The following is a 112,697-nucleotide window of genomic DNA, read 5'->3' as shown; positions in this document are numbered from 1 at the left end:
CCGAGCGTCCCGCGCCCCAGGCGCCGGGTACGCCGCGCACCGGCGCCGGATCGGCCGGTCGCCCGCGCCAGGGGCTGAAGGCCAGGCTGATGAAGCCGCGCACCGGCGGCCTGCTGGTGCTGGCCGTCGTGGTGGCGGTGCTGCCGGCCTTCCTGCAGAACGCCTTCCATTACGACGTCGCCATTCAGATCGGCTTCAACGCCATTGTCGCCATCGGCCTGAACCTCTTGATCGGCTATTGCGGGCAGATTTCACTGGGCCACGCCGGCTTCCTGGGTGTGGGCGCCTACTTCTCGGCGATCACGGTAACGAACTTCGGCTGGCCGCCGCTGTTGTCGCTGGTGGTGGCCGCCGTGGTGGTCGGGCTGCTGGCCTTCGTCATCGCCCGGCCGATCCTGCGCCTCAAGGGCCACTATCTGGCCATGGCGACGCTCGGCATCGGGCTGATCATCTCCATCATCCTGAACCAGGAAGCGCAGCTGACGGGCGGCCCCGACGGCATGATTGTCGACCCCTTCACCGTCTTCGGGTTCGAGTTCAAGAAGCCGTGGCACTGGTACAGCCTCGTCGGCGGCCTGCTGGTGATCGCGGCGTGGCTGTCGCTCAACATCATTGACAGCCCGGTGGGCCGGGCCCTGCGCGCCGTGCACGGGTCGGAGGTCGCGGCCGAGGTCGTCGGCGTGGACACCACCAGGTACAAGGTGATGATCTTCGTCGTCTCGGCGGTCTTCGCCTCCGTCGTCGGCTCGCTGGGTGCTCACTACATCATGTTCCTGAGCCCCCAGGAGGCGAGCTTCTTCCATTCGGTCGAACTGGTCATCATGGTGGTGCTGGGCGGCATGGCGTCGACGTTCGGCGCCGTCGTGGGCGCGGCGACCCTGACCGCGCTGCCGCAGTTCCTCACGTTCCTCGAGGACTACGAGCACCTGATCTTCGGCCTGATCCTCATGCTGGTGATGATCTTCCTTCCCAAGGGCGTGGTCCCCAGCCTGGCGGCGCTGTTCAAGCGCGGGGGTGAGAAATGAGCCTTCTGACTGTCGACACCCTGGTCAAGGAATTCGGCGGCGTCCGCGCCATCGATGACCTGTCGTTCACCATTGATCCGGGAACCATCCATTCCATCATCGGACCCAATGGTGCCGGCAAGACCACGCTGTTCAACCTGGTGACGGGCGTCTACACGCCCACCTTCGGCACGGTGCAGTTCAACGGCGAGCCGGTGACGGGCAAGAAGCCCTACGAACTGGCGGCGCGCGGCATGTCGCGCACCTTCCAGAACCTGCAAATCTGCATGAACATGACGGCACTGGAGAACGTGCTGGTGGGCCGTCACCTGCACCTGGACGGCCGGCTTCTGCCGTCGCTGTTCCGCCTGCCGCGCATCGTCCGCGGCGACCGGGCGGCGGAGGATATGGGGCGCGAGCTGATGGCCTTCGTCGGCCTGGAGAAGTATTTCGACTGGGACGCCGACGCCATGCCCTACGGCGCGCTCAAGCGCCTGGAAATCGCCCGCGCGCTTGCGGCCGAGCCCAAGCTTCTGCTGCTGGACGAGCCCGCCGCCGGCCTCAACGACGTGGAAAGCCGCGAGATCGACAACGTCATCAAGAAGGTGGCGGAAAGCGGCGTGACGGTGGTGCTGGTGGAGCATGACATGAAGATGGTCATGGAAATCTCCGACCACATCCTGGTGCTGGACTACGGCCGCAAGCTCACCGAGGGCACGCCGCAGGAAGTGCGCCAGAACCCCGACGTCATCGCCGCCTACCTGGGCCAGGTCGCCTGAGGGCACGGGAGACTTACATGCTTCTCGAAGTCAACGGAATGAAAAGCAGCTACGGCCGCATCGAGGCCCTGCACGGCATCGACGTGCAGGTGGGTGAGGGCGAGCTGGTGGCGCTGGTGGGGGCGAACGGCGCCGGCAAGACCACCTTCCTGCGGGCGTTGTCGGGCGTGCAGCCGCTGACCAACGGCGAAATCCGTTTCGACGGCGCCGACATCACCAAGTCCAAGCCCCAGGCCCGCGTCAAACAGGGCATCAGTCAGGTGCCGGAAGGCCGCCAGGTCTTCGGCCCGCTGTCGGTGGAGGACAACCTGCGCCTGGGCGCCTATCGCCGGCGCGGCGCCGATACCGACGCGGACCTGGAGCGGGTGTTCGAGACCTTCCCCATCCTCAAGAGGAAGCGCAAGGAGTCGGCCGGCACGCTGTCGGGCGGCCAGCAGCAGATGCTCGCCATGGGCCGGGCGCTCATGAGCAACCCGCGCCTGTTGCTGCTGGACGAACCCTCCATGGGCCTTGCGCCGCTGCTGGTGGGCGAGATTTTCAACATCGTGCAGATGCTGCGGGAGCAGGGCACCACCATCCTGCTGGTGGAGCAGAACGCCTTCCAGGCGCTCGCCATCGCCGACCGGGGCTACGTGATCGAGACGGGGCGCATCGTGCTCACCGACACGGGCGAGAACCTCATCAACGACGAGAAGGTGAAGGCGGCCTATCTCGGCCTGTAAGCCTTGCGGTTTGGTTTCATTTGAAACCGTGTCCTGATAGGATGCGGGGACCGAGGCGCCCGGCGCCTCCAATGACACATCAGAGATAACGGAGACGCTCCACAATGGCGACGAAGACGTTTGCCTCCACCGGTGACCTGGGCGAGAAGACCATCACCTTCGCCGAGCTGGGCCGGGGCGCCTATGCCTTCACGGCCGAGGGCGACCCCAACACCGGCGTGATCGTCGGCGACGACGCCGTGATGGTGCTCGACACCCAGGCGACGCCCAAGATGGCGCAGAAGGTCATCGCCGAAATCCGCAAGGTGACCGACAAGCCCATCAAGTACATCCTGCTCACCCATTACCACGCCGTGCGCGTGCTGGGCGCGGCGGCCTATGGGGCGGAAAACATCATCGCCAGCCAGCGCACCTACGAACTGATCGTGGAGCGCGGCCAGCAGGACTGGGAGAGCGAGTTCGGCCGCTTCCCCCGCCTGTTCGAGGGGCACGAGAGCATCAAGAGCCTCACCTGGCCCAACATCGTCGTCGACGGCAAGCTGACGGTGGACCTGGGCAACCAGCGCGTGGAAATCTGGAATCCCGGCCGGGGCCACACCCAGGGCGACACCATCGCCTGGCTGCCCGACCAGAAAGTGCTGTACTCCGGCGATCTGGTGGAGTTCGGTGCCACCCCCTACACCGGCGACGCCCACCTGCGCGACTGGCCGGAAACCCTCCAGCGCCTGCGCGAACTGAAGCCGGAGAAGCTGGTGCCGGGCCGGGGCGACGCGCTCATGAACGCCGCCGACTGCGAAACCGCCATGGCCGAAACCCAGGCCTTCCTGACGGACCTGTACCAGACCGCGCGCGAGGGCGTGGAGAAGGACATGGCGCTGAAGGACATCTATGCGCTCTGCAAGCAGCGCATGGACCCGAAGTACGGCCACTGGGTCATCTACGAGCACTGCATGCCGTTCGACGTCGCCCGCGCGGTGGACGAGGCCAAGGGCCTGGATCGTCCCAACATCTGGACGGCCGAGCGCGACCAGGAGATGTGGTCGGCGCTGAACGGCTGACGCCGGGCAATCGTCGGCGAGTCTTGCACCACGGGCCCGCCGGCGACGGCGGGCCCGTTTCTTTATGGCGCCCGCCATCATATTTTTTGCCACGAATGCGGACGCTAACCGTTGATCGTGTGTTGTTTAAGCAATTGCAAAGGAGTCGACCCATGCGCGCATTGATGATCGCGGCCGTCGCGACCTCTACCCTGGCCCTTGGCGCCTGCGCCAACGATTTCGAGACCCCCGATCAGCCGGGCAGGAACACCATCGCCACCGTCCACCAGCAGTCGGTGGAAGGTCGCGATATGACGATGACGGCCGCCGAACGCGCCGCCGCGGCCGCCGAGCGCGCCGAACAGGCCGCCCGCCGCGCCGAGCAGGTGGTGAACCGCATGGAGCAGGCCTACCAGGAAAGCCTGCGCAAGTAAGCGGTGACGTGGGTCGGGGGGACGCCCCTGCCCACCAGCCTGGAAAACCCCGCCGGAGCGCGCCGGCGGGGTTTTTCGATTCAGGACGGCCAAGCTCAGGACGGCCAAGCGGTCACACCGCCGCGGCATCGGCCGGTGCGATGTTGTTGTTGATGCGGAACACGTTTTCGGGGTCGACGTCCCGCTTGATTGCCCGCAGCCGGGGCAGGGCGTCGCCATAGGCGGCCGCCACGCGGTCGGGCGTTTCATCGGCATCCAGGAAGTTCACATAGGACCCGCCCGTGCCGAAGGGGCGCAGGTCCCGCCAGAAGGCGCGCGTCCAATCCACATGCGGATCGCCGGGACCATCGGGCCAAGAAGCGCCGATCTTCACGACGAACCGGGCATCGCGGTGCCCGACCGCCCCGGCGTCCGGTCCCGCGCGAGCCATGGCGCCGCCCAGGTGCAGGCAGAGGGTCGACGTCATGGGGGAGGTGACCTCCCAGGTATGATCGGTCATGACCTCGCCAACCTCCGGTGTGCAGGCCGGCAGGTACTCCGACTTCTCATAGTAGCACCGGCCGGGCGGCTGGGTGGCGTCGAGCATGGTCTGCACGGCCGTGAACGGCTTGGGACCGATCAGGTCGGCAAGCGGCGTGCCGAACCGCCGCAACGGTGCAAGCAGGCGCTCCCCCGCGTCGAGATCATCGCCGCTGTAGCAGACGCCGATGCCGCATATGGGCTTTCCGTGCATGTCCTTGGGCAGGAAGGGCGCCGGCGGGGCAGGGCGCAGGACCAGCAGGCATGTCAGCGTCTCCGGTGCTGCGTCCGTCAACTGGCGGAAGACCTGCAAGAGCCCCGGTGCCTCTTTCAGCGGGTGCAGCCGCAAGCCGCCGAGGACGGTGGGGCCGCAGGGACGGGCCCGGAAGTCGAAGGCGGTGACGATGCCGAAGTTTCCGCCGCCGCCGCGCAGGGCCCAGAACAGGTCCGGGTTGTTGTCGGGGTCGGCGCGGACCGCCCGGCCGTCGGCCGTCACAACGTCGGCGCCCGCAAGATTGTCGCAGGTGTAGCCGTAGCGCCGGGTCAGCCAGCCGAAGCCGCCACCCAGCGTCAGTCCGGCGACCCCGGTTGTCGAGACGATGCCCGCCGGCACCGCCAGGCCGTGCGCCTGCGTCGCGTGGTCCACGTCGCCCAGCGTGGCGCCGGGCCCGACGGTCGTCCCCCCGTCGTGGGGCCGGCAGCGAACGCCGTTCATGTGCGACAGGTCTATCATCAGCGCCCCATCGGCCACGGCCGTCCCCGCCACGCTGTGCCCGCCGCCACGCACGCAGAGGCTCAGGTCATGAGTGCGGGCGAAGCGCACGGCGGCGCCGACGTCGGCGGCGTCGGCACAGCGGGCGATCAGGCCAGGCCGGCGGTTGACAGCGGCATTCCAGACGGTGCGCGCGTCGTCATAGCTCGGGTCGCCGCCGGCAAGAAGCGGGCCCCGCAGGGCAGCGCGAAAATCGGACACGGCGTCCTCGGCCAGGTCGGCGGACGTGCCGTCTCGGCGGATCACGGTAATGTCCGGCATGGTGTCCTCCCGTGAATTTTGCTGTGTCAGGGGGTCACGGTGCTCTCGGAACACATCGCGCTCAACTCGGGTTTCTGTAGTGTGGCGATCAAGGTTGAGCGTCGCGCCACGGAAAGGGCTGCGACATGAAGGGATACGGCCAGTTCTGCCCGGTTGCCCAGGCGGCCGAGATTGTCGGCGAGCGTTGGACGCCGCTGGTCCTGCGCGAGCTTCTGTCGGGCAGTCACCGCTTCAACGACCTGCAACGCGGCGTGCCGCTCATGTCGCCGTCGCTGTTGAGCCAGCGGCTGCGCAAGCTCGAGGCGGCCGGCATCATCTGGCGCGGCCACGACGGCGCCTATCACCTGACGCCGGCCGGCGAGGAACTGCGTCCGGTCATCGAGACGCTGGGCGCCTGGGGGCAGCGCTGGGTGCGCACCAAGGTGGAGGAAGAGGATGTGGATGTCGCGCTGTTGATGTGGGACATCCGCCGCCGCGTCAGCCTGCCGGAGGACCTGCGCGCCGACGGCCGGGCCGTCATCCAGTTCCGCGTACCCGACGCACCGACGGGAAAGGGCCGGTGGTGGCTCATCCTGGAGGATGACCAGGCCGATCTTTGCCTGCACGATCCGGGGTTCGAGGTGGACCTGTGGGTTACCGCCAACCGGCGGGAGCTGGCAAAGGTGTGGATGGGAGATGTTGCTGTTGACCGGGCGGTGGACGACGGGCGGCTCGACCTGCACGGCAGCCCAATGCTCGCACGGTCGTTCCCGCGGTGGTTCCACCTGAGCGTTTTCGCCGGCGTCACCCGGCCGCACTGAACGGACGGAAACGCCGGCGAAACAACGAGTTGGCGGCTCTTTCTCACATCGTTGGGAAGTTGAACGCCGCGCCTTCCTTGATGCCCGTCGGCCAGCGCGAGGTGACGGTCTTCAGCTTGGTGTAGAAGTGCACGCCCTCGGGCCCGTAGATGCCGTGGCTGCCGAAGATGGAACGCTTCCAGCCGCCGAAGCTGTGGTAGGCCACGGGCACCGGAATCGGCACGTTCACGCCCACCATGCCGACCTCGATGCGGTCGGTGAAGGTGCGCGCGGCGTCGCCGTCGCGGGTGAAAATGGCGGTACCGTTGCCGTACTCGTGCTTGTTGATGAGCGTCACGGCTTCCTCGAAGGACGCCGCGCGCAGCACGCTGAGCACGGGGCCGAAGATCTCCTCCTTGTAGATGGTCATTTCCGGCGTCACGCGGTCGAACAAGGTGCCGCCGATGAAGTAGCCGTTTTCATAGCCCTGGAGGGAGAAGCCCCGGCCGTCCACCACCAGGTCCGCGCCCTCGGACACACCCTTGTCGATGTAGCCCGAGACCTTGTCCCGGTGCTGCTTCGTCACAAGCGGCCCCATCTCGGCGTCGCTGTCCGTCGACGGGCCGATCTTGAGCGAGCGCACGCGCGGAGCCAGCTTTTCCACCAGCTTGTCGGCCGTTTCCTCGCCCACGGGCACGGCGACGGAGACCGCCATGCAGCGCTCGCCGGCGGAGCCATAGCCCGCGCCCATGAGCGCATCGGCCGCCTGGTCCATGTCGGCGTCGGGCATGACCACCATGTGGTTCTTCGCCCCGCCCAGCGCCTGCACGCGCTTGCCGTGCGCGGTGCCGGTGGAATAGACGTACTCGGCGATGGGCGTGGAACCGACGAAGGACACCGCCTGCACGTCGGGATGCGTCAGCAGGGCGTCCACCGCGTCCTTGCCGCCGTGCACCACGGTCAGCGCGCCCTCGGGCACACCCGCTTCGATGGCCAATTCGGCCACGTACATGGCGGCCGAAGGATCACGCTCCGACGGCTTGAGCACGAAGGTGTTGCCGCAGGCCAGCGCCACCGGAAACATCCACAGCGGCACCATGGCCGGGAAGTTGAACGGCGTGATGCCGGCGCACACCCCCAGCGGCGCGCGCTGGTTGAAGCTGTCGATGCCGGGGCCGACGTCACGGGTAAAGTCGCCCTTCAGGTGGCTGGCGATGCCGGTGGCGAATTCCACCACCTCCAGGCCCCGCTGCACCTCGCCAAGGGCATCGTCATGCGTCTTGCCGTGCTCGGCAGAGATGCGCTTGGCGATCTCGGCGGCGTTGTCCTGGAGCAACTGGACGTACTTCATCATGACGCGCGCGCGCTTTTGCGGCGGCGCCGCGGCCCAGTCGGGGAACGCCTTCAATGCGGCGGCGACGGCGGCGTCCACCTCTGCCTTGCCGCCGGACGCGACGGTCGCCGTCTGCTCGCCGGTGGCCGGGTTGTAGACCGGCGTGCCGGAGCCCTCGGCCTCGTGACCGGGGATCATATGGTTGATGAAGGTCATCGGTTATGTCCTTGTTCTTGCGGCCTGGATCAGCCGGCGATGGCCTTGTCGGCGGGCGTGTAGTCGGTGCCCAGGGCCTCGGCGACCGCCCCGTGCGTGATCTTGCCGTGGGCGACGTTCAGGCCGTTGCGCAGGTGGGCGTCGTCGGACAGCGCCTCGCGCCAGCCCTTGTCGGCCAGCGCCACAGTGAAGGGCAGGGTGACGTTGTTCAGTGCGAACGTGGACGTGCGGGCGACGCCACCCGGCATGTTGGCGACGCAGTAATGCACAACGTCGTCGACGATGTAGATCGGGTCGGCGTGGGTGGTGGGCTTCGACGTTTCGAAGCAGCCGCCCTGGTCGATGGCGACGTCGACCACCACCGAACCCTTCTGCATTTTCGACAGCATGGGTCGGTTGACCAGCTTGGGCGCGTTGGCGCCCGGCACCAGCACGGCGCCAACCACCAGATCCGCCTGCGTCACGTACTCTTCCACCGCGTCGTTGGTGGAATAGATGGTCTGCATCCGGCCGCCGTAGTGCATGTCCAGTTCCTTGAGGCGGGCGTGGGACTTGTCCAGCACAACGACCTCGGCCTCCAGGCCCATGGCCATCTTGGCGGCATTGAGGCCGACAACACCGCCGCCCAGCACCACCACCTTGCCCGACGGAACCCCCGGCACGCCGCCCAGCAGCGTGCCGCGGCCGCCGGCGGACTTCTCCAGCGCCCGCGCACCGGCCTGGATCGCCATGCGGCCGGCGACCTCGGACATGGGTGCGAGCAGCGGCAGGCCGCCGCGCGCGTCGGTGACGGTTTCATAGGCGATGGCGATGCAGCCCGATTCCTGCAACAGCTTGGCCTGCTGCGGGTCCGGCGCCAAGTGCAGGTAGGTGAACAGCACCTGGCCCTCGCGCAGCATCCTGCACTCGTTGGGCTGGGGCTCCTTGACCTTCACCACCATGTCGGCCTTGGCGAAGACCTCCTCGGCGGCGTCTACGATGGTCGCCCCGGCGGCGCGGTAGGCGTCGTCGGTCAGGTCGATGGCGCCGCCGGCGTTGGTCTCGACGATCACCTGGTGGCCGTGGGCGATCACCTCGCGCACGGCGGCCGGCGTCATGCCGACGCGGTACTCGTGGTTCTTGATCTCCTTGGGAACGCCGATCAGCATTTCTGTCTCCTGGGGGACGGAGTGGGACTTCTATTTCTCTAACGGTATCAGCCGCTTAGTCGATCGTCTTCAGGACGTCCGCGATGGTCTCGAAGATCTGGTCGATGTGGCTCTTTTCAATGATGAGCGGCGGCGACAGGGCGATGATGTCGCCGGTGGTGCGGGTCATCACGCCCTTCTCGTAACACTTGAGGAACGCCTCGAAGGCGCGCTTGGTCGGCTGGCCCGGGATGGGCTCCAGTTCGATGCCGGCGATCAGGCCCATATTGCGCAGGTCGATGACGTGCGGCAGGCCCTTCAGGCTGTGCACCGCCTCTTCCCAATAGGGCGCCATCTCGGCGCTGCGCTCGAACAGCTGGTCGTCGCGGTAGACGTCCAGCGTCGCCAGAGCGGCGTTGCAGGCCAGCGGGTGCGCGGAATAGGTGTAGCCGTGGAACAGCTCGATGGCCGTTTCCGGGCCGTGCATGAAGGCGTCGTAGATGTGCTTGCGCACCATCACCGCGCCCATGGGCACCGTGCCGCTGGTCAGGCCCTTGGCGGTGGTCACGATGTCGGGCTGTACGCCGAAATGCTCGCAGGCGAACGACGAGCCCAGGCGCCCGAAGCCGGTGATGACCTCGTCGAAGATCAGCAGGATGCCGTGCTTGTCACAAATGGCGCGCAGGCGCTCCAGGTAGCCCTTGGGCGGCATGAGCACGCCGGTCGATCCGGCCATGGGCTCGACGATGACGGCGGCGATGGTCTCTCCGCCGTGCAGGGCCACCAGCCGTTCCAGATCGTCGGCCAGTTCGGCGCCGTGCTCGGGCTGGCCGCGCGAGAAGGCGTTCTGCTCGGGCAGGTGGGTGTGGCGCATGTGGTCGACGCCCGCCAGGAGACTGCCGAAGAAGCGGCGATTGTTGACGATGCCGCCCACCGAGATGCCGCCGAAACCCACACCGTGATATCCGCGCTCGCGACCGATCAGGCGCGTGCGGCTGGCCTCTCCGTTGGCGCGGTGGTAGGCCAGCGCGATCTTGAGCGCGGTGTCCACGCTTTCCGAGCCGGAATTGGTGAAGAACACGTGGTCCAGGTCGCCCGGCATCATCGTGGCGAGGCGGCTGGCCAGTTCGAACGCCTTGGGGTGGCCCATCTGGAAGGCCGGCGCGTAATCCAGCTCCGCCGCCTGGTCCTGGATCGCCTTGACGATGCGCGGGTCGCCGTGGCCGGCGTTGCAGCACCACAGGCCGGCGGTGCCGTCGATGACCTGGCGGCCGTCCTGGGTCGTGTAGTGCATCCCCTTGGCGCCGGTCAGCATGCGCGGGGCCGACTTGAACTGGCGGTTGGCCGTGAACGGCATCCAGAACGGAGCAAGATCGTTGGGGGACGGCGCGTCCAACATGAAGACCTCCTGAAGGGCTTGGTTTTCCGCCGGTTTCGGCCCGGCTTTACCCTACGGTCCCACTGCACGCGCGGCTTAACAAGCCGTTTTCTTCCCAATGGTTAAGTGGTTGATATTCCTGATGACGCAGCGCACAGTGTTCAGGATCGTGAACGCGCTTAACGAAGGGTGCCGGCGATGACCCTCAACATCGGCCCGCGGTTGCGGGCAGTACGCAAGCAGAATGGTCTGTCTCAGCGCGAACTGGCCCGCCGCGCCGGCGTGACCAACGCCACCGTCTCGTTGATCGAGAGCAACAACATCAACCCCTCGGTCGGCAGCCTGAAGCGGGTGTTGGACGGCATTCCCATGGGGCTGTCGGAGTTTTTCGCCTTCGAGATGCCCGAGGACGCCGAGCAGAAGGTGTTCTTTCCCGCCAACGAACTGGTGGAGATCGGCCGCGGCGGCATCAGCTACCGCCAAGTGGGCGTGGACCTGACGGGCCGGGCGCTGCAGATCCTGGACGAGCGCTACGGTCCCGGCGCCGACACCGGCAAGATCCTGCTGCGCCACGAGGGCGAGGAGGCGGCCGTGGTCATCTCCGGCCGGCTGGAGGTGACGGTGGGCGACCAGGTGCGCACGCTTGGTCCCGGCGACGCCTACCAGTTCGACAGCCGCCAGCCGCACCGCTTCCGCAACGTCGGCGAGGAGCCGTGCCGGGTGATTTCCGCCTGCACGCCGCCCAGTTTCTGACCTTTAGAAGGTGCTTGAATGTCTTCCGACAATGGCCTGATAGACATCATTCTTTCCCGCTCCTCCGTTGCCCCGCGCCGGTTGGGCCCACCGGGCCCGTCGGCGGCGCAGATCGACACGCTGATCGCCTGCGCGCTGACCGCGCCCGACCACGGCGCCATCCGCCCGTGGCGCTTCCTTCGCGTGCCGGCCGAGCATCGCGATACGCTGGCCGAGGCCTTTGTCGCCGCCAAGCTGGAAGTGGAGCCCGAGGCGTCGGAGGTCGCCATCGAACGCGCGCGCAAGAAGGCCCACAAGGAGCCGGAAACCATCGTCGTCATCTTCCGGCCGCAGCCCGATCATCCGGTGGTGCCGGTGCAGGAGCAGGCCATGAGCGTCGGCGCGGCCTGCGAAAACATTCTGCTGGCGGCTGAGGCCATGGGGTTCGGCGGCATGCTGCTGTCGGGCGCGGAGGTCACGACGCAGGCTCTCCGCCGCACCTTCCATCTGGAGGACGGCGAGGAGCTGGTCGGCTTCATCGGGATCGGCACCATCGTCAATCCGCCCGGCCCCAAGGACCGGCCGGCCGTCGCCGACCACCTGGCGGACTGGGTGCCCTGACCGGTGCTCAGGCCGTCGCCTGCGCCGGGGCCAGGGCATCGTCCAGCGTCGGCACCCGGCCTTCGGGCAGGTAGCCGAGCAGTTCCGGGTAGTTGCGGTCGGCGCTGGCCGCGGCGTCGGCGAACCGGGCGTTGAGTGCCTTGAGCCTGTCGGCGTGAGCCTTGTCCATGGCGTCTACCTGTGCCGCCTCTGCGGGCGGGACGGCGCGGGGATCGTCGTAGAGGCCGAAGAGGGTGCCCTCGTAGGCGCGGCGGGTGGCGATGCCCGCGCTGTTGCCGCCGTTGGACGCCCAGCGGATCTGCCACCAGCATTCTGCGCGGTTGCCGGCGGCCAGTGCAGCGCCCAGCCCCGGGCCGACCATGCCGGGACCGCCGTTGAACACGAGAGAAACCAGCGCCGCGCGTTCACGTGAGCGCGGCACGGTAACGCCGGGACAACGGCGGGCAAGGGCGGAGTCCAGGGCAGGCTCGTACATGGCCTCCACCATCTCCGATAGCAGGCGTGTGGCACGGGCGTCGTCCAGAAGGGGCGTTTTGGGCCGCCACGCGCACGGGTCGCGTGCCGAGAGGCTGCCGGCCTTCCAGGCGCCGATCTTTTCCAGCGCCATGGCCAGCATGGTGTCTTCACCCGCCCCGTCGAAGGCTTTGGTGAGGGACTGGGTGATGGCATCCATGTCGTGCTGGGTCAGATCATAGCCGTAGCCGACCGTCGGGTTGCCGAGGACATCGTAGATGTTGCCGTACAGTTCCGCCTGCTGACCGCGGGCAAGGAACGGGTTTTCCAGCACCTTGATGACCGTATCGCGCATGGCCGCATAGGCCGCGTCGTCCAGGTCGTGGAATTGCATGGCGACTTCCCCTCTTGCCTTGCGGGGTACAAGCAAGGCGGCATTCTACGCCAAGATATCGCCCAAAACGAGTGCTTAAACCCGCTGCATCCGTTCCGGGTGGGGAAGGTTGCAAATATTTTTAATTGAATCGGGCGCTTCGACCGTTCTTCCCAGGAGCGTCGGCATGAAGACCGGCACCGGGGGCTCACACCGCACAAGGCAGGATCACGTGCATGGGAGGACGTTCACATGAAGATCCGGGAGCGCGGACTTTGCGAGCTGTACCAGAACGATCCGGAGCGGGCGGATGCGCTTGTCTTCGGGCGCGTCGCCGATGAAGGGCGGCGCGGCTTCCTGCGGGGCGCCGGTCTGGCCGCCATGGGGGCGGTGGTAGGCGCCGCCATTCCCTTCCACCGAAATTATCCGGCCGGGCTGATACCGGCCGCCCTGGCCGAGGACACCAAGCCTTTCACCATCGAGGGCAAGAGCGGCCTGCGCATCCTCAACGATCGCCCCGTCAATGCCGAGACGCCGGCCCCACTGCTGGACCCGGACGTCACGCCGACGGACCGCTATTTCATCCGCAACAACGGCCTGCCGCCGGAGAACACCAGCGCGGACGGATGGACGCTGACGATCGACGGCGAGGTCAACACCCCGATGGAGCTGTCCATCGATGACCTGCGCAACCGGTTCGAGGTGGTGACGCTGAAGCTCCAGCACGAGTGCGGCGGCAACGGCCGCGCCGGTTTCAACCCGCCGGCCTCGGGCAACCAGTGGACCTATGGCGCCATCGGCAATGCCGAGTGGACGGGCGTGCGGCTGCGCGATGTGCTCCAGGCCGCAGGGCTGACCGAAAATGCCAAATATACGGCCCACTACGGCGCCGACAGCCACTTGTCCGGCGATCCGGAGAAAGAGGCCGTCTCGCGCGGGATGCCCATCTGGAAGGCCTGGGACCCGCACACCCTCATCGCCTTCCAGATGAACGGCGGCGATCTGCATCCCATGAACGGCGCCCCCTTGCGCATCCTGGCGCCGGGCTGGCCGGGGTCGGTGTCGCAGAAGTGGCTGACGCGCATCTGGGTGCGCGACCAGGTCCACGACGGGCAAAAGATGGGTCCGACCAGCTATCGCGTGCCCAAGTATCCGGTGGCACCCGGCCAGGACGTGCCCAACGAGGCCTTCCGCATCATCGAGTCCATGCCGGTGAAGTCGCTCATCACCTATCCGGAAAGCGGCATCGTCCTGCCGCGCGACCACCGCACGCTGGAGGTGCGCGGCCATGCGTGGTCGGGCGACCATGACGTGAAGGAGATGCACGTCAGCAACGACTTCGGCGCGACCTGGGTGCCGGCACAGCTGGACCCGCCGCCCAACACCTACAGCTGGCAGCGCTGGCGGGCCCGCATGGCGTTTCCGACCCAGGGCTATTACGAGGTCTGGGCACGGGCGACCAACGCTGAAGGAGTCAGTCAGCCGTTTGCCATCGCCTGGAACCCCAAGGGCTACCTCAACAACGCCATGCACCGCATCGCCCTGCGGGTGGAGGCGTAAGGATGGCGCGGCGCTTGAACACGATGGTTGGCGCCGTGGTCCTGGCGGCGGCGGGGAGCTTCCTTCCCGCCGCCGCCCAGGCCCAGGACGAGGATTTCGGCGGCCTGCCGGAGGGCGAGGGCCGGGAGACGGTGTTCTATACCTGCACCGCCTGCCACTCCACCGGCATCATCACGCAGCAGGGCATGTCCCGCGACCGCTGGGACAAGCTGCTGGTCTGGATGGTGGAAAAACAGGGCATGCCCGAACTGGCGCCGGAAGACCGCGACGTGGTGCTGGATTATCTGGCGGAGCATTTCCCCGAGGATCGCGGCGGCACCATGGCCGGCGGGACCGGCGGCATGGGTATGGGCATGGGAGGCGGCGGCATGATGGGGGCCGCCCCTCCGCCTATGCCGTCCGACTAGCGGTGCCGGGCGGTGAGGGGGCACACCAGAGCGTCTGCTCCAGAACCTGGAGGAAACGGTCGGCCTGTGTCAGGTGCGGCAGGTGGCCTTCCATGTCCATGACCACGAGGCGGCTGTCGGGCCACTGGCGTTGCAGGTACTTGCCCACCTGCACCGGTACCGCGGGATCGTTGGTGGACTGCACGATGGTCGTCGGCACCCGGTAGCCGCCCAACTGGTCACGGTAGTCGCTGCGGAAGATGGTGATGGCCATGGACAGGGCCACGTCCGGCCGCATGGCGACGAGGCCGCGGGCGAACTCCGCAACGTCGGGGTGGCCCGGCTCGCTGCCCACCACGACGGGCGCGAAATTTTCGACCCACTGCATGTAATTGTCGTCCAGGCTCTTGATCAGGCCGGCAACCTCGTCCTCGCTGAAACCGCCCGTGTACGGGCCGTCGTCGATGTAGCGCGGCGACGGATTGATCATGATGATCCGGCCGAAGGAATGCGGGATCAGCTTTCCCGCCAGCATGCCGATCATGCCGCTCATGGAATGGGCGATCAGGGTGCAGGGCGCCGCATCCACCGCACCGATCACCTGGATCAGGTCGTCGGCATAGCCCTCCAGGCGGCTGTAGCGCAGGTGGTCGTAGTGCTCGGGCGCGATGGGCCAGTCGAAGCGAACGACGCGGAAACGCTGCTCCAGCCACGGCAGGATGCGCGTCCACACCGCCTTGGTCGTCCCGAAACCGTTTGCAAGAACAACGGTGTGCGTGCCCTTTCCCGACACGGACACCTGCATTCTCTCGATGACGGTTGGCTCCATCGACACGGTTTCTCCGCTTGTTCCAGTGGTTAAGCCTTACCCGTCCCTCCTACCACGTTTTGATCATGAAAGGTTTAGCTCAATAGTGGTGGCGCGGATCGAGACGCGCTTACAGCCGCCCCGTCTCGCGCATCCACCGCACGGCGTCGGCCAGCGCGTCATGCAGGGGGGCGGGCTGCCAGCCGAGGTCGCGGCGCGCCTTGCCGCTGTCGAACCACATGGGCAGCCCTGCCAGCTTCACCCCCGCCACCGGCGCCTGGGGCGGGCGATGGGTGACGGTGTCGGCCCACCACTCCTGGACGTTCGCCGCCGCCAGAGCGAGCGGGTAGGGCACCCGCCGGCGCGGCATGGTGCGGCCTGATATGGCCTCCAGGTGTGCCAGAAGGTCGCTCATCCACAGGTTCTCGCCGCCCAGGATGTAGCCCGCGCCGTCCGCGCCGTGCCGGGCGGCCAGGATGTGCCCGCGCGCCATGTCGGCGGCGCCGCCGATGTTCATGCGGCATTGCAGATAGGCGGGCGTCCGGCCTTTCAGGAAGTCCAGGAGCATACGCGTCGGCGGCGTTTCGGACTCGTCGCCGGCGCCGATGGGGACGGTGGGGTAGGTGACCACCACCGGCAACCCCTCCGCCGCCGCCGCCCTTGCCTCGCGCTCCGCCGAACATTTGGAGCGCGCATAGTCTCCCACCATGGCGTCCAGCGGCGGGCGGGGCGTGTCCTCGGTGATGGGACTGCCGGTCCAGGCGGTGCCGTGGCCCACCAGCACCACGGCCGACGAGGTCACGACCACCCGCTTCACCCCGGCCTGCCTGCAGGCCGCGAGGACCGCGCGGGTGCCGTCCAGGTTGACCTGTTCGAACACGCGCGGGTCGTCGGCCCACAGATGCGGCACGGCCGCCAGGTGGTAGACCGTCTCCATGCCCTTCATGGCGGCGGCCAGCCCGTCGGGGTCGAGCACGGAGGTCTCCACCGGCTCCACCCCCTGCGGCCAGGCGACGCGGCCGCAGGCGGGGTCGAGCACACGGACCGGCTCGCCGGCCTCGGCCAGTTGCCGCACGATGTGGCGGCCGAGGAAGCCGGCGCCGCCGGTGACGAGGTTCAGAGGGCGTACCATGGTTCAACCCGGAGCCTTGGTGTGGTCAAATGCGCAGGTCCGCCGATGATGCCCGGCGGCGGCGCCCTTCGTCCACCACGGCAACGGAGCGATCCTTTTCCATGCACCCTTTGAGCGGCAGCAACCTGGGCACCCTGATGACGGTCCTTGCGCGCAACGGCGGGGCCTCGCCGCGGCATTGGGGGCAGGTGGCCGGCATTCTGGGGTCGGTGCTGGGGCGGATGCCCTTCACCCTGGCCGAGCGCATGGTGACGGCACGGCGGCTGAAGGACATGCCGGCGGACCTGCCCCCGCCGGTGTTCATCCTGGGGCACTGGCGCAGCGGCACGACGCACCTCTACAACGTGCTCAGCCGCGATCCGCAGTTCGGATACCTGGCGCCGCTGCCGACGGGGATGCCGTGGGAGATGCTGACGCTGGTGCCCATGATCCGCCCCATGCTGGAGCGCCAGCTGCCGCAGGGCCGCTACATCGACAACGTGGCCGTCACGCCCGACAGCCCGCAGGAGGACGAGATCGCGCTGGCGAACATGCAGCCGCTGTCCTACTACCACGCGCTGTACTTCCCCGGCCGCTTCCAGGAACAATTCGACAAGGCGGTCTTTCTCGACGGCGTATCGGAGCGGGAGCTGGCGTTGTGGAAGGAGCGGTTCCTGCTGCTGTGCCGCAAGCTGACCATCGAGTCGGGCGGCAAGCCGCTGCTCATCAAGAACCCGGTCTACACGGCGCGGGTGGCGCTGCTGCGGGAGATGTTCCCAGAGGCCCGCTTCATCCACGTCCACCGCGACCCCGTCCGCATCTTTGAAAGCATGCGTAACTTCTATCACAAGCTGTTTCCGCCCATGGCGTTGCAGTCTTACGATCATGTGGACGTGGATGCGGTGGTGCTGGACACCTACGGCCGCATGATGGAGCGCATGCTGGCCGATGTCGCCGACCTGCCGGCGGAGCGCTACGCCGAGATCGGCTTCGAGACCTTCGAGCAGCAGCCCATGGCCGAGCTTGAGCGGGTTTACGGGCAGCTTGGCCTCAACGGGTGGCAGGCCGCCGCGCCCCGGTTCTCGGCCTACCTGGACGACGTATCAGGCTACCGCAAGAACACCTACCGCGAGGACCCGGAGACGGCCTCGCTGGTGGCGCGGCACTGGGGGCCGTACGTGAAGCGCTGGGGGCGGCAGGTTCAGCGTGCCTGAGAGCCGCGCCCGCCCTGCACCCGGCCCTTCCACGCGCCGCCCTGGCCGCGCCAGTGCCGGCGGGCGGAGTCCAGCGTCATCAGCGTGTACAGCACCCCCGCCACGGGCAGCAGCAGGCCGCGCCAGGCGCCCAGGCCATAGAGCCGCAGGGTCGGAACCAGTGTGCCCGCCATCAGCAGCCAGGCCGCGCCGCCCGCCACCGTCGTCAGCGCGTCGCCCGTCGCCAGCCCCGATGCAAAGGCCAGCGGCGGCAGCAGGTAGAGCAGCGCCATGCCGACCACCGTTCCCGCCAGCAGCGCGGCCGAGTGGTGCAACTGCTCGAAGGCCGTGCGGGTGACCATGTGCCAGATGTCGCCAAGCCCCGCCGCCGGGCGCAACGACACCACGTCGGCCGAAGTGCCGAGCCACACCGGCCCCTGCCGCTTCAGTGCCCGGCCCAGCGCGCAGTCGTCGATGATCTCGGCCCGAATGGCGCGGGGAACGCCGGCCGCCTCCAGGGCGTCCCGCCGGGCGAGGACGCAGCCGCCGGCCGCCGCCGCCATGGCGTCGGCTGGGTCGTTGACGCGCGGAAACGGGTACAGCTTCTGGAAAAAGTAAATGAATGCCGGGATCAGCAGGCGCGCCCAGCGTCCGCCGGTGTCCAGCCGTGCCATGACCGAGGCCATCACGCGGTCGCCCTGCGTCAGCTGGTCGTGCAGGCGGCACAGGACTGTCGGACCGTGGGCGATATCGGCATCCGCCAGCCACACCAGGGCGGCCGTTGGTGCGACATCCTTCGCCCGTGCGAGACCCGCCGCCTGCGCCCACAGTTTACCCGTCCAGCCCGGTTCCAACGCGGGGGCGGGGATGACGTGCAGGCGTTCCGCACCGCCCGTCACCCGCGCGGCGGCGGCGCGCGCGGCGTCGGCCGTCCCGTCGGTGGAGTGGTCGTCGACGACAATCACCGGAAAGGACACCGGCCAGTCCTGGCGCAGAAGGCTCTCTACCGACCGGCCGATCACCGCCGCCTCGTCGCGCGCCGGCACCACCGCGACCACGCCGGGCGGCACGGCGGGCGGCTTCGGGGCGGTCGCGGGCAGGCGTTCCCGACCGCGCCAGAAGCCGCGGCCGTGGATCAGCGTCAGCCACAGCCACGCGGCGAGCGAAACAAAGGTCAAGGCGGTTAGCCAGAGCGGCATGGACGGGTCCCGAAATTCTGCCATGGTTGCACGATAACCCGGACGCGGGCCCAGGCGTTCGTTCGAAAACGCCGGTTCGGACCAGAGCTATCGGAGGTTACCATGCCCGCACGTCCCGTCCCGCCCCTGATGTCCGCCGCCGTTCTCGGCCTGGGCTTGGCGCTTGCCGCGCCCGCCACACTGGCGCCGGCACCCGCCGCCGCCCAGGAGCAGCAGGAGGCCGCCACGGGGCCGAGTGCGGTGGTGCAGGATTTCCAGAGCACCCTGCTCCAGGCCATGAAGACCGACGGCTTCCAGGCGCGCTACGACATGCTGGAACAGCCGGTCAAGGACGCCTTCTGGCTGGACGTGATGATCCGCACCGCCGTCGGCCGTGACTGGCGCGAGGCCAGCGACGCGCAGCAGCAGGCGCTGATCGACGTCTTCGGCGACATGACGACGGCCCAGTACGCCGCCCGCTTCCACGAATACAACGGCCAGGAATTCCGCGTGCTGGGCACCGACGAGGGCCCGCGCGGCACCACCATCGTCCGCACGGAGATCACCCGCAAGGTCAAGGAGCCGGTGCAGATTTCCTACGTCCTGGCCGAGCGCCAGGGGCGCTGGGGCGTGGTCGACATCCTGGCCGGGAAGGGCGTGAGCGAACTGGCGACCAAGCGCAGCGAGTATGCCTCCATCCTGGCGCGGCAGGGAGTCGACGGCCTGATCGAGAGCCTGCGCATCAAGAGCCGTGAACTGACCGACGGCTGAGGCTGTCCGGCGGGATACAGACGGTCGGAACAGAAAAGGGGCTCCCGGTCGGGAGCCCCTTTGTCATGCCGTCGACGGTCACGGTCAGCCGAAGATCAGGTTCGGCAGCCATGTCGCCAGTTCCGGGAACAGGGCCAGCACGCCCAGTGCCAGGATCTGGATGATGACGAAGGGTATGACGCCCTTGTAGATGGCGCCGGTGGTCACGCTCGCCGGTGCCACGCCGCGCAGGTAGAACAGCGCGAAGCCGAACGGCGGCGTCAGGAAGCTGGTCTGCAGGTTCATGGCCATCATCACGCCCAGCCACACGGGATCGATGTCCATGCGGAGCAGAATCGGGCCGACGATGGGCACGACGACGAAGACGATCTCGATGAAGTCCAGGAAGAAGCCCAGGATGAACATCACCAGCATGACCACGATGACGGCCGTCACGGTGCCGCCGGGCAGGTTGGTGAGGAAGTGGTGCACCATCTCCTCGCCGCCGAAGCCGCGGAACACAAGCGAGAACAGGCCGGCGCCGACGATGATGATGAACACCATGGAGGTGACCATCATGGTCGAGCGCATGACGTCCTTCAGCGTGCCGGCGTTCCACACCTTCGCCAGGCTTGCCAGCAGGCCCCAGGCGATGACGATGCAGCAGGCCGCGGCCAGCCAGATGCCAGCCATGTCGCCGGCGGGAATATCGGTCCGCGCCACGCGCAGGTCAACGAAGCTGGTCAGGCCGATCAGCAGGACCAGCGCGCCGACGGCCGCGTAGATGCTCCACGCGGGCCCGTCGGTCAGGCGCTGGCCGGCCAGCAGGATGGCACCCACGGCGCCCACGGCGGCGGCCTCGGTCGGCGTTGCGACACCGGCCAGAATCGAACCCAGCACGGCGATGATCAGCACCACCGGCGGGATCAGGGCGTGCAGCAGCGTGCTGATGTTGGTGCCGTCGGCGCCGCCGAGACGCTCATCGGCCGGCAGCGCGGGGCAGGACTTGGGGCGAACGACCGCCATGAGAAGCTGGTAGAGGATATACAGCCCCACCAGCAGCAGGCCGGGGATCAGCGCGCCGGCGAACAGGTCGCCCACCGACACGGGCTCCGGCGCCCAGTTGCCAAGCGCCCGCTGGGCGTCCTGGTAGGCGTTGGAGATCTGGTCGCCCAGCAGCACCAGAACGATGGACGGCGGAATGATCTGGCCCAGCGTCCCCGAGGCGCAGATGGTGCCGCAGGCCAGCTTGGGGTCGTAGCCTCGACGCAGCATGGTCGGCAGCGACAGCAGGCCCATGGTGACCACGGTGGCGCCGACGATGCCGGTCGAGGCCGCCAGCAGCGCGCCCACGATGGCGACCGATATGCCGAGACCGCCGCGCATGGGGCCGAACAGCTTGCCCATGCTCTCCAGCAGCTCTTCCGCCACCTTGGAGCGTTCGAGCATGATGCCCATGAACACGAACAGCGGCACGGCGATCAGGACCTCGTTGGTCATGCTGCCGTAGATGCGCTGGGGCATGGCCGAGACGAAGGCCATGTCGAACGCGCCGAACAGCCAGCCGATGCCGCCGAACAGAAGCGCCGATCCGCCCAGCGTGAAGGCGACGGGGAAACCCGCCAGCAGCACCACGATGGTGCCGAGGAACATCAGGCCGGCGAAGATTTCGGTGGTGACGAGGTCGCTCATCTCAGTGCGCTCCCCCTCGTTCGGCGCCGGTGGTGTCGCCGTTGTCGTCCAATACGCCGGACAGCACGAGGATGGACTTCAGCGCGGTCGCCAGGCCCTGCAGGCCGACCAGCACGGTGAACACCAGGATGGAGGTCTTCAGCAGGTAGACGCCCTGGATGCCGCTGGTTTCCTTGGAGCCTTCCAGAACGGCCCAGGAATTCATCACGTAGGGCAGGGCGACCGTCCACACCAGCGCGCAGAACGGCACCAGCAGGAAGATGACGCCCAGCAGGTCCACCAGCGCCTTCCGGGTCGGCCGGGCCTCGCGATAGAAGATGTCCACGCGCACGTGGCCGTCCTTCAGCAGCGTATAGCCGGCGCCCACCAGGAACACGATGCCGTGCATGTACAGGATGCTTTCCTGCATCCAGATGAAGCCGAGGCCGAAGACGTAGCGAAGGACGACGACGACGAACTGGATGAGGACCATGGCGAGCGTCAGCCACGCCACGGCGCGGCCGATGAGGTCGTTGGTGCGGTCGATACCCCGCGCCAGTGAGTGTAGTGCCTGCACGATTGCGTCTCTCGGAGGGCTGGAGGGCCGGGAGCGTCCGGCGGTGGAATGTCGGGAGCGGGAGCGTGGGCAGTATGCGCGGATCAGGCCGCCGACGCCATGGCGGTCATGATGTGCCGGGCGCCCATGCCACGAAAAAGGCGGGGCCTGCGCCTCCTTCTGGAAACGCAGGCCCTGGCGGCGGGAGGCCTATGCCTCCGCCGCGACCGCCTTATCCGCCGTAGGGGTAGTCCAGGGCGCGCGCTTCCCAGTAGGCCTGGTCGGAGACGCTGGCCCACTCCATCGCGTTCTGGCGGAACTTGATGAAGCTGTCGTAGACCTTGGCGACGTCCTCGTTCTGAGCCGCCAGGTCGGCGATGACCTCGCCCGAGGCCTTGCCGATGGCCTTCAGCACGTCTTCCGGGAACTTCTTGAGCTGCACGTTGTGCTCGTTCACCAGCGTGTTCAGCGCGTTGCCGTTCTGCGCGTTGAACTCGGCCAGCATGTAGGTGTTCTCGGCCTTGGCAGCGGCCTCGACGACGGCCTTCTGGCCCTCGGTCAGCTCGTTCCAGGTGTCCAGGTTGATGCCGGTGGACAGGGTCGCGCCCGGCTCGTGGAAGCCCGGATAGTAGTAGAACTTGGCAATGCGGTAGAAGCCGAAGGCCAGGTCGTTCCAGGGACCGACCCACTCGGTGGCGTCGATGGCGCCCGACTGCAGGGCCGGGAAGATTTCGCCGCCCGGCAGCGCCACGGCGGTCGCGCCGATCTTGCGCAGCACTTCGCCGCCCAGGCCCGGCATGCGCATGGTCAGGCCCTTGAAGTCGTCCAGGCTGGTGATTTCCTTGTTGAACCAGCCGCCCATCTGCACGCCCGTGTTGCCGCAGGGCATGGCCTTGATGTTGAACTTGGCCGACAGTTCGTCCCACAGCTGCTGTCCGCCGCCGTGGTAGATCCAGGCATTCATTTCGGTCGCGGTCAGGCCGAACGGCACGGCAGCGAAGAAGTTGAAGGCCGGGCTCTTGCCTTGCCAGTAGTACTCGGCGCCGTGATACATGTCGGCGGTGCCGGTGGAGACGGCATCGAAGGACTCGAACGGCGGCACAAGCTCGCCGGCCGCGAACAGCTTCACTTCGAGGGTGCCGTCGGTCATGGCGGTGATCCGGTCGGCATAGCGCTGCGCGCCGGTACCCAGGCCGGGGAAGTTCTTCGGCCAGGTCGTCACCAGCTTCAGCTGGCGCTTGCCCTGGGCATAGGCCGGCGCGGACAGCGAAGAGGCGGCGGCGAGGCCGGCAGCGGCCGGAACGGCACCCTTAATGAAATCACGACGCTTCATGGACATTTCCTCTCGTCGAATAGACGGAACCAATTGTTGCAACTATCCGGTTAATCCCGGTTCAGCCCACATGGTTTTCATATGCATGTGGTTCAAGACACGCGAAGGCGGCTCCGCAATCAAGTTGCGGAAGTATAAGCGATTTCGGTGAATGTGCAACGTCGTGAGTCGGGTTTGGCTAACGGCCGATCGGGCGCTCTGGCTCGAACGTTTCATCGATCCGCCGCCAGCCCTGGCTGGTAAAGCCCTCCAGCGGCTGGAAACGGATCTTGTAGGCCATCTTGCGGCTCTCGCGGATCCAGTAGCCCAGGTAGACGTAGGGCAGGCCGCGCCGCTGCGCCTCTTCCACGAGCCACAGGATCATGTGCGTGCCCAGCGACTTCCTGTGCAGCCGCGGGTCGAAGAAGCTGTAGACGGCGGACAGGCCGTCGCTCATGCGGTCGGTCAGGCAAACGGCCTTCAACTCGCCCGAGTCGTCGCGGAACTCCAGCAGCGTTGTGTCGATGGGGCTTTCGTCGACCATGGAGCGATAGTCGTAGAACCCCATCAGGGCCATGTCGCTGCCCGTGTGCCGCTCCGCCTGATAGCGCGAGAACAGGGCATACTGCTCGGCCGTCGCACGCGGCGGGGCGGGGTTGACCGTCAGGTGGCAGTTGGCGTTCCACACCTTGCGCTGATTGCGCGTCATGCGGAACTCGGCCGCCACGATGCGTACCGGCACGCAGGCGTTGCAGCCCGAACAGGCCGGGGCATAGGCGATCGAATGGCTGCGGCGGAAGCCGGCGCGGGACAGGACGTCATGCAGGGCGTCGGCGCCGGGCTGGTTCAGTTCGGTGACGATCTTGCGCTCCATGCGGCCCGGCAGGTAGGGGCAGGGCATGGGCGCCGTCGTGAAGAAGAATTGCGGTCTTTTGACCGTCTGATGTTCCATCACCATGGAGACCTGCCGCTCCTTTCATCACCGGACGGGACGTACGGGTGCTGCTCGCGACGATCCCGGCGCCGCCGTCTCAGCCACCGTGGGGCGCTGTTTCCTCCAACTATGGGGCAAAGGGCGGCGTCTCGCCACCCCTTCGCGGCGGGAATGCGCGTCGGCGCATTCCGTGAGGAAAAACGGCAGGTACCCGCCGGACGATCCACGCACGCCGCATTTGGAATGCAGGGCGGGCGGACGGCGGGTCAGGGGCCGCCGCGGATGATGCTGGGCAGGCGGCGGGGGCCTTCCTGCTCTTCTGCTTCGTCCTCGATCGGCTTGTCGCGCAGAAGCGTGATGCTGATGCGGCGGTTGCGGGGGCTGGTCGGATTGCCCTCCACCAGCAGCTCCGACGACGCCTTGCCGGTCACGCGGTTGATCTGATCGTCGGAAATGCCGGCCTCCTGCAGCACGCGCCGGGCGGCCAGCGCGCGGTCGGCCGACAGTTCCCAATTGCCGTAGCCGGTGTCGTCGGCAAAGGGCGTGCCGTCGGTGTGGCCGTCAATGGCGATCTGTTGCGGCACCTCCTGGATGAGGCCCGCGACGAGGGTCAGCAACTGCCGGGTCTGCGGGAACATGGCGGCGCTGCCGGCCGGGTACATGCTGTTGCCCTCGTTGTCGACGATCTGGATGCGCAGGCCGTCGGGCGTCTGGTCGACCATGAGGTTGGGCGCAAGCTTCGCCAGGCTGGGCACCGACTGCATGGCGGCGCGCAATTCGTCGGCGACGCGGTCGGCCTGGGCCTCCAGACGCTCGGCCTCGCGCTCGGCTTCGGCGTCCATGTCGGTGCCGCGGCGGCCCGAGGCGGTTTCGTCCACGTCCTGCTCGGTCAGTCCCTCCTTGGGGTCAGTGAAGTCCTCGCCGCCCTGTCCGATGGTCGGCGGCGGCAGGGTAAGTTCGATGGGCGAGCCGGTGTTGCTCTGGCTCGCGCCTTCGCCGATGACCTGGCCCCCCAGCATGCCGCCGGCGCCCGACGGGTTCTGCGACACGGTCGCCGGGTTGAAGTAGTTGGAGATGCCTTGAAGCTGCTCCTCGGTCACCGCGTTGAGCAGCCACAGCAGCAGGAAGAACGCCATCATGGCGGTCACGAAGTCGGCGTAGGCCACCTTCCAGGCGCCGCCATGGTGCGCGGCGCCGCCCTTCTTGACCCGTTTGATGATCGTGACGTTCTGTTCCGCCATGGCGGCCTCTCAACCTTTCACCGGCCGGCCGGCCGGTTGCTCGATTACTCGCTGGGCAGGTTGGTGACGGTCTCTTCCAGTTCCTGGAAGGTGGGACGCAGGTGGTCGGGCAGGATCTTGCGGGCGAATTCGATGGAGACCTGCGGCGCGTAGCCCTGCATGTGGGCCAGCAGGCCCGCCTTCATGCAGTTCAGGTACAGCGTCTCGTTCTCGAACACCGCTTCCATGGCACGGCCGTAGGGGGCGAAGAAGCCGTAGGAGAACAGCACCCCCGAGAAGGTGCCGACCAGTGCCGCGCCGATCAGCTTGCCCAGCACCTCCGGCGGCTCGGTGATCGAGCCCATGGTGTTGATGACGCCCAGCACGGCCGCGACGATACCCAGCGCCGGCATGCCATCGGCCATGGTGATGACGCCCGAGGAGATGGAGTGCTTGTGGTGGTGGTGGGCCTCGATCTCGGCGTCGATGATGGCCTCGACCTCGTGGGCGTTGTTGGTGCCCAGCGTCAGCAGGCGCAGGTAGTCGCACAGGAAGGCGAGGTTGTGGTGATCGGATGCGAACTTGGGAAAGCGCTGGAACAGCGGGCTGTCGCCGGGTTTTTCAACGTGGCTTTCCAGGGCCAGGTCGCCCTTGGTCTTCGCCAGCTTGAAGACCGAATACTGCATGGACAGAAGCTCGAGGAAATCATCCTTCTTGTACTTCGGCCCCTTCATCATCGGGCCGATCGCCTTGATCGTGTCCGCCGCGATGGACTTCGGGGTGCCGATGATGAAGGCGCCGATGGCCGCACCGAAAATGATGACGAACTCGAACGGCTGCCACAGGACGCCCAGGTCGCCCCCGTGCATGGCATAGCCGCCAAGCACGCTGACCGTGACGATTATCGAGCCGATGATGATAAGCATTCTGGTGTCCTGGCGACGTTCACATCTTCGAGGCTTCTGCCCGCATCGCGACCGCGACGAAAAAGCTTTTTCTTACAGTCTTTTGACCGAAGGACCCGATGCGCGGCGGGGATTATAGCGACGGGGGGTATCGAAAGGGAAGCATCATCCGCCGAAGGTGTAAGGAAATCTCACCTTTGCGCGGCTTGCGCAATCATGCTAGGTCCATCCCGCCGGCGGGCCGCCGAGCCCTGGGCCGGCCGCCGTGGACAGGTCTCAAGGGAAGGCGCTTCATGAGCATCGACGAACGTTCCTTTCGCAAGGCGCTTGGCTGCTTTCCCAGCGGCGTGGCCGTCGTGACGACAACCGACGCGGCGGGACGACCGGTCGGCGTCACAGTCAGCTCGTTCACGTCGCTGTCGCTGCATCCACCGCTTGTGCTGTTCTGCCTGGATCGCAACACGCGCAACATCGACGCCTTCCGCGACGGCGGATTCAGCGTCAATGTTCTGCGCGAGGACCAGCGCGAGGTTTCCATCCGCTTCGCCAGCCGTCGTGACGACAAGTTCGAAGGTCTGGCCGTCACGCCGGGCACCACGGGCGCGCCGGTGCTGCCCGACTCTCTGGCCGTGCTGGACTGCGTGGTCGAAAGTGTGGCCGAGGGTGGCGACCATTTGATTTTCATCGGCAAGGTGGAGCGTGTGGACTATCAGGCGGGCGGGCAGCCGCTGGTGTACTTCCGCGGTGCCTACGCGACGGTCGATTCCTGAGGCCTTCCCACCTAAGGTTCCGTTAAGGTCGCAAAGAAATCGGCCGGCGCCCGCATCCGCGGGGCCGGCCGTTCGCTTATCCGAGCAGGAGGGCGCTCTCGGGGCGTCTCAGCTTTCCTGGCCCATGGTGCTGAGCAGCCTGGTGCGGAAGCCCGCGTCGTTCAGCGCCTCGATGATGCGGTGGACGTGCGGGGCGTCGGTGGCCTCGATGACGGCATCGACATCGGTGCGCTTGAGCGGCACGTCCAGGAACAGGCGGTGGTGGTAGATCTCGATGATGTTGCCGCCGCCCTGGCCGATGATCGCGGCCACCTTGGACAGCACGCCAGGGCGGTCGGGAATTTCCACGCGCAGTTTGACCATGCGTCCCGCCCGAGCCATGCCGCGCAGCAGGATCGACGCCAGCAACTGGCTGTCGATGTTGCCGCCGCAGATGGTCAGGGCGGCCCGCCGCCCCTCGAACATGTCGGGCCGGGAGATGACCGCGGCCAGCGGGGCGGCCCCGGCGCCCTCGGCCACCACGTGCTGTTCCTCCATGAGCAACTGGACCGCCCGTTCCAGCGCCGGCTCGTCGACCACCACCAACTCGTCCACCAAACGGTCGAGAATGGGTGTGGTGAAACCGCCCGGGCTCTTCACGGCGATGCCCTCGGCCAGCGTCTGCCCGCCGGCCGGCGGCATGCCGCCCATGCGGTGCATGGCATAGCCGGCATAGGCCGCCACCTGCACGCCGATGATGCGCACACCCGGGTTCATCGCCTTGACCGCCGTCGCCACGCCGGACATGAGGCCGCCGCCGCCGATGGGCACGATGATGTCGTCGACGTCCGGCCGGTCCTCCATCATTTCCAGGCCGACCGTGCCCTGTCCGGCCACGATGGCGGGATCGTCGTACGGATGGACGAAGGCGAGGCCGTGCTCGGCGGCCAGGCGGTCGGCGTGCTCGCGCGAGGCCTCAAGGGTCTCGCCCACCAGTTCAACCTTCGCGCCCCACTGCTCGGTCAGGCGCACCTTGGTGAAGGGCGTGCCCTCGGGCATGACGATGGTCGCCGGAATGCCCAGGCGGCCGGCGTGGTAGGACACGCCCTGGGCGTGGTTGCCCGCCGACATGGCGACGATGCCGCGGCGGCGCTGCTCATCGGGCAGGGTCAGCATCTTGATGAGGGCGCCGCGCGCCTTGAAGGAGCCGGTGACCTGGGTGTTCTCCAGCTTGAGAACCAGGTCGCTCTTGAACAGGCGCGACAACGACATACTGTCGACCATCGGCGTGCGCACGATGGTGCCGGCCAGTTGCCGGGCGGCGGCGCGGATGTCGTCAAGCGTCACGTCAGCGGCGGCGACGGGCATGCGGACGGCGTCGGGAAGCTCCGTCGGGTCGGGAGCCTGAGCGGGGTCTGGGGTTTTTTTCGCGGTCATGGCTCCAAGCGAAGCACGGAAGCCGGTTCGCCGTCCAGCGTCAGTGTCGCGCCGCGCGACCAAAGCGGCATCTGGTCGGCATAATGATCGGAAAGCGGGTTTTCCGACTGACCGGTCGCGATGATGAAGCGTGACGCGCCGGGATCGGCCATGTCGAGCACCATGCGCAGCCCTGCGCCGTGCACGGCGTCGAATCGGCCGCTCTCGCCGCCGTTCCAGTAGCCGGCCCGCAGCAGCGTGTGGTTTCCGCCGCCCACCTCCGGCCGCAGGTTGAACCAGCCGCCAATGAGCGGAATACGCCCGTACAACCGGTTGTCCAGTGCCGCCTCGTGGACGTCGCCCCACCGCCAGCCATCCATGTCCTCGCCGTGACGGGCGCGCAGATCGGTCAGCGCGTCGCTGAGGGAAAGGTCGAGGATATCGCCGCAAGTCTCTGACGCGCCAGTGTCTTTTCTGTCGCACCACCAGGTGTCACGCGACGACACGACGGCGGCGATGAAGCGCTCGCCGTTCTCCCGCCAATCGCCGGCACGGTCGCCCAGTTCATCCGCCGTCAGGGCCTTTTCGATCCGGGGCAGCCACGCAGACAGGATCAGCGGCTCCGGCCGGTCCGGGTCCATGGTGCCGTCCCAGGCCTCAAGACGGCGCCGGGCCTCGGCGGTGTCGGGCGAGGCGGGCAGCGCACCCAGCAGCACCGGCACCAGCGTTTCCGCCATGGTCGAGCGCATGTCGTGCTGCATGGCGATCATGTCGGCAACCGTGTGCGCCTCGCGACCGGCGAGCAATGCCTCGCCGCGCAGGGCCCGCCAGGGCGGCGGCCAGTGGGCGGTGATGAGGTGGGGGTAGCCGTCGCCGACCACCCGGTTGTTGGCGTTCAGCAGCGTGCCGGACGCCGGGGCGAAGGCCTGGGGCAGGTCCTCGAAGGGCACGAAGCCCGTCCAGTCGTGGGAGCCGCCGGCGCCTGGCACCGGCACCCGTCCGTCGCCCGCCTTGCGCACAGGCACCCGGCCGGCGCTGATGAAGCCGGTGTCGCCGTCGGTGGCGGCGAAGAAGACGTTCTGCATGGGGGCGTGGAACAGGCGCATGGCCTCCAGGAATTCAGCCCGGTTGCCGGCGCGGTTGAGGCGCATGATGGCCTCGGCCGTGCGGTCCCCTTCCATCAGTCCGGTGGCCGCGAGCGCGACGACGTCCGTCCCGCCGGCGACGCCCGCCATGCCGCGCAGGTCGGTCACGACGGGGCCGTGGCGGGTTTCGCGCACCGTGAAGGTCACCGGTTCGCCGCCGCGCACCTCGATTACCTCTTCCCGCGTCTCGAAGGGGCGGGGGCCGTCGGGTGCAAGATAGGCGGTGCCATCGCCGGTGACCGTTTCGATGAACAGATCCTTGGTGTCGGCGTGGGTGGTGGTGATGCCCCAGCCGATGCGGCCGTTGTGGCCGATCAGGTGGAAGGGAACGCCCGGCACGGTTGCGCCGGAAACCTGCCAATCCGGGGTCTCCAGCCGTGCCAGATACCACAGGATGGGCGTCTGGTAGCCCAGGTGCGGATCGTTGGCGAGCAGCGCCCCGCCCGTGGCCGAGCGCGCCGGCGCCACGGTCCAGGCGTTCGAGGCCAGCGTCGCCGCCAGCGCGGCCGGAGGGGCCGGGGGCAGGGCGGCCTCGCGCACCGGCTGCGGCATGGTGACGGGTTCGGAAACCGTCACGCCCTGCGTCTCGTGCCACAGGTCGGCAACCCGCTCCGGCGGCAGGCCGGCATCCAGCAGCCGCGCCCGGGCGGCCTCGTCCTGCCAATTGCCGGCCAGGCGGAAGGCCATGAGGCGCTGCCACACCAGGCTGTCGGCGGGCGTCCAGGGGTCGGGCCGGACGTCGAGCAGCGTGAGCGGCGGCGGCAGCCACGAGTCGCGGCGCCGCAGCCAGGCATTCACCCCGGCGGCGTAGGCGTCCAGCGCAGCCCGGGCCTCGTCGCCCAGGGCCCGATAGCTTTGCTGCGCGCGCCGGTGCAGGCCGAGGGTGCGGCTCCAGCGGTCCATGCCGACCGCGCCCTCGCCGATCACCTCCGCCAGGCGTCCCTCTCCCAGGCGGCGCATGAATTCCATCTGCTGAAAGCGGTCCTGGGCGTGCACGAAGCCCAGCGCCAGGTATGCGTCGCGGGTGCTCCCGGCCCGAATGGTGGGGATGCCGTGGGCATCGCGCGCCACCTCCACCGGCGCGTCCAGGGCCGGCAGGTCGAGCGCACCCGTCGTGCGCGGCAGGTTGCCGTGCAACAGAAGCCACGCCCCCAGCATCGCCAGGATGACCAGCGACAGAAGCACGAGCAGCAGAGCGGTGATCCAGTGGTGCAGGCGCAGGCGGCGGTGGATGGCCATGTCCATTCCCGGCAAGCGAAAGGGGCGCCGGTCGGTGAACCGGCACCCCTCTATCTTGTATCATCGGGCCGCCCGCTCAAGCGGCCGTCGCCGTCATCCCATGTTGAAGATGATGGTCTTCTTGTGGGTGAAGTGCTCCAGCATGGCCTCCAGCGAGGCCTCGCGGCCGATGCCGGACTTCTTGATGCCGCCGTAGGACAGGTTGGGCTGCACCACCAGGTTCTGGTTCACCTGCACGAAGCCGGCCTCCAGGCGCTGCGTGGCGTCCATGGCGGTGTGCAGGTCCTTGGTCCAGACCGTCGCGGCCAGGCCGAACTCGCTGTCGTTGGCGGCCTCGATCACCTGTTCGTAGTCGGTGAACTTGAAGACGCAGGTGACCGGGCCGAAGATTTCCTCGCGGCTCGGCGGCGCGTCGGCCGAGATGTCGGTGAAGATGACGGGCTGGACGTACAGGCCCTTCTTCAGCGCCGGATCGTCGGGCAGGGCGGAGCACAGGTTGGCCGTGCCACCGGCGTCGATGCCCTTCTGGATGTAGCCCTTCACGCGCTCCATCTGGTCGGGGCTGACGATGGTGCCGATGTCGGTTTCCTCGTCCAGCGGGTCGCCCATCTTCATGGCGTCGGCCTTGGCCTTGAGCTTGGCCACGAATTCGTCGTGGATGCTCTCGTGCACGTAGATGCGGCTGGACGCCGTGCAGCTCTGGCCCTGGCGGGTGAAGCGCACGCCGGCGACCGCGCCGGCCACGGCCTTGTCCAGGTCGGCGTCGGCGAAGACGATCATCGGGCTCTTGCCGCCCAGTTCCAGCGTCACCGGGATCAGCTTCTCGGCAGCGGCCTTGGAGACGATCTTGCCGGTCTCGACGGAGCCCGTGAAGGTCACCTTGCCAACCTTCGGGTGCGCGACCAGCGGGCCGCCGCACTCCGGACCGAAACCCGACAGGATGTTGAAGCAGCCCTTGGGCAGCACTTCGTTCATGATCTGGCAGACGCGCAGGACGGTCAGCGGCGCCTCTTCCGCCGACTTCACCACCACCGTGTTGCCCGCCACCAGCGCCGGCGCGATCTTCAGCGCCATCAGCATCAGCGGCACGTTCCACGGGATGATCGCGCCGACCACGCCGATGGGCTCGCGCTGGGTGACGGTGAGCATGTTGGGGTTGAAGGGCACGCTCTCGCCCTTCAGCTCGCTCGCCAGGCCGCCGTAGAACACGAAGGCATCGGCCAGCACGTTGGCCTCCACGCGGCTTTCCGTGCGCAGGGCCTTGCCAGTTTCCAGCGCGATCAGGCGCGCCAGTTCCTCCACGTGCTCGGTCAGGCGGCGGCCGCACTCGGCCACCAGCTTGCCGCGCTCGCGGGCCGGCATCTTCTTCCACGCCTTCTGCGCGGCGGCGGCGGACTGCACGGCGCGGTCGACGTCGGCCTCGTCGCCGTCAGCGGCCTGGCCGATGACGGCGCCGGTGGCCGGGTTGACCACGTCGAAGGTCTTGCCGGAGACGGCCTTGACCATCTCGCCGTCGATCAGGTGGAAGCCCGACAGCTCCTTGGCGAGCGCGAAGGGGTCGGTGTTCTGCGGGATGCTGCTGACCATGTTCATGGCGTTCGGGGGCCTCTTGGACGTGTTCTCGTTGTGGATCAGGATGCTGCCCTAGTGGCTTGTTTTGCCTTCATTGTTTAGGCCACATAGCCCGTGGGCAGGGTGGAAATGAAGTCGGTGAAGACGTCACCCTGGACGTTGACGTGCCGGGCCATCAGGCGGCCGGCCTGGTCGGCGTCGTAGGCGAGTATGGCGTCCACCACCTCCTTGTGCTCGGACAGGCTTTCGCTGATGCGGCCCGGCCGGTTGAGCTGGTGACGGCGGTAGGGCGCCGTGCGCCGGTGCAGCGAGCGGGTCATGTCCGCCAGCACCTCGTTGTGGCTGCCGTCGTAGATGGCGTCGTGAAAGACCTTGTTGGCCGCGTAATAGCCTTCCAGGTCCGTCTTCTTTTCGAAGTCCTCGCATTCGTCGACGAAACGCTTGAGGTCGGCGCGTTCCTTGTCGCTCATGCGCCGCGCAGCGAGGCGGGCGCACATGGCTTCAAGTTCGGCCATGACCTCGAACATCTCCACCAGGCGGGGCAGAGTGATGACAGACACCACCGCGCCCTGGCGCGGGCGGACTTCCACGAGACCTGACGCCGAAAGCTGGCGCAGGGCCTCGCGGACGGGTGTGCGGGACACCTCGAACCGATGCGCGAGGGACTGCTCGTCAAGCCGGTCCCCCGGTTTTAGGGTGCCGGCGAAAATGTCTTCCTCAAGGGCGCGGCGCAACTGGTCCGCGCGCGTTGGTGATCTTCTCGGCATGCGCGCCTGTCTTCCCTTGGTTGCGGCGGGGCCTGATGGCGCCGATCGTGCCCCGGCGTTTCGCACCGGTGGCGGCCTCTGTCGGGCATTTGTCTGCGATCGTACGCCGGCGCAACCGCCGGACGTTTCTCCCTGTGACCCAACTTGTATACATCAAGCAGCCTTAAAGTATCCAGCCCCTTTCCCGCAGGGGCGGGTCCGGCCACTCTTGTGCCGGGGCGCGAAATTCCCGACCATCGCGTTCCACCACGCCAGCGGAACCGGGAGGAGGCGACCACATGGGCATGATCGAGACGGGTGTGCGGGTGCTGCGGCCCGAGGGCTTCAAGCACATGGCCTACACGTCCTGGGGCGATCCGCACCGGCGCGAGGTGGTTGTCTGCGTCCACGGGCTGACGCGCCAGGGGCGCGACTTCGACGCCCTGGCAGAACGCCTGGATCACGACCTGCACCGCCGCGTGCTGTGCCCGGACGTGCTCGGCCGCGGCAAGAGCGACTGGCTCGATGACAAGTCCGGCTACACCTATCCGCTCTACCTGGCCGACATGGCGGCGCTGATCGCCCGCAGCGGCGTGGAGTCGGTGGACTGGGTGGGCACGTCCATGGGCGGGCTGATCGGCCTGATGCTGGCGGCCACGCCCAACACGCCCATCCGCCGGCTCGTCATCAACGACATCGGACCGCTGGTTCCGTGGGACGGGCTGGCGCGCATCGGCACCTACGTGGGCGAGGACCCGCTGTTCCCGGACCGGGCGGCGGCGGAGCAGCGCCTGAAGGAGCGGACAGCCACTTACGGCCCCATGCCGGCGGAGCGCTGGCCCGCCTTCGTCGACCACTCCACGCGCCCCGACCCGCAGGGACAGGGGCTTCGGCTGGCCTATGATCCGGCCATCGCCCAGGCGTTCCAGGCCATCGAGCCCGGCCAGCCCATCGACCTCTGGGCGCTGTGGGACCGGGTGCAGGTGCCTGTACTGGTCGTGCGCGGCGCGGAGTCGGACCTTTTGCCGGCCGAGGTGCTGGAAGAAATGAAGCGCCGGGGCCCCGGCTGCCAAACGGTGGAGGTGCCGGGCGCGGGCCATGCACCGTGGCTGATGTCGTTCGACCAGATGGCGCCGGTACTCGACTTCCTGAAGGGCCATGGGTGACGCCGCGATGCCGCATTCCGGCGAAGACGCGGGTCCAGGTCGATGGCGGCGCCCGGTAGGGAAGGCGCCGCCCAGACCCTGTCCCGCCGGAACAGGCGGTCGACAGTCGGCAGAGAGGATCAGAAGTTAAAGCCGATGCCGAGCGTGTGGTAGAAGCTGCCGTCGTCGAAGGCGTCGTCGATCTCGTCGCTGTCCTCGAAGGCGAACTGGTACTCGGTGCCCACGTAGATGAACGTGTTGCGGTCGGCATAGTACTTCACGCCCGCCTGCGGGCCGGCGGTGAAGGTGCTGTTGATGTCCTCGCCATAGGTGCCGCCGATGGCCGCGCCGACATAAGGCTGCCACTGACCCAGGTCGAAAACGTACTGGGCGAACACGCGCGTGGAGGCGTTCAGCTGGTTGTCGTCGTCCGTGTCGGCGAAGGCCACGTCCTGCTGGATGCCGACCAGAACGCCCGGATACAGGTACTGGCCGACAGTGCCGCTGACGCCGAGCGTGGTGGTGTCGAAATCCTTGTCACTGGCGCCGGTGCCCGAGAGGCGCAGTTCCCAGTCCCCGACACCACGGGCGTAGCTGCCGGCTTCCATGGTGTTCATGTCCGATTGCGCAAAAGCCACACCCGGAACGATGATCGCGGCGGCCGCGAGCGCGCTGAGCTTTTTCATGGGATATCTCCTTGGTTTCGAAGGCCTCAATGCCATGCGAGAAACCAATAATGAGGGGGCTCTCGTTCCGCTTTCCAAAGTGGTAGTGTGCTTTTACGGGACGCTCTGTTGCATAATGGCTACACTGTTCTTGGCGAGTGTTGGCAATGTCAAGAGCCCGCGCTGCGTGTTATTTGTGACAACCCGGAGCATTGGACTGAGGGGCTAAGCCTTTCCATCATCGCCTGTCTCATCCGGATTATGAGCAGCCGCGCATCAACCCGTTGATATAAAACAAAGGCCGCCCCGATGGGCGGCCTGTTCCACGGAATCTTGCTCCGCGCGGCGTTTTTCTGGAACGGGACGGAACCCGACCCCTCAGCCGTCGCGCATCAGCCGGGCGGCTTCCTTGGCGGTGTAGGTGAGAATGGCGTCTGCGCCGGCGCGGCGGAAGGCCAACAGGCTTTCCAGTACGGCGGCATCGTTGTTCAGCCAGCCGTTGTGGACGGCGGCCTTCAGCATCGCGTACTCGCCGCTGACCTGATAGGCGAGGGTGGGCACCGCGAAGGTCTCCTTCACGCGGCGGATGATGTCCAGGTACGGCATGCCCGGCTTCACCATGATCATGTCGGCGCCCTCCTGCAGGTCGAGCGCCACCTCTCGCAAGGCCTCGGCGGAGTTGGCCGGGTCCATCTGGTAGGTCTTCTTGTCGCCCTTGAGCGCCCCGCCCGAGCCCACCGCATCGCGGAACGGGCCGTAGAAGGCGCTGGCGTACTTGGCGGCGTAGGAGCAGATGCGCACGTCCTCGAAGCCCGCGGCGTCCAGGCCGTCGCGGATGGCGCCGATGCGGCCGTCCATCATGTCGCTGGGCGCGATGACGTCGCAGCCCGCCTGGGCCTGCACGATGGCCTGCTTGACCAGCACGGCGACGGTCTCGTCGTTCACCACGTAGTTGTTGCGGCAGATGCCGTCGTGGCCGTCGCTGTTGAAGGGGTCCAGCGCCACATCGCAGACGATGCCGAGGTCGGGGTGCGCCTCCTTGATGGCGCGCACGGCCCGGCAGACCAGGTTCTCGGGGTTGGTCGCCTCGCGCCCGTCGGGGTGCTTCAGCGCCGGATCGACGGAGGGAAACAGGGCGACGGCGGGGATGCCAAGATCCTTGGCTTCCCCGGCCGCCTCGACCAGCAGGTCGATGGACAGGCGTTCGACCCCCGGCATGGAGGCCACCTCCTGGCGCTCCTGCTCGCCGTCGACGACGAAGCAGGGCCAGATGAGGTCGTCGGCCGTCAGGCGGTTCTCGGCCACCAGGCGCCGGGTCCAGTCATCCCGGCGCAGGCGGCGCATCCGCACCCGCGGAAAGGAACCGAAGACGGCGGTCGGGCGGCTGATGCCGGGGTCGCTGCTCACGCTTTCTCCAACGCTTGTTCCAGGTCGGCCAGAATGTCGTCGATGTGCTCGATGCCGATCGACAGACGGACATAGCCTTCCGAGACGCCCGTGGCAACCTGATCCTCCACCGACAACTGCGAATGAGTGGTCGACGCCGGGTGGATCGCCAGCGACCGGGCATCCCCGATGTTGGCGACATGGTACAGCAGTTCCAGGCTGTCGATGAAGCGCTTGCCGGACTCAAGCCCGCCCGTCAACTCGAAGCCGACCAGGCCCGAGTAGCCGCCCTTCATCACCGCGTCGGCGCGCTCGCGCTGCTTGCCGGTGGCGAGGCCGGGGTAGATGACCTTGCCGACTTTCGGATGCTTGGCAAGGAAGTCCGCGACCTTCTGGGCGTTTTCCGAATGAGCCTTCATGCGCAGGGGCAGGGTTTCCATGCCCTGCATGATCTGGAAGGCGTTGAACGGCGACAGGGCGGCGCCGACGTCGCGCAGCAGGGTGACGCGGGCGCGGATGATGTAGGCGATGGGGCCCAGCGGCTTGGTGGCTTCCGTCCACACCGCGCCGTGGTAGCTTTCGTCGGGCGTGTTCAGCGTGGGGAAGCGGTCGCCGTGGGCCGCCCAGTCGAAGTTGCCGCCATCCACGATCATGCCGCCGACGGTGGTGCCGTGGCCGGCCATGAACTTGGTCAGGGAGTAGACGATGATCGCCGCGCCGTGGTCGAACGGGCGCACCAGATGCGGGGCGGCCGTGTTGTCCATGATGAGGGGAATGCCAAGCTCCCGCCCGATGTCAGCCACTTCCTTGATGGGGAAGACGTGCAGCTTGGGGTTGGGCAGGGTCTCGGCGTAGAAGGCGCGGGTGCGCTCGTCAGCCGCCTTGCGGAACCCTTCGGGGTCCTCGGGGTCGACGAACCGGACCTCGACGCCGAACTGCTTGAGCTGGTTGGCGAACAGGTTCCAGGTCCCGCCGTACAGGTCGGTCGACGACACGATGTTGTCGCCCGCCGAGGCGAGGTTCATCACGGCGAAGGTGGACGCCGACTGCCCGGAGGCCACGCCCAGCGCCGCCACGCCGCCTTCCAGCGCCGCCACGCGCTGCTCCAGAACGTCCACCGTCGGGTTCATGATCCGGCTGTAGATGTTGCCGAATTCCTTGAGCGCGAACAGGTTTGCCGCGTGCTCGGTCGAATCGAACTGGTAGCTGGTGGTCTGGTAGATGGGCACGGCCACCGATTTGGTGGTTTCCTCGGCGCGATAGCCGGCGTGCAGCACGATGGTTTCCGGGCGGGCGTTCTTCATGTCCATGATCGCGGGTATCCCCTATGGTGTTGCTGTCTCCCTGGTTGAGCAGGTAAGCCCGCCAAGGCAGTCTCTGTCAACAGATCATTGCGCATCTTTGTGTGAAATCCTGATGTATTACAGTTTCCAAGGTGGGGTTCCGTTATCGGAAGGTTGCGCTTTGACAGGCGGCGCGCTGTGTGTATGATCCTTCCTCAAAATTGTATGCAAACAAGAACATGCCGGGAGGAAGCACGATGGATTTCCTGCTGACCGAGGACCAGACGGCGTTTCAGGACGCCGCACGCGCCTTTGCCCAGAACGAGATGGCGCCCCATGCCGCCAAATGGGACGCCGAGCACATTTTCCCCGAGGAGACCCTGCGCGCCGCCGCCGAACTCGGGTTCGCCGGCATCTACGTCCGCGACGACGTGGGCGGCTCGGGCCTGACGCGCCTGGACGCCGCCGTGATCTTCGAGGAACTGGCGGCAGGCTGCCCGTCGACGGCTGCCTATATCTCCATCCACAACATGGCGTCGTGGATGATCGACCGCTTCGGCAACGACGAGCAGCGCCACAAGTTCCTGCCCAAGCTCTGCACCATGGAGCACTTCGCCAGCTACTGCCTGACGGAGCCCGGCGCGGGCTCCGACGCCGCCAGCCTCAAGACGAAGGCCGATCGCGACGGCGACCACTACGTGCTGAACGGCGAGAAGGCGTTCATTTCGGGCGGCGGGCGGTCGGACGTCTACGTCGTCATGTGCCGCACCGGCGAGCCGGGTCCCAAGGGCATCTCGACGCTCGTGGTGCCTAGCGACACGCCGGGCCTGTCCTTCGGCAAGCAGGAAGAGAAAATGGGCTGGCACAGCCAGCCGACCAGCGCCGTGATCTTCGAGAACTGCCGCGTGCCCGTGGAGAACCGCCTCGGCGAGGAAGGCGAGGGCTTCAAGATCGCCATGATGGGTCTGGACGGCGGCCGCCTGAACATCGGCGCCTGCTCGCTCGGCGGTGCCCGCGCGGCCATGGAGGCGGCGCTGGAGTATACGGGCATGCGCAAGCAGTTCAACGCGCCGCTCAACAGCTTCCAGGGCCTTCAGTTCAAGATCGCGGACATGGCGACAGAGCTTGAGGCCGCCCGCCTGCTGCTCCACAAGGCGGCCTGGACGCTCGACCGCAAGGACCCCGACGCGACCCGTCTGTGCGCCATGGCCAAACGGCTGGCGACCGACACGGGCTTCACCGTGGTCAACGAAGCCTTGCAGCTTCATGGCGGATACGGCTACATCCGCGAGTATCCCATCGAACGGATCCTGCGCGACCTGCGCGTGCACCAGATCCTGGAGGGGACGAACGAAATCATGCGCCTTATCATCTCGCGCAAGATGATCGCCGGCTAAGGGCCGGACGCGGCAGACCAGACGGAAGAGAGGGCCGGATGTCCGAGGAAGATACCCTGTTCGAGGTCAAGGACGGGATTGGCACCATCACGCTGAACCGTCCAAAGGCAATGAATGCGCTGACGCTCGCGCAGGTGGAAAAGATCGACCCGCAGCTGCGCGCCTGGGCCGAGGATGACGCCGTGCACTGCGTCGTCATCCAGGGCACGGGCGAGAAGGCCTTCTGCGCCGGCGGCGACGTGGTGGCGCTCTACAAGGCGGGGCAGGCGAAGGACGAGCCCTACCTCGCCACCTTCTACGCCGAGGAATATCGCCTCAACCGCCTCATGAAGATGTATCCCAAGCCCTATGTCGCGCTCATCGACGGCGTGACCATGGGTGGCGGCGTCGGCGTCTCGGTGCACGGCTCCCACCGCGTGGCGAGCGAGCGCACCCTGTTCGCCATGCCGGAGACGGGCATCGGCATGTTCCCCGACGTCGGCGGCACCTATTTCCTGCCGCGACTGCCGGGCAAGCTGGGCATGTACCTGGCGCTGACCGGCGCGCGCCTGCGGGCGGCGGACTGCTACTACACCGGCATCGCCACCCACTACGTGCCGTCCAACCGCCTGGCGGACATGGTCAAGGCTATGGGCGAGGCGGAGACGGAGGCCAAGACCGCCGACCAGATGCAGCAGTGCGTGACGGCGGTCCTCGACATGTACCACGAGGAACCGGGAACAGCGCCGCTGGAAAAGCACCGCGCGCAGATCGATCAGTGCTTCGCCGCGGACTCGGTGGAAGGCATTCTCGACCGGCTGGCCGAGGATGGCTCGGAATGGGCGACCCAGACCGCCGAGACCATCCGCCAGAAAAGCCCGACGGCCACCAAGGTCGCCTTCAAGCAGATGCAGGTGGGCGCCCAGGTGGAGTTCGACCGCGCCATGCAGATCGAATACCGCCTGTCGCAGCGCTTCATGGCCGGGCCGGACTTCTTCGAGGGCGTGCGGGCGCTGCTTGTGGAAAAGGACAACGCGCCCAAGTGGATGCCGGCCGATCTTGAAGGTGTGGAGGAAGAGGCCGTTGACGCCTATTTCGCACCGCTGCAGCAGGGCGACCTGACGTTCGACTAGGCGCCGGAAGTCAAACACAATAAGGAGCCGTCGCAGGCTCCGGGAAACGACCAGGATAACCAGAGGAGACGACGTCATGGCGAGCATCGGTTTCATCGGCGTGGGCAACATGGGCGGTCCCATGGCCGCCAATCTGGCCAAGGCCGGCCACACCGTGAAGGCCTTCGACCTGAGCAAGGAGTCCGTGGACAAGGCCGTCGCCGCCGGCTGCGAGGCGGCTGAAACGGTCACCGACGCCGCGCGCGACGTCGACGTCATCGTCACCATGCTGCCGGCCGGCAAGCACGTGGCCCACGTCTATGAAGGCACCGACGGCGTCTTCGCCACCGCCGCGCCCGGCACGCTGATGATCGACTGCTCGACCATCGACGTCGACACCGCGCGCACCGTCATCGCCGCGGCGGAAGACAAGGGCTTTCCCATGGTCGACGCGCCGGTGTCCGGCGGTGTCGGCGGCGCCGAGGCGGGAACGCTGACCTTCATGGTCGGCGGTACGGAAGAGGCGGCGGAGAAGGCCCGCCCGTTCCTGGAGATCATGGGCAAGACCGTCGTTCACGCCGGCGATGCCGGCAACGGCCAGGCCGCCAAGATCTGCAACAACATGATGCTCGGCATCCAGATGCTGTCGGTCGCCGAGGCCTTCATGCTCGCCAAGCGCCTGGGCCTGGACTACCAGAAGCTGTTCGACATCTCGTCCAAGGCGTCGGGCCAGTGCTGGTCGCTGACCACCTACTGTCCGGTGCCGGGCCCGGTGCCGACCTCGCCGGCCAACCGCGACTACCAGCCGGGCTTCGCCACCGACATGATGCTGAAGGATCTGAAGCTGGCACAGGACGCCGCCGGCAAGGCCGGTGCGTCGACGCCGCTTGGTGCGGCGGCCGAAAGCCTGTATCAGATGATGTCGTCCAAGGGGAACGGCAACCTGGACTTCTCCGCCATCATCAAGATGATCGACGGCGAGATCTGAAGTCTGCCGGTGAGGCACGGTCCGGTCCTGCATGACTGGACCGTGCGAACAGGGTCGGGAGATGGACCCCGCGCCGGTCAGGCGTGTGAGCCTGCGGGGCGCGTGGTGCCGAAGGCGTGTGCGAACCACACACCGCAGCTCTGACGTCTGGTGCCCGGGCGTATACGGCTCAATCGGAGCGGCGATGGCGAAGCGGCGGAAAGGCGACGTGTATCTGGAGATCGTGCAGATGGGCAACGTCTGCCGGTGTTCCGCCATCGACGCGCGCACCAACATTGAGGTCTCCATCGTCGCGCCGGCCACCTACTCCCGCTACACAATGGAGCAGAACGCCATCCGCAAGCTGCGCCGCGTGCTGGAGCAACGGGAGCAGGGCGGCGGTGGAAGCGGGGGGACGGTGGCATAAGGCCGACACGTCCCGCCGCCGCGCCGGTTCCGCAGGACCTGGAAACAAAACGGCCGCCGCTTTCCCCCAAGCGGCGGCCGTTTGTCCTCTCGACGCGAAGCCCGCGGCTATTTTGCCGCTGCCTTGCTACGTTTCGCGGCCGTGTCGCCCGGCTTGCGGCCCAGGCCGATCTTCTTGGCGAAGGCCGACCGCTGCTGGGCGTAGTTCGGCGCGACCATCGGATAGTCGGCCGGCAGGTTCCATTTGGCGCGGTACTCGTCGGGCGTCATGTTGTAATTGGTCCGAAGGTGGCGCTTGAGCATTTTCAGCTTTTTGCCGTCCTCCAGGCAGATGATGTAATCGGGCGTAACCGACTTCTTGACCGGCACCGCCGGCCGCGCCGCCTCCGCTGCCGCAGCCTCGGGCTTGGAGAGAGAGCTGAGCGCGCCGTAGACCGTCTGAATCAATTCCGGAATTTGCGTCCCCGGCATGCTGTTCTTGCTCACATAGGCAGCGACGACGTCGACCGCCATGCGGAGCATGTCGTCACGGTTGGTTTCATCTTGCCGGGCTTCTGTCATTTCATCACCAGTTTGTTTCTTGATCCGCACGTTTTCTCGACGCGGCGACACGGCCCGTCGGCTCGGTTACAGTGTGCCGACCCCACGTGCCTTCCCGTCGAGTGCCCCTCGCGGTGGCTATTTTTGTTGGTTTTTAACACGCTGTCAATTGGTTGTGTCTGGCGTCTCAGTAAAACATTACTTGGCCGGCGTGCAAGAGCAATAAAACCTACTTCGACACGGCAGCCACCGCGCGACGAATTGGCCCTGGCGAGCCTGCGGTTGTCGGTGTCGGCGGGGCGAATTGGTGATGTATCGGGCGTTTTCACGCCCGATACTATGGTGTCATCCTATACTTTCGGCCAGGCGGGAGGGGCGGCAAGCGCCATTCCGGTCCCTTGGGATGGGCAGGGCAGGGTGTGATGGGTCGAAAGGCGCTGGGCGGCGCACGACATGGTGGGCATGCTGGCGTGCGGCCTCGACATATGGTAACAGTCCCGCAAAATCCCCCTGACGACCAAGCGAGACGACGCCACCATGTCCGACGACACCATCGCCATCGCCTGTGACCACGGCGGTCTGGACCTCAAGGAACTCCTCAAGAAGGACCTGGAGGCGCGCGGCCTGTCGGTGCTCGACCTCGGCACCAACGGCACGGAGTCGGTCGATTACCCCGACTTCGCGAACGCCATGGCCGAGACGGTCAAATCCGGCAAGGCGGCCCGCGGCGTCCTGATCTGCGGCACTGGCATCGGCATTTCCATCGCCGCCAACCGTCACCCTGAAATCCGTGCGGCGCTGGTCCACGACGCCTTTACCGCCCGTATGTCCCGGGAGCACAATGACGCCAACGTATTGGTGCTCGGCGGGCGGACCACCGGTCCCGGCGTGGCGCAGGACTGTCTCGCCACCTTCCTCGACACCGAGTTCGAGGGTGGTCGCCATGCCCGCCGCGTCGAAAAGATGAGCCGCCCGGTCTGATCCCGGCCGGTTCATCGGCTATTTGTCTATCGTTCGTTCGCTCTTTCAAGGAACACCCGCAGCGATGTCCACCGCCACTTTCTTTGGTGCCTCCCTGGCCGAGACCGACCCCGACCTCATGAAGGCCGTCACCGACGAACTGGGCCGCCAGAAGGACCAGATCGAGCTGATCGCCTCCGAGAACATCGTCTCGCGCGCCGTGCTGGAGGCGCAGGGCTCGGTGCTGACCAACAAGTACGCCGAGGGCTATCCCGGTCGGCGATACTACGGCGGCTGTGAATTCGTGGACGTGGCCGAGCAGATCGCCATCGACCGTGCCAAGAAGCTGTTCGGCTGCGAGTACGTCAACGTTCAGCCGCATTCCGGTGCGCAGGCGAACGGCGCCGTCATGCTGGCGCTGACCAAGCCGGGCGACACCATCATGGGCATGAGCCTGGCCGCCGGCGGTCACCTGACGCACGGTGCCGCGCCCGCCCTGTCGGGCAAGTGGTTCAACGCCGTGCAGTACGGTGTCCGCCGACAGGACGCGCTGATCGACTTCGACGAGGTCGAGCGCCTGGCCATGGAACACAAGCCCAAGCTCATCATCGCCGGCGGCTCGGCCTATCCGCGCGTCATCGACTTCGCCAGGTTCCGCGAGATCGCGGACAAGGTCGGCGCGCTGCTGATGGTCGACATGGCGCACTTCGCGGGCCTTGTGGCCGGCGGCGCGCACCCGAGCCCGCTGCCCTACGCCGACGTGGTCACCACCACCACGCACAAGACCCTGCGCGGTCCGCGCGGCGGCATGATCCTGTCCAACAACCCCGACATCGGCAAGAAGATCAACTCCGCCGTGTTCCCGGGGCTGCAGGGCGGCCCGCTCATGCACGTCATCGCCGCCAAGGCCGTGGCCTTCGGCGAGGCCCTGAAGCCCGACTTCAAGGATTACGCGGCACAGGTCGTCGCCAATGCCCGCGCCCTGTCCGAAACGCTCATCAAGGGCGGGCTGGATATCGTGGCCGGCGGCACCGACACGCACCTGACCCTGGTCGACCTGCGCCCCAAGAAGCTGACCGGCAACGTCGCCGAGCACAGCCTGGAGCGCGCCGGCATGACCTGCAACAAGAACGGCATTCCGTTCGACCCGGAAAAGCCAATGGTGACCTCGGGCGTGCGCCTCGGCACGCCGGCGGGCACCACGCGCGGGTTCGGCACGGCCGAGTTCACCCAGGTCGGCGAAATGATCGTCGAGGTTCTGGACGGCCTGTCGGCCAACCCGGACGACAACAGCGGGGTCGAGGCGACGGTGCGCGAGCGCGTCCAGGACCTGTGCCACCGCTTCCCCATCTACGAGGGGATGTAAGGCGCACGCCCTCCGGCCGCGCGACTTTCGGGTCGGCGCGGCCGGGCGGGCCGCCACGAGAGGGGGACCGAGACCATGCGCTGCCCGTTCTGCGGACATGACGACACCCAGGTGAAGGACTCGCGGCCGACGGAGGACAACAACGCCATCCGTCGGCGCCGGTACTGTCCGTCCTGCCAATCCCGCTTCACGACGTTCGAGCGCGTGCAGTTGCGCGAGTTGACGGTCATCAAGCGCCACGGCCAGCGCAGCCCCTTCGACCGCGACAAGCTCACGCGGTCCATCCGCATCGCCTGCCGCAAGCGCGGGATCGACGAGGAGCGGATCGAGCAGATCGTCAACGGCATCCAGCGTCAGCTCGAAAGCACCGGCGAGACGGAAATCCAGTCGGCGCAGATCGGCGAGCTGGTGATGAAGGCGCTTCAGTCGCTTGATCAGGTGGCCTATGTCCGGTTTGCGAGCGTTTACAAAAACTTCCGCGAAATCAAGGACTTCGGCGAGTTCGTTGAAAAGCTGGGAGGCGAGTGACGCCGTGTCGTCCGGGTCTTCCAGCCGGGCCTCCGCCGGCGGCGCGGAGGACCATGGCCGAAACGCCGCTCCACCGCCCGACGCGCGGACCATGCACCTGCATATGGGCGCGGCGCTGGCGCTTGCGCGGCGCGGGCTCGGGCGCGTGTGGCCCAACCCGACCGTGGGATGCGTGGTGGTCAAGGACGGCCACGTGGTCGGGCGCGGCTTCACCCAGCCCGGCGGCCGCCCCCATGCCGAGCCGCTGGCGCTGGCAATGGCCGGGGAGGCGGCGCACGGGGCCGACGTCTATGTCTCTCTGGAGCCCTGCAGCCACTACGGCAAGACTCCGCCCTGCGCCGATGCGTTGGTGAAGGCGGGCGTGGCGCGCGTCATCGCCGCCGCCGTCGACCCCGACCCGCGCGTCTCCGGCCGCGGCCTTGCCCGTCTGCGCGAAGCCGGGATCGAGGTGGTGGAAGGCGTGCGCCGGGATGAGGCGGAGGCGCTGAACGCCGGTTTCTTCAGCCGCGTGCGCACCGGACGGCCGCTGGTCACGCTGAAATGCGCCACCACGCTGGACGGCCGCATCGCCCTGGCCTCGGGCGAGAGCAAGTGGATCACGGGGCCCGAGGCGCGCCGCCGCGGTCACCTGCTGCGCTGCGCCCACGACGCCATCCTCATCGGCTCCGGCACGGCGCTGGCCGACGATCCGACCCTCACCTGCCGCCTGCCGGGGCTGGAGGACTGTTCGCCCGTGCGCGTGGTGCTGGACGGTTCGCTGCGCCTGCCGGTGACCAGTGCGCTGGTGCGGTCGGCGAAGGCGGTGCCGCTGTGGATCGTCACCAGTCCGGGCCACGATCCCGATCGGCTGGAGGCCTTCACCGGGCACGGTGCCGAGGTTCTGGAGGCCGCCTGCGACGAGTCCGGCGCCCTCGTGCCCGAGGCCGTGCTGAACGTTCTCGGCGCGCGCGGCATCACTCGTGTTCTGGTTGAAGGCGGCGGGCGCGTGGCAGCGGCCATGCTGCGCGACGGCTGCGTCGATGGACTGGCGTGGTTCCGGGCGGGTAAGGTGATCGGTGGAGACGGCCGGGCGGCCGTCGCCGATCTGGCCCTTGACCGGTTGACCGCGGCCCCCGAATTTGCACCCGTCTCGTTCACCCGCGTCGGCGACGACGTGCTGGAAGTTCTGGAGAAACGCTGACTCATGTTCACCGGCATCATCACCGACCTGGGGACCGTGCGCGAGCGCAAGCGTGAGCCCGGCGGCGATACCCTGTTCACCTTCGACACGTCCTACGACATGACGACGGTGGACATCGGCGCCTCCATCGCCTGCAACGGCGTCTGCCTGACCGTCATCGAGAAGGGCACCACCGGTGACCGCGGCTGGTTCACCGTACAGGCCAGCGACGAGACCCTGTCCAAGACCACGCTGGGCGACTGGGACGAGGGCCGTCGCGTCAATTTCGAGCGCGCGTTGAAGATGGGTGACGAGTTGGGCGGCCATGTGGTCTCCGGCCACGTCGACGGCGTGGCGCGCGTGGTGGACATCCGCGGCGAGAACGAAAGCCGCCGCTACGTTTTCGAAGTGCCCGAAGGGCTGAAGAAGTTCGTCGCGCCCAAGGGTTCCGTCACGCTGGACGGCGTGTCTCTGACCGTGAACGAGGTCGAGGGCGCGCGTTTCGGCGTCAACATCATCCCGCATACCCAGGAGGTCACGACCTTTGGCACCTACAAGGTCGGCGATCCCGTCAACATGGAAATCGACATGCTGGCGCGTTACGTCGCGCGCCTTCTCGAAAAGGACTGACCGTGCCCTACAGCGAGTACCTTTCGTCGATCGAGGAAATCCTTGAGGACGCCCGCAACGGCAAGATGTTCATTCTCGTGGACGATGAAGACCGCGAGAACGAAGGCGACCTGGTGATTCCGGCGCAGATGGCCACGCCCGACGCCATCAACTTCATGGCGATGCACGGCCGCGGACTCATCTGCCTGTCGCTGACCGGCGAGCGCTGCGACGAGCTGGGCCTGCCCATGATGCAGGCCCACAACCAGTCGCGCCTGGCGACCGCCTTCACGGTCTCCATCGAGGCCAAGGAAGGCGTGACCACCGGCATCTCGGCGTCCGACCGCGCGCGCACGGTGTCCGTCGCCATCGACCCGACCAAGGACAAAACCGACATCGCCATGCCGGGCCACGTCTTCCCCCTGCGGGCGCGCGAGGGTGGCGTGCTGGTCCGCGCCGGCCACACGGAAGCCGCCGTCGACGTGGCACGGCTGGCGGGCCTGTATCCGGCGGGCGTGATCTGCGAGATCATGAACGACGATGGCACCATGGCGCGGATGCCGGATCTGATTCCCTTCGCCCAGCGCCACGGCCTGAAGGTGGGCACCATCGCCGACCTCATCGCCTATCGCCGCAAGTCGGAAAAGATCGTCCGGCGCGAGGCCGAGATGCCGTTCGCCTCCGAGTGGGGCGGTGACTGGCGCATGCTGGTCTACGTCAACGAAGTGGCCTACGCCGAGCACATCGCCCTGGTGAAGGGCGACATCACCGGGCACGAGCCGGTGATGGTCCGCATGCACGCGCTGAACGTGCTCGAGGACGTGCTGGGCGACAAGGAGAGCGGCAAGGGCCGGCAGCTCCACGTCGCCATGGAGGAGGTCGCCGAGCACGGCGCCGGTGTCGTGGTGCTGATCCGCGAGCCGTTGCGCACCAGCCTGTCCGACCGCGTGCGCGAGCGCCTGGCCGGCGAGAAGGCCGACAGCCGCCTGGTGGACTACGGCGTCGGCGCGCAGATCCTGCTGGATATCGGCGTGCGCGACATGATTCTGCTGTCCAACACCCCCAAGCACATCATCGGGCTTGACGGCTACGGCCTTCGGGTGGTGGAACAACGCCCGATCCCCGCAGACAAGGAACCGAAGTAATGGCCAGCGGTCCCCGCTTTCTCATCGTCGAGTCGCGGTTCTACGACGACATCTCCGACCAGCTCGTGAAGGGTGCCGTGCAGGAACTGACGGCGCAGGGCGCGGGCTACAAGCGCATCATCGTGCCGGGCATCCTGGAGATTCCGGCCGTGATCCGTTTTGCCGTGCGTGCCATGGAACTGCGGGCGACCGACACCCGTTTCGCCGGTTACGTGGTGCTGGGCTGCGCCATCAAGGGCGAGACCGACCATTACGAACACGTCTGCCACCAGGCCATCGACGGTGTCCAGAAGCTGGCGCTGCAGTACTCGCTGGCCATCGGCAACGGCATCCTGACCTGCCGCACGCGCGAGCAGGCCCTGACCCGCGCCCGCGTCGACGAAAAGAACTTCGGCGGCAAGGCTGCGGCAGCGGCGCTGCGCATGATCCAGGTGAAACGCGAGATGGGCCTGTGAGCCCGGAGTCCATGACCGACAACCAGAGCAAACACGCCGAACCCCGGGCCCCGCGGCCCCGCAAGTCCCGCCTTCCCGGCGGCGGCTCGCGCCGTCGTTCCGCCGCGCGGCTGGCGGCGGTGCAGGCGCTGTACATGATCCACATCGGCGAGCAGTCGGCCGACGACGTCATCCGCGACTTCCTGGAAGGCCGCATGGGCGGCGAGGCCATCGAAGTGGACCCGGATACGGAAGAGGAGCGCGTCGCCGCGCTGATCGACTTCGACCAGGAACTGTTCGTCTCGCTGGTGCGCGGCGTGCTGGCCGAGGAAGCCCGCATCGACGAGACCGTCAGCCAGTCGCTCACCTCGGGCTGGCAGTGGGACCGCATGGAGAACACGGTCCGCGAGATGCTGCGCTGCGGGTCTTACGAGATCATGGAGCGCGTGGACGTGCCGCCGCGGGTCGCCATCAACGAGTACGTTGACGTGGCCCACGCCTTCTATGCCGGCCCCGAGACGCGGCTGGTCAACGCCGTGCTGGACCGCCTGGCCCGCGTCGTGCGCCCCAACGAGATGGAGCGGGGTCGGGACGGCGACCGATGATGAGCAGCCCCGAGGACTCCGGTGGCGGCTCCGGCGGCAAGGGGCGTGGCGAGTTCGGCCTGATCGCCGAGTTGTTCGCGCCGCTCGCCATCGGGCATCCCGGGGCGCTGCACCTGAAGGACGACGCGGCAATCCTGTCGCTGCCCAAGGGGTACCGGCTGGTCGCCACCACCGATGCCGTGGTGGCGGGGGTGCACTTCCTGCCCGACGACCCGCCGGACCTGGTCGCCAAGAAGGCCGTACGGGTCAACCTGTCCGACGTCGCCGCCATGGGGGCCGAGCCCATGGGCATCCTGGTCGCCGCCTGCTTCCCCAAGGAGGGTGGAGAGGCCTGGATCGAGGCCTTTGCGCGCGGCCTGTCGGAGGACGTTCACGCCTACAACTGCCCGGTCCTGGGGGGGGACACCGTCGCCACGCCCGGCCCGGCCACCATCACCGTCACGGCACTCGGCTGCGCCCCGGCGGGCGGCGAGTTGCGCCGTGACGGGGCCAAGGAGGGCGACGTGCTGATGGTCACGGGCACGCTTGGCGACGCGGCGCTGGGGCTCAAGGTCTGCCGCGGCGATCCGGCCCTCGCGGGCCTGTCCGAGACGCACAAGGCCTTCCTCATGGACCGCTACCGCCTGCCGCGCCCGCGGGTGTCGTTCGGTCCGGTGCTGTCGGGCATGGCCCGGTCCTGCCTGGACGTTTCGGACGGATTGATAGGCGATCTCAAGCACATATGCGAGAATTCTCACCTGGGTGCGGAAGTCGATCTGGAGGCGCTGCCCTTGTCCGACGCTGCCCGCGCGGCGCTGGACGCCGCCCCGGTGCTTCTCGGCAGCGTATTGTGCGGCGGCGACGACTACGAGCTGCTCTTCACCCTGCCCGAGGAGCGGGTGGAGCAGGTTCGTGCCGCCGCCGTCCGGTGCGGGCTGACCGCGACGCCCATCGGGCGTATGGTCGCGGGGTCGGAAGTTTTTGTGCGGCGTGGTGCCGGGCCGGCCGAGCCCTTCGCGGGCGGCACGAGCTGGAGCCACTACTGAGCCTGTTGCGGATGGCGGGGAAACGCGGGGGACATGATCAAGCTTCTGGTGATCGTTCTGGTGCTGGTCACGCTGGCCGGCGGCACCTTCACGGGCCTGACCGCCTTCGGCGTCATTCCCGACGTTCTGGGGCTGGGCATCAAGCTGGAGGACCCGCCGCCGCGGCAAGAGGTGAAGCCGCCGCCGGTGCGGCCGGAGTTCGTGGAGATCGAGCCGTTCATCCTGCCCGTCATCCTGGAGGGCGAGGGGCTGCGCCGGTCCATCTACTTCAACTTCCGCCTCAAGGTGCGCAAGGGCACGGCCGAGGACGTGAGGCCGCACACGGTGCGTATCCAGGATGCCATGGTGCGCTACCTGCACGAGTGGATTCCCCGCTGGTTGCGCGACCATGACGAAATCGACCTGATCGTCATGAAGGAAAAGCTCCGCATCGTCACCGGCCGCGTGGTGGGCGAGGGCGTGGTGGAAGAGGTCATGCTGCGCGCGGTGTTCGACAAGTGATGCCGGCGCACGGGACGGGCCCTCGGCTGAATACCCAAGTCCCGTGGGGTCTTGATATTGCGAATGCCTTGCACCACAGTGAGCAGGTGCGGGACGGTGCCGAGGCCTGGGGCCGGTCCGCGCAGACGGTCTGAACACTTCAGAGGCTCCAGGGCGGCATCGTGGCGCAAGCAACAGTCAGCGTTCCCGAATACACCGGCAAGCCAGAGGCCGGCCTGGCTGCCATCGCCCGGCGGCGGGCGACCGGCAGCCGCTGGTGGACCATTGCCGTCCTGCTGGTGGCGCTGCTGATCTCGCTGCCGGTGCTGGTCGTCGTCGGCCATGTGGGGGTGGATACCGGAGAGGTCTGGAGCCACCTCTATGACACCGTCCTCTGGCGCTACATCGGCAACTCGCTGGGGCTCATGTTCGGTGTGGGGGCGGGCGTTCTTCTGCTGGGCGTCTCCACGGCCTGGATCGTCACCATCTGCCGCTTTCCCGGTGTCCGGCTGTTCGAGTGGGCCCTGCTGCTGCCGCTGGCGGTGCCCGCCTACGTCATCGCCTACACCTATACGGGCCTGCTGGATTACGCCGGGCCGGTGCAGGAGGCCTTGCGGGCCGTCTTCGGCTGGCAGAGCCGCCGCGACTACTGGTTTCCCGAGATCCGGTCGCTGGGCGGGGCCATCACCATGATGAGCCTGGTGCTCTACCCCTACGTCTACATGATGGCGCGGGCAGCCTTCCTGGAGCAGTCGGTCTGTGCGCTGGAGGCCAGCCGGGTGCTGGGCTGCGGGCGCTGGCGGAGTTTCTTCCGCGTCGCGCTGCCCATGGCACGGCCGGCGATCGTCGCCGGCACGGCACTGGCGCTGATGGAGACGCTGAACGACTTCGGCACGGTCGACTATTTCGCCGTCGACACCTTCACGACGGGCATCTACCGTACCTGGTTCGGCCTGGGCGAGCCCGCCGCCGCCGCGCAGTTGGGCGCGGTGCTGATGCTGTTCATCTTCGTCCTGGTGCTCATGGAGCGCTGGTCGCGGGGGCAGGCGGGCTACCAGCACACGAGCACCCGCATCCGTGTCCTGCCGCGCGTCCACCTGACGGGCTGGAAGATGGCCGGCGCCATCCTGGTGTGCACCCTGCCGCTGGCCCTGGGTTTCCTGATTCCGGTCCTGGTGCTGGCGCAGTGGGCGGTCGACACATGGTCGGACGTCATGTCCGGCGGCCGTTTCTTCGACCGCGCCGCCAACAGCTTCATCCTGGCCGGCGTGGCGGCGGTCCTGGCGGCGGCCGTCGGCGTTCTGCTCGCCTACGGCCAGCGCATGCGCAAGAGCCGCATGACGCTCGCCGCCGCCCGCGTCGCCAGCCTGGGCTATGCGGTGCCGGGCTCGGTGATCGCAGTCGGCGTCCTGGTGCCGCTGACCGCCTTCGACAACGCCCTGGACCGCTGGATGGAGGCGGTGTTCGGCTTCGGCACGGGACTGCTGCTGACGGGGTCCATCGCCGCGCTGGTCTACGCCTACCTGGTGCGCTTCCTGGCTGTCTCCTTCAACGCCATCGAGGCGTCGCTGGGCAAGGTGACGCAGAACCTGGAAGGGGCGGCCCGCACGCTTGGCCTCGGCCCGTGGGCCACGCTCAAGCGCGTCCACCTGCCGATGATCCGCGGCAGCATCCTGACGGCCGCCTTGCTGGTCTTCGTCGATGTGATGAAGGAACTGCCGGCGACCCTCATCATGCGCCCCTTCAACTTCGACACGCTGGCCGTGCGCGCCTACGAGCTGGCCTCCGACGAACGCCTGCAGGAGGCCGCACCGGCGGCCCTGGCCATCGTGCTTGTGGGCATCGTGCCCGTCGTCCTGCTGTCTGTCGCCATCGCCCGCTCGCGCCCCGGCAGCGCCCGCTGACCCCGAGGACCTCGTCATGAAGATCGCGCCCATCCGCCCCGTGCCCTTCCGCGACAAGGTCGACCCCGACAAGGCGGGGTTGGTGATGACCGAGATCCGCCATGCCTACGAGGCCGACAAGCCGGTGGTCGACGGCGTGACCCTCACTGTCGGGCCCGGAGAATTCCTGTGCCTGCTGGGCCCGTCAGGGTGCGGCAAGACCACGACGCTGCGCATCGCCGCCGGCCTTGAGGCGCCGACGGAAGGCGAGGTGAGGGTGGCCGGGCTGAAGGTCGCCGACCCGCGTACATTCGTCCCGCCGGAGCGCCGCAATGTTGGCTTCCTCTTCCAGGACTACGCCCTGTTCCCGCACCTGACGGTTGAAGAGAACGTGGCGTTCGGGCTGGAGGGGATGTCCCGAAAGAAAAAGCAGGAAAGGGCGCGGGACGTGCTTTCCCAGGTCGGCATGTCTGACTATATGCAGGTTTATCCGCACACGCTGTCCGGCGGACAGCAGCAGCGTGTCGGCCTTGCCCGGGCCCTGGCCCCGGCGCCGAAACTGATGCTGCTGGACGAGCCGTTCTCGGGCCTCGACCGCCGGCTGCGCGACCAGGTGCGGGACGAGACGCTGCACGTCCTCAAGGAGACCGGCGTCGCGACGGTGATGGTCACCCACGACCCGGAGGAAGCCATGTTCATGGCCGACAGCATCGCCCTGATGAATGGCGGCCGGATTGTGCAGATGGGGACGCCGGTGGAACTGTATTGCTACCCGAAGACAGCCTTCGCGGCCCGCTTCTTCGGCGAGGTGAACGAGTTCCGCTGGACGGTCCGGGGCGGGGCGCTGGACACGCCGCTCGGCACGCTGGACGCGGGGACCCTCGCGGACGGCGCCAAGGCTGCGGTGATGGTTCGCCCCGAAGCGCTCAAGCTGACCGCCATCGAGGATGGGTCATCGCCGTCCGTCGTGGGACGGGTTCTGGCATCGCGGATGCTGGGCCGGTCCAGCCTCGTGCATCTGTCGGTCGACGTGCCCGGCGGAGGCGCGGGACTGCACCTGCACGCGCGGGTGCCGGGCCGCTACCTGCCGCCGCCGGATGAACGGCTCGAGGTGGGATTCGACGACAGCCTCGTCTTCGTCTATCCGGCGGACGAGGCGTATTAGCAAAAACAGGGCCGCCCTGCGTGTTGCGGCGGACGGGTCTTTCTGCGATGATCCGCAAGCTTTTTTGCTGCGGCGCAGACAGTCAGCTTCGGAGAAACGTTCATGGGTACTTTCAGCATCTGGCATTGGGTCATCGTCCTTCTGGTGGTCCTGGTCCTGTTCGGCGCCGGCAAGATTCCGCGGCTGATGGGTGACGTCGCCAAGGGCGTCAACGCTTTCAAGAAGGGCCTGAAGGAAGACGACGAAGGGTCTGAGGACAAAGCCAAGTCCGAGCCGAAGACCATCGAGGGCGGTGCCACGAGCAACACCACCTCGGTGAACAAGGAACGCGACGAGGAAGCCGCCAAGGGCTGATGCCCGGGGCTTCCCGCAACCCTATTCGGTGAAGGGGCGGCACGGTCGCTGGAGGCGGCCTTCCAAAGGTCACCGGCAGACCGTGCCGCCGCCGCCGTCTCTCTTCAAAGGTCTGGTTGATGCTCGATTTGGGCTGGCCTGAACTGGGCATGATCGTCGTCCTGGCGATCCTGATCCTGGGCCCCAAGGAACTCCCCACGGCCATGCGCACCATCGCCAAGTGGGTCAAGCGTATCCGCGGCATGGCGCGGGAATTCCAGGGGCACCTGGATGATGTGGTGCGCGAGGCCGAGCTGCAGGAGGTGCGCGACGGCCTGAACAAGGCGAAGCGCATGGACCTCGGTCGCGAGATCGAAAAGGAGGTCGATCCCACCGGCGAGTTCACCAAGGACCTGAACGACGCCCGCAAAGATCTGGACCTGAAAAGCGTGCCCCGTCAGACCAAGACCGCCGCCGAGAACCGGCCCACCGAGGATCCGGCCCGTCCCATCGCGGACGCAGCCGAGCCCGTCGAACCCGCGAAGGCGCCGTCTTCGCCTTCGTCGGCGTCGCCCGACGCCCGCGAGCCCGAGCCGGCCTCTGCCTCCACCGAGCCGAACCGGTCGGCCGGCGGCGAGAAGGGCGCCTGATCCATGGGCACAATTCAGGACAATCCCGAAGAGAACAAGATGCCGCTGCTCGAGCACCTGCTCGAGTTGCGCAAGCGTCTGCTGTACTGCGTCGTCGCCTTCCTGGTGGCGTTCTTCGCCTGCTATTTCGTCGCGGAATACATCTACGGCTTTCTGGTCGCGCCGCTCGCCGAAATCATGGACGAGGTGGGTGGCAGCCAGCGCATGATCTACACCGCGCTGACGGAAGCCTTCTTCACCTACATCAAGGTGGGCGCCTTCGGCGGCGTCGTCGTGGCCTTTCCGATCATCGCTTGGCAGCTCTGGCGCTTCGTGGCGCCGGGCCTCTACCGCCATGAGAAAAAGGCTTTCCTGCCGTTCCTGGTGATGAGCCCGATCCTCTTCGCCATCGGCGCGGCGCTGGTCTACTACCTGATCATCCCCATGGCCTGGCGCTTCCTGCTGGGCTTCCAGACCGGCGCCGGCGAGACCGTGCTGCCGATCGAACTGGAAGCCAAGGTGGGCGAGTACCTTGGTCTGGTGATGAAGCTGATCCTGGCGTTCGGCATCAGCTTCCAGTTGCCGGTCGTACTGACCCTGCTGGCCCGTGCCGGGTTGGTCACGGCCGATGGGCTGAAGGCCAAGCGCAAGTACGCCATCGTCGGCGTCTTCGTCATGGCGGCCATCCTGACGCCGCCCGACGTCATCAGCCAGGTGGGCCTTGCCCTGCCGCTGATCGCGCTGTACGAGATCTCCATCGTCACCGTCACGATGATGCAGAAGAAGCGCGAGGAGCAGTTGGAGGATGACGCCTTCGACGAGCTTGACGCCGACGGCGTGGACGAGACCGACTTCAACCAGTCGTGACGCCGGTGCCGCGCCGCCGCCCGGATACGGGCTCAGGCGGCGCGGCCGGCTTCCGCTTCAGACCCACCACCACCAACCGCGCCGCCGACCGTCGACGCGAGGCGCGCGGGCCATGAGGCACCGCCTGCGATGTTCGAGCCCATCACCGACCTGTCCGAAGCCCGCATCCTCATTTCCAACGACGACGGCATCAACGCGCCGGGCATCAAGATGCTGGAAGAGGTGGCTCTGACGCTCACCGACGACGTCTGGGTCATCGCACCGGAAGGAGAGCAGAGCGGCGCCGGTCATTCGCTCACGCTGCACAGCCCGCTCCGCTACCGCAAGGTGAAGGAGCGGCACTACGCCGTCGACGGCACGCCGACAGACGCGGTATTGCTGGGCGTGAACCGGCTGGTGGAAGACCGTCGGCCGACCCTGCTGCTGTCGGGCGTGAACCGGGGCGCCAACATCGGCGACGACGTGACGTACTCCGGCACGATCGCCGCCGCGATCGAGGGAACGCTCCTCGGCGTGCAGTCCATGGCGCTGTCGCAGGTTTTCCGCCACCCCGACCCGGTGCCGTGGGACACCGCGCGCCTCCACGCCGCCGACGTCATCCGCCGCTGCTGCGCTGCCGGTTGGGCACGCAACGTCGCCATCAACGTCAACTTTCCCAACTGCGGCCCGGACGAGGTAAAGGGCGTCGAGGTGGTGCGCCAGGGCAAGCGCAAGCTCGGCGACCACCTGATCGAGCGCCATGACCCGCGCGGCCGGCCCTATGTGTGGATCGGCCCGGCGCGCAACGAGGACACAACCGTCGTCGGCACGGACATCGAGGCCGTTCACCGCAACGTCATCGCCGTCACGCCGCTGTGCGTCGACCTGACGCACCAGCCCACAATGTTGTCGCTCAAGCAGGTATTCTCGTGATCGACGAAACCCACAAGGCCCAGCTCATCATGGAACTCCGCCGCCAGGGCGTCGCCGACCAGCGCGTCCTGGAGGTCATGGAGCGCATCCCGCGCGAGCTGTTCGTGGAAGACCTCTATCAGGACCAGTCCTACGCCAACCGCGCCCTGCCCATCGGTTGCGGCCAGACCATCAGCCAGCCGCTGGTGGTGGGCCAGATGACCCAGGCCCTGCAGGTGGACAAGCGCATGAAGGTGCTGGAGATCGGCACCGGCTCGGGGTACCAGGCGTCGATCCTCGCCAGGCTGTGCCGCCGCCTCTACACCATCGAGCGCCACCGCCCCCTGCTGCGCGTCGCCGAGGCCCGGTTCCGGCAGCTTGGCCTGCACAACATCCACACCATCATCGGCGACGGCAACCGGGGCTGGCCGGAACAGGCGCCATTCGACCGCATCATGGTCACCGCCGCGGCGGCAAGCGAGATCCCCCAGACGCTGCTGGACCAGCTCAAGCCCGGCGGCATCATGATCCTGCCCGTCGGCCCGACCGCGGGCCAGGACCAGGACCTGCTGCGCGTCCTCAAGGACGAGGACGGCCAGGCCCACGTCGAGCGCCTGTTCCCCGTCCGCTTCGTCCCGCTGGTGGAAGGGTTGCCCGTCGGCAACGGCTGAGGCGCTTTGACATCACCCATGACAACAACGCGTTGAGCGAAGGGCCAAGCCCGTATAGGCTGACGGCCATGACGACCCGGGTCCCACCTTCGCCACCGCGCCGGCCGCACGGGCGGCACCTCCGCATCCTGGCCTGTGCCGCCCTCGGCCTGGCCTTGAGCGGCTGTGTGCAGTGGGATGCGGCGCCCCGCTATCCCAACTACCAACCCGCCGGCGGGGCCGTCGTTGACGGCCGGGTGCCGGGGCAGGTGGTGGTGCAAAGGGGTGACAGCGTCTACGCCATCGCGCGGCGCTACGGCGTGCCCATGCGCCGGATCATAGAGATCAACCGCCTCAATCCGCCCTACATGCTCTATCCCGGGCAAACCCTGCGCATGCCGGCGCAGGAGGTCTACCGGGTGGCGCGAGGGGACACTCTCTACGGCATTTCCCGCAGCTTCGGCGTCAACATGAACACGCTGGCGCGGGTGAACGAGCTGCGGCCGCCCTACACGATCTATCCCGGCCAGCCGCTCGTCCTGCCGGGGCGGGTGGAAACCGCCGTGGCGCAGGCGCGGCCGGCACCGGCACCTGCCCGGTCGTCCGGCGACCGCAGGCCCGATCCGCCGCCGCTGCTGGTGGATCGCCAGAGCGCAGGGGCACCGTCCTCACCCTCCGCCGCACCGGCACCAGCACCGGCGCCCGCGCCGGCGGAGACGCAGGTGACCGAGGCCGCGCCGCCGCCGGCTCCAGTGGACACGCGGCCGCCAGCACGGTCCGGCGGGCGGTTCGGCTGGCCGGTTCAGGGGCAGATCATCAGCAAGTACGGCCCGGCCGGGGCCGGCCTGCACAATGACGGCATCAACATCGCCGTACCCGAGGGGACGCCGGTGCGGGCCTCCGAGAATGGGGTGGTGGTCTATTCCGGCAACGAGCTGCGCGGTTTCGGCAATCTCCTGCTGCTCAAGCACGACGGCGGCTGGATGACCGCGTACGCTCACAACAGCAAACTTCTGGTGGAGCGCGGCGCGACCGTGCAGCGCGGCGACGTGATCGCGCACTCGGGCCAGACGGGCAACGTCGATCGCCCGCAGGTCCACTTTGAGATTCGCAAGGGCTCCAAGGCGATCGATCCCATGGAGCATTTGGACGGGCCCGGCGTGGCGATGCTGCGCTAACGGTGGATTCTGCAGCAGACACCGAAAAGGGCGGAGCCGTAAGGCCCCGCCCTTTTTCATGAACCGCTCGCCGGTCCGGTCGGCGATCAGGCGCCGGCCTTTTCCAGCTGCTCGTTCACGTAGTCCCAGTTGACCAGGTGGTCCAGGAAGGCCGCGACGAAGTCGGGGCGGCGGTTCTGGTAGTCCAGGTAGTAGGCGTGTTCCCACACGTCCACGGTCAGCAGGGCCGTGGCGCCGTGAACCATCGGGGTCTCGGCGTTGGGGGTCTTCATGATGTCCAGCTTGCCGTCCTTGACCACCAGCCAGGCCCAGCCGGAACCGAACTGCGTCTTGGCGGCATCGGTGAACTTTTCCTTGAAGGCCGCGTAACCGCCAAGATCGCTGTCGATCTTCTCGGCCACCTTGCCGGTCGGCTCACCGCCGCCGCCCTGCTTCATACAGTGCCAGAAGAAGGTGTGGTTCCAGACCTGGGCGGCGTTGTTGAACACGCCCGTGTTGCCGGATTTCCAGGCCTCGTGGATGACGTCTTCCAGCGGCTGGGTGGCCAGCGGCGTGTCCTTGGTCAGGTTGTTCAGGTTGGTGACGTAGGTGTTGTGGTGCTTGCCGTGGTGGAATTCCAGGGTCTGGGCCGACATGTGCGGCGCCAGGGCGTCCTTGGGATACGGCAGCTGGGGCAGTTCGAAAGCCATTACCAACCTCGCAATATTCGGGTTTTGGAAAGAGTCTAAACGAGGCGTTTAGATAAGCCGCGGCGGCGCGATGTTGCAAGCCTCGTGGCGAAGAAATTCCCTCTCACTCCACCGGGCCGTGCAGCGCGGCGATTGTCCTTGCGGTGCGCGCCGCCGTCACGCCGGACCTTACGGCGCCCTCCACGGTGCAGGGATACCCCGTGGCGGTCCAGTCTCCGGCCAGCAGCAGGTTGCCGAGGCCGGTGCGCGGACCGGGGCGCCGGGTGTCGATGCCCGGCGTATGGGCAAGCGTCGCCCTTCGCTCCCGCACAACGCGGCTTGGCGGCGGCGGGTTGCCGAAGTGGGAGAAGGCGGGCACGCGCACCACGTCCGCCCACAGCCGCGCCGCGACCTCGTCGTCGGTATGCGCCGCCAGCGCATCGGCGGCGCTGACCGTCACCGACAGCACGTCGCCGCGCACGAACAGCCAATGCGCCTGTCCTCCGATCAGGCCCAGAAAGCCGGGCGGGGGCAGGTTCACCGGCGCCGGTAGGCGGAAGTGGGCGTTGAGGATGGCGCGCGTTTCCAGGCCGTCAGGAGCCAGGTCCGGCAGCAGCCTGCCGACGGTGAAGGCGGGCAGGGCGGAGACCGCCACGTCCCCCGGTGCGAGCGCGACGGGGCCGGACCGCGTGCGCAAGGCGGCAATGCGGCCGTCCTTGGTCTCCAGGCCCTTCACCGGGTCCGTCAGCCGGACCTCGGCGCCGTGCGCCTCCAGCCAGGCTACCGTCGGCGCCACCAGGGCAGCGTCGAGGCCTTCGGGAAAGAGCCACGGCCGGCACGCCGGCTCGCCGCGCAGCAGGCTGTCGCGGATCACGGCGCGAAAGCTGGTGGCGCAGGCTTCGGCCGGTGCGGTGTTCATCACGGCCTCGGCGATGGGATACCACACCCGGTCGTAGAGGGGGCCGGCCAGCGCGTCGGCCACGCTGGCCCCCGCCGATGCCCGGAACAGCCGCCATAGGGCGCTCAGATGGTCCATGGCCGTCGACCCCGGCGCCCGGCGGCCGGCTGTGAAGATCCACCAGGGCAGGGGACCGGCGTTCGGTCGGACGCTGAAGGCCGTGCCGTCCCGCAGGTCGTGGAAGGCAAAGACCGCCGGCGTCACCTCCACCACGCGGCTCCAGCCGCCGGTGGTTTCCAGAAGGCGCCGGGTCTCGGTGTTGGCGGACAGCATGAGGTGGCTGCCGTTGTCGAGGACCCTGTCCAGCGCCGGATCGTGGTAGGAGCGACAGCGGCCCCCGGCGCGCGGCGCGCTGTCGTGGACGGTGACCGCCCAGCCGTCGCGCACGGCCTCCACCGCGCAGGCGAGGCCGGCCATCCCGGCGCCGATGACGTGCATCCGCCGCCGGCTCATGCGGCGCCGCGGAACCGATGGCGCAACACACGGGCGGCCAGGGCCACCCGACCGGGCGACGGCGGCGGTTGGACAGCCGCGCCGCGGCCGCGCGCGTGAAGGGTCTCCAGCAGGTCCTCGTGAGCTTCCAGCACAGCCCGCAGGAAGGGGCGGGCGGGCAGCGCCACCTCGGGCAGCATGAGGCGCGCGTCTGCAAAGCGTTCGGATGCGGTTGCGGCCACGGGCGCGCAGGCTGCGTCAAGGGCGGGATGGTCCAGCACCTCGGCTGTGCTGGCGGCGACGATCCCCGCTTCCGCCAGGGATTCGCGCGGCAGGCAGAGGCGCCCGGCACGGGCGGCCGGACCCAGGTCGCGCAGCAGCGTCGTCAGGCGCATGGCCTCGCCGAGCGCCAGGCCGAAGCAGCCGGCGGCGTGGCTGGTGTCGCCCAGGACGGCCGCCAGCAGGATGATCAGGGCCCCGCCCGAGCGCCTGGTGTATAGCCGCAGGTCGCACTGCGGCGGCGCCACCATGACGCCGCCCGCGTCCATGTCGGCGGCCAATACAAGGTTTTCCAGTTCCGTCCTCGGCAGGCGGTGACGGTGGAGCGGCTGTTGCAGCGCGATGGTCACCGGCGTGGCCGGGAGCCCTGCTTCCAGCGCATCAAGTTCCAGACGCCACGCCGCCAGCCGGCCGCGCTTTTCAGGGCGGGGAGCCGCTCCGTCGGCGACCGCCTGTACCTCGGCCCGGAACGCCAGAACCGCGCGCGCCGCCCCGCGCCGGTCGCGCGGCACCAGCGGCAGGGCCCAGTCCAGGGCGTCGAGCCGTCCGATGGACGTGAAGGCGCCTGCCCCGGCCGTGCCCGGACGAGCCGCGGTGGTGGTGGCGCTCATGGCCGGCCTCCCAGCCCGCTCCAGGCGCCGCGCAGGGCAGCGGCGGCCCAATCGGTGCGGCTGGCCTTGGTGTCCTCGGTCTCGGGCGCATCGGCGCGCAGGCGTGAGGACAGACGCTTCGCCAGTTCCACCACCATGCGAGACTGCATGGTCAAGCCACGCTCGCCGATATGGACGGGCAGACGGTCGGCCTCGGCGATCAGCGGGTCGGTGCGGTCCAGCGCCTCCAGGATTAGCGGCCGGAACAGTTCCGGCGTGGGCACGCGGGCCAGATCCTCTGCGTGGCCGCCCGCGGCCTCGATCCACTCCAGCGGCAGATAGAGGCGGTGCAGGCGCGTCCAGTCCTCGCGCAGGTCCTGCAGGTGGTTGAGGATCTGCAACGCCGTGCACAGGGCATCCGACGGCCGGTCCGCGGCGGCAGGGGCGCCGTGCAGGCGCAGCAGGAAGCGCCCCACCGGATTGGCGGAGTTCTCGCAGTAGGCGATCAGGTCGTCCCAGGTGCGGCAGGTCAGTCCGCGGGAGTCGCCGCGAAACGCAATCAACAGGTCGCTCGCCACCCGCAGCGGCACCCGCCGCTCCTGCAGCATCGGCCGCAGCGCCGCGGCCTCGGGCGACAGGGCCGGGTCTTCGCGCCCTTCCAGCACCGCCTGCATGACGTCCAGGGCGGCCACCTTGACGTCCGGCGTCAGCGTTTCGGAGTCCGCCACGTCGTCGGCGGTGCGGGCAAAGCGGTAGTAGGCGGCGACCACCGGCCGGTGCCGCCGGGCCAGCAGGACCGACGCGACGGGGAAGTTCTCGTCGCCCATTCCCTTGCCGGACAGCGCCGCACGAACGGCGTCGGTGATCTCCGGCCCCGGTGCGGCGTCCGGCACGGAGGCGGTGGAGCCTGACATGGCACGCCTTTTCTCAGCGATACGAACCCTATATATGGCACAGCACGCCGCGTCGCGCCAAACGATGCCGACCGGCAACCCGCGCAACCGGAAAGGACCCAGATGCCCGACAGCGCCCGACAGCCGCGCACCCCCGACCTGTCCATGATGGGAGAAGAGGTGCGTCGCCAGGATCGCGACCGCTTCATGACGGCCCTCTTCGCGCCCGAGGACCGCCGCGAGGACCTTTTTGCGCTGTATGCCTTCAATGCCGATGTGGCGGGCATTCGGGAAAAGGTGAGCGAGCCCATGATGGGCCTCATGCGCCTGCAGTTCTGGCGCGACCTGCTGGAGGGCGTCTTCGAGAAGGGCACGCCGCCGCCGACCCATCCGACGGCAGAAGCGCTGATCGGGGCGATCCGGCGCCGCAACCTGCCGCGCGAGCCCTTTGACACACTGCTGGAGGCGCGTGAGCGGGATATGGATGACCAGCCGCCCGATGACCGCGAGGCCTTCCTGGCCTATGCCCGCGGCACCGGTGGCAGCGTCCAGCGCCTTGCCGCCTGCATCCTGGGCGCAGGAGACGAGGAGACGCTGGCGGCGGCGGATGCGGTCGGTACCGCCTGGGCGATCACCGGCCTGTTGCGCGCCGTGCCCTTCCACGCCGCCCAGAACCGGGTTTACCTGCCCGCGGCGGAACTGACGGGCCGCGGAATCGACGGGTACGTGGTGGCGGCCGGCAAGCCGCACGACGCCGTCGCTGCGGTCGCCGCTGACCTGGCGGGCGCGGCGCGGGCGCGTCTGGCCGAGGCGCGCGGCCTGCGCGGGAGGGTGAGTCGGGCCGCACTTCCGGCGCTTTTGCCCGCCGTTCTTGCCGATGGTTATCTAAAGCGCTTGCAACGGCTGGGCTGGAACGTGTACCACCCCGACCTGGGCCGCGTCGACGTCCGGCCACTCCGTTTGACCGCGGCGGCATTCCTGAGCCGGTACTAGGGCTTGCCAATGTGTCGCCGGGGTTCCGCCGCATCATGTGGTGGCGGAGGGTAGGGCGCACCCCGTTATATCGGTCTTATGCCGAGTCCTAAGACCACGAGTCGTCCGGTGGCATCTACGCCTACCGGTTAAGCCGCATTTGGCGGTAAATCAGGGACTTGATTCCGATTCGCTGCGGGCGTACTTTAACAGCGTGGGCCTAAACGACGGGACGTGTTCCCGTTCCGGATGAGACCGATCCCGAGGGACGGAGGGCGAAATGACTCCCAGAAATGCGACTTTCGGCCAGCACCTGGCCGCCGTAGCGTGGGTGATCGCCGTCAGTCTCATGTTCCACGGCCTGATGGGCCTGGGTGGCTGGCAGTCCGGCAGCGCCGAGGCACACACGGCCCTGGAGGGTGAACTGTTCGAGACGGATGACGACGGCTACCGGCTGCGCAGCCTCCACTGACGGTCCCCCACCACGTTTCCCGATGCGACGACGCCCCCGATCCTGGTCGGGGGCGTCGTTCGTTTCCGGGCGTGGTTTTGATCGGATGGGTCAGGCGGCCTGGTTGTCGTCGCCCGGAACGGGCAGGGCCGAGGCCGCCAGCCAATCCGTGAAGTCCTTCTTGGCGCGTGCCGTATAGGCCGCCTTGCGATCGCGCCCCTTGATCTTCCGGCCCGTTTCGGGGTTCCGCAGGATGTCCGGCAGAAGCCCGAAGTTCACGTTCATGGGCTGGAACGTGTCCGCCTCCGCGCCGCCGGTGATGTGGTTGAGCAGTGCCCCCATGCCGGTCGTGACCGGCGGCGGCCCCTGCTCAAGCCCCAGACGCTCGGCAGCGGCGAAGCGGCCGGCCACCAGGCCCATCGAGGCGCTCTCGACATAGCCCTCGCAGCCCGAGATCTGGCCCGCGAAACGCAGGCGCGGCATGGCCTTCAGCCGCTGCCGGTCGTCAAGCAGGCGCGGGCTGTTGAGGAAGGTGTTGCGGTGGATACCGCCCAGCCGCGCGAACTCGGCGTTTTCCAGGCCGGGGATCATGCGGAAGATGTGCTTCTGCTCGCCCCACTTCAGCTTGGTCTGGAAGCCGACCATGTTGTAGAGCGTGCCCAGCGCGTTGTCCTGGCGCAGCTGAACCACCGCATACGGCTTGACCGTCGGGTTGTGCGGGTTGGTCAGGCCGATGGGCTTCATGGGGCCGTAGGTGAGCGTCTGGCGCCCGCGCTCGGCCATCACCTCGATGGGCAGGCAGCCCTCGAAGTAGGGTGTGCCCTCCCACTCCTTGAACTCGGTCTTCTCGGCGGCCAGCAGGGCGTCGAGAAAGGCGTCGTACTGCTCCCGGCTCATGGGGCAGTTGATGTAGTCGGTGCCCGTGCCCTTGTCGTAGCGCGACTGGAACCACGCCGTGTCGAAGTCGATGCTGTCCTTGTAGACGATGGGCGCAATGGCATCGAAGAACGCCAGGCTGTCCTCGCCGGTCAGCGCGGCAATGGCCTCGGCCAGCGGCGCGCTGGTCAGCGGACCGGTGGCGATAATGACGCTGTCCCAGTCCTCGGGCGGAAGGCCCGCGACTTCGCCGCGTTCTATGGTCACCAGCGGGTGCGCCTCCAGGGCCGACTGAACGGCCTGGGAAAAGCCCTCGCGATCAACCGCGAGCGCCCCGCCGGCGGGCACGGCGCAGGCATCGGCGCAGCGCAGGATCAGGGAGCCGGCGCGGCGCATCTCCCAGTGCAGCAGGCCGACGGCGTTGTAGTCGTCGTCGTCGGACCGGAAGGAGTTGGAGCACACCAGCTCCGCCAGGCCGTCGGTCTGGTGGGCGTCGGTGCGGCGGACCGGGCGCATCTCGTGCAGCACGACGGGAACGCCGGCGCGGGCCAGTTGCCACGCCGCCTCGGACCCGGCGAGACCGCCGCCGATGATATGAACAGGGCGAATGTCGGACATGGCGCCTCATGTAGTCGGTGCGCGGGGCGCTGTCCAGCGTTGACTTGCGCGCGCGCGGCCCCATTCTATGTGCGCCTTTCGCGGCCGGTCCGAACCGGACCGCCGCCCATCGCTTCGGAGCCCGCAATGGACCAGTTTCTCGACGGTATCAGTGAATTTTTCGGCAGCGACGTTCTGGCCGCCATTGTGGCGGGCTTCGCCGCCCTGCTGCTGGTCAAGGTTGTCCCGCGCCTGATCGCCGGGGCACCGTTCGTACCGCCGCGCGAGGTCAAGAAGCGGCTGGACTCGGGCGAGGACGCGCTGGTCATCGACGTGCGCGAGCCGCACGAGTTCAATGATGCGCTCGGCCACGTGCCCGGCGCGCTGAACCTTCCCATCTCCCAGCTGACCAGCCGTGCCAAGAGCCTGAGCGAGGACCTGAAGGCCTATGCCGACACGCCCGTCTACCTGGCGTGCAAGTCGTCCAACCGGGCGGCCTCGGCGGCGCGGACGCTGAAGGGCGCGGGCCTGCGCAACGTGCAGGTGGTGGCCGGCGGCATGATGAAGTGGAACCGCCAGGGCCTGCCCGTCCAGCGCGGCTGATCCGCCGCCCGCGGCGGGCGGCGGCGGGGTCAAGTTCATGGTTTCAACAAAAGGCCGAAGGCCTTATACAGGGCCCCGTCGTTTCATCGCCAGTCATCGAGGAGACCGGGGCGTCATGAAGAAATCCTACTACGTCATCGGCGGCGAATACGCCGACACCAGCTTCACCAAGCCGGCGCCGGGCACCGAGCTGGAAAAGCACGGCCCCTTCACCGAGTTGGAGGCCCACAACTTCTGGCGCTCCATCACCGGCCAGACCGTGGACAACGCCATGGTCCGCTACGTGGTCAAGAACGAGGACGAACTGCCCGACCAGCAGTTCTACGTGGTCGGCGGCGAGTACAAGGACACCAGCTTCACCGACATGGCGCCGGACCGCGAGTTCGAGGTCTACGGCCCGTTCCAGAAGCAGCAGGCGCTCGACTTCTGGCGCGGCCTGACCAGCCAGACGATCGACAGCGCCACGCACCGCTACGACATCGTCACCGATCCCGACCGTACCCGCGAGAAGCAGGCCCAGGAAGCGTCCTGAGGCGCCGGGCGGCGCGCGGTCCTGTCCGACAGTCCCCCAGTCTCCCGGACCGCCCCGCCCAGCGGACGAAGACAAAGAAGGCCCGGCCGGACGTGCGTTCGGTCGGGCCTTCGCGTGTTCACGGGGCAGAGGTGCCGTCCGTCGCGTCCTGGCGGTCTTCGACTTCCTCGGCAGCAGCGGCCTCCTCGGCGGCGGCGGCTTCGGCCTGCTGTTCCTCGTAGGCTTCCTCGGCCACCTCCACGGCGGCCACGGTGGCGACGGCGCTGGTGGCGTAGGAGCCGCCCAGGTAGACCGCCGGCGCCTGCTCCTCGGTCGGCACGGCGTCGCGCTTGGCGATCCGCCAGGACGCATAAAGACCGAGCGCCACATGGACCACCACGAAGTAGAGGAAGAACCCGTTGGGCCCCAGCGCATCCACCGAGAAGCCGGCCGCCAGCGTCCCGACGGTGGAGCCCAGCCCGGACATGAGCACCAGCGTCGATGAGGCCCCGACCATCTTCTTGAACGGCACCCGATCGTTGGTTTGCGCCACGGCCAGGGAATACATGGAGAAGGACAGGCCGCCCAGGCCGGCGGCGGCGATCAGGGAGAGGACGGTACCGGGCTCCAGAACCAGCGCGACGGCGGCGACGCAGGCCGCCATCAGGGTGACGGCGGTCATCACCTTGCGGCGGTCGTAGCGGTCCGACAGGCGCCCCACCGGCCACTGGACGACCACGACGCCGATCAGCGCCACCGACACGAAGATCGACACCAGCGAGCGCGACAGGCCCGCCTCCTGCGCGTAAACGGCCGCAACGCCGACAAGGGCGCCGTTGGACATGCCGGCGGCCACCATGCCCGTCATGCCGAGCGGCGCCAGCTTGTACAGCTCCCGCAGCCGCATCTTTTCCGGCGCCTCGAAGGGCGGAGCCCCGCCGACCGTCAGCAGGATGGGCACCAGGGCCGCCGACACCAGCACGGACACCACGACGAACAGAACGAAGCCGCCGGGGTCGGCGACGTTCAGCAGCAGCGGTCCCGCCCCCATGCCGGCCATGCAGACCACCATGTAGATGGACAGCATCTGGCCGCGCGTCTCGTTCTGGCTCTGGTAGTTGAGCCAGCTTTCCGCCACCACCACCAGACCGGCGAAGGAGAAGCCGGTCAGGATGCGCATGGCCGTCCACACGATGGGGTCGACGTAGAGCGTGTGCAGCAGCACGGCGATCGACGCCACGGACGCCAGCGCGGCGAACACCCGCACATGCCCGACCCGCGCCACCAGCCCGGGCGCGAACAGCGATCCCACGGCAAAGCCCGCGAAGTATCCCGACTGAATGATGCCGGTGATGCCGGGCGGAAAGCCCTCCAGGATGGACCGCACGCCGAGCAGGGTGCTCTGCAGGCCGGTGCCCAGCATGACCAGCCCCATGCCGAACAGCAGCGCCCAGCACAACATCACGGCCTGGAAAAGCGACGCGCCCCCGCTCGCCGCCGCGGTGTCGGTGGAGGAGGAGAGCGGGGCGGAGACGGTGTCGCTCATGCAGGGATTCCTGGCGCCGGCTGTCTTTTCAAGCAAGAGCGAAGCATCGGCCGGCGGCCATGTAAACCATGGAAATCGTTGCGAATGCGGAAAACTTTCCGATGTCGAGGCGCTTGCCATGCGGCCGTCGCGTTATCACCTTACCCGATGGCAAAACCCTACGAGAGGTAAGAGGATGACCTGTGGCTGTGGCTTCCTGTCCCGGCGCCGCGTGCTTACGCTGGGCGGTGCGGCTCTGGCTGCGCTGCCGCTGGCGGGATGTGATGACGGCGATTGGCCCATTGATCTGGTCAGCGACGAAACGGTGCGGGAAATGGGCCTGGTAAGCTGGCGGCAGCTCAAGGAGCAGACGCCGCTGTCCGACCAGGCGCGCCTCCATCAGGTGCTGGACACTATCGGCACGCGCATGCTGCGGGCCATGGGCGAAGATCCTCAGGCGTGGGAGTTGCAGGTGTTTCAGGGCGATGCCGTCAACGCCTTCGCCCTGCCGGGCAACAAGATCGGCGTGTTCGAAGGCATGATGCGCTTTGCCCAGACGGAGGCGCAACTGGCCGCCGTGGTGGGGCACGAAATCGGCCATCATCTGGCGGAACACGCTCAGGAACGTATGAACGCCGCCGTCGCCAAGGATTTCGGGCTGGAGGCGGTGGAATTCTTCCTTGATATCGGCGACGTCGCCTATGCGCGGGAAATTGCCGCCGTGCTTGGGCTGGGCGTGGAGGTTGGCCTCACGCTGCCATACACGCGGGAACACGAACTGGAGGCCGACCGCCTGGGCTTGCGGCTCATGACGGACGCCGGCTATGACCCGCGCGCAGCCGTGCAGCTCTGGCGCCGCATGGCCGGGCAGGGCGGTGGCCAGCCCGCCTTCCTGTCGACCCACCCTGCGCCGGCGGACCGGGCGGAGCGGCTGGAGGAGATCATTCGGGGGGCGTGAGAACGGGGACGCTGCTTAAAGCAGGTGCTTGGGAGGCGCTAGGCTCCGTTGGTGGACGTTCCCCCGATGGGAGCGCGGTAGGATGGCCAGCAGTGGATGTAGATTCCTGCTTTCGCAGGAATGACGAACGATTCCTTTCTCTAAATCAACTGATTGGAAAAAGGCGTCACCCCTGTGAAAGCAGGGGCCCACCTCCGGCGTTTGCCAGCCCGACGCCTGTGCTGCGGAGAACGTCGAACAGCTTCCCGAGCGCTTCGAAAGCAGACTCACGCCCGCAGCCGGGTCGCCACGTTGGTCAGGTAGGGCTCCAGGTAATGGCCGGTGTGGCTTTCGGGGGCCTTGGCGACCTCTTCCGGCGTGCCCGCCGCCACGATGCGCCCACCGCCCGAGCCGCCTTCGGGGCCGATGTCGATGATCCAGTCGGCGGTCTTGATGACCTCCAGGTTGTGCTCGATCACGACCACCGTGTTGCCCTGGTCCACCAGATGATGCAGCACCTCCAGCAGCTTGCGGACGTCCTCGAAGTGCAGGCCGGTGGTGGGCTCGTCCAGGATGTAGAGCGTGCGGCCGGTGGCGCGGCGCGACAGTTCCTTCGCCAGTTTCACGCGCTGCGCCTCGCCGCCCGACAGGGTGGTCGCCTGCTGCCCCAGGTGAATGTAGCCGAGGCCGACCTGCTTCAGAAGCTCCATCTTGTCGCGGATGGCGGGGACGGCCTTGAAGAACTCGGCCGCCTCTTCCACCGTCATATCAAGGACATCGGCGATGGACTTGCCACGGTAGGTGACCTCCAGGGTCTCGCGGTTGTAGCGCTTGCCCTTGCAGACGTCGCAGGTGACGTAGACGTCCGGCAGGAAATGCATCTCGATCTTGATGAGGCCGTCGCCCTGGCACGCCTCGCAGCGACCGCCCTTGACGTTGAAGGAAAACCGCCCCGGCTTGTAGCCGCGCGCCTTGGCCTCCGGCAGCCCGGCGAACCAGTCGCGGATGGGCGTGAAGGCGCCGCAGTAGGTCGCGGGGTTGGAGCGCGGGGTGCGGCCGATGGGGCTCTGGTCGATGTCGACGATCTTGTCGATGTGCACGATGCCGTCGATGCGGTCGTGCGGCGCCGGATGCTCGCGCGCGCCGTGAAGGGTGCGGGCCAGGCCCTTGTAGAGCGTCTCGATCACCAGCGACGACTTGCCGCCGCCCGACACGCCGGTCACGCAGGTGAAGGTGCCCAGCGGGAAGTCGGCCGTCACGTCCTGAAGGTTGTTCGCCTTCGCGCCGACCACGGACAGACTCTTGCCGTTGCCCGTGCGGCGCTGCGCCGGAACCGGCACGAACTTCTTGCCCGTGAGGTACTGCCCGGTCAGCGAGGCGTCGTCGTTCATCACATGGTCCGGGGTGCCCTGCGAGACGATGGTGCCGCCGTGCAGCCCGGCGCCGGGCCCCATGTCCACCAGATGATCGGCAGAGCGAATGGCGTCCTCGTCATGCTCGACCACGATCACCGTGTTGCCGATGTCGCGCAGGCGCTTGAGGGTGGCCAGCAGGCGGTCGTTATCGCGCTGGTGCAGGCCGATGGAGGGCTCGTCCAGCACATAAAGCACGCCCGTCAGGCCCGACCCGATCTGCGAGGCCAGCCGGATGCGCTGGCTCTCCCCGCCCGACAGAGTGCCGGAGGTGCGCGACAGGGTCAGATACTCAAGCCCCACGTTGTTCAGGAATGTCAGCCGCTCGTTGATCTCGCGCAGGATGCGGCTGGCGATCTCCTGGTCCTGGGGCTTGAGGTGCGGCGACAGCGTCTCGAACCACTGCCGCGCCCCGCCGATGGACAGGTCGGTAATGGCCGAGATGTCCTCGCCGGCCACCTTCACCGCCAGCGCCTCGGGCTTCAGGCGCTTGCCGTTGCAGGCCTCGCAGGGGGCGGAGGCGCGGTACTTGTCCAACTCGTCCCGCATGTTCTGCGACTCGGTCTCGCGGTAGCGCCGGCCGATGTTGGGGATGACGCCCTCGAACGGCCGCTCCGTGGTGAAGGACCGGGTGCCGTCGCGGTACTGCATGCGGATGGGCTCGCCGCCCGAGCCGTGAAGGATGACCTCGCGCACCTTTTCCGGCAGGTCCTTCCACGGCGTCTCCATGTCGCACTCGAAATGCTCGGCGACGCTTTGCAGGGCCTGCTGGTAGTAGGGCGAGACCTGGCCGGTCATGGCCCACGGTGCGACGGCGCCCTGCCGCAGCGTCTTCCGCTCGTCGGGCACCACAAGCATGGGATCGAAATACATCTTCAGCCCCAGGCCGTCGCAGGTGGGGCAGGCGCCGAAGGGGTTGTTGAAGGAGAACAGCCGCGGCTCGATCTCATCAATGGTGAAACCGCTGACGGGGCAGGCGAACTTGGCCGAGAACGTGGTGCGCTCGCCCGACCGCGCGTCCTCGGCAAAGGCCAGGCCGTCGGTGAGTTCGAGTGCGGTTTCCAACGAGTCGGCGAGGCGGCTCTCGATGCCCTCCTTCACCACCACGCGGTCGACCACGACCTCGATGTCGTGCTTGAGCTTCTTGTTGAGGGCCGGGACCTCGTCGATCTCGTACATCTCGCCGTCGACCTTCAGGCGCTGGAAGCCCTTGGCCTGAAGCTCGCGCATTTCCTTGCGGTACTCGCCCTTGCGGCCGCGCACGATGGGGGCCAGCAGGTAGAGGCGGGTGCCGTCGCCCATCTCCATGATGCGGTCGACCATCTGGCTGACCGTCTGGCTTTCGATGGGCAGGCCCGTGGCCGGGCTGTGGGGCACGCCGATGCGCGCCCATAGCAGGCGCATGTAGTCGTAGATCTCGGTCACCGTGCCCACTGTGGAACGCGGATTCTTCGAGGTGGTCTTCTGCTCGATGGAGATCGCCGGCGACAGGCCCTCGATGCTTTCCACATCGGGCTTCTGCATCAGCTCCAGGAACTGGCGCGCGTAGGCGGACAGGCTTTCGACGTACCGCCGCTGGCCTTCCGCATAGATGGTGTCGAACGCCAGAGACGACTTGCCCGAGCCCGAAAGCCCCGTAATCACGATCAGCTTGTCGCGGGGTAGGGTGACGTCGACGTTCTGAAGGTTGTGCTCGCGCGCGCCGCGTACGACGATCTCGTGCATGGGTTCGATTCACCGTTTGTCCTGAAAGCACCCCTATATGGCCCGAACGTGGCCTCCTGCCAAGGGTTGGAACATTCGTTCGCCCCTGGCAACAGTCGGGCATTCGGCATTGTCATGGCGAGTGTCTTCCGCTATGACCGCCCGAATGGCCCCAGAGGGCCGAAAGACGTACAGGGAGCTGTTAAACTTTGATACGGATCGAGAACGTCTCAAAGTCCTTCGGCGGCATCCAGGCGGTTCACGCATGTTCCTTCGACATCGAGAAGGGTTCCGTGACCGGCCTGATCGGCCCGAACGGGGCGGGCAAGACGACGCTTTTCAGCATCGTCGCCGGTTTCGTAGCGCCGACCGAAGGGCGCATCGTCCTGGATGGCGAGGACATCACCCAACTGGCACCGCACGAACGCTTCCACAAGGGGCTCGTTCGCACCTTCCAGATTCCGCAGGAGTTTTCGCGCATGACGGTGCGCGAAAACCTGATGCTGGTGCCCGCCGGGCAGTCGGGCGAAAGCCTGTTCTCCGCGTGGTTCCGCCGGGGCCGGGTGTCGGCAGAAGACAAGCGCATCGCCGAAAAGGTCGACGAGGTGCTGGACTTCCTGGAAATCACCCACGTCGCCGACGAGGTGGCGGGCAATCTCTCGGGCGGCCAGAAGAAGCTCGTTGAACTGGGCCGGACCATGATGACCGACGCCAAGGTGGTCCTGCTGGACGAGCCGGGCGCCGGCGTGAACCGGACGCTGCTCAAGAAGATCACCGACGCGGTGCAGCGCCTGAACACGGAACGCGGCTACACCTTCTGCATCATCGAGCACGACATGGACCTCATCGCCAAGCTGTGCGACCCCGTGGTCGTCATGGCCCAGGGCACCGTGCTGACCCAGGGCACGATGGACCAGGTGAAGGCCGACCAACAGGTGCGCGAGGCGTACCTGGGCGGCGGCATGAGCGGCGGGGTGGAAGCATGAGCCTTCTCGACATCAAGCAGATTCACGGCGGCTACGGCGGGATGAACATCCTGAACGGCGTCGACCTGACCGCCGACCGCGACGAGATCGTCGTCATCATCGGTCCCAACGGTGCGGGCAAGTCGACGCTGCTGAAGGCCGCCTTCGGCATGCTGAAGATCAACGACGGCACGATGACCTTCGACGGCGAGGACATCACCCACCTGCGCCCCGACCAGCTTGTGGGCAAGGGCATCTCCTACGTCCCGCAGGAGCGCAACGTGTTCCCCAGCATGACCGTGCTGGAGAACCTGGAAATGGGCGCCTACCTGCGCAAGGACGACTACTCCAGGCAGATGGAGTGGATCTTCGAGCTGTTCCCGCGCCTGGCGGAACGCCGCAAGCAGCAGGCGGGCCTCATGTCGGGTGGCGAGCGGCAGATGGTCGCCATGGGCCGCGCGCTCATGCTGGAGCCCAAGCTTCTGCTGCTCGACGAGCCGACGGCCGGCTTGTCGCCGCTGTTCATCGACCAGACGTTCGAGCAGGTGAAGGCCATCAACAAGACCGGCGTCGGCATCCTGATGGTGGAGCAGAACGCCCGCCAGGCCCTGCACATCGCCGACCGGGGCTACGTGCTCACCACCGGCCGCAACCGCATCACCGACACCGGCGCCAACCTCCTCGCCAACGAGGAAGTGTCCGAAGTGTTCCTGGGCGGCTGACGGGGGAATTTCATTGTGATCGACTTTCTGCAACTGCTCGTCTACGGCGTGGTGCTGGGCAGCATCCTGACGCTGGGCGCCATCGGCGTGTCGCTGATCTTCGGCATCCTGCGCTTCGCCCACTTCGCCCACGGCGACATCATGACCCTGGGCGCGTTCTCCGCGTTGGCCGTGGTCAGCCTGGGCCTCCCCGTGCTGGTGGCCCTGCCCATCGCCATGGCGATCACCGCCGTCATCGCCGTGGTCATCGACCAGACCATCTACCGGCGGCTGCGGCGGACCGCGCCCGTGATCCTGCTGATCTCCAGCTTCGGCATGGCGCTGGGCCTGCGCAGCCTGATCCAGCTGATCTTCGGCCCCAACAACCAGGTGTTCGCCAAGGGCATCCAGATGCCCTACCGCTGGGGCGACATCGTGGTGAAGCCCGACCACCTGCTCATCGTCGGTGGGGCCATCGTGCTGGTGCTGGTGGTGCACATGTTCCTGTCGCACACCAAGATGGGCAAGGCCATGCGCGCCATGTCCGACAACGTGGACCTGGCGGCGGCCTGTGGCATCCCGGCCGAGCGCGTGGTGATGTGGACCTGGATTCTTGCCGGCTGCCTGGCGACGGCCGCGGGCGTTTTCCTGGGCATGGACGCCCAGCTTCACCCGGTGATGGGCTGGAACATCCTGCTGCCGGTCTTCGCCGCCACGATTCTGGGCGGCATCGGCAAGCCCTATGGCGCCATTGCCGGCGGCATGGTGATCGGCATCGCCATGGAGCTGTCCACCATGGTCATGCCGCCGGTCTACAAGCCCGCCGTGGCCTTCGCGATCATGGTCGCCATGCTGATCTGGCGTCCCCAGGGTATTTTCAAGGGGCAAGCGTGATGGAACTGTCCGGACTGCTTTTCTACGGGATCTCGCTGCTGACGCTGGCGGGCATCTACGGAATCCTGTCGCTGGGCCTCAACCTTCAATGGGGTTTCACCGGCCAGTTCAACATCGGCATCGCCGGGTTCTTCGCCATCGGCGCGTATTCGACGGCGATCCTGACGGCCGCCCCCAGCAACAGCTTCGTCGGCGGTTTCGATCTGCCGACGCCGGTCGGCCTCCTGGTGGCCGTCATCATGTCGGGGCTGCTGTCGGTGGTGATCGGCTGGGTGACCATGCGATTGCGCACCGACTATCTGGCCATCGCCACCATCGGCATCGCTGAAATCATCCGGCTTCTGCTGAAGAACGAGGACTGGCTGACCAACGGCGTGCGCGGCATTCCCGCGATCCCGAAGCCCCTCGGCCTTGATAGCCCGCTGGCCTTCCTGATCGGCATCATCGTCGTTCTGGTGGTCGTCTACCTGCTGATGGAAGCCGCCCGCAAGAGCCCCTGGGGCCGCGTGCTGCGCGCCATCCGCGAGAACGAGAACGGCGTCATGGCGGCGGGAAAGAACATCCAGCGCTTCCGGCTTGAGGCCTTCGTGGTGGGCTCCACCGTCATGGGCCTGGCCGGCGGCCTGTATGCCCATTACTTCGGCTTCATCAGCCCCGAGGCGTTCGAGCCGCTGTTCGCCACCTTCCTGGTGTGGGTGATGCTGATTGCCGGCGGGTCGGGCAATAACAAGGGCGCCATCCTGGGCGCGGTGCTGATCTGGTTCGTCTGGTCGGGGTCCGAGCTTGCGACCGGCTATCTGCCGGCGGAGTGGCAGGCCCAGGCGGGCGCGGTGCGCGTGCTGCTGGTGGCGATCCTGCTGCAGGTCATCCTGCTGACCCGTCCGCAGGGCCTGCTGCCCGAGGATATGGGTGCGGGCCGCACCAGCGATCCGACGCCCAAGGAAGGCCGACCGCGCAAGGTTCCGGCCGGAGAGTAGGGCGGCGCGTCCGCATCATCGAGGAAACGGCGGTCCGCACGGGCCGCCGTTTTTTCTTGTCGACGGAACACGCTACTCGCCGATGTGCACGTCCCAGCGCCGCCGAAGGGGGGCGACGGCCATGAGCGCCGGCAGCACCACCAGCGTGCACAACAGCGTCAGCCCGACCGCCACCGTCAGCAGGATGCCCATGCTGGCCGTCCCGGCGTGATCGCTGAGCGCCAGGCTGGCGAAGCTGCCGATGGTGGTCAGCGTGGAGTACACCACCGCCCGCGGCGTCGACGTGTGCAGCAACTCCGATGCCCGGCCTGTCGCGCGGGCACGCTGCACGATGTGAATGGCGCTCGCAACGCCCAGGCCGAACAGCAGCGGCAGCACGATCACATTGGCGAAGTTCAGCGGCAGGCCGATCACCACCGACACGGCGGCCGTCATCAGCGTCGCCAGCCCCAGCGGCGCGAAGACGTAGACGATGCCACGCACCGACCGGAGCACCACCAGCAACAGCAGCACCGTCGCGGCGGCCGAGATCGCCATGGCCTCGAACAGCGACCACAGCACTGTGCGGCCGGCCTCCAGAATGGTCACCGGCGGACCGGTCACCGCCGGCGCGACGGACCGCACCTCGCCCACGAAATCGGCCAGGGCCGAGCGGTCATGGACGTCGACGGCCGGAACCACCTCCACCCGCGCCCGGCCCGTCTGGGACAGCCAGCGCGTGGTGACGGCGGCGGGCAGGTCCTCCAGCGCCACGGGCTGCGCCTCAAGCGCCATGTTCAGGTCGTCCAGCACCTTGGGCAGGGTGCGCATGAGAGCTGCCTCGGCCTCCTCGGGCGGAAGCTCGCCCAGCACAGCGTGCAGGCGCCGCGCAGCCTCACTGATCTGCGGGCGCTCAACGGCGCCGTCGGCAAGCCGGTCGAGCGTCTGGCGCAGGTCGGAAACCGCCTGCCCAAGGTCTGCGCCTTCCGGCTGCGGCCGGCGGTCGGCGGCGAAGGCCGCGCCGAGCACCAGCGCCGCCTCGTCCACCAGGTAAAGTTTGTCCTCCTGCTCGGTCGGTACGCTGGCAGCGATGGTGGTCGCCTCCTGCACCGTCTCCAGGCCCCCCAGCCGCTCGGCCAGAGCCTCGGCGGCGGCCTGGTCTTCGGCCAAGACCTGGGCGGCGTAGAAGTTCACGTCGCCGGCTTCCATCAAGTCGTCCAGCGCCTGCACCGATGGTGCCTCCGGGTCCTTGAGGTTCAGCGGATCGAAGTCGAAGGACACGAAGGGCGCGAGCACCGCCGAAACCAGCGCCAGGGCGGCTGCCGTGCCGACGATGCTCTTTGGGTGGTTTTCCAACGTCCGCACCAGCCGCGCCGAAGGGCCGCGGGGCAGGCGGATGCGCCGCGGGTGCATGATGGAGATCAGCGCGGGCAGCACGGTCAGGTTCGCCAACAGCGCGATGCCCATGCCCATGCCGGAAATGAGCCCCAGTTCCGCCAGCCCGACGTAGGAGGTGGGCAGGAAGGCGAAGAAGCCGATGGCGGCGGCGATGGCGCTGAGCGTCAGGCTGTCGCCCACGTCGCCGGCGGCCTCGTCCAGTGCCTGGGCGTGGGTGCGGCCGTGGTCCCGGCCTTCCTTGTAGCGGAGCGAGAAGTGGATGCCGAAGTCCACCGACAGGCCGATGAACAGCACGGCGAAGGCAACGGAGATCAGGTTCAGGGAGCCGACCACGAACAGGCCGACGGCGGTGGTCCAGATCAAGCCCATCACCAGGGTCAACAGGGCCGAGATCACCATCCGCACGCTCTTGACGCCGAACCACAGCAGGACCGCCACCAGCCCCAGGGAGATGAGGCCCGACAGGCCCATGCCGGTGCGCACGCTTTGCAGTTCGTCATAGGCGAGCGCCACCGGCCCGGTCCGGTGAACCGTTACGCCGTACTCTGCCGCAAGGTCCAGGCGGTCGGTCAGGCGTTCCAGCGTGCGGATCGCCGTGGCGCCGGGCGCTAGGCCGGTGTAGTCCACCTCCGGCTGGGCAACGATGATGCGGCGGACAGGGGCGGTTGCGACCGGCGGCTGCGCATCGACCTCGCCGCTTGTCGCCGCCTCTCCGCCCGCGGCGCCGCCTCCGCCCAGCACGCCGCGCCACGACAGCACGGCCGTGGGATCATCCCCGGCGCGCGCCTCCGCCACCGCCGCCATCCGCGTCAGGATGTCGTCGAGCTGCGCCGCCGCGTCGTCGGTCAGGCGCTCGGGGTTGTCAGCCATCATGCCCAGAAGCCCGGCCAAGCCGCGCAGGGACGGGTCCTGCCACAAAGGGCCCAGGAACGGCTGCGCCTCGGTCAGGCGGTCGACGGTATCCTCCAGGGCCTCCACATCGCGGTACAGCAGGCCGTGACGGCGGAAGAAGGGGTCGGCGGCCGGATAGAACACGGTGTCGAACACCGTGTCGCGGCTCATGGCCTCGGCCAAGCGGCCCGCGGCCTGCTCCACCAGTTCGGGCGTCTCTCCTTCCACCACCACCAGCAGGGTGCGGCTCAGTTCGGGGAAGGCGGCGCGCAACTCCTTGGCCTGCTGGCGGAAGGGCAGGGCGGGGTCCAGCATGTCCTCGGTTTCGGAATTCACCGCCAGGTTGCTCGCCACGAACCAGGCCGACACGACGGTGAACGCCACCGCCGCCGCCACCACGGCCCACCGCGCACGGCAGCAGGCGCGCACCAGGTGGATCATGAAACGGCGGTACCGGTCGGCGATGTTCACGGACACAAGGCCTCTCCCCTGGCGTTAGGACGCGAGCGGCAGTCTAGGGGAACCGGCCGGACCGCGCCATGACCCGGCCGGCGCATGTAAGCTTTTCCTTTCGTAGAACGCCCGAGCGTGCAACAGTATCGGCAGTCAGGGGATCATCTGTTTCCGAACGCGACAGTCGACCTTATACGCCGGAGAGCGCACGATGAGCGGTCACGCCGCCTTTTCCATCGAGTCGATCCAGCCCGGGACGCATGTCTGCTACCTGTACGATAGTCCAGACCAACGGATGGACGCCATCGGGCGCATCATGGCCGGCGTGCTGGCGAACGGCGGATCGACGGACTACTTCGCCTGCGAGACCGAGCTTGACCTGATCCACGACCATCTGGTCCAGCGCGGCATTCCCCGCGAACTTCTGGCCGAGCCCCATTTCCAGTTTCGCGACGCCCGTTCCACCTACGCGCCCGGCGGGCGGTTCGATCCTGCCGCCATGCTGTCGACGCTGCGGCGCGCCTATGCCGACATGCACGGCAAGGTGAGCGGCACCGTGTTCTTTACCGGCGAGATGGACTGGTCGCTCGATCCCGGCCTGCCGGGGGTGGACGATCTGGTGTCATACGAGCGCCAGGTGAACGCGGTGGTGACAGACAGCCCCTTCAGCGCCATCTGCCAGTACGACGCCCGGCTGTTCGATGGCGAACTGCTCTTCCAGATTCTCAAGGCGCATCCGCTTATGCTGGTGCGCAACCAGATCGTGCCCAACCCGTACTACGAACCGCCGAGCGAAGCCGAAGCCCGCGCTTGCTGTGACGGACACGCGCACGGTCATGCCTGACCCGACCGCGTCGCGTCTGCTGCTTCTGGCCTGTGTGGCGCGGTCGATGCCCGGCCGCCAGCAGTTCGAAGGATTCGTGGGCGCCGGCCTGAAGGAGGTTCCCGGCGTCGGTAGGGCGCAGGTGACGGCGCGGCTGGACATCGGCACGCCCGAACCGCCGGCCGGCTGGCAGCGGTTTCCACTGGTTTCGGGCACGGAGACCTTCGGCGTTGTCGACTTTCGGATCGATGATCCAGAGCAATTCGCGCCCTACGCCGACGACCTGCGCAACGCCATGAACCTGTTGGCCCTGGAGCTTGAACGCCGCGCCATGGCGGCGGCCCTGGAGGACGCCCAGACGGCCCTTGAACGCGCTTATGACGAGATGGACGGCATGGCGGAGGAGAACCCCGCGCGCTCCACCCGTTCCTGGGGCTGAGGCGGGGCGGTTGCCGCAGCATCCGCCCCGTCCAGTTCGTTCCGTCCTGCGGTCATCATGCCTTTTCCAGCCGTGCGGGCAAGGCCTGCCGCGCCGCCGAGCCGACGGCCCAATCCCCGAGGGTCGCGCGGCCGTCGCGGGTGGGGTCCAGCAGGCCGATCTCGTTGAGGTTCACGCCGGCCGAGAAGCCGCCCAGGTCGGGCTGCATCACCCCGTCGATCTCATGCCGGCGGGCGCCCAGTTCTCTGTGGCCGTAGCCGTGCTCCACCGCGATGGCTCCCGGCGCGATGCCGTGGCGGACCAGGGCGGTGGCGATCACGCTGCCGTCGGGCGTCGACAGCCGCACCGCGTCTCCCGAGACGATCCCCAGCCGTTCGGCGTCCTTCACGCCGATGGAGATGGGGTTGTTGGGGTGCACCTGGCGCAGGCGCGGCGCCCCGATGGAATAGCTGGACTGCATGTTGGACTTGTACGACGACACCAGGAACGGCCAGTCCTCGGCGGTGTAGCGGTCGCGGATCGCCGTGCCGTCGGCGAATCGCTGCGGGAACCATGTCGGCGTGCCCTTGAAGCGCTCGCCGGTCATGGTGTTGACCGCCGCGCCTATGGTTTCGTTGTAGACGCAGAAGCCGGCCGGCGCGGTGACCTTGTTGGTCAACTCGTCGCCCTGGTAGGCCTCCGCGTAGTCCTGGAAACGGCCGCCGCGGGCGTAGACGTGAGCGACCTTGCGCACTTCCTCGGGCTTCAGGGCACGGTCCAGTTCGGGCATGATGCGAGCAACACCGGACAGGGCGATGTCGTCGTCGGTGGCGTCGGGGACGGGCGCACCGCCGGCATAGGCCACGTTGGCGCCCGCGCGGATGTACCAGTCCTCCGGCCGGTTGAGCGGATGCATGGCGCCCTCCGCGTCCTGGATCACCCCTTCGCCGAAGCCCGGCAGGCCCATGCGCTTGCCCACCGCGATGAAGAACGTCTCCATGGTCACGCGGTCGTCCTCGGCCGTCTTCGCCTGGCGCGGCTCGATCACCGGCCAGCGGGCGGTGGATGCCTTGGTGACCGTGCCCGACCACGGCACGGCCCAGCCCCAGCTTTCATACATCACGCTGTCGGGCACGATGTAGTCGGCGTTGGCATTGGTCTCGTTGATGAAGGCATCGACGGCGACGAACAGCGGCAGCACCTTGGGGTCCTTCAGCTGCTCCCCGATCGCGGCCTTTAGGCCGGCGTGGCCGTAGATGGGGTTCGCCATGAAGCTGACGAGGGCCTTCAGGCCGTATGGGTAGCCGTTCACGGCGCTGGTCAGGTACTCGGTCAGCATGGGCGGCGAGAACGGATACCACGGCGCCCTGGTGGGGTAGGGGCTTTCCCCGGCGGCCGTGCGGCGCTTGAACTCGCTGGTCTTCTGGTAGGGGAAGCGCGAGCGCGACAGGAAGACGCCGGCGGGCTTCACCATGCCGGGAAACTTTTTCAGGTTGTAGCGCGGCCCCGGCGCGACTTCGGGGAATCCCCCCATGCTGTCGACCATGCCGCCCTTCTGGTTCCAGTTGCCGATCAGCAGGTTCAGCATCAGGACCGCATAGGCCGTATAGAAGCCGTTGGCGTGCATGGAGCCGCCGTGGGTGTCGATGGCGGCCTTCTTGCCGTGGGCGGTGAACTCGCGCGCCAGGCCCTCGATTGCCTCGGGCTTGATGCCGCAGAAGGAAGCGTAGTCCTCGATGGTGTGGCGCTGCGCTTCTTCCTTGAGAAGCTGGAGGCTGGTCTTGACCGCGACCGGCCCCTCGGGCGTCTCCACCACGCCGTCGTGGAACAGCGCGGCCGGCGCGGGCTTGCCGTGCGGACGCACCGACCCGTCGGCGGCGTCGATGCAGAGGAAGGCGTCACCCTTCTTGTAGCGCTCCGCACCCTCCACGTCCGCCAGCGGCAGGCCCAGGTCGGAGGCCCGCAGGAACCGGCCCTCGCGCGGGTGGCCGTCCTGCGTCACCACAAGGTGGCTGGCGTTGGAGAAGCTGGCCTCCCCGGCGGCCTCGGCGGCGGCGGGGCCAGGCTGGGAGAGGTAGCGGGCGTCGAAACGCTCGTGCTCCAGGATCCAGCGGATCATGCCCATGGCGAGGGCGGCGTCGGTGCCCGGCGTGATGGGCAGCCAGCGGTTCCGCTCGTGCGCCGCCATGCTGGAGGCATTGGTCAGCACGGGCTCGACCACCACGTAGTTCAGCACGCCCTCCGACCGCGCCTTGGCGACCATGCGGCCCTGGCGCTTGAAGGGCTTGCCGGCGTTGCCGGGGCTGCTGCCCAGGAAGATGGCGAACTCGACGTGCTCGAAGTCCGGCTTTCCGTGGGCGTAGCCCTTCAGGTCGTTGAGCACCGCGCCCGAGCCCACACGCATGGACAGGCCGCAATAGCTGCCGTGGTGGGCATAATTGCGGGTGCCGTAGCAGTTAAAGGCAAAGCGCTTGAGAAAGCCCTCGCGCCCCTCCGACGTCGCGTGGATGACGGCCAGCTGGTTGGCCTTGGGGCCGTATTCGGGGTTGTCCGGGTCCAGCGGCGTCTCCAGGTCGCGGATGGCGCGCAGGCCCTCCACCGGCCCTTCGCCGAACAGGTCGCCGCCCTCGACGATCTCTTCCACCAGTTGCTCGAAGCGGATGGTCTGCCACTTGCCCGACCCGCGCGGGCCGACGCGCTTGAGGCACTCGGTCACGCGGTAGGGGTTGGTGATCTGCGCCAGCGCCGCGTTGCCGCGTCCGCAGGCGGTGGAGCGGCCGGCAAGCCCGGCCTCGCCCTTGCCCGTCAGCGACAGGAAGGCCTCGCGGATGGAGGTTTCGTAGGGCAGGTGCGTCTCCGCCGACAGCGGATGGTACGGATTGCCGGCGACCCGCAGGACGGCGCCCGTCTGCTTGTCGGTGCGCACGCGCACGCCGCACATGGTGTTGCAGGCCATGCACATGGTGAAGGCGACCTGCTGGTCGGGGTTGGGCACCAGGTCTCCGGTCTCGGCGTCGACGGAGAATTCGGGCTTGGGGGCGTTGAAGGTGCGCGGGTCGCGCGGGGCCTCGCCGGCGGTGCCGTGGATCAGGCCCTCGGCGGTCTTGGCGATGGTTTCGCTGTAGCCCGCGCCGAAGGCGGCCAGGCCACCGACGGCGGCGGCGCCCTTCAGGAGGTTGCGGCGGGAAGTCATGGCGGTGCTCCTAAATCTCGGAGGCTTGAGGCATCATTCGGCGGCGTGGGGGACGGCATGGTCGGCGCGTGAGGCCGACGCGGCGGCATCGCTCCGCCCGCGCCAGGAGGCCAGCATGGTGAGGATCGCGACGACGGCCACCCACAGGCCCATGGCGGCGGCGATTCCGGCCAGGCCCTCGGACCCCATGGGCAGGTGGACCTCGTAGAAGCCGGCGCCCGTCTTGGGGATGGCCTGCCCGCCCATGAAGACGGTCCAGCGGAACATCCAGGCGGAGTGCAGGGCGATCAGCCCGGCCAGCCAGCCCAGGCCGCGCGGCTTGGCGAGGCCGAAGACCAGCAGCACGAAGGCGGTCATGGTCGCCCAGGCGGCCACGCCCATCCAGACGTTGGAGCCGGCGACGATCTCCAGCGCGCGGGCCTCCGCCGTGCCGATGCCGCTCCACCCCAGCGCCAGCCAGACGGCGCCGTTCAGCAGCACGAGGCCGGAGAACAGGGCGAGCATCCGATAGAAGCGGCGGTCGGTGACGGCGTCATGCCCGGTGAGAAGCCGGTTGAACAGCAGGCCCAGGCCGGCGGCGCCCGTCAGCGCGGTGAACAGGAACATCACCGGCAGGGTGGCGGTGTTCCACAGCGGCCGGCTCTCGACCACCATCACCTCCATGCCCGTGTAGACGACCACGGCCAGGCCGGCGAGGGCGGTCAGCCCGGCAATCGGCCTCACGAAGCCCGACAGGTCGCCGGAACCCAGCGCCAGCAGACGCGCCGGGGCGGGGCCTTCCCTCAGGGCGGGGCGCATCACCAGCCAGCCGTAGACCACGGCCAGACCCACATAGGCGGGCAGCAGGAGCGAGCCCCAGCTCATCCACGACCAGGGGGTGAAGTGGGCGTAGAAGTGCCAGAAACGGCCGGGCTGGTGCATGTCGGCCAGCAGCGCCACGGGGGCGGCGAGGGCGGCCGACAGCATGATGAGCACGGCCAGCCGCCCCAGCCGGTCGCAGTCCGCCTTGCCCGCCAGGAAGCGCGGCAGGGAGAGGAAGGCGCCGGCCGTCGACAGGCCGATCAGGAAGAAGTAGGAGACGGCCCAGGGCAGCCAGGCGGCATGGCGGCTGACGTTGACGGTCTCGATGATGTCGGGCACGTTCATGGCTCAGACCTCCCCGATCCGGTGGCCCTGGTCGTCGCGGACGACCCACAGCGCGGCCTGGCCATCGACCTTGCCCTGGAAGCGATCGTCCAGGCCGATGTAGAAGACGTGCGGGCTGGTGCCCTGCTCGGGCCGCAGCACCTTGACCTCATGCTCGGCCAGCAGGGCGTTGATCTCGCTGTCGGGGTCGAGCAGGTCGCCGAAGACGCGGGCGCCGCCGGTGCAGGTTTCCACGCAGGCGGGCAGCAGGCCGACGTCGGTGCGGTGGGTGCAGAAGGTGCACTTGTCGGCGGTCTGGGTCTCCGGGTTGATGTAGCGGGCGTCGTAGGGGCAGGCCTGGACGCAGTAGGCGCAGCCGACGCAGCGGTCGGCGTCGACCAGCACCTTGCCATCCTTCTGCTGGTAGGTCGCCTGCACCGGGCAGACCGGCACGCAGGGCGGGTCCTCGCAGTGGTTGCACAGGCGCGGCAGCGTGTAGGTGGCGGCGGGCTGGGTGGGATCGTCGGCGTCGCGCACCTCGTACTGCGAGACGATGGTGCGGAAGTCGCCCAGCGGCACCTGGTTCTCCATGGAACAGGCGACGGTGCACGCCTGGCAGCCGATGCACTTGCGCAGGTCCACCACCATGGCATAGCGCCTGGACGCATCGCCGCCCCGCCGCATGGGCGCGGCGGCGGCGGCCGTCTCGGCAGTGGCGACGCAGATGGCCGCGCCGGCGGTGACCGAGCAGGCGCCCTTCAGAAAGTCGCGGCGGCTCGAATCCATTGGTCATCCCCTTCGGGTCCTTGGCATGAAGCGGGGCGGAGAGTGGCGCCCTCCGTCCATGTCCTCACGCTAGGCGCGTATGGCTTTTGGGGGTATTGGGGATAACCCCAGTAAGCCTGAGGGGATTGCTAAGGGATTACCGTCAGGGATCGCCGTCAGGAAGCGTCGTCCCGGGCCGCGTCGCCGAGGGTCATCAACATCCGCGCGAGATCGGCGGCGGAGGTGCAGGCCATCTTCTCCAGGCCGTTGTGACGGTGGACCTCGACCGTTTTCTGGGAAATGTCCAGTTCGTGAGCGATGACCTTGTTCTGCAGGCCGTCCGCCACCTTGCGCAGGGTCTGCCGCTCCCGCGGCGTCAGGGTTCGCCAACGGCGCAGCAGCGAATCATGGTGGTCCCGCTCCGCCAGGCGTTCGCGGTGGACGTCGACGGCCGCCTGAATGCGGTCCAGCACCACGCGGTCGTCGAAGGGTTTCTCCACGAAGTCGAAGGCCCCGGCCTTAAGCGCGCGAACGGCCATGGGTACGTCGCCGTGTCCGGTGATAAAGATGATGGGCACCGTCATGCCGCGGAGGCGAAGTGCCTCCTGCAACTCCAGACCGGACATGCCGGGCATGCGCACGTCCAGCAGCAGACACGCCGGCCGTTCGTCACGAAAAGCGCCGACGAAGGCATCGGCAGAGTCGTAGGCCGCCACCTCGTAATCGGCAGAGCGGATGAGCCAAGTCAGCGAGTCGCGCAGGGCGTCGTCATCGTCGACGACATAGACCAGCGGCGGCGGTTCCTGGTGCGGTGTCTGGACCATGCCCAGGTGATAGCGCGCGGCCGGACCGGCGTCCAGGGTCAGTGGAAACGCATGGGGCGCACCCGGTCGGAGATGGGACCCACCAGACGCTCTATGCGGGCCCTGGTGCTGGGATGGGTGCGCAGAAAGCCAAGACCCCGGCGCTGCCGTCCCGGGCCGCCCCCGATCAGCCGCGCCAGTCCGCCGGCGGGCAGCGTCTCAAGCTTCACCAGCGCCCGGGCGAGGCCGACGGCGTCCCCCGTGAGCCGCACCGCGTCGGCATCGGCGGCGAACTCCCGCCGGCGCATGAGCGCGAGATGCAGCAACGTCGCGGCCCAGGGCGCCAGGGCGATCAGCCCGACGACCCAGGGGATCACGGGCTCGGGTGTCAGCAGGACGATGAGCACGGCGGCGATCAGGCCGAAAATGGCCAGCGTGTGGATCACCCGGCCGAGCGCGGCGGCCAGGTTCATGAGCGTCGTGTCCTCGGCGGCGATGTGGGCGATCTCGTGCGCCAGCACGCCCCGCATCTCCCGCTCGTCCATCACCACTGTCATGCCGTCCGACAGGGCGAGGGCGGAGCGGCTGGAATCCCCCACAGCCACCGCCAGGATGCGGCCGCCGCGCACGCGGTAGAGGATGGGAGCGGCCTCCAGGCCCGCCGCGTCCGACAACTCGATCAGGATGGTGTAGAGCCCCGGAGCCTCCTCGGGATGGACCGGGCGGGCGCCGATGACGCGCATCGCCAGGTCCACGGGCACCTTGGGCACCAGAACGATGGTCACCGCCATGGCGATGACGGCCACCGCAAGACCGCTGGGGCCCGAGAAGAGCCAACCGACCAGGCCCAGCACAAGGCCCATGGCCGTCAACGACGCCAGGGCGTCGGGGCGCAGCAGGGCGCGCCCGGCGGCCATGGTTAGAACTGCCCGGTCTGTTGGACCTGCCGCAGGTAGGCCTCCACTTCGGCATGGTCGACGAACAGGCCGGCGATCTGGGAGAGCAGGAGCAGCATTGCCGCGCGGTCCCACCCCGTCAGCACGGGCGCGCCGGCGATGGGCTCGCGGCGGATGGCGGCGACGACGCCAATGCCCAGGGCGCCGAAGAAGCAGATTTCGCTGAAGGTGGCAGCAACGAGCGGCGGCGGCATCACCGACGCGATCAGGACGGCAAAGGCGATCGCCAGGGCAACGCTGATGAGCGAGCGGCGGTTGAAGTCCATGCGGCCCTGGTTGCCCGGATCGCGGCCCGGCCCGCGCCCGCCCGAGCCGTTCCAGCCGCCGCCCCGGGAGGGGCCGTCGTCGCGGTCGGGGTCGTTGCGGAAAAAGCCTGGGGCTTTCATGGCGGTGGTCCTTCTGTCAGGCCGGCGTCGATGCTCCATGCTGGAGATAGTGGTTTTTGCCGTTCAATCAACGCGGAAACAAGGCCCTGCGTGGCGAAAACGGCGGCGCGGGCCGCTGGGCCCGCGCCTGGATGTGTGGCATGTCGGGGGCCGCGCGTCAGGCGGCGGTGGTTTCCGTCTTCTCGCCTTCCGGTGCGGTCGTCGTGCCGGCCTCGACGGTCTTGGCGCCCGAGCCGCCCTTGATGGCGATGCGCTTGGGCTCGGACCGCGCCTCGGCGGGCTTGCGGACCTTCAGCGTCAGAACGCCCTTGTCCACCGTCGCGTCGACGGCCTCGGCGTCGACGTTGTAGGGCAGGCGGATCGACCGGGCGAAGCTGCCATAGGTCCGTTCGACCACATGACGGCCCTCTTCCTTGCTTTCCTTTTCCTCCTTCTTTTCGCCCTTCACGGTGAGCATGTCGCCGGTCAGGTCGATGGCGAGATCCTTCTCGTCGACGCCCGGCAGTTCCATGGACACGATGATGTCGGTCTCGGTCTCTTCGACATCCATGCGCGGAACCATGGTCCCGGCCGCGGTCAGGGTCGGAGCGGCCCAGCGGCCGGAGAAGGCGTCGTCGAACAGGCGATCCATCTCGCGGCGGAAGGCCGTGAACGGATCGGTGTCCCGGGTGGCGGGGCTGGACACATGGCGCCCGCCCGCCCACGGAACCAGGGTCCTCAGGTCAAGCATGGCATCCTCCCACGACTGTGCGGGAGGCGGGTCCGGCGGCGGTGTCTACGCGCGCGGGCCGCCGGGCCCGACGTCCCGGAACGGATACTCTGTGGCGGGAAAGGACGCGACCGGCGCCCTTCCGCCGTCACACACCCATTGTACGACCGCTGCTGAAAGGCCGGAAAAGAAAAAGGGGCGCAAAGGCGCCCCTTCGGAAGGACGATCCCGCCGGGTCGGGATCGTCCGAAATATCACAATCAGTCCAGATGCTTACCTGCGGTGATGTAGATGATCCAGCTCATCATCACCACGACCATGAACAGGCCGAAGTACAGGATGCCGTACAGGCCGAAAATGAAAATGGAGATGTAGCCCAGCAGGCCTGCCAGCGCCACCAGGGTGACGCCCAGGCCCTGCAGCGCGGTCTTGGCGCGCGGATGCAGGCGGGTGCCGCAGTCCGCCGTCCAGTCAAAGAGGGGCGCGCGTTTCAGGGCCGCGTTGACCACCAGCACGACGACGCCGGCGGCGGCGAAGGCCGCGACCAACTGGCCCAGGAAAACGGTGGACCCGGTGGCCTCGGCCACGGCGGGCAGGGCGAAGGAGGCTGCGGCGATCAGCGCGAACACGGCGCTCATCACCCAGTTTCCGGCATAGCGAATGGAGAACATCGGGGGATATGTCCTGGCTGTTGTCGATGAGGATGCGTCAGGGCGGCATCCCATTACCATGTGTGCATGTATTCCGACAACAAGACTCGACTAATCCATAAAGATAAAAGGGGCACCTCGCAAGAGATGCCCCGTCGAAAACATGAATAAAGATAGGGGTAATGGCTGTGCCCCTTGCACGTCCTTAGTCCATGTGCTTGCCGGCGGTCAGATAGACCACGAAAACCAGCATGGCGATCGCCAGCAGCACCATGGGAATGATGAAGACCGGCCACTTGAAGATGTAGAGCGCGATGTAGAAGGCAAGGCCCGCCAACCCGACGCCGACCACGCCCAACGCCTGGAGCCCCGCCTTCACCTGCGGATGAAGGTGCTCGCCCTTGTCGTCGGACCAGTCGAGGCGGGGCTTGCGCCCCATTGCGGCGGCACCCAGGAAGACCAGGATGCCGACGGCGCTGCCGATGGCAAGCAGGGTGAGAAGGGCGTCGACGCCGCCCGGCAGTTCGGCGGTCGATCCGACCACCTGCGCGATGACGATCACCACAAAGAATAGAATGGCGACCGCCAGGTTACCGGCATAACGGGGTGAGAACATCCTACCTCCACTGTCCGATTTTTGTCGTTCAGGCGAGGCTCAGACCGCAATTCCCTTCGCCGATGCAGGCACCATCGAGAAGGCGTCGACCAGTGGATACACGATGTATCGCAGGCCAGCCGCCGCCACCAGCAGGAGAACGGCAGTCGTCAGCATCAACCGGAGACGAGCGTACCACGCCGGCGCCAATCCCGACAGTACCGCTCGGCGATCCGCGATGAAGGCCGCCAGGAACCCAAGCATCAGCACGCCATGCTGCAACGGCGGCCCGAAGGCCAGCGCCGCCCAGCCGACAAGCGAGGGGGTCACGCCCCAGATGAGAAGGGCGCGGGGAACCCCATAGGGCATGCGCAGCACCAGCCCCCAGTGGACGGCGCCCAGGAACGACAGGATGACGGCGCCGTAGCTCATCTGCGCTTCAAGCGCCATGGAGTCGAAGGGGTGCCGGAACATCCAGACGCCGATCGTCCCGATCACGAAGGGGATCAGTCCGGCGATGGCCAGCCACCATGCCATGCGCTCCAGCCGGCGCTCGTCGGCGCGCGGATCGCGGGCATCGGGATCGCTGACGGAAGACTGTGTGGCGGTACTCATTGGCGCCTCCGGGCGGCGGCTGGATCAGCGGAGGCGGGGCCCCCGTCTTAACCATACGCTCGACATGGGCGCGTGGATCGGAGGCCGCAAGGCGGCTGGAAGATGAAGCAACAGCCGAGCAGCGGAAAGCCCGCCCCGCGGCGGCGGGACGGGCTTCCAATCTCGGCGTAGGAACCGGCGCGTCAGTCCTGCTGCTGCTCACCAGTCTCGCCGCGCATATCCTGGCCGGCCGGTTCCATGGCCGTCTGAGCCGGGCCCTGCATGCGGCCGTAGTCGAACGGGTCCATCTCGGCCAGTTCGTCGGCCTCGTAGCGCAGGTCATAGGCCTCGGCGTCGGGCGTCCAACCATAGCCGTAGCCGTAGAAGGGGTAGGCATAGGCGCCGCCGACGCCGTAGCCGGCGTAGTCGGGCTGGACGACGACGGCGTCGAGCTTTCCGTCCTCGGTGAAGATCGCGTCGTCGATATAGCCATAGCCGGCGCCGGTGTTCAGCACCGCATAGTCGTCGATCAGCCCGGTCAGCTTCCACGTCTGGCGCCCGGCGATCAGGTCGTCGTCGACCACGCGGGTGGACTGCAGGTTGCTCTTGTTGACGATGCTGGGCTCGGCATAGAGGCCGTACTCGGCGACGGTGTCCTCGGTCACCGGAATCTGGAACCCACCCTGGGTCATTTGCACCTTGTCCCAGGGCACTGCGATGTGGGTGTCACCGATGTCCCAGAAGCCGCCGACCTGGGCGATGATGGCAACGATCTGGTTGTCGCGGTCCAGGATGACGTTCTCGACGCTGCCGATTTCGTCCATGTTCGGGCCGAAAACGTCGGCGTCGAGCATGGTCTCGGCGCGCAGCCCGCCCTGGTACAGCTCGTCATAATTCCACTGGCTGAGAACCTGGATGTCCTGGTTCTGGCCCTGGGCCGCCTGCTGCTGGTTCTGCATCTGCTGGTTCTGATTGCCGCCGTCCTGCGCGAAGGCGGCGCCGCCCAGGGTCATGGCGATGGCGAGGGCGGAGACTCCAATGTGCCTGGTCATGCTGTCATTCCTCCGTTGCCCTAATGGGATGGGATTGTGCCGGAGAAACGCGGGGCACCGTCCAGAGTTCGCGCATCGGCATTAAAGTAAAGCTCCGCCCGAACCAAAGCGGGCGGAGCTTCTATTATACTCGGAACGTCGTATTCTTCTTGCTGAAGTCTTACCTCATTCCGCCGCGGTTGCCTGGGGCGCGGGGCTGCGGAAGACCTCCAGCAGGTGCTGCTCTCGGGCCTTCTGTTCCTCTACGTTGCGGTCCAGGATATGGCCGAAGCCGCGCATTTTCTGCGGCAGTTCCGCGATCTCGACGGCGATGGCATGGGGGTCGTGGCTCATGCCGCGGCACAGTTCGTCCACTACCTGCTCATACTCGGCGATGAGGCGGCGCTGGAGCTTGCGCTCGGCCGTGTAGCCGAAGATGTCCAGCGGCCCGCCGCGCAGGCGCTTGAGCTTCGCCAGCGTACGGAAGGCGCCCATCATCCAGGGGCCGAAGGTGGTCTTTTTCAGGCGCCCGCTCTCGTCCTTCCTGGCAAGCAGGGGCGGGGCCATGTGGAAGGTGATCTTGATGCTGTCACCCTCGAACTGGTCCTTTAGCGCGGCGTGGAACCGGCCGTCGGTATAGAGCCGCGCGACCTCGTACTCGTCCTTGTAGGCCATCAGCTTGAAGGCCGACCGCGCGACGGCCTCGGCGAACCCGGTGCGGCCGGGCGCGCGGTCCTTCTCGGCCTTCGCCGCCTTGTCCACCAGCGCCTTGTAGCGGGCGGCGTAGTCGGCATCCTGGTAGCCGGTCAGGAAGTCGACGCGGCGGGCCACCAGCTCATCGAAGGTTTCCGACAGCTTGCGGTGGGAGAGCTGCGCCTGGGTGTCGGCGTCGTCGGCGCTTTCCACCACCTTTTCCACCTTCGCCGGATCGACGGCGTAGCGGCGGCCCCACAGCATGGCGGTCTTGTTGGCCTTCACGGCCACCCCGTTCAACTCGATGGCCTTCTCGATGCTCTCCAGCGTCAGCGGAATGAGCCCCTTCTGCCAGGCATAGCCCACCATGAACAGGTTGCTGGCGATGCTGTCCCCCATCAGCGCCGTCGCGACGCGGGTGGCGTCGACGAAGCTTGCCGCGTCCTTGCCCACGGCGTCCTCCACCGCATGCTTCACTTCCTGGTGCGGGAAAGCGATGTCGGGCTTCGAGGTGAAGTCGGCCGTCATGGTCTCGTGCTCGTTGACCACTGCCGCCGTGTGGCCGGTGCGGGCCTTTGCGAGCACGTCGAAGGTGCCGGCCGTCAGCATGTCGCAGCCCAGCACCAGCCGGGCGTTGCCCGCCGCGATGCGGCTGGCGTGCAGGCGCGAGGGCTTGTCGGCAATCTGCACGTGGGTCACCACGGCGCCGTTCTTCTGCGCCAGACCGATCTGGTCGAGCACGGAGACACCCTTGCCCTCAATGTGGCCGGCCATTCCCAGCAGTGCGCCGATGGTCACCACGCCCGTGCCGCCGATGCCGGTCACCACGATGCCGTAGGGATCGGCCGTCTCCGGCAGGGTGGGACAGGGCAGGGTGCCGAAGCCGTCGTCGCCGCCGGCGTCCTTGCCGGCGCCTTCCGGCGTCTTCTTGCGCACCTTCGCGCCCTCGACGGTCACGAAGCTGGGGCAGAAGCCGTTGACGCACGAATAGTCCTTGTTGCACGAGGACTGGTCGATCATGCGCTTGCGGCCGTATTCGGTCTCCACCGGCTGCACGGCGACGCAGTTGGACTGCACGCCGCAGTCACCGCAGCCCTCGCAGACCAGTTCGTTGATGAAGACGCGCTTGTCCGGGTCGTGCATCTTTCCGCGCTTGCGGCGGCGGCGTTTCTCCGCCGCGCAGGTCTGGTCGTAGACCATGATGGTGACGCCTTCGGTCTCGCGCAGCTCGCGCTGGATGGCATCCAGGTCGTCGCGGTGATGGACGGTGGTGCCGGGCGCGAACTCATAGCCCATGGGGTACTTGTCCGGCTCGTCGGAGACGACGACGATCTTCCGCACACCCTCGGCCCGCAGTTGCTGGGTGATCTGCGCCACCGTCACGGTGCCGTCGACGGGCTGGCCGCCGGTCATGGCGACGGCGTCGTTATAGAGGATCTTGTAGGTGATGTTCGCCTTGGCTGCGACAGAGGCGCGGATCGCCAGGATGCCCGAGTGGAAGTACGTGCCATCGCCCAGGTTGGCGAAGATGTGCTTTTCTTCGGTGAACGGGATCTGGCCGATCCAGGGCACGCCCTCGCCGCCCATCTGGGTGAAGGTGGACGTGCTGCGGTCCATCCAGGTGACCATGTAATGGCAGCCGATGCCGGCGACGGCGCGCGAGCCCTCGGGCACCTTGGTGGACGTGTTGTGCGGGCAGCCGGCGCAGAAGTATGGCAGGCGCTTGACCGGGCTGACGGGCTTCTCCAGCGACCGCTCCTTGTTCTCCATCCACTCCAGCCGCTGCTTGATCCGGTCGGAGGTGAAGAACTGGCCCAGGCGTTCGGCGATGACGCGGGCGATGCGGGCGGGGCTGAGTTCGCCGTTGGAGGGCAGAATCCAGCGGCCCGCCTCGTCGAATTTGCCGACGACGCGCGGCCGCACGTCCTCGCGCCAGTTGTAAAGCTGCTCCTTCAACTGGTTCTCGATCAGCGCGCGCTTTTCCTCGATGACCAGAATCTCGTCCAGGCCCTTGGCGAACTCGCGCACGCCCTCGCGCTCCAGCGGCCACGGCATGCCGATCTTATAGACGCGGATGCCGGCCTCGGCGGCCAGGCGCTCGTCAATCCCCAGGTCCTCAAGCGCCTGGCGGACGTCCAGGTAGCTCTTGCCTGTGGTGACGATGCCCAGCCGCGGGTTGGGGCTGTCCATGACCACGCGGTTGATGGTGTTGGCGCGGGCGAAGGACAGGGCGGCGTAAAGCTTGTGCTTCATCAGCCGGTGTTCCTGCTCCAACGGGCTGTCGGGCCAGCGGATGTGCAGGCCGCCCTCGGGCATCGGGAAGTCGGTCGGCATCGTAAAGCGCAGGCGCGTCGGGTCGACGGTGATGGAGGCGGAGCTGTCGAGGATTTCCCCCAGCGCCTTGAACGCCACCCAGCAACCGGAATAGCGGCTCAGCGCCCATCCGAACAGGCCGTAGTCGATCATCTCCTGGACGTTCGACGGGTTGAGGACCGGCATCATGAAGTCCATGAAGGCGTATTCGGTCTGGTAGGCGACCGTCGACGACTTGGCGGCATGGTCGTCGCCGGCGACCACCAGCACGCCGCCGTTCTTCATGGCGCCCGCCATGTTGCCGTGGCGCAGCACGTCGCCGGAGCGATCGACGCCCGGACCCTTGCCGTACCACATGGAGAACACGCCGTCGTACTTGGCCTGCGGGAACAGGTTGGTCTGCTGGCTGCCCCAGACGGCGGTGGCGGCAAGGTCCTCGTTCACGCCGGGCTGGAAGTGGACCTCGTGGCGCTTCAGGTGCTCGCGCGCCTTCCACAATTCCTTGTCCAGGCCGCCCAGCGGGCTGCCGCGGTAGCCGGAAATGAAGCAGGCCGTGTTCAGGCCCTCGGCCAGGTCGCGCTCGCGCTGCATCATCGGCAGGCGGGCCAGCGCCTGGATGCCGGTGATGAAGATGCGTCCGCTCTCCTGGGTGTACTTGTCCTCGAGCGTGACGTTGGCGAGGAAGGTCATGCCGTGTCTCCCGGTTCCCGGGGCGCGGTTCGCCTCAAGCCATCGGCCGGCGCCGCGACCCTGTTCCTTTGTTGGATCGTCCCTGAGATTTAATCACGGGAAACGCCTGTTACAACGAGGAAATACCCGTCGCAACACTCGGATAATGAACGAACGCGGGACGGCCCATGGCGCGAAATTGCATTGCCTGTCCGCCTTCAGCGGCCGCTGCAATATGTCTGGATAGGATAACAGTCGGCACAGGCAATGTGAGGTGCCTCCAGCAAACATCGGCGGAGTCGCCCGCCGGCCCTACTTCTCGTACAGCCGCTCCAGCATGTCCTTGTAGGTGTCGCGGATGACGTGGCGGCGGATTTTCAGGGTCGGCGTCAACATGCCGTTCTCCACGGTGAAGCCTTCGGGCGCCACACAAAATCGGCGGATTTTCTCGACGTTCGCCATGTTGCGGTTTACCCGGCTGACCGCCTGGGACAGCGCCTCGACCAGTGCCGGATCGTCGAAAACGAACTCGTCCTCGGGGTCGCCCTCGGCCTCGACCTGCTGCGGCCGGGCAGGAGCCTGAACCGCGCCCGCCGCCTCGCGCGCTGCAACGGGCGGCGCCGTGATGCCCTCCGGCTTGTCGGCAGGCCTGGTCTCCACCTCGGTCCCTGCCTGTTCGGCATCGGCGGCCTTCGGAGCCGCGGCAGCGCCCGCGGCGGCGGGTTCGGCTTCCGTCTCCGCCGCCCGATCCCGTTTCCGTCTGTTCTTCCAGGTCGCCAGCCAGTCGGGATCGGGAACCAGCAGGGCGACCAGATGTGGTCGTCGGTCGCCGTACACCATGGCCTGGGCGATCTCGGGCTCCAGCGTCAGGAAGCCCTCGACGCGCGCCGGGGCGATGTTGTCGCCGCCGGAATTGACGATGATGTCCTTCTTGCGGTCTGTGATGACGATGTTGCCGGCGTCGTCAAAGTGCCCGACGTCGCCGGTGTGAAGCCATCCTTCCGCGTCGATGGCCTTGCGCGTCTGCTCCGGGCCCTTCCAGTAGCCGCGCATGACCATCGGGCCGCGCGCGAGGATCTCGCCGTCCTCGGCGATCTGCACCTCAACGCCCTTGAGCGGCGGTCCGACGCTCTCCAGCCGCACCGACCCCGGCCGCTGGACGGAAATGACCGGCGCGGCCTCCGTCTGCCCGTAGCCCTGCAGGATGGGCACGTCCAGCGCCATGAAGAACAGGCCGATGTCGTAGTTGAGCGGGGCGCCGCCCGAGACCAGCGCCTTCAGCCGTCCGCCGAACCGCTGCGCCACCTTGCGCCGGACCAGCCGCCCCAGCACCCAGTTGGTCATGGCCTCCATGGGGCCGAGGCCTTTCTCGTACTTTTTCGCCCCCAGTTCGATCGCCTTGTAGAACAGTTTCACCTTTGTGCCGGTCTGCTTCTCCATGGCGCGCAGGATCCGGTTGCGCATGAACTCGAACAGGCGGGGCACGGCCGTGGTGATGGTGGGGCGGACTTCCTGGAAGTTCTCCGACAGCTTGTCCAGGCCTTCGGCGTAGTAGATCTGCGCGCCGATGGAAATGGGGAAGAACTGCCCGGCGGAATGCTCGTAGGAGTGTGACAGCGGCAGGAAGGACAGGAAGACCTCGTCACCCAGGCCCAGGATTTCCAGGACGTCGAAAGCGCCCATGCAGTTGGCCAGCACGTTCTTGTGGCTGAGCATCACACCCTTGGGCGCGCCCCCGGTGCCCGAGGTGTAGATGATGCAGGCGGTATCGTCCGCCTCCGCCCCTTCCCAATGCTTCGGGCGTCCCAGCGGCTGGCCGTCGTGGATGAGCTGCATCCACTTCACTGTCTCCACACCCGGGTTCTGTGCAAGAGCCTGATCATCGATGGTGATGACGAACGGCGTCTCGGACGCCTGGGCGGCGGCGGCATAGACCCGTTTCGCCAGCGCCCGGGTGGAGACGACGACCGCAGCCGCGCCGCTGTCGTTGAGGATGTGAAGGTGGTCGGCCACCGTGTTGGTGGTGTAGGCCGGAACCGTGATGGCGCCGATCGCCATGGCCGCCATGTCCGCGATCAGCCATTCCGGCCGGTTTTCGGACACGATCATCACCCGGTCGCCCGGCTTGATGCCACGCAGCGCCAGTCCCTGGGCGAGCGCGTCAACCCGCTCCGCCGTTTCCCGCCAACTCATCGGGTGCCACGCACCTTCGGCCTTGCGCCACAGAAACGGCCGGTCATCCAGGGCCGCCACCTGCTCGTAGAACATGCGGGTGAGCGTTGTCGCAGTGTCGAAGTCGATGGCGCGGCCGCCGGTCGATGTCACGTGATCCTCCCGATTTCACCCGGTATTGAAGGGGTGTTATTCATTTAGGGTCGGTTATCGCAATTTTCTTGCCCCTGTCGCAAGCCTTCCCCATATCGCGCGCACCAGAGATGAACGGAGGAGAGAGAGCGCTCATGTCCGAAGCCGCCGCGTCCAACCTGCCCCGCTGGGACCTGTCGGACCTGTATCCCGGCCCGCAATCCGAAGAGTTGAAGCGCGACCTGGACCGCGCCGGCCGTGATGCCATCGCGTTCGAAGACAAGCACGCCGGTCGCGTCGCCAGCCTGGACGGCGGCTCGTTTGCCAACGCCATCGGCGACTACGAGCGCATTACCGAAATCCTGCACCGAATCTTCTCCTACGCGCAGTTGCTGCACGCGTCCGACGTCTCCAACCCCGATATTGGTCGCTTCTACCAGGACATCCAGGAGAAGGGCACGGAGATCAGCGCGCACCTGATCTTCTTCACCCTGGAGATCAACCGCATCGATGACTCCAAGCTGGAAGAGATGCTGAAGGTTCCCGATGCCGCGCGCTACGCGCCCTGGATTCGCGACATCCGCGCCTTCCGCGCCCACCAGTTGTCCGACGAACTGGAAAAGATGCTGCACGAGAAGGAGGTCGCCGGCCGCGGCTCCTTCGTGCGCCTGTTCGACGAAACCATGGCGTCCCTGCGCTTCCCCGTGAACGGCGAGGACCTGACCATCACCCAGGTCACCGACCGCCTGTCCTCGCGCGAGCCGGAAAAGCGCAAGGCCGCCGCCAAGGTCATGGGAACGGTACTCGGCGACAACATGCGGCTGTTCTCGCTGATCACCAACACGCTCGCCAAGGACAAGGAGATCGAGGATCGCTGGCGCGGCTACGCCCGGCCGGTGTCGTCCCGCAACCTGGCCAACCAGGTTGAGGACGAGGTGGTGGACGCCCTCGTCACCGCCGTCAAGGGCAGCTACGGCGACCTCAGCCACCGCTACTATCGCCTGAAGGCGCGGTGGATGGGCATGGAGAAGCTGGACTACTGGGACCGCAACGCGCCGCTGCCCGAAGACACCGACCGCACCTATTCGTGGGACGAGGCCCGGGAGACGGTTCTGTCGGCCTATTCGCGCTTCTCGCCGGAGTTGGCGGATATCGGCAGGAAGTTCTTCGACAATCCCTGGATCGACGTGCCGGCGCGGCCCGGCAAGGCGTCAGGCGCCTTCGCCCACCCGACCGTGCCGAGCGTGCATCCCTACCTGCTGCTCAACTTCATGGGCCGGGGCCGCGACGTGATGACTCTGGCGCACGAGTTGGGCCACGGCTGCCATCAGGTGCTGGCGGGCGAGCAGGGGCCGCTTCTGTCGGCCACGCCGCTGACGCTCGCCGAAACCGCCAGCGTGTTCGGCGAGATGATGACCTTCCGCTCCATGGTCGACGCCGAGACCGACGCCACCCGCCGCCGCGTCATGCTGGCCGGCAAGGTGGAGGACATGCTCAACACCGTGGTGCGCCAGATCGCCTTCCACGAGTTCGAGCGCCACGTCCACGACGAGCGCCGCAACGGCGAATTGTCGGAGGAACGCCTGGGGGAAATCTGGATGCAGTGCCAGCGCGAAAGCCTGGGCGATGCCTTCCGCTTCGACGACGAGTACAAGAACTACTGGGCCTACATCCCGCACTTCATCCACTCGCCGTTCTACGTCTACGCCTATGCGTTTGGCGACTGCCTGGTGAACGCCCTGTACTCGGTGTTCCTGGAAGGGCACGAAGGCTTCCAGAAGAAGTACCTGGACATGCTGCGCGCCGGCGGCACCAAGACCCACAAGGACCTGCTGGCGCCCTTCGGGCTGGACGCCTCGGACCCCGCCTTCTGGAAGCGGGGGCTGACGGTGATCTCCGGCTTCATCGATGAATTGGAAGAGGTTTCCTGATCCCATGGCCGAAACTCCTCGGGACCGTGATCGCGACGAACGCCGCTTCGGCGGCCGCATCCGGCGCTATGCTCAGGTGGGCGGGGCCGTCAGCGGCCTCGCCGCCCGCTGGGCCGGCGAACGCTATCTGGGGCTCAAGCTGGACAAGGCCCAGCACGCCGCCGAGCTGAAGGCGGCGCTGGGCGGGCTGAAGGGTCCGCTGATGAAGGTGGCGCAGATCATGTCCACCATCCCGGAAGCGCTGCCCGAGGAGTACACTCTGGAACTGGCCCAGCTGCAGGCCAACGCGCCGCACATGGGCTGGCCCTTCGTGAAGCGCCGCATGACGTCGGAACTGGGCCCGACCTGGCAGCGGCGGTTCGAAAGCTTCGATCACGAAGCCTCCGCCGCCGCGTCGCTGGGGCAGGTGCACAAGGCCGTTCACCACGACGGGCGCAAGCTCGCCTGCAAGCTGCAGTACCCCGACATGGAGTCGGTGGTGGAGGCGGACCTGCGGCAGCTGCGGATCATCATTTCCATCTACCGCCGCTACGACCGCGCCATCGACCCCAGCGAAATCCACGCCGAGATCGCCGACCGCCTGCGGGAGGAGCTGGACTACACCCGCGAAGCCCGCAACATGCGGCTCTACACCCACATGCTGGCCGACGAGCCCACCGTCCATGTACCCGAGCCGGTCGAGGACCTGTCCACCCGGCGGCTGTTGACCATGACGTGGCTGGACGGCGCGCCGCTTCTGAAGGTGGCGGACACCGCCGACCTGGAGCAGCGCAACCGCATCGCCTATCACATGTTCCGGGCCTGGTACGTGCCGTTCTACCGCTACGGCGTCATCCATGGCGACCCGCACCTGGGCAACTACACGGTTCGCGCCGACGACAGCATCAATCTGCTGGACTTCGGCGCGGTGCGCGTCTTCCGGCCGAACTTCGTGAAGGGCGTCATTGACCTCTATTGGGCGCTCCAGCGCGACGACCGCGACCTGGCGGTCTCGGCCTACGAGACCTGGGGCTTCAAGAACCTGTCCAACGAGATGATCGACGTCCTGAACCAGTGGGCGGCCTTCATCTACGCGCCGCTGCTGGAAGACCGGGAGCGGGGCATTGCCGACACCAACTCCGGCGTCTACGGCCGCGAGGTTGCCGAGAAGGTCCACGCCGACCTGCGCCGCGTCGGCGGCGTGACTCCGCCGCGGGAGTTCGTGCTCATGGACCGCGCCGCCATCGGCCTGGGGTCGGTGTTCCTGCACCTCAAGGCGCAGCGCAACTGGTACCAGCTGTTCCATGACCTGATCGGCGACTTCGACGCCGACGCGGTGGCGGAGCGGCAGCGGAAAGCCCTGGACGCGGTAGGTCTGTCCGTGGCAGAGGACAAGGCCACCGTCGCCCGCTAAGCCGTAAGGAGTACCGGACATGATCCGCAGCCGCCCCGTCCTGGCCGTGTTTCCAGGCCTGATGATCGCCGGTGCTGGGCTGTTCGCGGCGCTGCCGGCGTCGTCCCACACCACGGGGGCGCCGCCGTTGGTGGAAGAACGTCAGGCCGCCATGGAAGACATGAAGGACGCCATGAAGGTCCTCGGCCCCATGGTGAAGGGGGAAGCCCCCTTCGACGCCGCCCAGGCCGCCGAGGCGGCGGCCGTCATTCATGGCGTTTCGACCCGCATTCCGGATTTCTACCCAACTGACTCCACCTACTACGAGCCCGGCCATGCGCTGCCCGCCGTGTGGGAGGAGTCCGACGCCTTCCGCGACGAGGCCGCCGAGGCCCTGGAAGCGGCGGCCGCGCTGCGCGAGGCGGTCGACGGGGCAGGGGCGGCGGCCGCCATCGCGCCGGCGGTGAAGGAGGTGGCGGAGACCTGCCGGGCGTGCCACGACGATTTCAAGAAAGACGAAGACTGACGCAGGGGATGAAGACCGTGTCGATGAACGTAACCCGGGTCGCGCTGGCCGGCGCGCTGGGCCTGTCCGCCGCGCTGGCTGGCGCCGCCACGCCCGCCGTCGCCCAGCAGGAAATCCTCGAGAAGGAGCTGCGCGGCCTGGACGTGGTGGCTGTGCTCAACGCCCGGGAAGACACCATGAAGGGCATGAAACGCGCCATGAGCGAACTCGCCAAGATGGTCGAGGAGGAGGCGCCCTTCGATGCCGTCAAGGCGGCTCAACTGGCCGAGCTGATCGAGCGCAACACCCGCGCGATTCCCGTGCTCTTCCCCGAGGGGACCCAAATTCGCGGGTCAACCGCGCTGGACGCCGTGTGGGAAGAGCCCGAAGCGTTCGCGGCGCTGGCGGAAGAGGCGACCGGCAAGGCCGTCGCGCTGAAAGCCGCCACCGAACCGGCCAGCACCGCCGACGACATCGCCGACGCCTTCAAGGAGGTCGCGCTGTCGTGCCGCGCCTGCCACAAGGATTACAAGAAGCCTTTCTAAGCGGCTGATCTTCAAAAGAAAACGGCGCGTCCGCACATGCCGTTCGGACGCGCCGTTTGCCGTTCTGTCCGCGCCGCCACCGGGCGACGCTGCCCGTGTCAGCCTTCCGCGGCAGCGAGACTCGTGGTCCCCGGCTCGCCCGACCCGGCGGCCACTTGGTCCAGGACCTCGGGGTCCAGGCGGCCCATGGCGGCCAGCAGCCGATAGGTGGCGATCTGTGCCTCGAACAGGGCCGAGGTGTAGTTAATGCGTGCCGTGAACACCTCGTTCTCGGCATCCAGCACGTTCAGGGCCGTGTCGCGGCCCGACTGGCGAAGACGCAGGCGGGCGTCGTAGACCTCTTGCGCGATGGTCACGGCGTTGCCCAGAAGCGAAACACGCTCCCGCGCCGTCTGCAGGGCCTCCCATGCCACGCGCACCTGCTCGCTCACCCGGCGCAGGGTCTGCGCCTGGGTGTCGCGCGCGGCGGCATGCTCAAAGGCCGTGCGGGCGACGGCCGCCTTGGTCGCAAAGCCGTTGAAGATGTTCCAGTTGGCGGTGACCAGTGCCGAAAATTCACGGTTCATGCCGGGCGCATCCCGCAGGTGCGGATCAACGTCGTTTTCGTAGGTGCCGGAAAGCTCGAGGTTGAACCGGGGATAGTAGCCCGACTCCGCCAGATCGCGGCGCTCATCCGCGATGGCGATCTGCTTGGCGCCCGAGGTCACCGCCGGGTTCTCGGCGCGGGCAATTTCGATGGCGGCATCCAGCGTTTCGGGCAGCAGGTCGACGGGCGGGCGCGGGCGCGTCATGCTGTCGACCACGGCGGGGGTGCCGAACACCTGAAGGTAGCGCGCCTGCGCGTCCCGCAGCGCGCCTTCGACGGCAACGCGGCGTTCCTTGGCGATCTGCAGGCGGGACTTGGCCTGCAGGACGTCGACAGCGATGCCCGAGCCGCGCTGCACGCGCTCGTTCTCCAGGTTCAACTGCTCCATGATGTTGCGCTCGTTTTCGCGCGACAGCTCGAGCAGCCGGGTCTGGCGCAGGACCGTCATGTAGGCGGTCGCGGCCTCGAGAATGACTTCCTGAACAGTGGCGTTGACCGCCGAGGCGGCGGCATCGCGCTGAAGCTGGGCGGACTGATATTCGGCTTCCCGCGCGCCGCCGTCCCAGATTTTCTGCGTCAGCGTCAGGGTCGCGGTTTCGCGTCCGGCGGCGTATTGATCTTCGCCCTGTGTCCGGCGTGTCGGGCTGTCGGCATAGAGGTGCCCCATGTCCGCGCGCAGATCCAGGCGCGGCAGGTAGTCGCCGAAGGCCTCGTCGATGCCCTTTTCCGCCGCTCTAAGATTGTTGCGGGCCGCCTCGATGCGGGGATTGCCGGCCAGCAGCGATGTCACCTCTTCCGCAAGCGGTGCAGCCTGCGCCTGAGCAGAGCCCATCACGGCCAGGGCGCAGAAGTATACGGCCGAAGACGTACGAAGCACTTTCCCCATCCCCCAAAAGATACTCGGCATTGCGTCTCTATAGCGCAGCAGCATCCTGGCGTAAAGCGGTCAGGCGAGACTTTTCTACCCACGCGCGAGATCGTCCGGCGCCTTCGAGCGCCGCAGCCCTGGGGTCAGCAGGGCGCGCAATGCCACCCCTGACTTTCATCGCGGTTGAGTCCGAAGGGGGAAGGTGCTACTGCCTTCGGATGGTACACTTCGTTCGACCCCCGGAGGGTGTCGCGGCGGCGTGACCCCGGCAATCGATACGGGAGAGTGGGGAAACATGGCCTTTTCGCTGTCGGCGGCGGTGGTGGGCGCTGTGCTGGGCTCGGTGGTGCTCGCCGTGGCCCTGGCCTATCTTGCGCGCCTGCCGAACGCGGCGGGCGGGCTGAAACTCTGGGCCCTGTCGTTCTTCGTGCACGCCTTGCAGCTTCTTGTCGTCGCGCCGGACCCGCTGACCTACGACCCCGGAATCCTGTTCGTCTCCGAAAGTCTGAACGGACTGACGGCGGTCCTGCTGCTGGCCGGCACCTGGCGCTTCCTCGGCAACCGGGGGCGGCCGGCGGTGTTCGCGGCGCTTTTGGCGACCGCGGTCGGCTGGGCGTTGACGGCAGCCATGCTGGACCTGTCGTTCTTCTGGACCACGTTGCCGCAGTACGTCTTCATGGCCGGCGTCATGCTGATTACCGCCTGGGCCTTCTGGTCGCGGCGGGCGGAGCAGCGGGACAACTTCACCTACATCGCGGTTCTTTTCGTCGCCTGGGCCGCGCACACGCTCGGCTATCCCTTCCTGGGGCGCGATCCCGAGCTGGCGCCCATGGGCTTCCTGATCGCCCAGGGCCTGACCATGGCCATCGCCGTCGGATTCATCGTGCTGGTGCAGCGCCGACAGGCCAAGGACCTTGCGGCCGCGCGCGAGGCGGCGGTCGAGGCGGAGCGCGTGGCGGCCGGACGTGAAGATCACATTCGCGCCGTTCTCAACACGGTTGCCGACGGCATCGTCACCGTCGGCGCCGACGGCCGCGTGTCGGATTTCAACGCCGAGGCCGAGCGCATCTTCGGCATGCACGCAGTGACGGTGGTCGGCGGTCCCGCGGCCCACGTCCTGCCGGCGGAGGACCACGAGGCGCATCCCGAAGGGGGCCTGATCGTCGAGGCCTCGACTGGCTTGGGCGAAGACGGCCGCGCCGTGCGCGCGACCCGCACGCAGGCGCGGCGGGGCGACGGCGGGCTCATGACCATCGACCTGCGCGTCGCCTGCATGCGCGATGCCCAAGGCCTTCACCATGTGGCCGTCGTGCGCGACATCTCGGAAGCCCTGGTGACCGAGCATCTGGACGACCTGCTCCAGAGGCTCGACCAGCAGGCCTTCCGCGGTGCCTCGCTCGATCAGGTGGCCGGCATGGCCGCCGAGCGCATGGCCGAGGTCAGCAACCTTCCGCTCGTGTGGATCGGCACCAAGGAACTGGACGGCACGGTCAGCCTGCGCGGCACGGCCGGCGAAAGGGCGCCGGAGGTCTCCTTCGAAGGCGAAATCCGCTGGGACGCCGCCATGCCCGAGTTCTGTCCCGCAGCGGAGGCTGTGCGCCTGGGCGAGACGCAGCAGGTGACGATCTCGACACTCGTCGGCCCACCGGGTCCCTGTGTGCGGGCCATCAAGGGCCTTGGGCTCGACGGCGTGACGGCCGTGCCCCTGCACGCGCAGAACGAGGTGGTCGGCGTCATCGTGCTCGCCGGCGATCCGGCCCACCTGAGCCGGCCCGACACGGCCCGCATCGCCCGCGCCGGCGGCCGCCTGGGATCGGCGTTCCAGATCGTGCGTGACCAGGAACGCTTGCGCCTGCAGGGCACGGCCATGGCGGCGGCGGCCAACGCAATCTTCATCACCGACCTCAACGGCAGCATCGAGTGGGTCAACGACGCCTTCACGCGCCTGTCGGGCTACGACCGCAAGGACGTCCTGGGCAAGACGCCCGCCGTGCTGAAGTCGGGCGTGCAGAGCCCCGACACCTACGCCACCCTGTGGCGCACAGTGAAAAGCGGCCGGGTGTGGCGCGGCGAGATGGTGGAACGCCGCAAGGACGCGACGTTGTACACCGTCGACCAGACCGTCGCGCCGATCACCGACGAACACGGCAAGATCACCCACTTCGTCGCCATCCACGAGGACGTCACCGAGCGCAAGCGGGCGGAGGAGCGCATCCGCTATCTCGCCAACTACGACACGCTGACTCGCCTGCCCAACCGCGTGCTGTTCCGCGACCGCCTGCACCAGGCGGTAAGCCACGCGCGGCGCATGCAGAAGGCACTGGCCGTGATGTTCGTGGACCTGGACCGGTTCAGCCGCATCAACGATACCCTTGGCCACGCGGCGGGCGACCAACTGCTGTCCACCATGGCCGAACGGATCCAGCTGGTGGCCGAGGACGCGGACACGGTGGCCCGCATCGGCGGCGACGAGTTCGCCGTCATCCAGAGCGACCTGCCCAACGCCGAGGCCGCCGCCGTGCTGGCGAAGAAGGTGGTGGACGCCGTGGGCACCACCGTCGACATGGACGGCCACGAGATCCACCTGGGCGCCAACGTCGGCATCGCCATATTCCCGCAGGACGGCGAGGACCCCGACCACCTCATCAAGAACGCCGACATGGCCATGTACCGGGCCATCCGCTCGGAAACGGCGTCGTACTATTTCTTCAGTTCGGAAATGAACGCCGAGGCCCAGGTACGACTGGGCATCGAAGGGGACCTGCGCCGGGCGGTGGAGCGGGACGAACTGACGCTGTTCTACCAGCCGCAGATCAGCGTCGCGACCGGCCGCGTCATCGGCGTCGAGGCGCTGCTGCGCTGGCAGCACCCGGAACAGGGCATGGTCTCGCCGGCCCGGTTCATCCCGGTCGCCGAGGACAGCGGCCTGATCCTGCCCATCGGGGAATGGGTGATGTCGGAAGCCATGCGCCAGAGCCGCGCCTGGCTGGACGACGGCTTGCCGCCCATCACCATGGCCATCAACATCTCGGCGGTTCAGTTCCGCCAGGACGGCATCATCGACCGTGTCAAGGCGCTGATCGCCGAGCATCAGGTCGACCCGACGGCCATCGAGATGGAGCTGACGGAAAGCATGCTCATGCAGGACGCCCGTCAGGCCATCGAGCTTCTGACCGACCTGTCCGACCTTGGCATCCAGCTTGCCATCGACGATTTCGGTACCGGTTATTCTTCGCTCAGCTATCTGAAGCAGTTCCCGGTCGACAAGCTGAAGGTGGACCAAAGCTTCGTGCGCCACATCACCACCGACGCCAACGACGCCGTCATCGCGCGCGCCACCATCAATCTGGGGCACTCGCTGGGCCTGCGCGTCGTGGCCGAGGGCGTCGAGGACCTGGAGACCTATACCTACCTGCGCGCCGAAAACTGCGATGTGGCCCAGGGCTACTACTTCGGCCGCCCCATGCCCGCCGACCAGATCGCCGACCTCCTGCGGCGCGAAGCAGCGGGCGAAAGCCTGGTGCCCGAGGAAACGATCGGCACTGCGGCCGGGGCGTGAACCGGCGGCGAAGCCTTTGACACCATTGGCGTTCCCGCGCGTTGGTGTGGTGGAAGACATTGCCCACCCAGCCTCGCGAACACGCAAACGGAACCCCACATGCTGCACCGCCCGCCACGCGGCCGAACTGCCTCGGCCGGAAAGGCGATCCCGCTGAACGATCTGCCGGCCGAGGAGCGTGCGCGCCGGCGCGACCGTCCCGCAGCGGCCGCGCCGCCCTCTCCGCCGGATGCCCGGACCGTCTCCGTGCGCCGCTCGGCCGCCGCGGCACACAACGCCCGCCCGGCAGAGGAGCGCAAGCGGGCGCCGTGCGGGCCGGCTCCCGCCGCCGAACCGGGGGCGGCCAAGACCGCCGAGCCGACACCGCCGTCGGTGGCGTCGGGCCAGGGCGGCGAGGTGCTGGAGGTGCGCCGGGTGCGGCCGGACCTGTTGCGTCTCTTCATCGCCAAGCCCGCCGGGCTCGCATACACGCCCGGGCAGTCCCTGCGCCTTGAACTGGAGGGCACGCGGCGGCGCTATACCCTGGCCTCGGCCCCGCACGAGCCACACCTGGAATTCTACGTCGAGATCGTCCCCCAGGGCCGCATGACGTCGAAGATCGCGCGCCTCAAGGCCGGGGACCGGGTGGAGATCGCCGGCGCACCAAAGGGCGGTATTGCCTTCGACGAGAGCGCGGCCCGGCACCTCATGCTCGCCACCGTCACCGGCGTGAATCCCTTCGTCAGCATCCTGCGCGACGCGCTGCACCGCGGCCGGCGGGACTTGAACTGCGTGCTGGTCCACGGCGCGAGCCACGGCGACGAGTTCGGCTATGATACGGAACTTGCGGACCTGGCGCGCCGTCGCCCCGACCTGCTGACCTACATCCCCACCGTCAGCCGACCCGATGACCCGCGCAACGCGGGCTGGCAGGGCGCGAAGGGCAGGGCGGAAAGCCTGGTCCCTGCCGTGCGCCGGCGCTTCGAGCTGCCCGTGGGGGAAACGGCGGCCTATGCCTGCGGCCATCCCGGCATGGTCGACAATGCACGCACAGCCCTGACCGAGTTGGGCTATAACGTGCGGACGGAAAAGTACGACTGACGGACGGGCGGGGGATATGAGGCTGCGGATGGGGGCCGTTCTGGCTGGACTGCTGGCGCTCACGGCCTCAGTGACGCATTCCCAGCCGCTTGACTGCCGGCGAGTCCCGCTGACCGACATCAGAACCGGCGCGGCCATTTTGGGCCCGGAGGACCTTGCGTTCCACGCTCCTTCCGGCACCCTCTTCATCTCCGCCCATGATCGCGCCGGCAGGTCCGGCGGCGGCCTCTACGCGCTTCCGGCCGCGAGTCTGGAGGCGGGCACGGCGATGCGGCTGGACGCCGGGGCGGTCACCTTTCCCCACGGCATTGCCCTGGACGACGCCGGCGCGGCGCTGGCGGTCATCGACCACCGCGATCGGCGGGAGAGGTCGCAATTGCTTGTCTTCCCCGTCGGTGACAACGGCGCGCTTGCAGCGCCTGAAGCCCGGAAAGACGACCGCCTGTCGCGGGCCAACGACGTGGCGCCGGACGGGCAGGGCGGATGGCTGGTCAGCATCGACCAGGGCTCGGAGAGCGGCCTTGGCCGCCTGCTGGAGGTGACGGTTCCGCTCGCCCGCGCGAAGATCATCCGCCCGGGCCAGTACGCCCCATTCGCGGAAGGCCTGGCCTTCGCCAACGGCATCGCCCGGCTGAACGACGGGCGTATCGTCGTCGCTGAAACGCGGGCCGACCGGCTTACGGTCCTGACGCCGGACGGCACGGTCGCAGCGCGTGTGCCGCTGGACGGGCCGCCGGACAACGTCTCGGCGTTGCCCGACGGGCGGCTCGCCGTGGCGGTTCTGACGGGCGGACTGCAGCTCATGCTCTCGCGGCAGGAGTGGCTGGGCGTCGACCCGCCGGGCTCCCGCGTCGTGGCGGTCGATCCGGACGGGGCCGGGCCGGCGCGGGTCCTGTTCGACGATCCCGACAGCGCCATCCTGGCCGCGGCCACCAGCGCGGTTGCGGCGGGCGACCGGCTGGTGATCGGGTCGGTGGCCGACAGCGCGCTGGCCGTCTGCCCGCTGCCGGCGGCCGTCAGCCGGTAAAGGGCTCCTGCTGGGTCGGCGTGTTCTGCAGGTCCAGCGTCACCTCCACGATGTCGATGTCGATGGTCGCGGTGCGCTTGAAGCCCAGGTGCTCCACGAACTTGAGCATGCGCTGGTTTTCCTTGAGGACCTGGCCGACCATGTACTTGGTGCCGCGGGCGCGGCAGTACTCGATCATCTTTTCCATCATGCGGATGCCCAGGCCGCCGCCCTTGAGGTTGGAGCGGATGACGATGGAGAACTCGGCCGACTCGTTGTCGGGGTCCGTCACCGTGCGCACCACACCCAGGGTTTCGTCGTTGCCCTCGTCGTCCTTGGAGACGCCGATGAAGGCCATTTCGCGGTCGTAGTCGATCTGCGTCAGGCGCGCCATCTGGCTGTGCGGCAGTTCCTGCACCAGACCGAAGAACCGGAAGCGGATGTCCTCGGGCGTCAGGCGGCTGACGAAGACGTGGTGGTTGGGCTCGTCCTCGGGCCGGATGGGCCGCAACATCACCTTGCGCCCATTGCGCATGGTGAAGACCTCTTCAAGGTCGCGCGGATAGGGGCGGATCGCCAGCCGGTCCGTCGCCACCGCCGGCGCCTCCTGCACGCGCATGCGGGCGTCGATGGCCAGCACCCCGTCGGCGTCGGCGAACAGTGGGTTGATGTCCAGCTCGACGATTTCGGGGATGTCGGTGATGAGCTGGCCGACCTGGATCAGCGTGCGGCTGATGCTTTCGGTGTCCGCCGGCGGGCGGCCGCGATAGCCCTCCAGGAGCTTCGAGACGCGGGTGCGGCCGATGACCTCTTTTGCCAGGGTCATGTTCATGGGCGGCAGGGCGACGGCGCGGTCGCCGATCACCTCCACCGCCACGCCGCCCTGGCCGAACAGGATGACGGGACCGAAGATTGGGTCGGTGGAGACGCCGACGATCAACTCGTGCGCGCCGGTGCGCCGAGCCATGGTCTGCACGGAAAAGCCGTCCAGGCGCGCGTCGGGGAAGATGCGGCGCAGGCGGCTTTCCATCTTCTCGGCGGCCTGGCGGGCCTCCTCGGGCGTGTTCAGGTCCAGCACCACGCCGCCGACATCGGACTTGTGGCCGATGTCGGGCGACATGATCTTGAGCGCCACCGTATGGCCCATGCGCGCAGTCAGGCGCTCCACCTCGTCAGGTGTCTTGGCGATGTGGGTTTCGACCGTGGGCACGCCATAGGCCAGCAGGACCGCCTTGGCCTCGGGTTCCGAGAGCATGGAGTCGCCGCGCGCGAGCACGTCGCGGATGATGGACCGCGCCGTTTCCGTGGCCGGCTGGAAGTCTGTCGCCAGCGAAGCCGGCGTCTCCATCAGCAGTTCCTGGTTGCGCTGGTACTGCACCGTGTGCATGAAGGCGCGCACGGCCTGATCCGGCGTGTCCAGGGTAGGGATGTTCGACTCGGCGAACAGGCGGCGGGCATCACGCACCCGCTCGTCGCCGACCCAGCAGGTGCCGATGTGGGCGGTGCGCTTTTCCTTGGCGAAGTTGATGACCGCCTGGGCGACCGCCGTCGCGTCCACCATGGCGACCGGAACGTGCATGACCAGGATGGCGTCCACCTCCTTGGCCGCGTGAAGAATCTTCAGCGTTTCCAGGTAGCGGTCGGGCGGAGCGTCACCGATGAGATCGATGGGATTGCCGCCCGACCAGATGCCGGGCAGCACCTTGTTCAGTTTTTCCATGGTGTCGTCCGACAGGTCCGCCAGACGCCCGTCCAGCCCCAGCAGGTCGTCGGCCGCCATGATCCCGACGCCGCCGCCGTTGGTGACGATCGCCAGCCGGTCGCCCTTCAGCCGGCGCGAGCGGCCCAGGGTCTCGACGGCGGCGAACAGTTCCTCGAAGTCGTACACCCGCAGCATGCCGGCGCGGCGGAAGGCGGCGTCGTAGACCTGATCGGACCCGGCCAGGGCGCCGGTGTGGCTGTAGACGGCCCGGCTCGCCTGTTCATGGCGGCCGGCCTTGATGGCCAGCACCGGCTTGTTGCGGGCGGCGGCACGGGCGGCCGACATGAAGTTGCGGCGGTCCTTGACCGACTGGATGTAGAGCAGGATGGCGTTGGTCTGCGGGTCACTGCCCAGGTAGTCCAGCAGGTCGCCGAAGTCGGTGTTCACCGCTTCGCCAATGGACATGAAGTGCGAGAATCCGACTCCGTGGGTATGCGCCCAGTCCAGCACGGACGCGCACAGGGCGCCCGACTGCGAGACGAAGGCAAGCCGCCCCTGGCGCGCCGGCAGGTGCAGCGAACTGGCGTTCAGCCCCATGTGCGGGACCATGAGCCCCATGCTGTTGGGGCCGAGAATGCGCATTCCGTACTTGCGGGCGAGGTCCTGGACCTGGTCCATGGCGGTGCGGCCGTCGGCGCCTTCGGCCTTGCCCATGCCGGCCGAGCCGACGACGGCCGCCCGGGTGCCGCGTGCGCCCAGTTCGTCCACCACCTGCGGCACATCCTCGGGCGGTGTGCAGATGACGGCCAGCTCGGGCGTCAGCGGCAGGCTGGCGATGTCGGGATAGGCCAGCACCCCTTGCACCGCCTGAGCGGAGCGGGTGACGGGCATGATGGGACCGCCGAAATCGCCGCGCAGAAGGTTGCGCATGACGATGCCGCCGATGGCCGTCTCGGAATTGGACGCCCCCACGACGGCGACCGACTCCGGCTTGAACAGGCATTTCAGGTTGCGGACGCTCATGACCCCCCTCGTCATCGGTGCCCAGAAGGATGAGGTCAGCCTAACGCCCTGAGTTTGCGGTGCAACAAGAAAGGGGGCGGCACGACTTCCGGCCGACCCCTTAGCGCCTTATGCCGCACCCCGGCCCCGGATCATTCGGGCACGAACAGATTCCCGCCGATGAGGGCCGCCGTCGTGCGGATGAAGACCGTGGCAATGATCACGGTCGCCAGCCCCAGCAGGCTCCAGCCGAGCACGGTCAGCCCGGCAGGCGCACCGACGCGGGCACCATAATCCAGCACCGCGCAGGCCAGGGCTGCGCTTGGAAAGGTGAAGGCCCACCAGGACACCGCGAAGGGCACTTTCAGGAAGGTGCGCGTCATGCTCAGTAGCAGCAGGGCGATGAACAGCCCGGTGTAGAGCAGCACCCGCGCGAAACCGTCCACCACGCCGCCCGTCAGCGCCACATAGGACAGATAGCCGACGGCCGGGGGCGCCATGAAGATGAACAGCGTCGGCAGGATCTTCGTCGGCATGGGGTCGTGGAAAATGATGCGGTAGATGAGCAACGTCATCAGCACCAGCCAGAACACCACGCCGATGGAGAAGAAGAACCATGCCACCTCGGTGAAGCCGAAGTGGCTGCCCGTCAGGGGCACGATGATGTTGCCGACGATGGGAATGAACCACGCCGGGTTGGAATGCGCAATGTGGACGTCGTGCAAGATCCATCGCTTGAGCAGCGTCACCGTCAGGGTGACGTGCAGCACGGCGCCCGCCGCCCACATCCACAGGGCCAGCGTGGGAGCGTGCGGGATGGCGCCGATGGACAGCAGAAGGATGGCGATGGAAAAAGCCGGGAAGAAGTTGGCGCGGATGGGGTGCGCGAACTCCTTTTTCACCGCCTGGGGAAAACGCAGGGCCTTGGCGCCGTAGAGCACCGTGATGGCCACGAACAGCACCGCCGCAAGCGCCATGATCGCCTCGCCGACCATGGCAGGCGCCGCGACCGTGTGCGAGGCCTTGCGCCAGGCGATGCCCAGGCCGGTCACGCCCATCACCACGGCGAACAGGGGTACAGGCACGTGCATCAGCCACGGCCCCGCGGCGCTGGTGGCGGCGGGAATGGCGCCGGCCGGCGCGGTTCCGGCGCCGGCGTCGGCAGGGGCAGAGACGGAATCGGGGCGTTTGGCCTCAGGCATGTCGTGCGAACTCCGGTCACCAACGAAAAGAGGATGCGACCGCACCATCACATAAGCAGGCCCTAATGTAATTGAGCTTCGTCATTCCCGCAAACGAAACCCCGCGACGGTGGCCGGCGCGGGGCTGGGGGTCAGATGGAGACTGGAGCCGAGCCGGCCGCGTGCCCTCAGTTGGGGCGCGACAGCGGCGTGTAGAGGCCTTCGTCGGACTCGTTGAACCATTCCTCGACATCGGGATGGTCGATGGGGTCGTCCGTATCGTCGGCCAGAAGATTGCGTTCGGCGACGTAGGTTGACATTTCCGTCTGGTCGACCAGCACGTGGTACCAGGGCTTGTCCTTGGGTGGCTGCCGCTCGGTCTGGTCGGCGTACCAGGCGTCGTCCATGCGGAACGACGGATCGACGTCGACCACGATGCCGCGGTAACGGTAGCTCTTGTGGCGGACGGTCTGGCCGATGGAGAACCGGGCGCGTCGCGGCTTGGATTGCGTGGTCAACACGGCTCCCGTGAAGCGCAAAAAAAGGCTGGCGGCGCAAAGGGGCGCCCCGGGTGGGGCGGTGGCTCCGGCGGTAGGATTCGAACCTACAACCCTGCGATTAACAGTCGCATGCTCTACCGTTGAGCTACGCCGGATCATCGCCAGCAGTCTATGGAGGCCCGGACCGGAATCGAACCGATGTACGGGGATTTGCAGTCCCCTGCATAACCACTCTGCCACCGGGCCTTAGCGTCGGGCGTCCTTGTCTTGAAGGCGCCGTCTGCGGTGCTCCCCCGTGGGGGAGGCGCGTTTTATAGGGACTGGAACGGCCGAGGTCAACACCTTTTGGGAAAACAGGTTTCCTTGTCGATGTAGCGCGGCATTGTCTTTCGCGCGGGGCGGGGCTATAAGACCGCCGTCATACCCGCACGGGCGGGACACCTTTTCAGCATCGATCGAGACGACGGGCGCGCGACCGCCGCACTTAATTTTCATCCGACGGGCCGCCCGGCACCGCAGAGGGGTTTTCCATGGACTTTACCATCGCTCGCCGCAACATGGTCGAGGGCCAGATCCGCACCAACCGGGTCACCGACCCCCTGGTGCTTAACGCGATGAAGACGCTCCCGCGAGAGCTGTTCGTGCCCAAGGCGATGCAGTCCATCTGCTACATGGACGAGGAAATCCCGCTGGGCAACGGCCGCTGCCTGATGGAGCCGATGATCCTCGCCCGCCTGCTGCAGGAGTGCGCGGTGCAGGAGGACGACGTGGTCCTGGTCATCGGTGCGGGCACCGGCTATTCCGCCGCCGTCATGGCGCACATGGCGTCCACCGTGGTCGCGCTGGAGGCGGACCAGGAACTCGCCGACCGCGCGTCGCGCCTGATGGCCGACCTGAACATCGATAACGTCGCCGTCGTCAGCGGCCCGCTGGACCAGGGATATCCCCAGCAGTCGCCCTATGACGTCATCTTTTTCGACGGCGCCATCGCCGAGGTGCCCAAGGCCATCCTCGACCAGTTGCGGGAAGGCGGCCGTCTGGTGACGGTCATCGAGGACGATGCCGACGCCGAGGTCGGTCAGGCCACGCTGGTGACCCGCAACGAAGGCGTGGTCGGCCGCCGCACGGCGTTCGACGCCAAGGTGCCCATGCTGCCGGGCTTCGAACCGGCGCCCAAGTTCGTCTTCTGATTGCGCCTTCAGCGTCGCACCTCTTGCTCCGGCCGCCATGCCTGTCCCGCGTGGCGGCCGGAGCCGTATCGGGAGTGGCCCTTGCGGCGCCGGTTGCCGCGCGGGACCATGAACATCACATGGCAGGTCTCCGCACTCTTTCCCACAAACCGTTGCCTGGCGTATGCTTGGCGCCGGAT

The 112,697-nt window shown here is 67.6% G+C and carries 102 protein-coding genes and 2 tRNA genes; 55 read left to right on the top strand and 49 right to left on the bottom strand.

The window, feature by feature from the left end; genetic code table 11:
- Positions 1–89: 89 nt before the first annotated feature.
- The 5 genes from C882_RS08250 to C882_RS08230 all read left to right on the top strand — a co-directional run bounded on the left by C882_RS08250 (position 90) and on the right by C882_RS08230 (position 3,976).
- Positions 90–1,025, top strand: coding sequence for a branched-chain amino acid ABC transporter permease (locus C882_RS08250; RefSeq protein WP_043644418.1), 936 nt, complete (start codon positions 90–92; stop codon positions 1,023–1,025).
- The gene (locus tag C882_RS08245; protein WP_009540118.1) at positions 1,022–1,783 is read left to right on the top strand and encodes an ABC transporter ATP-binding protein; all 762 of its coding nucleotides are present in this window, start codon (positions 1,022–1,024) and stop codon (positions 1,781–1,783) included. Before C882_RS08250 ends, C882_RS08245 begins: the two co-directional genes overlap by 4 nt.
- Before the next feature lie 17 nt (positions 1,784–1,800).
- Positions 1,801–2,505, top strand: coding sequence for an ABC transporter ATP-binding protein (locus C882_RS08240; protein WP_009540117.1), 705 nt, complete (start codon positions 1,801–1,803; stop codon positions 2,503–2,505).
- Positions 2,506–2,609: 104 nt separating this feature from the next.
- Complete coding sequence (locus C882_RS08235; protein WP_009540116.1) at positions 2,610–3,563, top strand: MBL fold metallo-hydrolase; 954 nt, start codon at positions 2,610–2,612, stop codon at positions 3,561–3,563.
- A 152-nt stretch (positions 3,564–3,715) separates the two neighbouring features.
- A complete protein-coding gene (locus C882_RS08230; RefSeq protein WP_009540115.1) occupies positions 3,716–3,976 on the top strand; it encodes a hypothetical protein in 261 nt (86 codons plus the stop codon).
- Between the two features lie 112 nt (positions 3,977–4,088).
- Here C882_RS08230 and C882_RS08225 read toward each other — a convergent pair whose 3' ends face one another.
- Entirely contained in the window at positions 4,089–5,528 is a 1,440-nt protein-coding gene (locus tag C882_RS08225; protein ID WP_009540114.1) for an FAD-binding oxidoreductase, read from the bottom strand.
- 125 nt (positions 5,529–5,653) lie between these two features.
- Here C882_RS08225 and C882_RS08220 point away from each other — a divergent pair, with 125 nt between their 5' ends.
- Positions 5,654–6,328 (top strand): winged helix-turn-helix transcriptional regulator, encoded by a 675-nt coding sequence (locus C882_RS08220; protein WP_009540113.1) that lies wholly within the window; start codon positions 5,654–5,656, stop codon positions 6,326–6,328.
- A gap of 43 nt (positions 6,329–6,371) precedes the next feature.
- On the opposite strand, the gene C882_RS08215 is transcribed toward C882_RS08220, so the two are convergent.
- The 3 genes from C882_RS08215 to C882_RS08205 are packed head-to-tail and all read right to left on the bottom strand — an operon-like array spanning position 6,372 to position 10,382.
- Positions 6,372–7,856 carry a CoA-acylating methylmalonate-semialdehyde dehydrogenase gene (locus C882_RS08215; RefSeq protein WP_009540112.1) on the bottom strand — a complete coding sequence of 495 codons (1,485 nt, stop codon included), beginning with the start codon at positions 7,854–7,856 and terminating at the stop codon, positions 6,372–6,374.
- Positions 7,857–7,885: 29 nt separating this feature from the next.
- Complete coding sequence (gene ald, locus C882_RS08210) at positions 7,886–9,004, bottom strand: alanine dehydrogenase (protein ID WP_009540111.1); 1,119 nt, start codon at positions 9,002–9,004, stop codon at positions 7,886–7,888.
- Positions 9,005–9,059: 55 nt separating this feature from the next.
- A complete protein-coding gene (locus C882_RS08205; protein ID WP_009540110.1) occupies positions 9,060–10,382 on the bottom strand; it encodes an aspartate aminotransferase family protein in 1,323 nt (440 codons plus the stop codon).
- Positions 10,383–10,559: 177 nt separating this feature from the next.
- Here C882_RS08205 and C882_RS08200 point away from each other — a divergent pair, with 177 nt between their 5' ends.
- Together C882_RS08200 and C882_RS08195 are read left to right on the top strand one after the other, a co-directional pair.
- On the top strand, positions 10,560–11,114 hold the full coding sequence (locus C882_RS08200) for a cupin domain-containing protein (protein WP_009540109.1): 555 nt from the start codon (positions 10,560–10,562) through the stop codon (positions 11,112–11,114).
- 18 nt (positions 11,115–11,132) lie between these two features.
- Complete coding sequence (locus C882_RS08195) at positions 11,133–11,714, top strand: nitroreductase family protein (protein ID WP_009540108.1); 582 nt, start codon at positions 11,133–11,135, stop codon at positions 11,712–11,714.
- Positions 11,715–11,721: 7 nt separating this feature from the next.
- Here C882_RS08195 and C882_RS08190 read toward each other — a convergent pair whose 3' ends face one another.
- Positions 11,722–12,561, bottom strand: coding sequence for a glycoside hydrolase family protein (locus C882_RS08190; RefSeq protein WP_009540107.1), 840 nt, complete (start codon positions 12,559–12,561; stop codon positions 11,722–11,724).
- A 231-nt stretch (positions 12,562–12,792) separates the two neighbouring features.
- On the opposite strand from C882_RS08190, the gene C882_RS08185 reads away from it, so the two are divergent.
- Positions 12,793–14,100, top strand: coding sequence for a sulfite oxidase (locus tag C882_RS08185; RefSeq protein WP_009540106.1), 1,308 nt, complete (start codon positions 12,793–12,795; stop codon positions 14,098–14,100).
- 14 nt (positions 14,101–14,114) lie between these two features.
- Entirely contained in the window at positions 14,115–14,507 is a 393-nt protein-coding gene (locus tag C882_RS08180; protein WP_152415243.1) for an aldehyde dehydrogenase, read from the top strand.
- Here C882_RS08180 and C882_RS08175 read toward each other — a convergent pair.
- Positions 14,491–15,315 carry an alpha/beta fold hydrolase gene (locus C882_RS08175; protein ID WP_009540104.1) on the bottom strand — a complete coding sequence of 275 codons (825 nt, stop codon included), beginning with the start codon at positions 15,313–15,315 and terminating at the stop codon, positions 14,491–14,493. The two genes, C882_RS08180 and C882_RS08175, sit on opposite strands and share 17 nt — an antisense overlap.
- A 109-nt stretch (positions 15,316–15,424) precedes the next feature.
- Positions 15,425–16,426, bottom strand: a complete 1,002-nt coding sequence (locus tag C882_RS08170; protein WP_009540103.1) for an NAD-dependent epimerase/dehydratase family protein — start codon at positions 16,424–16,426, stop codon at positions 15,425–15,427.
- 101 nt (positions 16,427–16,527) lie between these two features.
- Between C882_RS08170 and C882_RS08165 the strand changes: the two genes are divergently transcribed.
- Positions 16,528–17,619: a sulfotransferase family protein gene (locus C882_RS08165; protein ID WP_009540102.1), complete on the top strand. Its 1,092-nt coding sequence runs from the start codon at positions 16,528–16,530 to the stop codon at positions 17,617–17,619.
- Here C882_RS08165 and C882_RS08160 read toward each other — a convergent pair.
- Complete coding sequence (locus C882_RS08160; protein ID WP_009540101.1) at positions 17,607–18,797, bottom strand: glycosyltransferase; 1,191 nt, start codon at positions 18,795–18,797, stop codon at positions 17,607–17,609. The genes C882_RS08165 and C882_RS08160 overlap by 13 nt on opposite strands.
- 102 nt (positions 18,798–18,899) lie before the next feature.
- Between C882_RS08160 and C882_RS08155 the strand changes: the two genes are divergently transcribed.
- Positions 18,900–19,547, top strand: a complete 648-nt coding sequence (locus C882_RS08155) for an ABC transporter substrate-binding protein (protein WP_009540100.1) — start codon at positions 18,900–18,902, stop codon at positions 19,545–19,547.
- An 84-nt stretch (positions 19,548–19,631) separates the two neighbouring features.
- Here the strand turns inward: C882_RS08155 and C882_RS08150 are convergent, their stop codons facing one another.
- The 6 genes from C882_RS08150 to motA all read right to left on the bottom strand — a co-directional run bounded on the left by C882_RS08150 (position 19,632) and on the right by motA (position 26,145).
- Entirely contained in the window at positions 19,632–21,218 is a 1,587-nt protein-coding gene (locus tag C882_RS08150) for a TRAP transporter large permease (protein WP_009540099.1), read from the bottom strand.
- Position 21,219: 1 nt separating this feature from the next.
- Entirely contained in the window at positions 21,220–21,774 is a 555-nt protein-coding gene (locus C882_RS08145) for a TRAP transporter small permease subunit (RefSeq protein WP_009540098.1), read from the bottom strand.
- Positions 21,775–21,985: 211 nt separating this feature from the next.
- Positions 21,986–23,086 carry a TRAP transporter substrate-binding protein gene (locus C882_RS08140; RefSeq protein ID WP_043644162.1) on the bottom strand — a complete coding sequence of 367 codons (1,101 nt, stop codon included), beginning with the start codon at positions 23,084–23,086 and terminating at the stop codon, positions 21,986–21,988.
- A 178-nt stretch (positions 23,087–23,264) separates the two neighbouring features.
- A complete protein-coding gene (locus C882_RS08135; protein ID WP_043644407.1) occupies positions 23,265–24,017 on the bottom strand; it encodes an arginyltransferase in 753 nt (250 codons plus the stop codon).
- Positions 24,018–24,265: 248 nt separating this feature from the next.
- Entirely contained in the window at positions 24,266–25,240 is a 975-nt protein-coding gene (locus C882_RS08130; RefSeq protein WP_009540095.1) for a flagellar motor protein MotB, read from the bottom strand.
- Between the two features lie 44 nt (positions 25,241–25,284).
- Positions 25,285–26,145 (bottom strand): flagellar motor stator protein MotA, encoded by an 861-nt coding sequence (motA, locus tag C882_RS08125; protein ID WP_009540094.1) that lies wholly within the window; start codon positions 26,143–26,145, stop codon positions 25,285–25,287.
- A 272-nt stretch (positions 26,146–26,417) separates the two neighbouring features.
- Here motA and C882_RS08120 point away from each other — a divergent pair, with 272 nt between their 5' ends.
- Positions 26,418–26,894 (top strand): flavin reductase family protein, encoded by a 477-nt coding sequence (locus C882_RS08120; protein WP_009540093.1) that lies wholly within the window; start codon positions 26,418–26,420, stop codon positions 26,892–26,894.
- Between the two features lie 108 nt (positions 26,895–27,002).
- Here the strand turns inward: C882_RS08120 and C882_RS08115 are convergent, their stop codons facing one another.
- The 4 genes from C882_RS08115 to C882_RS08100 all read right to left on the bottom strand — a co-directional run bounded on the left by C882_RS08115 (position 27,003) and on the right by C882_RS08100 (position 33,012).
- Positions 27,003–28,310, bottom strand: a complete 1,308-nt coding sequence (locus C882_RS08115; RefSeq protein WP_009540092.1) for a threonine ammonia-lyase — start codon at positions 28,308–28,310, stop codon at positions 27,003–27,005.
- Positions 28,307–30,673, bottom strand: a complete 2,367-nt coding sequence (locus tag C882_RS08110) for a penicillin acylase family protein (RefSeq protein WP_009540091.1) — start codon at positions 30,671–30,673, stop codon at positions 28,307–28,309. The genes C882_RS08115 and C882_RS08110 overlap by 4 nt, the downstream gene beginning before the upstream one ends.
- A 93-nt stretch (positions 30,674–30,766) precedes the next feature.
- The gene (locus C882_RS08105) at positions 30,767–32,266 is read right to left on the bottom strand and encodes an aldehyde dehydrogenase family protein (protein ID WP_009540090.1); all 1,500 of its coding nucleotides are present in this window, start codon (positions 32,264–32,266) and stop codon (positions 30,767–30,769) included.
- Between the two features lie 77 nt (positions 32,267–32,343).
- Entirely contained in the window at positions 32,344–33,012 is a 669-nt protein-coding gene (locus tag C882_RS08100) for a GntR family transcriptional regulator (RefSeq protein WP_043644157.1), read from the bottom strand.
- Between the two features lie 278 nt (positions 33,013–33,290).
- Between C882_RS08100 and C882_RS08095 the strand changes: the two genes are divergently transcribed.
- Positions 33,291–34,157, top strand: coding sequence for an alpha/beta fold hydrolase (locus C882_RS08095; protein WP_009540088.1), 867 nt, complete (start codon positions 33,291–33,293; stop codon positions 34,155–34,157).
- 119 nt (positions 34,158–34,276) lie between these two features.
- Here the strand turns inward: C882_RS08095 and C882_RS08090 are convergent, their stop codons facing one another.
- The 3 genes from C882_RS08090 to C882_RS08080 form a co-directional block, all read right to left on the bottom strand.
- Positions 34,277–34,822: a hypothetical protein gene (locus tag C882_RS08090; protein WP_009540087.1), complete on the bottom strand. Its 546-nt coding sequence runs from the start codon at positions 34,820–34,822 to the stop codon at positions 34,277–34,279.
- A gap of 357 nt (positions 34,823–35,179) precedes the next feature.
- Positions 35,180–36,208 carry a porphobilinogen synthase gene (gene hemB / locus C882_RS08085; RefSeq protein WP_009540086.1) on the bottom strand — a complete coding sequence of 343 codons (1,029 nt, stop codon included), beginning with the start codon at positions 36,206–36,208 and terminating at the stop codon, positions 35,180–35,182.
- Complete coding sequence (locus C882_RS08080; protein ID WP_009540085.1) at positions 36,205–37,497, bottom strand: O-acetylhomoserine aminocarboxypropyltransferase/cysteine synthase family protein; 1,293 nt, start codon at positions 37,495–37,497, stop codon at positions 36,205–36,207. The genes hemB and C882_RS08080 overlap by 4 nt, the downstream gene beginning before the upstream one ends.
- 230 nt (positions 37,498–37,727) lie before the next feature.
- On the opposite strand from C882_RS08080, the gene C882_RS08075 reads away from it, so the two are divergent.
- From C882_RS08075 to C882_RS08060, 4 genes are all read left to right on the top strand, one after another.
- Positions 37,728–38,867 carry an isobutyryl-CoA dehydrogenase gene (locus C882_RS08075; RefSeq protein WP_009540084.1) on the top strand — a complete coding sequence of 380 codons (1,140 nt, stop codon included), beginning with the start codon at positions 37,728–37,730 and terminating at the stop codon, positions 38,865–38,867.
- Between the two features lie 38 nt (positions 38,868–38,905).
- Positions 38,906–39,979 carry an enoyl-CoA hydratase/isomerase family protein gene (locus C882_RS08070; protein ID WP_009540083.1) on the top strand — a complete coding sequence of 358 codons (1,074 nt, stop codon included), beginning with the start codon at positions 38,906–38,908 and terminating at the stop codon, positions 39,977–39,979.
- 76 nt (positions 39,980–40,055) lie between these two features.
- Positions 40,056–40,946: a 3-hydroxyisobutyrate dehydrogenase gene (gene mmsB / locus C882_RS08065; protein ID WP_009540082.1), complete on the top strand. Its 891-nt coding sequence runs from the start codon at positions 40,056–40,058 to the stop codon at positions 40,944–40,946.
- 208 nt (positions 40,947–41,154) lie between these two features.
- Positions 41,155–41,352 (top strand): DUF6898 family protein, encoded by a 198-nt coding sequence (locus C882_RS08060; protein WP_009540081.1) that lies wholly within the window; start codon positions 41,155–41,157, stop codon positions 41,350–41,352.
- 107 nt (positions 41,353–41,459) lie between these two features.
- Here C882_RS08060 and C882_RS08055 read toward each other — a convergent pair whose 3' ends face one another.
- The gene (locus C882_RS08055) at positions 41,460–41,912 is read right to left on the bottom strand and encodes a MucR family transcriptional regulator (protein ID WP_043644154.1); all 453 of its coding nucleotides are present in this window, start codon (positions 41,910–41,912) and stop codon (positions 41,460–41,462) included.
- 516 nt (positions 41,913–42,428) lie between these two features.
- Between C882_RS08055 and rpiB the strand changes: the two genes are divergently transcribed.
- From rpiB to C882_RS07965, 18 genes are all read left to right on the top strand, one after another.
- Positions 42,429–42,872 (top strand): ribose 5-phosphate isomerase B, encoded by a 444-nt coding sequence (gene rpiB, locus C882_RS08050; RefSeq protein ID WP_009540079.1) that lies wholly within the window; start codon positions 42,429–42,431, stop codon positions 42,870–42,872.
- A gap of 64 nt (positions 42,873–42,936) precedes the next feature.
- Positions 42,937–44,217: a serine hydroxymethyltransferase gene (gene glyA / locus C882_RS08045; protein ID WP_009540078.1), complete on the top strand. Its 1,281-nt coding sequence runs from the start codon at positions 42,937–42,939 to the stop codon at positions 44,215–44,217.
- Positions 44,218–44,292: 75 nt separating this feature from the next.
- Complete coding sequence (gene nrdR, locus C882_RS08040; RefSeq protein WP_009540077.1) at positions 44,293–44,745, top strand: transcriptional regulator NrdR; 453 nt, start codon at positions 44,293–44,295, stop codon at positions 44,743–44,745.
- A gap of 91 nt (positions 44,746–44,836) precedes the next feature.
- Entirely contained in the window at positions 44,837–45,925 is a 1,089-nt protein-coding gene (ribD, locus tag C882_RS08035) for a bifunctional diaminohydroxyphosphoribosylaminopyrimidine deaminase/5-amino-6-(5-phosphoribosylamino)uracil reductase RibD (protein ID WP_236262546.1), read from the top strand.
- A gap of 3 nt (positions 45,926–45,928) precedes the next feature.
- Complete coding sequence (locus C882_RS08030; protein WP_009540075.1) at positions 45,929–46,534, top strand: riboflavin synthase; 606 nt, start codon at positions 45,929–45,931, stop codon at positions 46,532–46,534.
- 2 nt (positions 46,535–46,536) lie between these two features.
- Positions 46,537–47,658: a 3,4-dihydroxy-2-butanone-4-phosphate synthase gene (gene ribB / locus C882_RS08025; RefSeq protein WP_009540074.1), complete on the top strand. Its 1,122-nt coding sequence runs from the start codon at positions 46,537–46,539 to the stop codon at positions 47,656–47,658.
- The gene (gene ribH / locus C882_RS08020; protein ID WP_009540073.1) at positions 47,658–48,113 is read left to right on the top strand and encodes a 6,7-dimethyl-8-ribityllumazine synthase; all 456 of its coding nucleotides are present in this window, start codon (positions 47,658–47,660) and stop codon (positions 48,111–48,113) included. Before ribB ends, ribH begins: the two co-directional genes overlap by 1 nt.
- A gap of 11 nt (positions 48,114–48,124) precedes the next feature.
- Positions 48,125–48,697: a transcription antitermination factor NusB gene (gene nusB, locus C882_RS08015; RefSeq protein ID WP_009540072.1), complete on the top strand. Its 573-nt coding sequence runs from the start codon at positions 48,125–48,127 to the stop codon at positions 48,695–48,697.
- The gene (thiL, locus tag C882_RS08010) at positions 48,694–49,722 is read left to right on the top strand and encodes a thiamine-phosphate kinase (protein ID WP_009540071.1); all 1,029 of its coding nucleotides are present in this window, start codon (positions 48,694–48,696) and stop codon (positions 49,720–49,722) included. Before nusB ends, thiL begins: the two co-directional genes overlap by 4 nt.
- Positions 49,723–49,755: 33 nt before the next feature.
- Complete coding sequence (locus tag C882_RS08005; protein WP_009540070.1) at positions 49,756–50,223, top strand: hypothetical protein; 468 nt, start codon at positions 49,756–49,758, stop codon at positions 50,221–50,223.
- Positions 50,224–50,384: 161 nt separating this feature from the next.
- Positions 50,385–52,106, top strand: a complete 1,722-nt coding sequence (locus C882_RS08000) for an ABC transporter permease (RefSeq protein WP_009540069.1) — start codon at positions 50,385–50,387, stop codon at positions 52,104–52,106.
- 16 nt (positions 52,107–52,122) lie between these two features.
- The gene (locus C882_RS07995) at positions 52,123–53,250 is read left to right on the top strand and encodes an ABC transporter ATP-binding protein (RefSeq protein WP_009540068.1); all 1,128 of its coding nucleotides are present in this window, start codon (positions 52,123–52,125) and stop codon (positions 53,248–53,250) included.
- Positions 53,251–53,352: 102 nt separating this feature from the next.
- Entirely contained in the window at positions 53,353–53,604 is a 252-nt protein-coding gene (locus tag C882_RS07990) for a twin-arginine translocase TatA/TatE family subunit (protein ID WP_009540067.1), read from the top strand.
- A gap of 119 nt (positions 53,605–53,723) precedes the next feature.
- Positions 53,724–54,233 (top strand): Sec-independent protein translocase protein TatB, encoded by a 510-nt coding sequence (tatB, locus tag C882_RS23070; protein WP_052000042.1) that lies wholly within the window; start codon positions 53,724–53,726, stop codon positions 54,231–54,233.
- Positions 54,234–54,236: 3 nt separating this feature from the next.
- Positions 54,237–55,079: a twin-arginine translocase subunit TatC gene (gene tatC / locus C882_RS07980; RefSeq protein ID WP_009540065.1), complete on the top strand. Its 843-nt coding sequence runs from the start codon at positions 54,237–54,239 to the stop codon at positions 55,077–55,079.
- 129 nt (positions 55,080–55,208) lie between these two features.
- Positions 55,209–55,991, top strand: a complete 783-nt coding sequence (gene surE / locus C882_RS07975) for a 5'/3'-nucleotidase SurE (protein ID WP_009540064.1) — start codon at positions 55,209–55,211, stop codon at positions 55,989–55,991.
- Entirely contained in the window at positions 55,988–56,641 is a 654-nt protein-coding gene (locus C882_RS07970; protein WP_009540063.1) for a protein-L-isoaspartate(D-aspartate) O-methyltransferase, read from the top strand. The genes surE and C882_RS07970 overlap by 4 nt, the downstream gene beginning before the upstream one ends.
- A 68-nt stretch (positions 56,642–56,709) precedes the next feature.
- The gene (locus C882_RS07965) at positions 56,710–57,798 is read left to right on the top strand and encodes a LysM peptidoglycan-binding domain-containing M23 family metallopeptidase (RefSeq protein ID WP_083875738.1); all 1,089 of its coding nucleotides are present in this window, start codon (positions 56,710–56,712) and stop codon (positions 57,796–57,798) included.
- 86 nt (positions 57,799–57,884) lie between these two features.
- On the opposite strand, the gene C882_RS07960 is transcribed toward C882_RS07965, so the two are convergent.
- The 4 genes from C882_RS07960 to C882_RS07945 all read right to left on the bottom strand — a co-directional run bounded on the left by C882_RS07960 (position 57,885) and on the right by C882_RS07945 (position 61,639).
- Entirely contained in the window at positions 57,885–58,487 is a 603-nt protein-coding gene (locus C882_RS07960) for a superoxide dismutase (RefSeq protein ID WP_009540061.1), read from the bottom strand.
- A gap of 103 nt (positions 58,488–58,590) precedes the next feature.
- Positions 58,591–59,862 carry a hydroxysqualene dehydroxylase HpnE gene (gene hpnE, locus C882_RS07955; RefSeq protein WP_009540060.1) on the bottom strand — a complete coding sequence of 424 codons (1,272 nt, stop codon included), beginning with the start codon at positions 59,860–59,862 and terminating at the stop codon, positions 58,591–58,593.
- Between the two features lie 11 nt (positions 59,863–59,873).
- A complete protein-coding gene (locus tag C882_RS07950) occupies positions 59,874–60,746 on the bottom strand; it encodes a phytoene/squalene synthase family protein (protein ID WP_009540059.1) in 873 nt (290 codons plus the stop codon).
- Positions 60,743–61,639, bottom strand: a complete 897-nt coding sequence (locus C882_RS07945; protein WP_009540058.1) for a squalene/phytoene synthase family protein — start codon at positions 61,637–61,639, stop codon at positions 60,743–60,745. Before C882_RS07945 ends, C882_RS07950 begins: the two co-directional genes overlap by 4 nt.
- A 102-nt stretch (positions 61,640–61,741) precedes the next feature.
- On the opposite strand from C882_RS07945, the gene C882_RS07940 reads away from it, so the two are divergent.
- Both C882_RS07940 and C882_RS07935 read left to right on the top strand, forming a co-directional pair.
- A complete protein-coding gene (locus C882_RS07940) occupies positions 61,742–62,611 on the top strand; it encodes a phytoene/squalene synthase family protein (RefSeq protein WP_009540057.1) in 870 nt (289 codons plus the stop codon).
- 259 nt (positions 62,612–62,870) lie between these two features.
- Entirely contained in the window at positions 62,871–63,062 is a 192-nt protein-coding gene (locus C882_RS07935) for a hypothetical protein (RefSeq protein ID WP_043644144.1), read from the top strand.
- A gap of 90 nt (positions 63,063–63,152) precedes the next feature.
- Here C882_RS07935 and trmFO read toward each other — a convergent pair whose 3' ends face one another.
- Positions 63,153–64,535 (bottom strand): methylenetetrahydrofolate--tRNA-(uracil(54)-C(5))-methyltransferase (FADH(2)-oxidizing) TrmFO, encoded by a 1,383-nt coding sequence (gene trmFO / locus C882_RS07930; RefSeq protein ID WP_009540055.1) that lies wholly within the window; start codon positions 64,533–64,535, stop codon positions 63,153–63,155.
- A gap of 126 nt (positions 64,536–64,661) precedes the next feature.
- Between trmFO and C882_RS23915 the strand changes: the two genes are divergently transcribed.
- Together C882_RS23915 and C882_RS23065 are read left to right on the top strand one after the other, a co-directional pair.
- A complete protein-coding gene (locus C882_RS23915; protein WP_009540054.1) occupies positions 64,662–65,117 on the top strand; it encodes a rhodanese-like domain-containing protein in 456 nt (151 codons plus the stop codon).
- 115 nt (positions 65,118–65,232) lie between these two features.
- Positions 65,233–65,649, top strand: coding sequence for a DUF4170 domain-containing protein (locus C882_RS23065; protein WP_009540053.1), 417 nt, complete (start codon positions 65,233–65,235; stop codon positions 65,647–65,649).
- A 118-nt stretch (positions 65,650–65,767) separates the two neighbouring features.
- Here C882_RS23065 and C882_RS07915 read toward each other — a convergent pair whose 3' ends face one another.
- Positions 65,768–67,174 (bottom strand): MFS transporter, encoded by a 1,407-nt coding sequence (locus tag C882_RS07915; protein WP_009540052.1) that lies wholly within the window; start codon positions 67,172–67,174, stop codon positions 65,768–65,770.
- Between C882_RS07915 and C882_RS07910 the strand changes: the two genes are divergently transcribed.
- Positions 67,173–68,111, top strand: a complete 939-nt coding sequence (locus tag C882_RS07910) for a M48 family metallopeptidase (RefSeq protein WP_160166777.1) — start codon at positions 67,173–67,175, stop codon at positions 68,109–68,111. The two genes, C882_RS07915 and C882_RS07910, sit on opposite strands and share 2 nt — an antisense overlap.
- A 266-nt stretch (positions 68,112–68,377) precedes the next feature.
- Here C882_RS07910 and uvrA read toward each other — a convergent pair whose 3' ends face one another.
- Positions 68,378–71,227 carry an excinuclease ABC subunit UvrA gene (gene uvrA / locus C882_RS07905; RefSeq protein WP_009540050.1) on the bottom strand — a complete coding sequence of 950 codons (2,850 nt, stop codon included), beginning with the start codon at positions 71,225–71,227 and terminating at the stop codon, positions 68,378–68,380.
- A 188-nt stretch (positions 71,228–71,415) separates the two neighbouring features.
- Between uvrA and C882_RS07900 the strand changes: the two genes are divergently transcribed.
- The 4 genes from C882_RS07900 to C882_RS07885 are packed head-to-tail and all read left to right on the top strand — an operon-like array spanning position 71,416 to position 74,743.
- A complete protein-coding gene (locus C882_RS07900) occupies positions 71,416–72,192 on the top strand; it encodes an ABC transporter ATP-binding protein (RefSeq protein WP_009540049.1) in 777 nt (258 codons plus the stop codon).
- Positions 72,189–72,893 (top strand): ABC transporter ATP-binding protein, encoded by a 705-nt coding sequence (locus C882_RS07895; protein WP_009540048.1) that lies wholly within the window; start codon positions 72,189–72,191, stop codon positions 72,891–72,893. The genes C882_RS07900 and C882_RS07895 overlap by 4 nt, the downstream gene beginning before the upstream one ends.
- A gap of 15 nt (positions 72,894–72,908) precedes the next feature.
- Complete coding sequence (locus tag C882_RS07890; protein WP_009540047.1) at positions 72,909–73,766, top strand: branched-chain amino acid ABC transporter permease; 858 nt, start codon at positions 72,909–72,911, stop codon at positions 73,764–73,766.
- Entirely contained in the window at positions 73,766–74,743 is a 978-nt protein-coding gene (locus tag C882_RS07885; RefSeq protein ID WP_009540046.1) for a branched-chain amino acid ABC transporter permease, read from the top strand. Before C882_RS07890 ends, C882_RS07885 begins: the two co-directional genes overlap by 1 nt.
- A gap of 72 nt (positions 74,744–74,815) precedes the next feature.
- Here C882_RS07885 and C882_RS07880 read toward each other — a convergent pair whose 3' ends face one another.
- Positions 74,816–77,482: an MMPL family transporter gene (locus C882_RS07880; RefSeq protein WP_160166776.1), complete on the bottom strand. Its 2,667-nt coding sequence runs from the start codon at positions 77,480–77,482 to the stop codon at positions 74,816–74,818.
- Between the two features lie 193 nt (positions 77,483–77,675).
- Here C882_RS07880 and C882_RS07875 point away from each other — a divergent pair, with 193 nt between their 5' ends.
- Positions 77,676–78,308 carry an MEDS domain-containing protein gene (locus C882_RS07875; RefSeq protein WP_052000040.1) on the top strand — a complete coding sequence of 211 codons (633 nt, stop codon included), beginning with the start codon at positions 77,676–77,678 and terminating at the stop codon, positions 78,306–78,308.
- Entirely contained in the window at positions 78,301–78,726 is a 426-nt protein-coding gene (locus tag C882_RS07870; protein WP_043644141.1) for a hypothetical protein, read from the top strand. Before C882_RS07875 ends, C882_RS07870 begins: the two co-directional genes overlap by 8 nt.
- Positions 78,727–78,781: 55 nt before the next feature.
- Here C882_RS07870 and C882_RS07865 read toward each other — a convergent pair whose 3' ends face one another.
- The 13 genes from C882_RS07865 to C882_RS07805 form a co-directional block, all read right to left on the bottom strand.
- Complete coding sequence (locus C882_RS07865; RefSeq protein WP_009540042.1) at positions 78,782–81,898, bottom strand: molybdopterin dinucleotide binding domain-containing protein; 3,117 nt, start codon at positions 81,896–81,898, stop codon at positions 78,782–78,784.
- Between the two features lie 33 nt (positions 81,899–81,931).
- The gene (nrfD, locus tag C882_RS07860) at positions 81,932–83,044 is read right to left on the bottom strand and encodes an NrfD/PsrC family molybdoenzyme membrane anchor subunit (protein WP_009540041.1); all 1,113 of its coding nucleotides are present in this window, start codon (positions 83,042–83,044) and stop codon (positions 81,932–81,934) included.
- A 3-nt stretch (positions 83,045–83,047) separates the two neighbouring features.
- Positions 83,048–83,809 (bottom strand): sulfate reduction electron transfer complex DsrMKJOP subunit DsrO, encoded by a 762-nt coding sequence (gene dsrO, locus C882_RS07855; RefSeq protein ID WP_009540040.1) that lies wholly within the window; start codon positions 83,807–83,809, stop codon positions 83,048–83,050.
- Between the two features lie 155 nt (positions 83,810–83,964).
- Complete coding sequence (locus C882_RS07850) at positions 83,965–84,612, bottom strand: response regulator transcription factor (RefSeq protein ID WP_009540039.1); 648 nt, start codon at positions 84,610–84,612, stop codon at positions 83,965–83,967.
- Positions 84,613–84,650: 38 nt separating this feature from the next.
- Positions 84,651–85,508, bottom strand: a complete 858-nt coding sequence (locus C882_RS07845; protein ID WP_009540038.1) for a zinc metalloprotease HtpX — start codon at positions 85,506–85,508, stop codon at positions 84,651–84,653.
- A 2-nt stretch (positions 85,509–85,510) separates the two neighbouring features.
- Positions 85,511–85,933, bottom strand: a complete 423-nt coding sequence (locus tag C882_RS07840) for a hypothetical protein (protein ID WP_009540037.1) — start codon at positions 85,931–85,933, stop codon at positions 85,511–85,513.
- Between the two features lie 157 nt (positions 85,934–86,090).
- Positions 86,091–86,663, bottom strand: a complete 573-nt coding sequence (locus C882_RS07835; RefSeq protein WP_009540036.1) for an Hsp20/alpha crystallin family protein — start codon at positions 86,661–86,663, stop codon at positions 86,091–86,093.
- Between the two features lie 239 nt (positions 86,664–86,902).
- A complete protein-coding gene (locus C882_RS07830) occupies positions 86,903–87,313 on the bottom strand; it encodes a hypothetical protein (protein WP_009540035.1) in 411 nt (136 codons plus the stop codon).
- A 184-nt stretch (positions 87,314–87,497) separates the two neighbouring features.
- Entirely contained in the window at positions 87,498–87,908 is a 411-nt protein-coding gene (locus C882_RS07825) for a hypothetical protein (protein WP_009540034.1), read from the bottom strand.
- 39 nt (positions 87,909–87,947) lie between these two features.
- Positions 87,948–88,502 (bottom strand): DUF3429 domain-containing protein, encoded by a 555-nt coding sequence (locus tag C882_RS07820; RefSeq protein ID WP_009540033.1) that lies wholly within the window; start codon positions 88,500–88,502, stop codon positions 87,948–87,950.
- 182 nt (positions 88,503–88,684) lie between these two features.
- Positions 88,685–89,533, bottom strand: coding sequence for a PRC-barrel domain-containing protein (locus C882_RS23060; protein ID WP_009540032.1), 849 nt, complete (start codon positions 89,531–89,533; stop codon positions 88,685–88,687).
- Between the two features lie 165 nt (positions 89,534–89,698).
- Positions 89,699–93,208 carry an indolepyruvate ferredoxin oxidoreductase family protein gene (locus C882_RS07810; protein ID WP_009540031.1) on the bottom strand — a complete coding sequence of 1,170 codons (3,510 nt, stop codon included), beginning with the start codon at positions 93,206–93,208 and terminating at the stop codon, positions 89,699–89,701.
- A gap of 291 nt (positions 93,209–93,499) precedes the next feature.
- Positions 93,500–95,512 (bottom strand): AMP-dependent synthetase/ligase, encoded by a 2,013-nt coding sequence (locus C882_RS07805; RefSeq protein ID WP_009540030.1) that lies wholly within the window; start codon positions 95,510–95,512, stop codon positions 93,500–93,502.
- A gap of 134 nt (positions 95,513–95,646) precedes the next feature.
- Between C882_RS07805 and C882_RS07800 the strand changes: the two genes are divergently transcribed.
- The 4 genes from C882_RS07800 to C882_RS23055 are packed head-to-tail and all read left to right on the top strand — an operon-like array spanning position 95,647 to position 99,844.
- Positions 95,647–97,422 (top strand): M3 family oligoendopeptidase, encoded by a 1,776-nt coding sequence (locus tag C882_RS07800; RefSeq protein ID WP_009540029.1) that lies wholly within the window; start codon positions 95,647–95,649, stop codon positions 97,420–97,422.
- A 4-nt stretch (positions 97,423–97,426) separates the two neighbouring features.
- Positions 97,427–98,815: an ABC1 kinase family protein gene (locus tag C882_RS07795; RefSeq protein ID WP_009540028.1), complete on the top strand. Its 1,389-nt coding sequence runs from the start codon at positions 97,427–97,429 to the stop codon at positions 98,813–98,815.
- A gap of 19 nt (positions 98,816–98,834) precedes the next feature.
- Positions 98,835–99,320 (top strand): c-type cytochrome, encoded by a 486-nt coding sequence (locus C882_RS07790; RefSeq protein WP_009540027.1) that lies wholly within the window; start codon positions 98,835–98,837, stop codon positions 99,318–99,320.
- A gap of 23 nt (positions 99,321–99,343) precedes the next feature.
- Complete coding sequence (locus C882_RS23055) at positions 99,344–99,844, top strand: c-type cytochrome (RefSeq protein WP_009540026.1); 501 nt, start codon at positions 99,344–99,346, stop codon at positions 99,842–99,844.
- 98 nt (positions 99,845–99,942) lie between these two features.
- On the opposite strand, the gene C882_RS07780 is transcribed toward C882_RS23055, so the two are convergent.
- A complete protein-coding gene (locus C882_RS07780; protein ID WP_160166774.1) occupies positions 99,943–101,307 on the bottom strand; it encodes a TolC family outer membrane protein in 1,365 nt (454 codons plus the stop codon).
- 286 nt (positions 101,308–101,593) lie between these two features.
- Here C882_RS07780 and C882_RS07775 point away from each other — a divergent pair, with 286 nt between their 5' ends.
- The 3 genes from C882_RS07775 (at position 101,594) to C882_RS07765 (ending at position 106,964) form a co-directional block, all read left to right on the top strand.
- Entirely contained in the window at positions 101,594–104,857 is a 3,264-nt protein-coding gene (locus tag C882_RS07775) for a sensor domain-containing protein (RefSeq protein WP_009540024.1), read from the top strand.
- A gap of 99 nt (positions 104,858–104,956) precedes the next feature.
- Positions 104,957–105,937 carry an FAD-binding oxidoreductase gene (locus tag C882_RS07770; protein WP_009540023.1) on the top strand — a complete coding sequence of 327 codons (981 nt, stop codon included), beginning with the start codon at positions 104,957–104,959 and terminating at the stop codon, positions 105,935–105,937.
- Positions 105,938–106,205: 268 nt separating this feature from the next.
- Positions 106,206–106,964 (top strand): SMP-30/gluconolactonase/LRE family protein, encoded by a 759-nt coding sequence (locus tag C882_RS07765; protein WP_009540022.1) that lies wholly within the window; start codon positions 106,206–106,208, stop codon positions 106,962–106,964.
- On the opposite strand, the gene C882_RS07760 is transcribed toward C882_RS07765, so the two are convergent.
- From C882_RS07760 to C882_RS07740, 5 genes are all read right to left on the bottom strand, one after another.
- Positions 106,954–109,668, bottom strand: a complete 2,715-nt coding sequence (locus C882_RS07760; protein WP_009540021.1) for a bifunctional acetate--CoA ligase family protein/GNAT family N-acetyltransferase — start codon at positions 109,666–109,668, stop codon at positions 106,954–106,956. The genes C882_RS07765 and C882_RS07760 overlap by 11 nt on opposite strands.
- Positions 109,669–109,799: 131 nt before the next feature.
- Entirely contained in the window at positions 109,800–110,849 is a 1,050-nt protein-coding gene (locus C882_RS07755; protein WP_009540020.1) for an SLAC1 anion channel family protein, read from the bottom strand.
- 167 nt (positions 110,850–111,016) lie between these two features.
- On the bottom strand, positions 111,017–111,346 hold the full coding sequence (gene hspQ / locus C882_RS07750; RefSeq protein ID WP_009540019.1) for a heat shock protein HspQ: 330 nt from the start codon (positions 111,344–111,346) through the stop codon (positions 111,017–111,019).
- Positions 111,347–111,408: 62 nt separating this feature from the next.
- Positions 111,409–111,483, bottom strand: a tRNA-Asn gene (locus C882_RS07745).
- 17 nt (positions 111,484–111,500) lie between these two features.
- Positions 111,501–111,574 (bottom strand) — tRNA-Cys (locus C882_RS07740).
- Positions 111,575–111,858: 284 nt separating this feature from the next.
- Between C882_RS07740 and C882_RS07735 the strand changes: the two genes are divergently transcribed.
- On the top strand, positions 111,859–112,518 hold the full coding sequence (locus C882_RS07735) for a protein-L-isoaspartate O-methyltransferase family protein (RefSeq protein WP_009540018.1): 660 nt from the start codon (positions 111,859–111,861) through the stop codon (positions 112,516–112,518).
- Positions 112,519–112,697: the final 179 nt, after the last annotated feature.

Origin of the sequence: Caenispirillum salinarum AK4, from assembly GCF_000315795.1 — a bacterium.
GTDB lineage: Bacteria > Pseudomonadota > Alphaproteobacteria > Rhodospirillales > Rhodospirillaceae > Caenispirillum > Caenispirillum salinarum.
Note: the sequence above shows the minus strand (reverse complement) of the source record. Positions and strands in the feature narration are given on the sequence as shown.

What these genes read in the sequence shown, in the direction of transcription:
- C882_RS08235 (WP_009540116.1), top strand. Translation starts at nt 2,610, where the DNA reads ATGGCGACGAAGACGTTTGCCTCCACCGGTGACCTGGGCGAGAAGACC.
- C882_RS08220 (WP_009540113.1), top strand. Translation starts at nt 5,654, where the DNA reads ATGAAGGGATACGGCCAGTTCTGCCCGGTTGCCCAGGCGGCCGAGATT.
- C882_RS08160 (WP_009540101.1), bottom strand. Translation starts at nt 18,797, where the DNA reads ATGCCGCTCTGGCTAACCGCCTTGACCTTTGTTTCGCTCGCCGCGTGG.
- C882_RS07915 (WP_009540052.1), bottom strand. Translation starts at nt 67,174, where the DNA reads ATGAGCGACACCGTCTCCGCCCCGCTCTCCTCCTCCACCGACACCGCG.
- uvrA (WP_009540050.1), bottom strand. Translation starts at nt 71,227, where the DNA reads ATGCACGAGATCGTCGTACGCGGCGCGCGCGAGCACAACCTTCAGAAC.
- C882_RS08225 (WP_009540114.1), bottom strand. Translation starts at nt 5,528, where the DNA reads ATGCCGGACATTACCGTGATCCGCCGAGACGGCACGTCCGCCGACCTG.
- C882_RS08250 (WP_043644418.1), top strand. Translation starts at nt 90, where the DNA reads ATGAAGCCGCGCACCGGCGGCCTGCTGGTGCTGGCCGTCGTGGTGGCG.
- nrdR (WP_009540077.1), top strand. Translation starts at nt 44,293, where the DNA reads ATGCGCTGCCCGTTCTGCGGACATGACGACACCCAGGTGAAGGACTCG.
- C882_RS07995 (WP_009540068.1), top strand. Translation starts at nt 52,123, where the DNA reads ATGAAGATCGCGCCCATCCGCCCCGTGCCCTTCCGCGACAAGGTCGAC.
- C882_RS08215 (WP_009540112.1), bottom strand. Translation starts at nt 7,856, where the DNA reads ATGACCTTCATCAACCATATGATCCCCGGTCACGAGGCCGAGGGCTCC.
- C882_RS08195 (WP_009540108.1), top strand. Translation starts at nt 11,133, where the DNA reads ATGTCTTCCGACAATGGCCTGATAGACATCATTCTTTCCCGCTCCTCC.
- tatB (WP_052000042.1), top strand. Translation starts at nt 53,724, where the DNA reads ATGCTCGATTTGGGCTGGCCTGAACTGGGCATGATCGTCGTCCTGGCG.
- C882_RS07735 (WP_009540018.1), top strand. Translation starts at nt 111,859, where the DNA reads ATGGACTTTACCATCGCTCGCCGCAACATGGTCGAGGGCCAGATCCGC.
- C882_RS08245 (WP_009540118.1), top strand. Translation starts at nt 1,022, where the DNA reads ATGAGCCTTCTGACTGTCGACACCCTGGTCAAGGAATTCGGCGGCGTC.
- C882_RS07800 (WP_009540029.1), top strand. Translation starts at nt 95,647, where the DNA reads ATGTCCGAAGCCGCCGCGTCCAACCTGCCCCGCTGGGACCTGTCGGAC.
- C882_RS08130 (WP_009540095.1), bottom strand. Translation starts at nt 25,240, where the DNA reads ATGGCGGAACAGAACGTCACGATCATCAAACGGGTCAAGAAGGGCGGC.
- C882_RS08115 (WP_009540092.1), bottom strand. Translation starts at nt 28,310, where the DNA reads ATGACCGCGAAAAAAACCCCAGACCCCGCTCAGGCTCCCGACCCGACG.
- C882_RS08170 (WP_009540103.1), bottom strand. Translation starts at nt 16,426, where the DNA reads ATGGTACGCCCTCTGAACCTCGTCACCGGCGGCGCCGGCTTCCTCGGC.
- hpnE (WP_009540060.1), bottom strand. Translation starts at nt 59,862, where the DNA reads ATGCACGTCATCGGCGCCGGGATGGCCGGCCTCGCCTGCGCGGTGGAG.
- C882_RS07875 (WP_052000040.1), top strand. Translation starts at nt 77,676, where the DNA reads ATGAGCGGTCACGCCGCCTTTTCCATCGAGTCGATCCAGCCCGGGACG.
- C882_RS08075 (WP_009540084.1), top strand. Translation starts at nt 37,728, where the DNA reads ATGGATTTCCTGCTGACCGAGGACCAGACGGCGTTTCAGGACGCCGCA.
- ribH (WP_009540073.1), top strand. Translation starts at nt 47,658, where the DNA reads ATGGCCAGCGGTCCCCGCTTTCTCATCGTCGAGTCGCGGTTCTACGAC.
- C882_RS07770 (WP_009540023.1), top strand. Translation starts at nt 104,957, where the DNA reads ATGCTGCACCGCCCGCCACGCGGCCGAACTGCCTCGGCCGGAAAGGCG.
- C882_RS07790 (WP_009540027.1), top strand. Translation starts at nt 98,835, where the DNA reads ATGATCCGCAGCCGCCCCGTCCTGGCCGTGTTTCCAGGCCTGATGATC.
- ribD (WP_236262546.1), top strand. Translation starts at nt 44,837, where the DNA reads ATGCACCTGCATATGGGCGCGGCGCTGGCGCTTGCGCGGCGCGGGCTC.
- C882_RS08200 (WP_009540109.1), top strand. Translation starts at nt 10,560, where the DNA reads ATGACCCTCAACATCGGCCCGCGGTTGCGGGCAGTACGCAAGCAGAAT.
- C882_RS07935 (WP_043644144.1), top strand. Translation starts at nt 62,871, where the DNA reads ATGACTCCCAGAAATGCGACTTTCGGCCAGCACCTGGCCGCCGTAGCG.
- C882_RS07910 (WP_160166777.1), top strand. Translation starts at nt 67,173, where the DNA reads ATGCAGGGATTCCTGGCGCCGGCTGTCTTTTCAAGCAAGAGCGAAGCA.
- C882_RS07870 (WP_043644141.1), top strand. Translation starts at nt 78,301, where the DNA reads ATGCCTGACCCGACCGCGTCGCGTCTGCTGCTTCTGGCCTGTGTGGCG.
- thiL (WP_009540071.1), top strand. Translation starts at nt 48,694, where the DNA reads ATGATGAGCAGCCCCGAGGACTCCGGTGGCGGCTCCGGCGGCAAGGGG.
- C882_RS07895 (WP_009540048.1), top strand. Translation starts at nt 72,189, where the DNA reads ATGAGCCTTCTCGACATCAAGCAGATTCACGGCGGCTACGGCGGGATG.
- glyA (WP_009540078.1), top strand. Translation starts at nt 42,937, where the DNA reads ATGTCCACCGCCACTTTCTTTGGTGCCTCCCTGGCCGAGACCGACCCC.
- C882_RS07765 (WP_009540022.1), top strand. Translation starts at nt 106,206, where the DNA reads ATGCGGCTGGACGCCGGGGCGGTCACCTTTCCCCACGGCATTGCCCTG.
- nrfD (WP_009540041.1), bottom strand. Translation starts at nt 83,044, where the DNA reads ATGAACGTGCCCGACATCATCGAGACCGTCAACGTCAGCCGCCATGCC.
- C882_RS08185 (WP_009540106.1), top strand. Translation starts at nt 12,793, where the DNA reads ATGAAGATCCGGGAGCGCGGACTTTGCGAGCTGTACCAGAACGATCCG.
- rpiB (WP_009540079.1), top strand. Translation starts at nt 42,429, where the DNA reads ATGTCCGACGACACCATCGCCATCGCCTGTGACCACGGCGGTCTGGAC.
- C882_RS07865 (WP_009540042.1), bottom strand. Translation starts at nt 81,898, where the DNA reads ATGACTTCCCGCCGCAACCTCCTGAAGGGCGCCGCCGCCGTCGGTGGC.
- C882_RS08165 (WP_009540102.1), top strand. Translation starts at nt 16,528, where the DNA reads ATGCACCCTTTGAGCGGCAGCAACCTGGGCACCCTGATGACGGTCCTT.
- C882_RS08070 (WP_009540083.1), top strand. Translation starts at nt 38,906, where the DNA reads ATGTCCGAGGAAGATACCCTGTTCGAGGTCAAGGACGGGATTGGCACC.
- C882_RS23065 (WP_009540053.1), top strand. Translation starts at nt 65,233, where the DNA reads ATGAAGAAATCCTACTACGTCATCGGCGGCGAATACGCCGACACCAGC.
- C882_RS07840 (WP_009540037.1), bottom strand. Translation starts at nt 85,933, where the DNA reads ATGAAAGCCCCAGGCTTTTTCCGCAACGACCCCGACCGCGACGACGGC.
- C882_RS08155 (WP_009540100.1), top strand. Translation starts at nt 18,900, where the DNA reads ATGCCCGCACGTCCCGTCCCGCCCCTGATGTCCGCCGCCGTTCTCGGC.
- C882_RS08005 (WP_009540070.1), top strand. Translation starts at nt 49,756, where the DNA reads ATGATCAAGCTTCTGGTGATCGTTCTGGTGCTGGTCACGCTGGCCGGC.
- C882_RS08175 (WP_009540104.1), bottom strand. Translation starts at nt 15,315, where the DNA reads ATGGAGCCAACCGTCATCGAGAGAATGCAGGTGTCCGTGTCGGGAAAG.
- C882_RS08030 (WP_009540075.1), top strand. Translation starts at nt 45,929, where the DNA reads ATGTTCACCGGCATCATCACCGACCTGGGGACCGTGCGCGAGCGCAAG.
- C882_RS08240 (WP_009540117.1), top strand. Translation starts at nt 1,801, where the DNA reads ATGCTTCTCGAAGTCAACGGAATGAAAAGCAGCTACGGCCGCATCGAG.
- surE (WP_009540064.1), top strand. Translation starts at nt 55,209, where the DNA reads ATGTTCGAGCCCATCACCGACCTGTCCGAAGCCCGCATCCTCATTTCC.
- C882_RS07965 (WP_083875738.1), top strand. Translation starts at nt 56,710, where the DNA reads ATGACGACCCGGGTCCCACCTTCGCCACCGCGCCGGCCGCACGGGCGG.
- mmsB (WP_009540082.1), top strand. Translation starts at nt 40,056, where the DNA reads ATGGCGAGCATCGGTTTCATCGGCGTGGGCAACATGGGCGGTCCCATG.
- C882_RS07760 (WP_009540021.1), bottom strand. Translation starts at nt 109,668, where the DNA reads ATGAGCGTCCGCAACCTGAAATGCCTGTTCAAGCCGGAGTCGGTCGCC.
- nusB (WP_009540072.1), top strand. Translation starts at nt 48,125, where the DNA reads ATGACCGACAACCAGAGCAAACACGCCGAACCCCGGGCCCCGCGGCCC.
- C882_RS08090 (WP_009540087.1), bottom strand. Translation starts at nt 34,822, where the DNA reads ATGAAAAAGCTCAGCGCGCTCGCGGCCGCCGCGATCATCGTTCCGGGT.
- C882_RS08230 (WP_009540115.1), top strand. Translation starts at nt 3,716, where the DNA reads ATGCGCGCATTGATGATCGCGGCCGTCGCGACCTCTACCCTGGCCCTT.
- C882_RS07820 (WP_009540033.1), bottom strand. Translation starts at nt 88,502, where the DNA reads ATGAGTACCGCCACACAGTCTTCCGTCAGCGATCCCGATGCCCGCGAT.
- C882_RS08205 (WP_009540110.1), bottom strand. Translation starts at nt 10,382, where the DNA reads ATGTTGGACGCGCCGTCCCCCAACGATCTTGCTCCGTTCTGGATGCCG.
- C882_RS07945 (WP_009540058.1), bottom strand. Translation starts at nt 61,639, where the DNA reads ATGTCAGGCTCCACCGCCTCCGTGCCGGACGCCGCACCGGGGCCGGAG.
- tatC (WP_009540065.1), top strand. Translation starts at nt 54,237, where the DNA reads ATGGGCACAATTCAGGACAATCCCGAAGAGAACAAGATGCCGCTGCTC.
- motA (WP_009540094.1), bottom strand. Translation starts at nt 26,145, where the DNA reads ATGCTTATCATCATCGGCTCGATAATCGTCACGGTCAGCGTGCTTGGC.
- C882_RS07775 (WP_009540024.1), top strand. Translation starts at nt 101,594, where the DNA reads ATGGCCTTTTCGCTGTCGGCGGCGGTGGTGGGCGCTGTGCTGGGCTCG.
- C882_RS08140 (WP_043644162.1), bottom strand. Translation starts at nt 23,086, where the DNA reads ATGAAGCGTCGTGATTTCATTAAGGGTGCCGTTCCGGCCGCTGCCGGC.
- C882_RS07950 (WP_009540059.1), bottom strand. Translation starts at nt 60,746, where the DNA reads ATGAGCGCCACCACCACCGCGGCTCGTCCGGGCACGGCCGGGGCAGGC.
- dsrO (WP_009540040.1), bottom strand. Translation starts at nt 83,809, where the DNA reads ATGGATTCGAGCCGCCGCGACTTTCTGAAGGGCGCCTGCTCGGTCACC.
- C882_RS08095 (WP_009540088.1), top strand. Translation starts at nt 33,291, where the DNA reads ATGGGCATGATCGAGACGGGTGTGCGGGTGCTGCGGCCCGAGGGCTTC.
- C882_RS07960 (WP_009540061.1), bottom strand. Translation starts at nt 58,487, where the DNA reads ATGGCTTTCGAACTGCCCCAGCTGCCGTATCCCAAGGACGCCCTGGCG.
- C882_RS07835 (WP_009540036.1), bottom strand. Translation starts at nt 86,663, where the DNA reads ATGCTTGACCTGAGGACCCTGGTTCCGTGGGCGGGCGGGCGCCATGTG.
- C882_RS23055 (WP_009540026.1), top strand. Translation starts at nt 99,344, where the DNA reads ATGAACGTAACCCGGGTCGCGCTGGCCGGCGCGCTGGGCCTGTCCGCC.
- C882_RS07990 (WP_009540067.1), top strand. Translation starts at nt 53,353, where the DNA reads ATGGGTACTTTCAGCATCTGGCATTGGGTCATCGTCCTTCTGGTGGTC.
- C882_RS08150 (WP_009540099.1), bottom strand. Translation starts at nt 21,218, where the DNA reads ATGAGCGACCTCGTCACCACCGAAATCTTCGCCGGCCTGATGTTCCTC.
- trmFO (WP_009540055.1), bottom strand. Translation starts at nt 64,535, where the DNA reads ATGTCCGACATTCGCCCTGTTCATATCATCGGCGGCGGTCTCGCCGGG.
- C882_RS07755 (WP_009540020.1), bottom strand. Translation starts at nt 110,849, where the DNA reads ATGCCTGAGGCCAAACGCCCCGATTCCGTCTCTGCCCCTGCCGACGCC.
- C882_RS07845 (WP_009540038.1), bottom strand. Translation starts at nt 85,508, where the DNA reads ATGGCCGCCGGGCGCGCCCTGCTGCGCCCCGACGCCCTGGCGTCGTTG.
- C882_RS08135 (WP_043644407.1), bottom strand. Translation starts at nt 24,017, where the DNA reads ATGGAACATCAGACGGTCAAAAGACCGCAATTCTTCTTCACGACGGCG.
- C882_RS07830 (WP_009540035.1), bottom strand. Translation starts at nt 87,313, where the DNA reads ATGTTCTCCATTCGCTATGCCGGAAACTGGGTGATGAGCGCCGTGTTC.
- C882_RS07940 (WP_009540057.1), top strand. Translation starts at nt 61,742, where the DNA reads ATGCCCGACAGCGCCCGACAGCCGCGCACCCCCGACCTGTCCATGATG.
- C882_RS08080 (WP_009540085.1), bottom strand. Translation starts at nt 37,497, where the DNA reads ATGGACATGAAGAACGCCCGCCCGGAAACCATCGTGCTGCACGCCGGC.
- C882_RS08110 (WP_009540091.1), bottom strand. Translation starts at nt 30,673, where the DNA reads ATGGCCATCCACCGCCGCCTGCGCCTGCACCACTGGATCACCGCTCTG.
- C882_RS07850 (WP_009540039.1), bottom strand. Translation starts at nt 84,612, where the DNA reads ATGGTCCAGACACCGCACCAGGAACCGCCGCCGCTGGTCTATGTCGTC.
- ald (WP_009540111.1), bottom strand. Translation starts at nt 9,004, where the DNA reads ATGCTGATCGGCGTTCCCAAGGAGATCAAGAACCACGAGTACCGCGTC.
- C882_RS07825 (WP_009540034.1), bottom strand. Translation starts at nt 87,908, where the DNA reads ATGTTCTCACCCCGTTATGCCGGTAACCTGGCGGTCGCCATTCTATTC.
- C882_RS07885 (WP_009540046.1), top strand. Translation starts at nt 73,766, where the DNA reads ATGGAACTGTCCGGACTGCTTTTCTACGGGATCTCGCTGCTGACGCTG.
- C882_RS08100 (WP_043644157.1), bottom strand. Translation starts at nt 33,012, where the DNA reads ATGCCGAGAAGATCACCAACGCGCGCGGACCAGTTGCGCCGCGCCCTT.
- C882_RS08190 (WP_009540107.1), bottom strand. Translation starts at nt 12,561, where the DNA reads ATGCAATTCCACGACCTGGACGACGCGGCCTATGCGGCCATGCGCGAT.
- C882_RS07795 (WP_009540028.1), top strand. Translation starts at nt 97,427, where the DNA reads ATGGCCGAAACTCCTCGGGACCGTGATCGCGACGAACGCCGCTTCGGC.
- C882_RS08055 (WP_043644154.1), bottom strand. Translation starts at nt 41,912, where the DNA reads ATGACAGAAGCCCGGCAAGATGAAACCAACCGTGACGACATGCTCCGC.
- C882_RS23915 (WP_009540054.1), top strand. Translation starts at nt 64,662, where the DNA reads ATGGACCAGTTTCTCGACGGTATCAGTGAATTTTTCGGCAGCGACGTT.
- C882_RS23060 (WP_009540032.1), bottom strand. Translation starts at nt 89,533, where the DNA reads ATGACCAGGCACATTGGAGTCTCCGCCCTCGCCATCGCCATGACCCTG.
- C882_RS08120 (WP_009540093.1), top strand. Translation starts at nt 26,418, where the DNA reads ATGAGCATCGACGAACGTTCCTTTCGCAAGGCGCTTGGCTGCTTTCCC.
- C882_RS08105 (WP_009540090.1), bottom strand. Translation starts at nt 32,266, where the DNA reads ATGAACATGGTCAGCAGCATCCCGCAGAACACCGACCCCTTCGCGCTC.
- C882_RS07810 (WP_009540031.1), bottom strand. Translation starts at nt 93,208, where the DNA reads ATGACCTTCCTCGCCAACGTCACGCTCGAGGACAAGTACACCCAGGAG.